At 64.3% G+C, this 95,453-nt stretch carries 92 protein-coding genes and 6 pseudogenes; 49 read left to right on the forward strand and 49 right to left on the reverse strand.

Features of this window, described 5'->3' with window-relative positions:
• On the forward strand, positions 1–934 hold a 934-nt coding region (locus tag AC628_RS18645), incomplete at its 5' end, for a winged helix-turn-helix domain-containing protein (RefSeq protein ID WP_074128226.1).
• A gap of 87 nt (positions 935–1,021) precedes the next feature.
• Entirely contained in the window at positions 1,022–1,666 is a 645-nt protein-coding gene (locus AC628_RS18650) for a Vgb family protein (protein ID WP_074128227.1), read from the forward strand.
• 33 nt (positions 1,667–1,699) lie between these two features.
• Here AC628_RS18650 and AC628_RS45350 read toward each other — a convergent pair whose 3' ends face one another.
• Together AC628_RS45350 and AC628_RS45355 are read right to left on the reverse strand one after the other, a co-directional pair.
• On the reverse strand, positions 1,700–2,917 hold the full coding sequence (locus AC628_RS45350) for an MFS transporter (RefSeq protein ID WP_074128298.1): 1,218 nt from the start codon (positions 2,915–2,917) through the stop codon (positions 1,700–1,702).
• Positions 2,918–3,148: 231 nt separating this feature from the next.
• A pseudogene (locus AC628_RS45355) lies at positions 3,149–4,234 on the reverse strand (ABC transporter substrate-binding protein); the annotation flags it as partial.
• 227 nt (positions 4,235–4,461) lie between these two features.
• Between AC628_RS45355 and AC628_RS18665 the strand changes: the two are divergent.
• Entirely contained in the window at positions 4,462–5,013 is a 552-nt protein-coding gene (locus AC628_RS18665; protein WP_210190226.1) for an AAA family ATPase, read from the forward strand.
• A 21-nt stretch (positions 5,014–5,034) separates the two neighbouring features.
• On the opposite strand, the pseudogene AC628_RS46160 reads toward AC628_RS18665, so the two are convergent.
• Both AC628_RS46160 and AC628_RS18675 read right to left on the reverse strand, forming a co-directional pair.
• Positions 5,035–5,155, reverse strand: a pseudogene (locus AC628_RS46160) (BamA/TamA family outer membrane protein); the annotation flags it as partial.
• A gap of 249 nt (positions 5,156–5,404) precedes the next feature.
• Complete coding sequence (locus tag AC628_RS18675; protein ID WP_074128230.1) at positions 5,405–5,872, reverse strand: MarR family winged helix-turn-helix transcriptional regulator; 468 nt, start codon at positions 5,870–5,872, stop codon at positions 5,405–5,407.
• A 148-nt stretch (positions 5,873–6,020) separates the two neighbouring features.
• Here AC628_RS18675 and AC628_RS18680 point away from each other — a divergent pair, with 148 nt between their 5' ends.
• Positions 6,021–6,422, forward strand: a complete 402-nt coding sequence (locus AC628_RS18680; protein WP_050419009.1) for an Ohr family peroxiredoxin — start codon at positions 6,021–6,023, stop codon at positions 6,420–6,422.
• Positions 6,423–6,522: 100 nt separating this feature from the next.
• Positions 6,523–6,927 carry a cupin domain-containing protein gene (locus AC628_RS18685; protein WP_074128299.1) on the forward strand — a complete coding sequence of 135 codons (405 nt, stop codon included), beginning with the start codon at positions 6,523–6,525 and terminating at the stop codon, positions 6,925–6,927.
• Between the two features lie 53 nt (positions 6,928–6,980).
• Here AC628_RS18685 and AC628_RS18690 read toward each other — a convergent pair whose 3' ends face one another.
• The gene (locus AC628_RS18690; RefSeq protein ID WP_074128231.1) at positions 6,981–8,498 is read right to left on the reverse strand and encodes an MFS transporter; all 1,518 of its coding nucleotides are present in this window, start codon (positions 8,496–8,498) and stop codon (positions 6,981–6,983) included.
• 214 nt (positions 8,499–8,712) lie between these two features.
• Between AC628_RS18690 and AC628_RS18695 the strand changes: the two genes are divergently transcribed.
• Positions 8,713–9,624, forward strand: coding sequence for a LysR family transcriptional regulator (locus tag AC628_RS18695; RefSeq protein WP_074128232.1), 912 nt, complete (start codon positions 8,713–8,715; stop codon positions 9,622–9,624).
• Positions 9,625–9,655: 31 nt separating this feature from the next.
• Here AC628_RS18695 and AC628_RS18700 read toward each other — a convergent pair whose 3' ends face one another.
• Positions 9,656–10,567 (reverse strand): LysR family transcriptional regulator, encoded by a 912-nt coding sequence (locus AC628_RS18700; protein ID WP_074128233.1) that lies wholly within the window; start codon positions 10,565–10,567, stop codon positions 9,656–9,658.
• Positions 10,568–10,672: 105 nt separating this feature from the next.
• Here AC628_RS18700 and AC628_RS18705 point away from each other — a divergent pair, with 105 nt between their 5' ends.
• Entirely contained in the window at positions 10,673–12,109 is a 1,437-nt protein-coding gene (locus tag AC628_RS18705; RefSeq protein ID WP_245321222.1) for an MFS transporter, read from the forward strand.
• A 15-nt stretch (positions 12,110–12,124) separates the two neighbouring features.
• Entirely contained in the window at positions 12,125–12,634 is a 510-nt protein-coding gene (locus tag AC628_RS18710; protein WP_074128235.1) for a DUF1993 domain-containing protein, read from the forward strand.
• 3 nt (positions 12,635–12,637) lie between these two features.
• Here the strand turns inward: AC628_RS18710 and AC628_RS18715 are convergent, their stop codons facing one another.
• From AC628_RS18715 to AC628_RS18725, 3 genes are all read right to left on the reverse strand, one after another.
• Positions 12,638–14,101 carry a M20/M25/M40 family metallo-hydrolase gene (locus AC628_RS18715; RefSeq protein WP_074128236.1) on the reverse strand — a complete coding sequence of 488 codons (1,464 nt, stop codon included), beginning with the start codon at positions 14,099–14,101 and terminating at the stop codon, positions 12,638–12,640.
• A gap of 71 nt (positions 14,102–14,172) precedes the next feature.
• Complete coding sequence (locus tag AC628_RS18720) at positions 14,173–15,351, reverse strand: MFS transporter (RefSeq protein WP_074128237.1); 1,179 nt, start codon at positions 15,349–15,351, stop codon at positions 14,173–14,175.
• The gene (locus tag AC628_RS18725; protein ID WP_074128238.1) at positions 15,348–16,133 is read right to left on the reverse strand and encodes a GNAT family N-acetyltransferase; all 786 of its coding nucleotides are present in this window, start codon (positions 16,131–16,133) and stop codon (positions 15,348–15,350) included. Before AC628_RS18725 ends, AC628_RS18720 begins: the two co-directional genes overlap by 4 nt.
• Before the next feature lie 103 nt (positions 16,134–16,236).
• Between AC628_RS18725 and AC628_RS18730 the strand changes: the two genes are divergently transcribed.
• On the forward strand, positions 16,237–17,136 hold the full coding sequence (locus AC628_RS18730; RefSeq protein ID WP_074128239.1) for a LysR family transcriptional regulator: 900 nt from the start codon (positions 16,237–16,239) through the stop codon (positions 17,134–17,136).
• Between the two features lie 32 nt (positions 17,137–17,168).
• Here the strand turns inward: AC628_RS18730 and AC628_RS18735 are convergent, their stop codons facing one another.
• Positions 17,169–17,966 carry a DUF899 domain-containing protein gene (locus tag AC628_RS18735; protein WP_074128300.1) on the reverse strand — a complete coding sequence of 266 codons (798 nt, stop codon included), beginning with the start codon at positions 17,964–17,966 and terminating at the stop codon, positions 17,169–17,171.
• Between the two features lie 214 nt (positions 17,967–18,180).
• On the opposite strand from AC628_RS18735, the gene AC628_RS18740 reads away from it, so the two are divergent.
• The 4 genes from AC628_RS18740 to AC628_RS18755 all read left to right on the forward strand — a co-directional run bounded on the left by AC628_RS18740 (position 18,181) and on the right by AC628_RS18755 (position 21,033).
• Positions 18,181–18,687 carry a MarR family winged helix-turn-helix transcriptional regulator gene (locus tag AC628_RS18740; protein ID WP_074128240.1) on the forward strand — a complete coding sequence of 169 codons (507 nt, stop codon included), beginning with the start codon at positions 18,181–18,183 and terminating at the stop codon, positions 18,685–18,687.
• A complete protein-coding gene (locus AC628_RS18745) occupies positions 18,684–19,544 on the forward strand; it encodes a DMT family transporter (RefSeq protein ID WP_074128241.1) in 861 nt (286 codons plus the stop codon). Before AC628_RS18740 ends, AC628_RS18745 begins: the two co-directional genes overlap by 4 nt.
• A 64-nt stretch (positions 19,545–19,608) precedes the next feature.
• Positions 19,609–20,481, forward strand: a complete 873-nt coding sequence (locus AC628_RS18750) for a bifunctional helix-turn-helix transcriptional regulator/GNAT family N-acetyltransferase (RefSeq protein ID WP_074128242.1) — start codon at positions 19,609–19,611, stop codon at positions 20,479–20,481.
• 54 nt (positions 20,482–20,535) lie between these two features.
• Entirely contained in the window at positions 20,536–21,033 is a 498-nt protein-coding gene (locus AC628_RS18755; protein ID WP_074128243.1) for a peptide deformylase, read from the forward strand.
• 102 nt (positions 21,034–21,135) lie between these two features.
• Here the strand turns inward: AC628_RS18755 and AC628_RS18760 are convergent, their stop codons facing one another.
• The 3 genes from AC628_RS18760 to AC628_RS44810 all read right to left on the reverse strand — a co-directional run bounded on the left by AC628_RS18760 (position 21,136) and on the right by AC628_RS44810 (position 24,271).
• On the reverse strand, positions 21,136–22,398 hold the full coding sequence (locus tag AC628_RS18760) for a serine hydrolase domain-containing protein (protein WP_074128244.1): 1,263 nt from the start codon (positions 22,396–22,398) through the stop codon (positions 21,136–21,138).
• 123 nt (positions 22,399–22,521) lie between these two features.
• The gene (locus AC628_RS18765; protein ID WP_074128245.1) at positions 22,522–22,995 is read right to left on the reverse strand and encodes a VOC family protein; all 474 of its coding nucleotides are present in this window, start codon (positions 22,993–22,995) and stop codon (positions 22,522–22,524) included.
• A gap of 757 nt (positions 22,996–23,752) precedes the next feature.
• Positions 23,753–24,271 (reverse strand): hypothetical protein, encoded by a 519-nt coding sequence (locus AC628_RS44810; RefSeq protein ID WP_210190227.1) that lies wholly within the window; start codon positions 24,269–24,271, stop codon positions 23,753–23,755.
• Positions 24,272–24,838: 567 nt separating this feature from the next.
• Between AC628_RS44810 and AC628_RS18775 the strand changes: the two genes are divergently transcribed.
• The gene (locus AC628_RS18775) at positions 24,839–25,909 is read left to right on the forward strand and encodes an Acg family FMN-binding oxidoreductase (RefSeq protein WP_349510119.1); all 1,071 of its coding nucleotides are present in this window, start codon (positions 24,839–24,841) and stop codon (positions 25,907–25,909) included.
• 152 nt (positions 25,910–26,061) lie between these two features.
• On the opposite strand, the gene AC628_RS18780 is transcribed toward AC628_RS18775, so the two are convergent.
• Complete coding sequence (locus AC628_RS18780) at positions 26,062–26,715, reverse strand: glutathione S-transferase (protein WP_074128247.1); 654 nt, start codon at positions 26,713–26,715, stop codon at positions 26,062–26,064.
• A gap of 111 nt (positions 26,716–26,826) precedes the next feature.
• Here AC628_RS18780 and AC628_RS18785 point away from each other — a divergent pair, with 111 nt between their 5' ends.
• Positions 26,827–27,390, forward strand: a complete 564-nt coding sequence (locus tag AC628_RS18785; RefSeq protein ID WP_074128248.1) for a TetR/AcrR family transcriptional regulator — start codon at positions 26,827–26,829, stop codon at positions 27,388–27,390.
• A gap of 106 nt (positions 27,391–27,496) precedes the next feature.
• On the opposite strand, the gene AC628_RS18790 is transcribed toward AC628_RS18785, so the two are convergent.
• Positions 27,497–28,393 carry a LysR family transcriptional regulator gene (locus AC628_RS18790; RefSeq protein ID WP_074128249.1) on the reverse strand — a complete coding sequence of 299 codons (897 nt, stop codon included), beginning with the start codon at positions 28,391–28,393 and terminating at the stop codon, positions 27,497–27,499.
• A gap of 242 nt (positions 28,394–28,635) precedes the next feature.
• Between AC628_RS18790 and AC628_RS18795 the strand changes: the two genes are divergently transcribed.
• From AC628_RS18795 to AC628_RS18815, 5 genes and pseudogenes are all read left to right on the forward strand, one after another.
• Complete coding sequence (locus AC628_RS18795; protein ID WP_074128250.1) at positions 28,636–29,370, forward strand: SDR family NAD(P)-dependent oxidoreductase; 735 nt, start codon at positions 28,636–28,638, stop codon at positions 29,368–29,370.
• Positions 29,371–29,409: 39 nt separating this feature from the next.
• Entirely contained in the window at positions 29,410–30,009 is a 600-nt protein-coding gene (locus AC628_RS18800) for an NADPH-dependent F420 reductase (RefSeq protein ID WP_074128302.1), read from the forward strand.
• Positions 30,010–30,128: 119 nt separating this feature from the next.
• A pseudogene (locus tag AC628_RS18805) lies at positions 30,129–30,333 on the forward strand (helix-turn-helix transcriptional regulator); the annotation flags it as partial.
• A 98-nt stretch (positions 30,334–30,431) separates the two neighbouring features.
• Positions 30,432–31,499: an MBL fold metallo-hydrolase gene (locus tag AC628_RS18810; protein WP_210190228.1), complete on the forward strand. Its 1,068-nt coding sequence runs from the start codon at positions 30,432–30,434 to the stop codon at positions 31,497–31,499.
• A 140-nt stretch (positions 31,500–31,639) separates the two neighbouring features.
• Positions 31,640–32,419 (forward strand): SDR family oxidoreductase, encoded by a 780-nt coding sequence (locus AC628_RS18815; RefSeq protein ID WP_074128304.1) that lies wholly within the window; start codon positions 31,640–31,642, stop codon positions 32,417–32,419.
• Between the two features lie 196 nt (positions 32,420–32,615).
• Here the strand turns inward: AC628_RS18815 and AC628_RS18820 are convergent, their stop codons facing one another.
• The 6 genes from AC628_RS18820 to AC628_RS18845 form a co-directional block, all read right to left on the reverse strand.
• Complete coding sequence (locus AC628_RS18820; RefSeq protein WP_074128251.1) at positions 32,616–33,845, reverse strand: ABC transporter substrate-binding protein; 1,230 nt, start codon at positions 33,843–33,845, stop codon at positions 32,616–32,618.
• Positions 33,846–33,921: 76 nt separating this feature from the next.
• Positions 33,922–34,701: a 2-keto-4-pentenoate hydratase gene (locus AC628_RS18825; protein WP_074128252.1), complete on the reverse strand. Its 780-nt coding sequence runs from the start codon at positions 34,699–34,701 to the stop codon at positions 33,922–33,924.
• Positions 34,698–35,507 carry an alpha/beta fold hydrolase gene (locus AC628_RS18830; RefSeq protein WP_210190229.1) on the reverse strand — a complete coding sequence of 270 codons (810 nt, stop codon included), beginning with the start codon at positions 35,505–35,507 and terminating at the stop codon, positions 34,698–34,700. The genes AC628_RS18825 and AC628_RS18830 overlap by 4 nt, the downstream gene beginning before the upstream one ends.
• Before the next feature lie 30 nt (positions 35,508–35,537).
• Positions 35,538–37,040 carry an AMP-binding protein gene (locus AC628_RS18835; protein WP_349510120.1) on the reverse strand — a complete coding sequence of 501 codons (1,503 nt, stop codon included), beginning with the start codon at positions 37,038–37,040 and terminating at the stop codon, positions 35,538–35,540.
• Between the two features lie 5 nt (positions 37,041–37,045).
• On the reverse strand, positions 37,046–37,528 hold the full coding sequence (locus AC628_RS18840) for a hypothetical protein (RefSeq protein ID WP_143201678.1): 483 nt from the start codon (positions 37,526–37,528) through the stop codon (positions 37,046–37,048).
• A complete protein-coding gene (locus AC628_RS18845) occupies positions 37,521–38,534 on the reverse strand; it encodes an amidohydrolase family protein (protein ID WP_074128254.1) in 1,014 nt (337 codons plus the stop codon). The genes AC628_RS18840 and AC628_RS18845 overlap by 8 nt, the downstream gene beginning before the upstream one ends.
• 203 nt (positions 38,535–38,737) lie before the next feature.
• On the opposite strand from AC628_RS18845, the gene AC628_RS18850 reads away from it, so the two are divergent.
• The 8 genes from AC628_RS18850 to AC628_RS18885 all read left to right on the forward strand — a co-directional run bounded on the left by AC628_RS18850 (position 38,738) and on the right by AC628_RS18885 (position 45,354).
• Positions 38,738–39,955 (forward strand): NAD(P)/FAD-dependent oxidoreductase, encoded by a 1,218-nt coding sequence (locus AC628_RS18850; RefSeq protein ID WP_074128307.1) that lies wholly within the window; start codon positions 38,738–38,740, stop codon positions 39,953–39,955.
• Positions 39,956–39,971: 16 nt separating this feature from the next.
• On the forward strand, positions 39,972–41,267 hold the full coding sequence (locus AC628_RS18855; RefSeq protein WP_074128255.1) for an aromatic ring-hydroxylating oxygenase subunit alpha: 1,296 nt from the start codon (positions 39,972–39,974) through the stop codon (positions 41,265–41,267).
• A gap of 10 nt (positions 41,268–41,277) precedes the next feature.
• On the forward strand, positions 41,278–41,763 hold the full coding sequence (locus AC628_RS18860; RefSeq protein WP_074128256.1) for an aromatic-ring-hydroxylating dioxygenase subunit beta: 486 nt from the start codon (positions 41,278–41,280) through the stop codon (positions 41,761–41,763).
• Between the two features lie 13 nt (positions 41,764–41,776).
• Complete coding sequence (locus AC628_RS18865; protein WP_074128257.1) at positions 41,777–42,538, forward strand: SDR family NAD(P)-dependent oxidoreductase; 762 nt, start codon at positions 41,777–41,779, stop codon at positions 42,536–42,538.
• A complete protein-coding gene (locus AC628_RS18870) occupies positions 42,535–42,858 on the forward strand; it encodes a non-heme iron oxygenase ferredoxin subunit (RefSeq protein ID WP_074128258.1) in 324 nt (107 codons plus the stop codon). The genes AC628_RS18865 and AC628_RS18870 overlap by 4 nt, the downstream gene beginning before the upstream one ends.
• A 154-nt stretch (positions 42,859–43,012) precedes the next feature.
• Complete coding sequence (locus AC628_RS18875) at positions 43,013–43,591, forward strand: TetR/AcrR family transcriptional regulator (RefSeq protein WP_074128259.1); 579 nt, start codon at positions 43,013–43,015, stop codon at positions 43,589–43,591.
• A 23-nt stretch (positions 43,592–43,614) separates the two neighbouring features.
• Positions 43,615–44,478, forward strand: coding sequence for a VOC family protein (locus AC628_RS18880; RefSeq protein ID WP_168193406.1), 864 nt, complete (start codon positions 43,615–43,617; stop codon positions 44,476–44,478).
• Between the two features lie 27 nt (positions 44,479–44,505).
• The gene (locus AC628_RS18885) at positions 44,506–45,354 is read left to right on the forward strand and encodes a VOC family protein (protein ID WP_074128261.1); all 849 of its coding nucleotides are present in this window, start codon (positions 44,506–44,508) and stop codon (positions 45,352–45,354) included.
• A gap of 175 nt (positions 45,355–45,529) precedes the next feature.
• Here the strand turns inward: AC628_RS18885 and AC628_RS18890 are convergent, their stop codons facing one another.
• Both AC628_RS18890 and AC628_RS18895 read right to left on the reverse strand, forming a co-directional pair.
• Entirely contained in the window at positions 45,530–47,221 is a 1,692-nt protein-coding gene (locus tag AC628_RS18890) for an MFS transporter (RefSeq protein WP_074128262.1), read from the reverse strand.
• A 38-nt stretch (positions 47,222–47,259) separates the two neighbouring features.
• Positions 47,260–49,149: a PHA/PHB synthase family protein gene (locus AC628_RS18895; protein WP_210190230.1), complete on the reverse strand. Its 1,890-nt coding sequence runs from the start codon at positions 49,147–49,149 to the stop codon at positions 47,260–47,262.
• 39 nt (positions 49,150–49,188) lie between these two features.
• Here AC628_RS18895 and AC628_RS42980 point away from each other — a divergent pair, with 39 nt between their 5' ends.
• From AC628_RS42980 to AC628_RS45840, 3 genes are all read left to right on the forward strand, one after another.
• A complete protein-coding gene (locus tag AC628_RS42980) occupies positions 49,189–49,878 on the forward strand; it encodes a M20/M25/M40 family metallo-hydrolase (protein WP_143201679.1) in 690 nt (229 codons plus the stop codon).
• 497 nt (positions 49,879–50,375) lie between these two features.
• A complete protein-coding gene (locus tag AC628_RS18905) occupies positions 50,376–52,616 on the forward strand; it encodes an NADP-dependent isocitrate dehydrogenase (RefSeq protein ID WP_074128264.1) in 2,241 nt (746 codons plus the stop codon).
• A gap of 489 nt (positions 52,617–53,105) precedes the next feature.
• On the forward strand, positions 53,106–53,228 hold the full coding sequence (locus AC628_RS45840) for a hypothetical protein (protein WP_283806591.1): 123 nt from the start codon (positions 53,106–53,108) through the stop codon (positions 53,226–53,228).
• Between the two features lie 39 nt (positions 53,229–53,267).
• On the opposite strand, the gene AC628_RS18910 is transcribed toward AC628_RS45840, so the two are convergent.
• The 10 genes and pseudogenes from AC628_RS18910 to AC628_RS18955 all read right to left on the reverse strand — a co-directional run bounded on the left by AC628_RS18910 (position 53,268) and on the right by AC628_RS18955 (position 62,451).
• Positions 53,268–54,266, reverse strand: coding sequence for a formate dehydrogenase subunit gamma (locus AC628_RS18910; RefSeq protein WP_074128265.1), 999 nt, complete (start codon positions 54,264–54,266; stop codon positions 53,268–53,270).
• Positions 54,267–54,308: 42 nt separating this feature from the next.
• Positions 54,309–54,905, reverse strand: a complete 597-nt coding sequence (gene fdh3B, locus AC628_RS18915; RefSeq protein ID WP_066511431.1) for a formate dehydrogenase FDH3 subunit beta — start codon at positions 54,903–54,905, stop codon at positions 54,309–54,311.
• A 12-nt stretch (positions 54,906–54,917) separates the two neighbouring features.
• Positions 54,918–57,866, reverse strand: a complete 2,949-nt coding sequence (locus tag AC628_RS18920) for a formate dehydrogenase subunit alpha (RefSeq protein ID WP_074128266.1) — start codon at positions 57,864–57,866, stop codon at positions 54,918–54,920.
• Positions 57,867–57,877: 11 nt separating this feature from the next.
• A complete protein-coding gene (locus tag AC628_RS18925) occupies positions 57,878–58,087 on the reverse strand; it encodes a twin-arginine translocation signal domain-containing protein (protein ID WP_074128267.1) in 210 nt (69 codons plus the stop codon).
• Between the two features lie 28 nt (positions 58,088–58,115).
• Positions 58,116–58,895 (reverse strand): molecular chaperone TorD family protein, encoded by a 780-nt coding sequence (locus AC628_RS18930; protein ID WP_074128268.1) that lies wholly within the window; start codon positions 58,893–58,895, stop codon positions 58,116–58,118.
• Positions 58,896–59,007: 112 nt separating this feature from the next.
• Positions 59,008–59,664 carry a DUF3306 domain-containing protein gene (locus AC628_RS18935; RefSeq protein WP_074128269.1) on the reverse strand — a complete coding sequence of 219 codons (657 nt, stop codon included), beginning with the start codon at positions 59,662–59,664 and terminating at the stop codon, positions 59,008–59,010.
• Positions 59,661–60,176 (reverse strand): DUF3305 domain-containing protein, encoded by a 516-nt coding sequence (locus AC628_RS18940; protein WP_074128270.1) that lies wholly within the window; start codon positions 60,174–60,176, stop codon positions 59,661–59,663. Before AC628_RS18940 ends, AC628_RS18935 begins: the two co-directional genes overlap by 4 nt.
• Positions 60,173–61,181 (reverse strand): annotated as a pseudogene (locus AC628_RS18945) (DUF6352 family protein). Before AC628_RS18945 ends, AC628_RS18940 begins: the two are co-directional and overlap by 4 nt.
• A complete protein-coding gene (locus tag AC628_RS18950; protein WP_083633004.1) occupies positions 61,178–61,717 on the reverse strand; it encodes a DUF6505 family protein in 540 nt (179 codons plus the stop codon). The pseudogene AC628_RS18945 and the gene AC628_RS18950 overlap by 4 nt, the downstream one beginning before the upstream one ends.
• Entirely contained in the window at positions 61,714–62,451 is a 738-nt protein-coding gene (locus tag AC628_RS18955) for a biotin/lipoate--protein ligase family protein (RefSeq protein WP_074128272.1), read from the reverse strand. Before AC628_RS18955 ends, AC628_RS18950 begins: the two co-directional genes overlap by 4 nt.
• A 180-nt stretch (positions 62,452–62,631) precedes the next feature.
• Here AC628_RS18955 and AC628_RS18960 point away from each other — a divergent pair, with 180 nt between their 5' ends.
• Both AC628_RS18960 and AC628_RS45360 read left to right on the forward strand, forming a co-directional pair.
• Complete coding sequence (locus AC628_RS18960; protein ID WP_074128309.1) at positions 62,632–64,602, forward strand: 4Fe-4S binding protein; 1,971 nt, start codon at positions 62,632–62,634, stop codon at positions 64,600–64,602.
• Between the two features lie 53 nt (positions 64,603–64,655).
• Positions 64,656–65,072 (forward strand): hypothetical protein, encoded by a 417-nt coding sequence (locus AC628_RS45360; protein WP_245321224.1) that lies wholly within the window; start codon positions 64,656–64,658, stop codon positions 65,070–65,072.
• Here the strand turns inward: AC628_RS45360 and AC628_RS18970 are convergent.
• Positions 64,976–66,265 carry a c-type cytochrome gene (locus AC628_RS18970; RefSeq protein WP_074128273.1) on the reverse strand — a complete coding sequence of 430 codons (1,290 nt, stop codon included), beginning with the start codon at positions 66,263–66,265 and terminating at the stop codon, positions 64,976–64,978. The two genes, AC628_RS45360 and AC628_RS18970, sit on opposite strands and share 97 nt — an antisense overlap.
• 163 nt (positions 66,266–66,428) lie before the next feature.
• Here AC628_RS18970 and AC628_RS18975 point away from each other — a divergent pair, with 163 nt between their 5' ends.
• On the forward strand, positions 66,429–66,668 hold the full coding sequence (locus AC628_RS18975; protein ID WP_074128274.1) for a hypothetical protein: 240 nt from the start codon (positions 66,429–66,431) through the stop codon (positions 66,666–66,668).
• Between the two features lie 16 nt (positions 66,669–66,684).
• Here AC628_RS18975 and AC628_RS18980 read toward each other — a convergent pair whose 3' ends face one another.
• The gene (locus AC628_RS18980; protein ID WP_074128275.1) at positions 66,685–66,903 is read right to left on the reverse strand and encodes a hypothetical protein; all 219 of its coding nucleotides are present in this window, start codon (positions 66,901–66,903) and stop codon (positions 66,685–66,687) included.
• Between the two features lie 250 nt (positions 66,904–67,153).
• On the opposite strand from AC628_RS18980, the gene AC628_RS18985 reads away from it, so the two are divergent.
• Positions 67,154–67,582 (forward strand): hypothetical protein, encoded by a 429-nt coding sequence (locus tag AC628_RS18985; protein WP_074128276.1) that lies wholly within the window; start codon positions 67,154–67,156, stop codon positions 67,580–67,582.
• Positions 67,583–67,724: 142 nt separating this feature from the next.
• Here the strand turns inward: AC628_RS18985 and guaA are convergent, their stop codons facing one another.
• Positions 67,725–69,323 carry a glutamine-hydrolyzing GMP synthase gene (gene guaA / locus AC628_RS18990; RefSeq protein WP_074128310.1) on the reverse strand — a complete coding sequence of 533 codons (1,599 nt, stop codon included), beginning with the start codon at positions 69,321–69,323 and terminating at the stop codon, positions 67,725–67,727.
• Between the two features lie 137 nt (positions 69,324–69,460).
• Here guaA and AC628_RS18995 point away from each other — a divergent pair, with 137 nt between their 5' ends.
• Together AC628_RS18995 and AC628_RS19000 are read left to right on the forward strand one after the other, a co-directional pair.
• On the forward strand, positions 69,461–69,832 hold the full coding sequence (locus tag AC628_RS18995; RefSeq protein ID WP_074128277.1) for a nuclear transport factor 2 family protein: 372 nt from the start codon (positions 69,461–69,463) through the stop codon (positions 69,830–69,832).
• 201 nt (positions 69,833–70,033) lie between these two features.
• Positions 70,034–70,366: a DHCW motif cupin fold protein gene (locus AC628_RS19000; protein WP_074128278.1), complete on the forward strand. Its 333-nt coding sequence runs from the start codon at positions 70,034–70,036 to the stop codon at positions 70,364–70,366.
• 162 nt (positions 70,367–70,528) lie between these two features.
• On the opposite strand, the gene AC628_RS19005 is transcribed toward AC628_RS19000, so the two are convergent.
• Complete coding sequence (locus AC628_RS19005) at positions 70,529–71,005, reverse strand: winged helix-turn-helix transcriptional regulator (RefSeq protein WP_074128279.1); 477 nt, start codon at positions 71,003–71,005, stop codon at positions 70,529–70,531.
• A gap of 113 nt (positions 71,006–71,118) precedes the next feature.
• Here AC628_RS19005 and AC628_RS19010 point away from each other — a divergent pair.
• Positions 71,119–72,402, forward strand: a pseudogene (locus AC628_RS19010) (MFS transporter).
• A gap of 98 nt (positions 72,403–72,500) precedes the next feature.
• On the opposite strand, the gene AC628_RS19015 reads toward AC628_RS19010, so the two are convergent.
• Both AC628_RS19015 and AC628_RS19020 read right to left on the reverse strand, forming a co-directional pair.
• A complete protein-coding gene (locus AC628_RS19015; protein WP_074128280.1) occupies positions 72,501–73,808 on the reverse strand; it encodes an RsmB/NOP family class I SAM-dependent RNA methyltransferase in 1,308 nt (435 codons plus the stop codon).
• Positions 73,809–73,830: 22 nt separating this feature from the next.
• Positions 73,831–74,253 (reverse strand): MAPEG family protein, encoded by a 423-nt coding sequence (locus AC628_RS19020; protein ID WP_074128281.1) that lies wholly within the window; start codon positions 74,251–74,253, stop codon positions 73,831–73,833.
• Positions 74,254–74,410: 157 nt separating this feature from the next.
• On the opposite strand from AC628_RS19020, the gene AC628_RS19025 reads away from it, so the two are divergent.
• On the forward strand, positions 74,411–74,845 hold the full coding sequence (locus AC628_RS19025; RefSeq protein ID WP_074128282.1) for a hypothetical protein: 435 nt from the start codon (positions 74,411–74,413) through the stop codon (positions 74,843–74,845).
• Positions 74,846–74,983: 138 nt separating this feature from the next.
• Complete coding sequence (locus tag AC628_RS19030; RefSeq protein ID WP_074128283.1) at positions 74,984–75,820, forward strand: metallophosphoesterase family protein; 837 nt, start codon at positions 74,984–74,986, stop codon at positions 75,818–75,820.
• A gap of 6 nt (positions 75,821–75,826) precedes the next feature.
• Here AC628_RS19030 and AC628_RS19035 read toward each other — a convergent pair whose 3' ends face one another.
• From AC628_RS19035 to AC628_RS19050, 4 genes are all read right to left on the reverse strand, one after another.
• Positions 75,827–76,084, reverse strand: a complete 258-nt coding sequence (locus tag AC628_RS19035; RefSeq protein WP_074128284.1) for a hypothetical protein — start codon at positions 76,082–76,084, stop codon at positions 75,827–75,829.
• Positions 76,085–76,305: 221 nt separating this feature from the next.
• Positions 76,306–77,328 (reverse strand): NADPH-dependent curcumin/dihydrocurcumin reductase, encoded by a 1,023-nt coding sequence (curA, locus tag AC628_RS19040; protein ID WP_074128285.1) that lies wholly within the window; start codon positions 77,326–77,328, stop codon positions 76,306–76,308.
• A 279-nt stretch (positions 77,329–77,607) separates the two neighbouring features.
• Entirely contained in the window at positions 77,608–79,098 is a 1,491-nt protein-coding gene (guaB, locus tag AC628_RS19045) for an IMP dehydrogenase (protein ID WP_074128286.1), read from the reverse strand.
• A gap of 191 nt (positions 79,099–79,289) precedes the next feature.
• On the reverse strand, positions 79,290–79,535 hold the full coding sequence (locus tag AC628_RS19050) for a hypothetical protein (protein ID WP_074128287.1): 246 nt from the start codon (positions 79,533–79,535) through the stop codon (positions 79,290–79,292).
• 238 nt (positions 79,536–79,773) lie between these two features.
• Between AC628_RS19050 and AC628_RS19055 the strand changes: the two genes are divergently transcribed.
• Positions 79,774–81,261, forward strand: coding sequence for a DHA2 family efflux MFS transporter permease subunit (locus AC628_RS19055; RefSeq protein WP_074128288.1), 1,488 nt, complete (start codon positions 79,774–79,776; stop codon positions 81,259–81,261).
• A 62-nt stretch (positions 81,262–81,323) separates the two neighbouring features.
• Here AC628_RS19055 and AC628_RS42985 read toward each other — a convergent pair whose 3' ends face one another.
• Positions 81,324–81,611, reverse strand: coding sequence for a hypothetical protein (locus AC628_RS42985; protein ID WP_143201681.1), 288 nt, complete (start codon positions 81,609–81,611; stop codon positions 81,324–81,326).
• Between the two features lie 341 nt (positions 81,612–81,952).
• Here AC628_RS42985 and AC628_RS19065 point away from each other — a divergent pair, with 341 nt between their 5' ends.
• Together AC628_RS19065 and AC628_RS19070 are read left to right on the forward strand one after the other, a co-directional pair.
• Positions 81,953–82,408: a phasin family protein gene (locus tag AC628_RS19065; protein ID WP_245321225.1), complete on the forward strand. Its 456-nt coding sequence runs from the start codon at positions 81,953–81,955 to the stop codon at positions 82,406–82,408.
• Positions 82,409–82,522: 114 nt separating this feature from the next.
• Positions 82,523–82,720 (forward strand): hypothetical protein, encoded by a 198-nt coding sequence (locus tag AC628_RS19070; protein ID WP_074128290.1) that lies wholly within the window; start codon positions 82,523–82,525, stop codon positions 82,718–82,720.
• A gap of 25 nt (positions 82,721–82,745) precedes the next feature.
• On the opposite strand, the gene AC628_RS19075 is transcribed toward AC628_RS19070, so the two are convergent.
• The 3 genes and pseudogenes from AC628_RS19075 to AC628_RS19085 form a co-directional block, all read right to left on the reverse strand.
• A complete protein-coding gene (locus tag AC628_RS19075; protein ID WP_074128291.1) occupies positions 82,746–83,576 on the reverse strand; it encodes a Crp/Fnr family transcriptional regulator in 831 nt (276 codons plus the stop codon).
• 249 nt (positions 83,577–83,825) lie between these two features.
• On the reverse strand, positions 83,826–84,521 hold the full coding sequence (locus tag AC628_RS19080) for an RlmE family RNA methyltransferase (protein WP_074128292.1): 696 nt from the start codon (positions 84,519–84,521) through the stop codon (positions 83,826–83,828).
• Positions 84,522–84,687: 166 nt separating this feature from the next.
• A pseudogene (locus tag AC628_RS19085) lies at positions 84,688–85,730 on the reverse strand (Ppx/GppA phosphatase family protein).
• Positions 85,731–85,949: 219 nt separating this feature from the next.
• Between AC628_RS19085 and AC628_RS19090 the strand changes: the two are divergent.
• Positions 85,950–88,322, forward strand: coding sequence for a xanthine dehydrogenase family protein molybdopterin-binding subunit (locus AC628_RS19090; RefSeq protein ID WP_074128293.1), 2,373 nt, complete (start codon positions 85,950–85,952; stop codon positions 88,320–88,322).
• A gap of 158 nt (positions 88,323–88,480) precedes the next feature.
• On the opposite strand, the gene AC628_RS19095 is transcribed toward AC628_RS19090, so the two are convergent.
• Positions 88,481–89,284, reverse strand: a complete 804-nt coding sequence (locus tag AC628_RS19095; protein WP_074128294.1) for a hotdog family protein — start codon at positions 89,282–89,284, stop codon at positions 88,481–88,483.
• Positions 89,285–89,418: 134 nt separating this feature from the next.
• On the opposite strand from AC628_RS19095, the gene AC628_RS19100 reads away from it, so the two are divergent.
• The 3 genes from AC628_RS19100 to AC628_RS19110 all read left to right on the forward strand — a co-directional run bounded on the left by AC628_RS19100 (position 89,419) and on the right by AC628_RS19110 (position 92,945).
• The gene (locus tag AC628_RS19100; RefSeq protein WP_074128312.1) at positions 89,419–89,916 is read left to right on the forward strand and encodes a YaiI/YqxD family protein; all 498 of its coding nucleotides are present in this window, start codon (positions 89,419–89,421) and stop codon (positions 89,914–89,916) included.
• Positions 89,917–89,920: 4 nt separating this feature from the next.
• Positions 89,921–91,738 (forward strand): ABC-F family ATP-binding cassette domain-containing protein, encoded by a 1,818-nt coding sequence (locus AC628_RS19105; RefSeq protein ID WP_074128295.1) that lies wholly within the window; start codon positions 89,921–89,923, stop codon positions 91,736–91,738.
• 127 nt (positions 91,739–91,865) lie between these two features.
• Positions 91,866–92,945, forward strand: coding sequence for a D-TA family PLP-dependent enzyme (locus AC628_RS19110; RefSeq protein WP_074128296.1), 1,080 nt, complete (start codon positions 91,866–91,868; stop codon positions 92,943–92,945).
• A 95-nt stretch (positions 92,946–93,040) separates the two neighbouring features.
• On the opposite strand, the gene AC628_RS19115 is transcribed toward AC628_RS19110, so the two are convergent.
• On the reverse strand, positions 93,041–93,943 hold the full coding sequence (locus tag AC628_RS19115; protein ID WP_074128297.1) for a LysR family transcriptional regulator: 903 nt from the start codon (positions 93,941–93,943) through the stop codon (positions 93,041–93,043).
• Positions 93,944–94,036: 93 nt separating this feature from the next.
• Between AC628_RS19115 and AC628_RS19120 the strand changes: the two genes are divergently transcribed.
• On the forward strand, positions 94,037–95,032 hold the full coding sequence (locus AC628_RS19120; RefSeq protein WP_349510121.1) for an MFS transporter: 996 nt from the start codon (positions 94,037–94,039) through the stop codon (positions 95,030–95,032).
• The gene (locus tag AC628_RS45995) at positions 94,974–95,255 is read left to right on the forward strand and encodes an MFS transporter (protein WP_349510122.1); all 282 of its coding nucleotides are present in this window, start codon (positions 94,974–94,976) and stop codon (positions 95,253–95,255) included. Before AC628_RS19120 ends, AC628_RS45995 begins: the two co-directional genes overlap by 59 nt.
• Positions 95,256–95,453 lie beyond the last annotated feature (198 nt).

The raw sequence follows: 95,453 nt of genomic DNA on the forward strand, positions 1-95,453 counted from the left end.
CGCAACGCTCGCGGCGCGCGGCGATGCGCTCAACGCCGCGCACGCCGGCTATCTCGAAATCCGCCGCCTGCTCTTGATCGGGAGCCTCGATGCGGCCGAGCGCATGCTTGACGGCCTCGATCCGGCGCCCTTTCCGCCAGCACTACGCGTCGGCCATGAACTGGTCGTCGCCGGCATCGCGATGCGGCGGCTGCGGACGCAGCCGGCGCGCGAGGCGCTGGCACGGGCAAAAGATGCCGCACGCCGTGCCCGCATCGCCGCGCTTGCGGCCGAGGTCGAGAGCACCGCTCACCTGCTCGCGACGCCCGCGGCGCGTCTGATCGCACGCGGCAGCGAACGTCCGCTGCTGCTCGAGGAGGTCGAGGCGCTGATGGCGTCGAAGGCGCTCGTCGTCGATGCCTGCCGCTACGTCGTGCGTGATGCCCGTACGACCATCTCTCTGAACCGGCGGCCGGTGCTGTTCGCGCTCGCCCGGGCGCTCGGCGAAGCCTGGCCGCAGGACGTGTCGCGCAGCACGCTGATCGCACGCGCCTTTCGCGGCAAGCACGCCGATGAATCGCACCGTGCGCGGCTGCGGGTCGAGATCGGACGGCTGCGCCGAGCCTTGCAGCCGCTCGCCGATCTCAGTGCGACGCCTGACGGGTTCGTGCTCGAGCCGCACGGCCGCCGCGAGGTCACCGTGCTGGCGCTGCCGGTCGAGGAAGAGCATGCGGCGGTGCTCGCCTTCCTCGCCGACGGCGAGGCCTGGTCGAGCTCGGCGCTGTCGGTCGCGCTCGGCGCAAGCCAGCGCACCGTGCAGCGTGCGCTCGACGCGCTGGCGGCCACCGGCAAGGTGCAGTCGGTCGGCCGCGCCCGGGCGCGGCGCTGGATGACGCCCCCGGTGCCGGGATTCACGACGACGTTGTTACTCCCTGCCCCGCTGCCGAACGGCTAGCATCGGGCGGCAATCAGAGCGTTTTCGAGCGAAGTGAGTACCGGTTCGCGTGAAGAAAACGCCTCAAACAGGAACCTGGAGCGCTGAATGAAGAAGTCCGAAGCCGAGATCATCCGGGAATATGCCTTCGAAGGCGTCGAGAGTGTCGGCGGCGTCAGCTTCGACGGCGAGCAGGTCTGGTTCGCGGCCGGTGGCCAGCTGGTCGCCTTCGATCCCGAGAGCGGCACCACCACCCGCACCCTCGACATCGCCGCCCATGCCGGCACCGCTTTCGACGGCAAGCACCTCTACCAGATCGCCGAGGACCGCATCCTGAAGATCGAACCGAACAGCGGACGCGTGGTGTCGACGATCCCCTCGCCCGGCGGCGGCCGCGATTCCGGCCTCGCCTGGGCGGAAGGCTCGCTGTGGGTCGGCCAGTATCGCGACCGCACCATCGTTCAGGTCGATCCGGAGACCGGCAAGGTTCTGCGCACCATCGAAAGCAACCGGTTCGTCACCGGCGTCTCCTGGGTCGATGGCGAACTCTGGCACGGCACCTGGGAAGAGGACCAGAGCGACGTCAGGCGCATCGATCCGCAGACCGGCGAAGTCATGGAACGGCTGGAGATGCCGAAGGGCACGTTCGTCTCCGGGCTCGAGTCCGACGGCAAGGACCGGTTCTTCTGCGGCAGCGGCTCGACCAACAACAAGGTGCGCGCCATCCGGCGACCCAAGCGGAGCCGCGCGTGAAGCGAGATCATTCGCTCCACGCGAGCAGCAGACTCAGGCCGGCGCCGGCACCGGCGTGGGCCGCGCTGCCGGCATCGGCCGAAAGGTCATCATGATCAGGAACGCGCCGAGGCCGACGGCCCAGGAGCCGACATAGAGCCACGTATAGCTCGCGAAGGTGTCGTAGATCAGGCCGCCGGCCAACGGTCCGGTCGCCATGCCGAGACTGCCGGCCATCGCGGTGCCGCCGATCACGGTGCCCATCATGCGCAGCGGGAAATTCTCGCGGATCAGCACGGAATACAGCGGCATGGTGCCGGCATAGATGAAGCCGAAGACCGCCGCGACCGCGTAGAATGCAGCGAGCTCACGCACGAAGACGTAGCCGAGCGCGCCGAATGCCTGTGCGAGCAAGCCCAGCACCAGCACGCGCTTGGCGCCGAAGCGGTCGCCGAGCAGGCCGAAGGCGATGCGGCCGCCCATGCCGGCGAGCCCTTCGACGCTGTAGATCGTCACCGCGGCGACCATCGGAATGCCGCAAGTGACTGCGTAGCTGACGGTGTGGATGATCGGACCCGAATGGGTGGCGCAGCAGAAGAAATTGGTCGCGATCAGGATGATGAATTGCGGCGAGCGCAGCGCCTGCCCCAGCGACATCGCCGGCTCTCCGTTCGCGGTCGCCGCTGCAGCGTGGTCACCCCTTAGCGCCGGCGGGCGGCGCACCAGGAACGAGACCGGGATCATGATCGCGCCGACGACGCCCGACACGATCAGCATCGCGGTCCGCCAGTCATGGTGGGAGATCAGCCAGGCCGCCAGCGGCGACATCGTCATCGGCGCCATGCCCATGCCGGCCGATACCAGCGAGACGGCGATGCTGCGATGGGTATCGAACCAGCCGGTGACGCAGGCCATCATCGGCGCAAAGATCGCGGCCGTGGCAGCGCCGACCAGCACGCCGAACATGAATTGAAATGCCAGCAGCGATGGAGCCTGGCTTGCCAGCGCAAGGCTCGCCGCCAGCACGACCGATCCGGTCAGGACCACCGGGAGCGGCCCGAAGCGGTCGGACAGCGTGCCCCAGATCATGCTGCTGAAGGCCATCGCCAGGAAACCGATCGTCATGGCGCTGGAGATGCCGGTCACCGACCAGCCGGTCTCCCGCGCCATCGGCTGCAGGAATACCGGCAGTGAGAACATGCCGCCGATCGCGACGCAGCCGAGCAGGCCACCGGCCGCGACGATCACCCAGCGATAGGTCGAATTGCTCATTCCGGAACTCCCATGCAGCTCGTCTGGGTGGAAGACGAACGGACCGGCATGGAACCGACAGCCGGCGACCGCTCCGGCTCGTTTTATTTGGGAGTTATTTGGGGGCGCGGCGGCCCCCACGGCCGGCGCCGCATTACCCGCCTCGTCAGCGACCGGCCAGACTGCATCCGGTTGCGGCGCGATCTCGCCGAGCGGGCGGACCTGCACCAGTTCCGTCCCCTGCGTCCTGGCGATGAACATGTTCATCGCCGCGTGGTGATCCTGACCGAGTGTCACGGGACCGGTCGGCGACGGAATGACAAGGCCTGCCATCGCGTCGATGATGGCCTCCTTGTCGAGCTTGCCGGCCTTCTCGGCCGCCGCGTTGAGCGCGATCAGGGTGTCGTAATGCGTCATCACATAGTTCGAGACCGCGACGCTTGGCTCAGCGGCGGCGCGGGCCTTCGCGACGAACGCCTTGACCGAGGGGTCGTCGCTCGCCGCGACCGCCGGCACCACCGTCACCATGTTCTGGCCCTTGCCGCGGAAGATGCCGAGATCGACCTCCGACAATCCAAGGAACGCGACCGTGATGTCCTTCAGCAATCCGGCATCGTCGGCCTGGCGGATGAAATCCATCCCGTCGCCCTTCAGCGCGAACAGCAGCACCTTGGCCTTGCTCGCCGCGACCTCCTTGATCAGCGGTGAGAAATCGGTCTCCGTTCCCAGCGTGTACTTCGTCCCGACCACCTTGCCGCCGAGCTTCTCGATCAAGGGCTGCGCGATGTCGAACATCTGATGCGGCCAGAGCCGGTCGGCGCCGAGCAGGAAATACGTGTTGCCGTAGCTCTGCGTCATGTAGGGAAGCAGCTGGCCGAGTTCCTGGTTCGGCACCGCGCCGAACGAAAACAGGTAGCGACTGCACTTACCGCCCTCATAATTGGTGGCATAGAGCAACGGCGTCTTCGAGCTCTCGGCGAGCGGCACCAGCGCGTTCAGATTGCGCGAGGTGATCGGGCCGACAACGGCCAGCACACCCTGCTTCTCGACCAGCGAACGCATCGCATCAGCGGCCGGCTCCGGCCGTGTCTTGTCATCGGCATAGATGATCTCGACGGGCCGGCCGAGAATGCCGCCTGCCGCGTTGATATCCTTCGCGGCAAGGTCGAGGCCGAGCTTCGCCTGCTGGCCATAGAGCTCGACGCCACCGGAAAACGGCAGCACCGCGCCGATACGAATGGGTTCTCCGGCATCCGCGGCCCGCGACGGCTGATGCACCGCGACGCCGAGCAGCAGCGGGAGCGGGAGCGTCATGCAGATGATCGAACGTGATGCCATGCAGCTCCTTCCCTTCAGGCAGAATGCAATTCTGCCCGATCGATATTATCGACGTGGCACTGAAGAATTCGTCAAGCGCGCCCCGCTTGCGTCACATTCAAGACTACGCTTGCTCCGCGCGTCGAGACATCTCCGCGGCAGCTTCCCCGACAATTTCCTGCCTATCCAGCAACCCGAATCCGCGGAGGCCGATTCACGCCCTGTCATGATTGACGAAAGGACCACACTTGAAAAATCGCTTCGTCCTGATCTCCGGCTGCTCTGGTGGCGGAAAATCAACCCTGCTCGCCGAACTGCGCACGCGTGGCTATGCGGTTGTCGAGGAGCCCGGCCGCCGCATCATCTCCGACGAGTTCGCGTCCGGCGGCAAGGCCCTGCCCTGGGTCGATGCCGCGGCTTTTCTGCGGTGCGCTATCGACCTCGCGCTGAAGGACATGGCGATGGCCGGGGACCCGTTCGGATGGGTGTTCTTCGATCGTGGCCTTATCGACGCGGCGTCGGCGCTGGAGGCGTTGACGGGCGAGCCGGCGCTGCGCCCGATCTGCGCAGCACATCGCTACCACAGGCGCGTGTTCATGACGCCGCCATGGCCCGAGATCTACGTGACCGATTCCGAGCGCAGGCACAGCTTCGAGGCAGCGACGGCGGAATATCACCGGTTGATGCAGACTTTTCCAATGCTCGGCTACGACGTCATCATCCTGCCGAAGCGATCGCCATCCGCGCGCGCCGATTTCGTGCTGGCGACGCTCGGCGGCCAGGCCGCATCGACAGCTTGATCAAGCGAAACCACGGCTCTCCTAGAACGACGTGCCGCCTCGAACCGGAGCTCCTGCACGATAGCGTATTGCCGTTGCTGCTCGGCACGGCGCAATCGAAGCGCGGCGAACCGAAGGGCGATGCCCAGATCAGGCCGATGCCGAAGATCGCCGTGCGCGCCCGGTGCAGACTGCGCCTGATCCGGCAGGCCGGTTGTGCCGCAGCAAACGGGACGGTCGCGCAAGCCAGGCTCATCGTGGCGATCATCCCGCAGATGGGCAGCAACGTCCTGCGCAACTCGAACTCTCCACCGCGTCATCCCGAGGCGGAGCGGAGTTGCCGGTCGCGCCGTGGCGAAAATGCGGAAGGCCGCGATGCGGATACAGCACGTTACAATTTGCTGCCGAACGATCAGCCCTTCTTCGAATCGCCGCGCGTGTGATGCAGCAGATTGTCGCGCAGCCTGACCACGCTCTTCTGCACGATCGGAAACTCGTCGCCGAGCCCGGTGGCTTCGACCAGGGACGCGTTGATCTCCTTGTCGAGCAGGCGCCGGCCGGCCGCCGTCAGGCTCACCCGCACCTGCCGCTCGTCGGCAGGATCGCGGGTACGGCTAATGTAGCCGCTCTGCTCCAGCTTCTTGAGGATCGGCGTCAGCGTGTTGGATTCCAGGAACAGCTTTTCGCCGAGCGCGCTGACGGTCTGCTCGTCGGCCTCCGACAGCGCGATCAAGGCAATGTACTGGGTGTAGGTCAGGCCGAACGCGTCGAGGATCGGCTTGTAGGCGCGGCCGAAGGCCAGATTGGCCGAATAGACCGCAAAGCACAGAAAACTCGATAGTTTTCGGCCTTTGCTATCGGCTTTGGGGGAACGGGTCACGGGCGTCTCCGGAGTTTGTGAAGTCCCGACCAATATAAATCGCATCCGATTAAATCGGAAGAGCTTGACACCGCCTGCTGCGGGGTCTATTTCAACTCGCATCCGATTAGATCGGATACGATCTATATTCAACCCGAAGGAGTTCGCCATGACCGCCAATGCCAAGGTTCTTGTCACCGGAAAGACCCACGTCACCGCCGGCCCGAACGGCGCCGCCCGCTCGCGCGACGGCTTCCTCGACGTCAAGCTGCCGCAGCCGCACCCGGCCGCCGAAAACCTGTTCGCCGCCGCCTGGTCGGCCTGCTACATCGGCGCAATCCAGCTCGCCGCCGGACAGCGCAAGGTCAAGCTCGCGAGCGAGCCCGAGGTCGACGCCGAGATCGACCTGAACCAGGCCGGCAGCGCCTACTTCCTGAGCGCGCGCCTCAACGTCCACGTTCCCGGCGTCGAGCGCGAGGTTGCGCAGGAGCTGATCGAAGCCGCGCACGGCATCTGCCCCTACTCCAAGGCGGTTCACGGCAACATCGACGTCACCACCACCCTCGTCTGACGCACGTGGATGACGACCTCCGACGCGGACCGGCCGCTCGCCGGTTCGCGGTCGGACAGACCCAGAACACAACCCGGAGTTCAAGATGACCAGCAAGCTGATGACGGCGACGCGCCTCCTCGCAAGGACGGCCTTGTTCGCTGCAAGTCTCCTGACGATCCCGAGCGCGCAGGCGGAGCAAGCGGCCGGCATCGCTCGAACCGATTTGCAGCGCCATGATCTCAGCGCGCCCGGGCGCGAAGCCGTGCAGGTGCGCGTCGACATCGCGCCGGGCAAGGCCTTCGGCCAGCACACCCATCCCGGCGAAGAGATCATCTATGTGCTCGCCGGGACACTCGAATACGATGTCGACGGCAGACCGCCGGCAACGCTTCAGGCCGGCGACGTGCTGTTCATCCCCGCAGGCACCATCCATGCGGCGAAGAATGTCGGCAACGTCACCGCCAGCGAGCTTGCGACCTATATCGTCGAGAAGGACAAGCCGCTGCTGACCCTCGTGAAGTGACCGTGCCGCCTGCCCGCCCCTGTGCATCCTCGAGCGGGCGCGGCGACATTGCGTCACTTGGTGCACTGAACCTCCGGCTGCCGCACCGTCCGCGCGTTGAAGATCAGGAAGCTGACCGCAGCCATGATCCAGACGCCGATACCGCCATAAAGCATCACCCAGCCAAATCCGCTCGCCAGCGCCTGATGCACAACCGGGCCGGTCAGCTCCGGCGCGGATGCGGCATCACCGGACGCGATCCGCTCGACGAGGACACGGAGTTGCGCACCGTCCATCGACGGCAACACGGTCTTCAGATGCGCGAGCACGCCGCTCGCCAGGATGAATCCCATCAGCGCGATATTGACCGAGAGCGAGACCATCCGCGCGCTCATGTCGATGCCGGAGGCCATGCCGGCGCGGTCGCTCGAGACCGAGCCGGTCGTCGTGTTGGTGACCGGTGTATTGGTGATGCCGAGTCCGATCCCGGCAAGCAGGCAGCCCGGCAGCATCGTCAGCCAGTCGGGCCGCGCGGCAGCGCTGCCGAACTTCATCAGCATGAATCCAGTGCCGATGGTGAACAGCCCCGCCGGAATGATCAAGCCCGGCTGGTAGCGCAGCGCCAGCCGCTCGGCGAATGGCGGCATCACCAGCGTCGGCAGCGTGTAAGCGAGCAGCGCAAGGCCGGCGGATACGCTGTCATAGCCGAGGCCGGCGTGAAACCAGATCGGCAGGTAGATCATGAACGGCCAGTAGCTGAGATTCATCGCCGCCGAGCCGACGATCGAACCGGAGAACGCGGGGATCCGAAACACGGAAAAATCGAACATCGGCCGCCGGCTCACTCTCTCGGCGACGAGGAACGCAATGAAGCTCACCGCGGAGACGCCAAGGATCGCGAGTCCCTTCGGGCTGACGAAGCCGAGATCCGGCCCCTGCGTGATGTAGAAGGCGAGGCAGAACACCGCGAGCGACATCGTCACGATGCCGGCGACGTCGAGGCTGCTGGCCTTCGGATCGCTGGATTCATGCACGCCGCCGATCGTGAGCACGAACGCCACGGCTGCGAACAGCACGTGGACGAGGAATACCCATTCCCAGCTCAGCACCGCAACCACGGCACCGCCGATGATCGGCCCGAAGCCGAGACCGATGCCGAAGATCACGCCCCACCAGCCCCAGGCGACCGCGCGCAGGCGGCCGCCCTGGAATTCGTGCGACAGCACGGCGATCTGGCAGATCAAGAGCGCGCCGCCGCTCAACCCCTGCAGGAACCGGGCGGCGATCAGCATTTCCACGCTCGAGGCGACACCGCAGATCAGCGAGGTGATGCCGAACGCCGCGATCGCGACCAGAAAGATGCGTTTGCGTCCGTAGCGGTCCGCCACCGTCCCGATCGCCATCAGCACGGTGGTCACTGCGATGGTGTAGGCGTTCATGATCCATTGCAGCGCCTTGAAATCGGCATGCAGCACCCGCTCCAGCGTCGGCAGGATCGCGGGGATGCTGGAAATCTCCAATCCGAACATCAGGCAGGCAAGGCAAACGGCAGACAGCACGACGGCGCCGCGGCGGCTCAGTTCAGTAGACATGATCAGGCCTTTTGTTGTGGCAAGCCAACGGCATACCGCACGCTGTTGCCAGGGTGCTGGCAGCAGCGTCGGTCGATCGACTCACGATGGTTTGAGGCAGCAGCGGCAGGAATCGGGTGGCCGCAGCGCTTCACGGCACAAAGCTAGTGACGCCTTGAGCATTGGTGAATTGGATGACTAGATATTTCAGAGACAACAATTCCGGATGACTGACATGACCACACTCGATGTCGATGCCGTCAAGGCGTTCGTGACGATCGCCGATCTCAAGAGCTTCACCCGTGCCGCCGACGTGCTCGGCACCACGCAAGGCGCGATCAGCGTGAAGTTGAAGCGGCTGGAGCGCCAGGTCGGCCACAGGCTGATCGAGCGGACGCCGCGGCTGGTGCGCCTGTCGGCCCAGGGCGCCGAGTTCCTTGCACCCGCGCGCGAACTGCTCACCGCGCATGATCGCGCCGTCGCCGGACTGTCGTCAGCCCGCCGCCGCTTTTCGCTGGGGATCGCCACGCACGTCGGCGCTCCCGAACTTCCCACCCTGCTCGCCCGGTTGAGTGCACATGATCCCATGCTCACGATCGAGGTGCGCCTCGACGATGCCCGTGACCTGCTCGACACCTTCGATCGCGGAATGATCGACGCCGTGATCATCTTCCGGGACGACGATCGCCGCGACGGCGTCGTTCTTGGCCCCGATCATTTCGGCTGGTTTGCCACGCCGGACTTTCTCCATCGCGCCGGAGAGCCGTTTCGATTGGCGGCATCGTCACCCGCCTGCGGCATCCTCAACACCGCCACGCGTGCGCTCGACGCAGCCGCACTGCCGTGGACGGAAACCTTCCTCGGTTGCGGCGCTTTTGCCGTCGCCGATGCGGTATCGGCGGGCCTCGCGATCTCGGTGTTCTCTCGCCGAGTGGCGCCGCCCGGCACGATCGAGGTGACCGAGAAGTTCGGCCTCCCCGCCCTGCCTCCATCCGAGATCATGCTGCTGTCGACGTTGTCAGACGCGAGGTCGCGCGCGGCGTTGAAGACGTTGGCAAGCGCCTTTCGCGAGCACCATCGTCCGCCCGCGAGCGCCGGCAGCGCAGCGGGGAACACGCGAACCATCGCTGTCGCTGCCGGGTCCTGAACAACCAGTGGTGCGCAATATCGCCTGCCGGCTAACGTCGTGCGCGGCCGGCGCGCTTTCCCTCGAACAGCGCGCGCTCCGATGCAAGCGCCTTGGCCAGAAAATCCAGCGTGGCGCGAATCCGCGCGGTGCGCCTGAGATCATCATGCGTCAACAGCCATAGCGCCGATCGCGGCTCGGCGAGCGGCTGCGGCGTCAGGCGGCGCAGCGCGGGCGCGAGATCGCCGACATAGCGGGGAAGCAGAGCCAGACCCATTCCAGCCACTGCTGCGTCGCGCAGCGCCGGAAGCGCATCGACGCGGCAGGCGACGCGCGCCGAACGCAGGTTCTTCCGCATCCAGTCCGCGATCACGGTCCCCGCCAGCGCGTCGTCGAGCCCGATCCAGTCATGCGCAGACAGATCCTTGTCGCCACGCCGGGCGAGATAGGCACGCGATCCGTAGACCGCATGGGCAATATCGGCGATGCGCCGTCCCACCAGCAACTCGGACGGCGCCGGCGTCGGCCGGATCGCGATGTCGGCCTCGCGGCGCGTCAGGTTGGCCATCGCATTCGAGACGATGATCTCGGGCCGGATTTCCGGATGCGCAGCGCGCATCGCCGGCAGATGCCGCACCAGCACCGCGCCGAGCGTGTCCGTGGTCGTGATCCGGACCGGACCCGACGGCCTGAGGTCCTGGCCCGCCAGCTTGCGCTCAAGCGCGAGCACCTCGTCCTCGAGCCGGGCCGCCGACGCTGCTGCGGTCTCGCCGGCCGGTGTCGGCGCATAACCGTCGCGGAAGCGCTCGAACAGCCGCGTACCGATCGCTGTTTCGATCGTACCCAGACGGCGAAACACCGTCGAATGCGTGACGCCCAGCCTGCGCGCCGCGCCTGAGAGGCTGCCCTCGCGCGCGACAGCGAGGACGAGCCGAAGATCATTCCAGTCGAGAGGACTGTGCATTTTTGCAAACTCACTTGGCGGTTCTGGATAATACCTTATCATGAACGGACAGGCCATCTTCCGGGTCGTTGGTGCGGCGCGCCGACGATGCAGAGGAGTTGGCTGGTGACAAGCGAGACCACCGAGACATTGCAATTGCAGGACACGCGGCCGGCAATGGTCGACCCGCGGCGCTGGCTGGCCCTGCCCGTGCTGCTGACGGGCGCCTTCCTGCCGATCCTCGACTTCAACGTGGTCAACCTCGCGCTGCCCGCCATTCGCGACGATCTCGGGGCGACGGCGAGCGAGGTGCAGTTCGTGATCTCGGCCTATGCCGCGACCTACGCGGTCTTCCTGATCACGGGCGGCCGGCTTGGCGATCTGCTCGGCCGGCGGCGCATGTTCCTGACCGGCGTCGCCGGCTTCACGATCGCATCGGTGCTGTGCGGTGTTGCATGGTCACCCACCGTGCTGGTCGGCGGACGGATCCTGCAAGGCCTCACCGCCACCGTGATGGCGCCGCAGGTGCTCGCATCGATCCGCGTGCTGTTCCCCGCGGCCGAACAGGGCCGCGCGCTCGGCTTCTACGGCGCGACGTTCGGTCTTGCTAACATCTGCGGCCAGGTGCTGGGCGGCGTGCTTGTTTCGGCACATCCGTTCGGACTGGCCTGGCAGGCGATCTTCCTGATCAACGTGCCGATTGGCCTCGCCGCGTTCATCGGGGGCCTGCTGTTCCTGACCGACTCGCGTGCCGAGCATGCCCAACGGCTTGATGTCGGTGGCGTCGTCCTGCTGTCGCTCACGCTGGGCTGTCTGGTCTATCCGCTGATCGAGGGACGCGAATCCGGCTGGCCGGCCTGGATCATCGCGATGCTGCTGGCGTCTCCACTGATGCTCGCCGCCTTCGTCCGCTTCGAGGCGCAGCTGTCCGCACGCGGCGGCGATCCGCTGGTTGCCCTGCATCTGCTGCGCAACAGCGACTTCGTGATCGGACTCGTGATGGCGCTCGCCTTCTACATGCTGTCGTCGTTCTATCTGACCTTTGCGGTCTACCTGCAAAGCGGGCTGCATTTTTCACCGCTGGCGGCCGGCCTCGCCACCCTGCCCTTTGCGACGGGCTTCTTCGTGAGCTCGCTGGTGTCGTCGCTGGTGATGCAATGGCTCCGCGCGCGCACGCTGACGCTTGGCTTCGCGCTCCAGGTCATCGGCTTCGGCATCGTGATGCTGTCGGTCGACGGAGTGCTTCCGCAGAGTGTGGAGTTCGGCCTGATCTGCGGCGGGCTCGGCTTCGGCACCGTGATGCCGTCGGTCATCAAGGCCGTGATCGGCAGCATCGATCCGCGCCATGCGGGCCTGGCATCGGGGATGATGATCTCGACCTTCCAGATCGGCGCAGCACTCGGCGTCGCCGTGATCGGCGGCGTCTTCTACAGCCTGCTCGGGCCGCATCCACAGGCCGGCGACTACGCCCACGCCTTCACGATCGCACTCGGCTGCAATGTCGCGCTGCTGGCGCTTGGCGGCTGGCTGTCGCTGTGGCTGCCGCGTGAGCCGGCCGCTTGAAATCAGGAGAATTCCATGACCGCACCGCTCTACGATGCGTCCGTCCCGGTGTTCCGGCAGATGCTCGACGCACTTGCCGATCTCCTGCGCAAGGGCGAGGCCCACGCCCGCGAACGTGGTCTCGATTCCGACGCCATGCTCGCGGCGCGGCTGGCGCCCGACATGCTGACGTTGGTCGGCCAGGTGCAACGGGCCAGCGATCACGCCAAGGGCGCCGCCGGGCGGCTCGCCGGTCTCGAGCCGCCGCCCTTCGCCGACGATGAACAGAGCCTCCCCGAGGCCCACGCCCGCATCTCGCGGACGCTCGACTACATCGACACGGTCCCGGTTCGGGCATTCGACCAAGCGGCGGAACGCATCGTCACCTTGCCCTTCGGCGTCCCGCCGATGCCGGCAGCGCGCTACCTCCACGGCTTCGCGCTGCCGAGCCTGTTCTTCCACGTCTCCACCGCCTGCGCCATCCTGCGCCATCGCGGCGTGCCGCTCGGCAAGCGTGACTTCCTCGGCAACTACCTCCCGCAGTGAGTCCTACTTCTTCGCGACCTCGCGAAGCGTGTTGTAGACCCACTCCGCGCCCTGCTTGACGGCCTCGACGCCGATCCTTTCGTCGTTGCCATGCATCCGGCTCAGGATGTCGTCGTCGAGCGGATAGGGATAGATGCCGTAGACGGGCACATTGCGCTCGCGCCAGGCGGTGGCGTCGGTGCCCGCCTCGAACATGGTCGGCACCAGGACCGCGTCCTTCCAGACCCGCTTGGCGTTACGATCCAGCGCGGCATAAAGCTCGGTATCGACCGGCGAGCCCGGCATCTTGCTCCGCATCAGATAGGCGTCCCGCGCGGCCTGCTGCGTCAGCGAGGTCACGATGCTGACCTCAATGCCGGGATCGCCGACCACGCGCTTGATCTCGGCGATCATCTGGTCCGTCGTCGTTCCCGGAAGCAGCCGCGTATTCACGACCGCCTTGGCATCGCCTGGAATGACGTTGGGCTTGATGCCGGCGTCGATCATCGTGATCACCATGGTGTCGCGCAGCAGGGCGTGCAGCAGCAGGCTGTCCTTGGGATTGTCGGCGACCAGCTTCTTTCCGGCTGCTTCGAGATCGCCCTGGTCCTTCGCGGCCAACAGTTGCTTGATATCGGCTGCCGTCTGCTCCGAACTGATCGGCAGCAGCGCCTTGAAATAAGCCTCCGTCGCCGGCACCAGCTTGACGGCCGGATCGTGCGCCGCGAGCTTGGCCAGCGCCGCGATCAGGCGATCGTTAGCCATCGCGCCTGCCGGAAACGGCCGCGAGGAATGACCGGAGGGACCGGTCGCCTTCAAGGCAAAGGTCGCCGAGATCTTTTCCGCCGTCGTGACATTGATCTGGCGCACCCTGCCGTCGCGCTCCTGCAGGACGTAGCCGCCTTCGTTCAACGCGAATTCCGCGTCGATCTTGTCCCAATGGTCCTTCGCCAGCCACACCGTGCTGTACTGCCCCTGCTCCTCGTCGGCCTCGGCCAGGAAGATCACATCGCGCGCCAGCGGCGTCTTCTCTTCCGCCAGCCGCATCACCGCACTGGCGAAGACGGCGAGCCCGCCCTTGAAATCCATCGCGCCGCGCCCGTAGACGAAACCGTCCTTTTCGACACCGGCGAACGGCTCCACGGTCCATTTCTCGCGTTCGACCGGGACGACGTCAGCATGCGCGGCGAGCAGCACCGGCTTCTTCGAGCCGTCACCGCGCAGCCGCGCGATGAAATGCGCCGCCTTGCCGTTCGGAGCGACGAAGATGTCCACCTCGGCGCCCAGCGGCGCGAACTGCGACTTCAGGTACTCGGCGAGCGCCCGCGTATCGCCCGGGCCATTCGAAGTATCGAAGGAGATCAGCTTCTTGAGCAGCGCAACCGTGCGGTCGCCCGGCTGCTCGGCGCGCGCATGTCCCGCTCCGGCGCAGGACAGCAACGCGGCAAGGGCCAACGCAGCGAGGCGGGTCTTGGTCGACGGCATCATGTTCTTCTTCCTCCCTCATGTGGTTTTGAAACAGGATAACTTGCGCCGCTCGCCCCAGGGAGTCCTCGAGCTCAAGAAGTTCCGGGGAACATCACCTTCAGCAAGGCGGCCGCGAGCAACGTCGTAATGGCGAGGCCGGTGGAGAGATAGAGCGCGCTCGCATCGCCGAACCGGTCGATCACGATCGCATAGACCAGGGGCGCCGCCGCGGGCAGGATGAAGCTCGGAACGATCAGCCGGCCGACCAGCGTGCCATAGCTGCGATGATCGAACAGGATCAGCGGCAGCGTTCCCCTTGTGATGGTCAGAATGCCGTTGCAGGCGCCGTAGAGCAGCGCGAAGGCGATCGCCATCTCCTTCGACGACCCGCTGAACAATCCGGCGATGAAGGAGAGCGGCATGATCAGGCAAGCCATCAGATTGAGCGCCAACGGATCGAGCCGTGCACCGAACAGGATTTCGCAGAGACGCGCGGCGGATTGCCCAATGCCCCGGAGTGTTGCGATCCAGACGGCCACGGTGACGGTGAGCCCGAGACCTGAGAGCACCGCGATCATATGCGCCGACATGCCGGCATTCAGGAAGTTGGCGCCGGTCATGATCACGGCATAGAGCCCGCCAGCCCCGGCAAGCTGCCGGCGGCTGGCGGCGCGTGGTTGCTTATGTGCCGGCGCTGCGGAGCTCGATACGCCGGCAAACCTCTTGGTCGGGATCAGCACGTGCAGCGGGATCGTCAGCAATGCGAGACCGGCATAGACCAGCACCGCAATGCGCCAGCCGAACTGTTCCGAGAGCATGTGACCGAGCGGCCAGAACACGGTGGCCGCCAGGCCGCCGAGCAAGGTGATCCCGGACATCGCGCGGCGCGCCTCCGGTCCGCCGATCCGGGCCAGCGCGGCGAACGCCGCATCGTACAGCGTCAACCGCATGCCGAGGCCGAGAACGATCCACGATGCGTAGTAGGTACCGATCTGATGCGAGACCGCGAGACCGGCGCAGCCGAGCGCGTTGATCACGGCGCCTGCGACCATGACCTGACGGCCACCGCTTCTGTCTACCCACCTCCCCGCAAGGGGCGACGTCACCCCCATCACCAAAAGCGCCGCGGCGAATCCGCCGTAGACGATGTCGCGCCCCCAGCCGAGATCCGCTGAAATCTGCTCGCCGAATCCGCCGATCAGATAATAGGTCGCGCCCCACGAGATCAGTTGAGCCAGCCCGAGGGCGGCCACGACGCGGCGAGCGATCACCGTGGCAATTCCCTCTCCGCGGGAAGCGTGGAGGCGCCCGGCCCCAGCGGCCGCTGCATCAGCACGGTGTCGACCCATTGCCCGAGCTTGAAGCCGACTGATCTCAGCGTTCCGACCATCTCGAAGCCCATGCGACGGTGCAATGCGATCGATCCGGCATTGCCGCTGTTGCCGATCACGGCGATCATTTGCCGCCAGGGCCCCGTCTCCGATCGCTCGATCAGTGCCTGCAGCAGCGCAGCCCCGACGCGGCGGCCGCGCAGGGCTTCCGACACGTAGACCGAGTCTTCAATGGTGTTGCGATAGGCCGGCCGCGGCCGGTACGCCGTCGCATAGGAGTAGCCGGCCACCCGTCCGTCAACCACGGCCACGAGATACGGCAGCCCCGCCGCCAGCACGGCGCTCCGGCGGCTGCGCATCTCGTCCACTGTCGGCGGCACCTCCTCGAAGGTCGCCAGCCCGTTGAGCACGTGATGGGCGTAGATGTGCTGCACTTCCGCCATGTCGACCTCTGTGGCGTCGCGGATCACTGTGGCTTCGCTGTCTCTCATCCTTCCACTCTCGTCTTGCGGCATCATGCCTGTGCTTCGGCGGCGCGTCGGCGCATTCTGCACGCACCATGGGCTCATCTCGACATCGCTGCGCGACAGTCCGACATCAGCCAGCAGGCGATCGTCGAGCTCGCGCAGCGCCTGCCAGCGGCGGATGCGCGAATGCGGGGAGACCGCAAGATAGCGCCCCAGCTCGACGATAACGCCGCCAATGCGCTTGAGGCCAGACAATGCCTGCTCCCGATCTGCCGAAGCCGTCGCTTGCCGGACTATGCGCTCCGGCCTTATATAAGTGAAGCTTTGATAACTTATGCGCAGCATAAGAGGTACTTTGATGAAGAACCTCAACCTCGACTATCTTGAAAGCTTCGCCGTCGTGATCGATAGCGGCAGCTTCTCCGCCGCGGCCGAGCGGTTGCAGCTCACCCAGCCCGCGGTGAGCCTGCAGGTGCGTCAGCTCGAAAAGAGCCTGAATGCGACCTTGATCGAGCGGGTCGGACGACGGGCAAGGCCAACGGCCGCCGGCGTCGCCTTGCTCTCGCACGCGCAGCAGATCAACGCGGCGGTGACGTCGGCGGTCGACGCCGTTACGCAGCAGACCACGGGAACGGCGGGCCGTGTGCGGCTCGGCACCGGGGCTACCGCCTGCATCTTCCTGCTGCCGCCGATCCTGAGGGAGTTGCGGGCCGCTATGCCCTCGCTGGAGATCACGGTCACGACCGGCAACACGGCGGAGATCGCGCGAGCCGTCGAGGACAACACGATCGACATCGCGCTGGTCACGCTGCCGGTGTCGGGACGAAGCTTCGAGATCACCCCGGTCATGAACGACGGGTTCGTGCTGATCGCGCCGCGCGAGATGAAGCTGCCGGCGCGGATCACGCCGGAGGTGCTGGCAACGAGGCCGGTTCTGCTGTTCGAGCCCGGCGGCAATACAAGGCGTACGGCCGACGAGTGGTTGGCGCGCGGCGGCGTGTCGCTGAAGCCGTTGATGTCGCTCGGCAGCGTCGAGGCGATCAAGGAGATGGTGCGCGCCGGCCTCGGCTGCGCGATCCTGCCCGGAATGGCGGTGCCTGCCAACACCAAGCGCGACCTGATCGTCCGGTCGTTGTCGCCAAAGCTCTACCGCCGCCTCGCAGTCGTGATCCGCCGCGACAAGCGCCTCGACCGCGGCCTACGGCAGACTTTGTCTGCGCTGAAGGCGCTCTCGGCCGCAAAGAACGATGGCCGCTAGGGAGGACGCCGTGCGTCCTCCCTGCTCCACCCTCAAGTCGCCTTGCGCTCCTGCTCGGCGATCTTGCGGAACGCAGCCTCGCCGGCGTCGGTCACAGCCGCCCACTTCGCGTTCGGCGCGGTCTCGACCTCGTAATTGTCGTGCCAGTTCCACCATTTGTAGGTTGGGCCCTGCGGATAGCCCTTCGGCGAGTCCTCCCAGAGCTCCTGACGGCCGAACGGCGTGATGTCGAGATAGCTCCACACCGTACCCATCGATTCGTCGCCGCGGCTGTTGACGAGACAGGTGCGGAAGATCCGTTCGCCGTCGCGAATGAAGACGTTGTGGCCGTGCCACTCGGCGACGCCGAAGTCTGCGTCGAAACTGTCGGTGATCGTGTACCACGGCATCTCCCATTCCATCCGCGCCTTCAGCCGCGCGATGTCGGCCTGCGGCGCGCGTGATGCGTAGGCCAGCGTGGTGTCGCGCTGGTTGAGATGCGAGAGATGGCTGACCTGGTCGGCGCCGAGCGAGCAGCCGCGGCAGCCGTGATCCGGCCAGCCGAACACGCCGGGCTCGAAGAACGCGCGGTAGATGATCAGCTGCCGGCGGCCCTCGAACAGATCGAGCAGGCTCACCTTGCCGTTCGGTCCCTCGAAGACATACGGCTTCTCGACCGCCATCCAGGGCATCCGCCGCCGCTCCGCCGCGAGCGCGTCGCGCGCCCGCACCTGCGCCTTTTCCTTCACCAACAGCTCCAGGCGCGCCGCCTCCCACGCCCCGCGTGACACCACGGGCGGCGTCTGCATTCCCGCCAGCCCGCCGTGATCGTTTTCAGCCGATTTGCTCATGATGATCTCCATCTCTCGAATTGGACGAACTCCGGCACCACTGCACAGTTCCATTGCTGGCGGCCGTTCGTCATTGGCCATGCCGCAATCTGGCGCGGCGGCGGCGGCCGGTGGGAGTGACAAGTGTGTCGGGATTTTCGCGCATGCGTCGTGATGGGTTCGATTTATTTGCATAGTACTTGCACTATGCAATTATATGTGCGAGCCTCGTGCCATGAAACAGACCGCGCCTGCTGCCGACGATGGCCTGAAGCTGAGCACCTGGCTGCCCTATCGCCTGTTCCTCGTCGCGGCGCAGGTCGCCCGTCCGCTCGAGAGTTTCTACGGCGAGACATTCGGACTGAGCCAGGCCGGCTGGCGCATCCTCGCCGTCATCGCCGAGCGCGACGCGGCCAATGCCGCCGAGATCGGCCGCGCCTGCGCGCTCGATCCGTTCGCGACCAGCCGCGGCATCGGCCAGCTCACGGAGCTCGGCTTTGCGGTGCGACGTGCCGGCAAATCCGATCGCCGCTTCGCCGCCGTCAGCATCACCCGCAGCGGCCGGACCGCCTTCAACCGGATCGCCGCGCTCGGCAGTGCGATCGAGGCGCGGCTGCTCGCTCGCCTCTCGGAGAGCGAGCGAGCCACGATCGATTCCGCCCTCACCCGGCTCGAGGGAGAAAGCGCGCGGATCGATGCCGGCGGCTGGCGCACGCTGCTTGAGGATGCCGGCGCGTCATGACGGTCGCATTGTTCGCGCTGACTGCACTGCTCTGGGGCGGCGGCGCGCTGGCAACGGCGATGCAGGCCGGCGTCACACCGGCGCCGTGGTCGGTGGCCCTGCGCATGGTGCTGGCAGGCGTGATCCTACTCGGCTACGGCCGGCTGCGCGGCGTGCCGCTCGCGATCCCGCGCAAGGACCGGCCGACGGTCGCATTGCAGGGCCTGCTGTTCTTCGCCATCGCCTTCATCGCCTTCTATGAAGCGACCGCGCGGATGCCGAGCGGGCTTGCGGCGCTGGTGCTCTCGACCTCGTCGCTGTTCGCAGCCGTGATCGCGCGCGCCGCGCTCGGCGTCCCGATCTCGTCCGGCTTCGTCTGGGGCGCGCTGTGCGGCATCCTCGGACTTGCGATCATCTTCCTGCCGGGCGCCAGCGCGCACGGCGCTGCGCCGCTGGCGGGTTTCGCCTGGGCGCTCACCGCGGCGATTGCGACCGGTGCCGGGACAACCGTCGGTGCGCGCAACCAGCGCGCCGGACTGCCGGTGGTCTCCGTGCTGGCGTGGGGCGCCTTCGTCGGTGCCGCGGCGAGCGCGCTGTGGGCGATCGCGACGGGCACGCCATTCGCGGCCGACGTCTCGCTCTCCTACGCAGCGAGCTTCCTCTATCTCGCGGTCGCCGCGTCCTGCGTCACCTTCATGCTCTATTTCGAGCTGGTGCGCCGGCTCGGCCCCGGCCGCGCCGCCTATACGCTCGCACTGGTGCCGCTGGTCGCCCTCGTGCTGTCGGCGCTGTTCGAGCACCTTGCGCTGGGCTGGCCGGTGCTCGCCGGCGCCGCCGCAATCCTGGCCGGCAATGTGCTGGTGCTGGCGCGGGCGTAGATTGAGTGCGCCTGCGATCGCGCACCAATTGACGCCGCAACGATATCTGACTAAAGTCAGATATATGCTCGATCCCGTTTCCCGCGTCCGCCGCTTCAACCGCGCCGTCACCTCCGCTGTCGGCGCGCTCGACACCTCATTCCTCGGCCGTGGCCGGCCGCTCGGCGCCGCGCGCGTGCTGAATGCGATCGGGCACGGACGCGCCGATGTCGGCGAGATCAGGGATTATCTCGGGCTCGATTCCGGCCTGATGAGCCGGCTGCTGCGCAGCCTCGAGGATGAAGAGCTGATCGAGACCACCGCGCATGAGAACGACGCCCGCCGCCGCATCGCCAAGCTGACGGCGGCAGGCAAGCGTGAGTTCAACGCCTATGAGGCGATCTCCAACCGGCAGGCAAAGGACTTCCTCGCCCACCATTCCCAACGCGAGGCGCTGCTGGCGGCGATGGACCTGATCGCCTCGGCGCTCGGGCGCGACGCCACCGCGCTGCATGAGATGGACCCGCGCAGCGACGAAGCGCGCTACTGCCTCGGCGAATATTACGCCGAGCTGGCGCGGCGCTTCAAACAGGGCTTTGACGTCAAGCTGTCGCGCGACCCCGATGCCAAGGACATGGTGCGCCCGCGCGGCAGCTTCATCGTGGCGATGTCGGACGGCCTGCCGCTCGGCTGCGTCGGGCTGAAGGGCACGAGCGCCGAGTACGCGGAGATCAAGCGGCTCTGGGTCGCGCCGGCCGCGCGCGGCCTCGGCCTCGGCCGCCGCCTGATGGACGCGGCCGAGCACGCCGCGCGCGAGCTCGGCATCGTATTGCTGCGGCTCGACACCAACAGCGCGTTGGCCGAAGCCGGTCAGCTCTACCGCCGGACCGGCTGGACCGAGATCCCACGCTTCAACGACGACCCCTACCCTGACCTGTTCTTCGAGAAGCGGCTCTGAGCGGCACGCCGCGCGCGGGTTGTCCAACGTCCGACGCTGGCCTAAGACGCTCGTATGACCATTCGCCCCATCATCCGCTATCCCGATCCGCGGCTTGCGCTCACCGCGCAGCCGGTGACCATGTTCGACGACGCGCTGCGCGAGCTGGCAACGGACTTGCTCGAGACCATGCACGTGGCGCCCGGCATCGGCATCACCGCGCCGCATATCGGCGTCTCCTTGCGCGTCGTGGTGCTCGAGCTCGATACGCGCGAGGGGCCGCGGACCTATGTCAATCCGGAAATCATCTACGCCTCGGACGACATGATCCTGCACAAGGAAGGCAGCGTCTCGATGCCGGGCGTCAATGACGAGGTCGAGCGCCATGCGCGGGTCCGCATCCGCTACCAGGATCTCGACGGCAACATGCAGACCGAAGAATCCGACGGCCTGCGCGCGGTGTGCCATCAGCACGAGATCGACCAGCTCGACGGCGTGTTCTGGATCAGGCGGCTGTCCCGCCTCAAGCGGGAGCGCCTGATCAAGCGATACGAGAAGATCTCGCGGCCGTAATCGTAGCCCGCATGAGCGAAGCGACATGCGGGACAAATCACGATGAACTGGCGAAAGAGCCCCGGATATCGCTTTGCTCATCCGGGCTACGCCACCTGCGCTTCACCCTCCCGCCATCAAATCCTTGGCCAGCGCCATGTACGCCGGCAGCGTCACCGGATCGTTCGCGGCATTACCTGCGGCGTGGTGCGAGGCGTAGCGCGCGATCACCATCTCGGCCTTCGGATCGATGTAGATGCCCTGGCCGTGCACGCCGCGCGCCATGAAGGCGCCGTGCGCATTATGCGTCACCCACCACTGATTGCGGTAGGACGCGCCGGGCAGCGTTGTGTAGCCGGCCGGCTTAAACTTCTCGGGATCGCCGCCGCGCGCGATGTCTTCGACGACCGATGACGGCACGATCTGGCGGCCGTTGAAGCGGCCGTGATTGCGGATGGTCTCGCCGAAGCGGGCGAGATCGCGCAGCGTGGTCGACAATCCGCCGCCACCGCTTTCGGTGCCGATGCGGTCGACGTGGTAGTGCGCATCCTCCTCGGCGCCCATCGGCGCCCAGATCTTCTCGGACAGCAGATCCGACAACGTCATGCCGCTGGCGCGCCTGATAATGAAGGCCAGCACGTCGGAATTGACGGTCTTGTAGGCGAAGGCCTTGCCGTGCTCGCCCTGCTTCTGCTGCGCGCAGAGGAAGTCGAAGATGTCGGTGGCGCATTCATAGCCCGGCGGGATCGGCGCCATGCCGTTGGCGCGCCGCAGCCCCCAGACATCGGAATTCCTGTCGGTGTAGACCTCGGTGTATTTGAGGCCGGTGGTCATATCCATCGCCTCGTGCACGCGCGCATCGCCGAATGCGCTTCGCCCCAGCTCCGGCACATAGTCCGTGATCGGCGCCTGCGGATCGATCTTGCCCTCGGCGATCAGGATGCCGGCGAGCGTGCCGGTGAACGATTTCGTCACGGACATCGCGATATGCGGCTTGTGCGGCTTCAAGGCACCGAAATAGCGCTCGTAGATCAGCTTGCCCCGGTGCAGCACGGCGATCCCGTCGGCATAGCTGTCCTCGAGCATGCGCGCGAAGGTCTGCGGGCGTCCGTCCATCGTGACAGACGCGGAGGCGCCGATGTCGTGATCCTCGCGCGGCAGCACCGACGCCGGCCCGGCCCCACGCCAGACATTCACCGTCGGCACCAGCTGGCGGATGTTGCTCCACGCCCAGCGCAGCTCGGGAAAGCTGCGGAACGAGCCGTCATGGAACGTGATCGTCTTGTCCTGCGGCGGCGGAAAACCCTGCATCCAGCCGAGCGTTTGCGGATCGCTCTCGGCGGCGGTGGGCGTTTGTTGCTGATTGGCGGCGGTCGCGACGGACATCAAGGTTGGCTCCAGGACTGCGGTACGAATTTCGTATCACGCAACGGCAAGCGGCACATCCCGCGTTTGCGCCGGGGTGATGGTCGCCGCGAGCGCTGCCGGCGCCAATTTCCGGCGCGCGGATTACCCCGCGGCCGCCTGCTCGATCGCGGCGATGTCGATCTTCTTCATCGTCATCATCGCCTCCATCGCACGCCGGCCGGTCGCGCGATCGGCTGCGTTGACGAGCTCGAGCAGCCGCCGCGGCGTGATCTGCCAGGCGAAGCCCCAGCGATCCCGGCACCAGCCGCACGGCAATTCCTTGCCGTCATTGCCGGTGACCGCGTTCCAGTAGCGGTCAGTCTCCTCCTGGCTGTCGGTCAGCACCATGAAACTCACCGCCTCGTTCGGCACGTAGTTGGAACCGCCGTTCAGCCCGACGAAGCGGCGGCCGAGCACGGTGAATTCGATCGTCAACTCTTCGCCCTGGCCGATGCCCGGGATCGGCGACGCATGTCCCGCATCGACATGGCTGTCGGGAAAGGTCGCGGCGTAAAACTCCGCCGCTTCGCGCGCCTGGCCCTGGTCGAACCAAAGGCATGTGACGAGATCGGTCATGTGCAGTCTCCTTGTTTGTGCCAAGGACGATTGGCAACGACGCCAGCCGACATCACGGCAACGGGTCGATGAAAATTATTTACGGAATCGCGTTCGTCACAACACAGCCTCCACACATCCCACCGTCGTCCCGGCGACGGCCGGGACCCATACGCCGCAGCTGGCGTTGTGCGGGAACTCGCTGTTCCAGCATCACTCAACAATTTAGATTTGGGGTTATGGGTCCCGGCCTTCGCCGGGACGACGCTGAACATGTTGCACGATCACGGGTCATACAACCACATTCTCGCGACATGAACTGCCCGAGCTTTGCTCTTCGTTCCGCCCTCATCTCGAACAGAGGGCGCAGGGAAAGCCGGGTGCCGATCGAACCCATGGGCCCCGAGCATAGGATAGAAAGCTCCGGGGGTAGGACCACAGGCGTAACCGGGAACTACCCGGCTTTCCCTGCGCGATGGGCTACGGCTTATACGTGCTCTCCCCGGCAAGACTGGGCTTTTTTGTCACCGCCCCCACACGACGCGTTCGCGTCTTGCGAAAAGACACCTGCCACTGGGGCGTCAGGACCACACGACTTCACCGTCCGCTTCGCGTGCTTGACAGGTTTTGATGGGTTGCCCGTTGGGGTGATTTGTCGCAGGCGGCGGAGCGAGATTTGATTGGCGTCGAGGGGCAAATCAACCGCGGATCGTTCGTACGCGGAGCGAAGTGCCCCGGATATCGCCGCGCTCATCCAGGCTACACGGGCAGCGTTTTCTCAGCACAGCCATATCCAGCGTGAGCACTCGCCGAACGTCAGCCACCGCACGGCGAGCAGGCTAACCCCGAGCAGGATCAGGGGCACGAAGACCTCAAGGGTGTGGCGCGTGATCCGCTCCGGCAGGAATGAGTCGAACAGTGGGCCCTTGCCAGCGCCATATCGAACCGCGATCGCGGTCAAGGGACATTTCAGCCCGTTTCCGATGAATACGACGCTCTCCACGCCCAGCAGCGGCGGCGCAATCCACACCAGTTGGCCGCGCCAGCCCGCGATCGCGGCGTAAAGGATGTAACCGGTCGCAATTGTCATCACCAAATAGATGGCGGTGTGAACGGTGCGTACAGCGGTCAGAGGGCGCGCCTGAAAGTATGGAAGCAAGCCGAAGGCGAACTGGGCAATCAGGCCGACGGCGCCTGAGATGGTCGCGTAAGCGGACAGGTGCTCAGACAAGGAGCGATGGAAGACAGTCAAGGATAGGCCAAGTTCTGCCGCCATCATCAAAGCGAAGGCCGCCATGCCCAGGACTATCCGAGGTCCTGCAGCCGCGCTGATCCCGAAGCGCTCCACGCACCAGGCCGATACGAACCAGCTTGCGCCCAATATCAGCGGTGCCTCCAACAGCACCGCCGCGGTCTCGCCGACATGCGGGACAACCAGGAATACACGTATGGCACCCAGGGCAAAGCCGCACAGGAATACGATCGCCCAATACGCTGCGGCCGCCTGGACCAGGCGCCAGGTGGAGTCTCGAGGTGGCAGCGGCGACAACGGTTGACGAGCAAGGGCATGAGGGGCGTCATTCCGAACGACGACTCCCGATCTATCGTGCAACGTCGGCGACGTGGAGATCGAGTGCGAGCGGACATCTGCGACCTCCTCTCTTGGTATTCGAAGTCTCCTTGACACCCGCTTCGCCTTTTCTCCTCTCGGGCCGGTTATTTGGGCCAAAACGTCAGCTTGCGCCTCATTTATCGTGCAGGACTGGCGGAAAGACCTTGACCGGCATCAAAAGGGTATCCCCGCACGGCTGTATTTTGACGACGACCTTCTTCGCGAAGCGCAAGGCACATGAACAGGAGAACAATGCTTGCCGGCGTCGGCGCCGCGCTCGTCACCGCCGGTGCCGGCGTCGGCGGTTGGCGAGCTGCTTCCGGTTCAATGGCAGACTATGCGACCTACGCCGCCCGCCTGCGCGGCAACCTGGCGCCGCCGGATCTGCAGGCCGTGGTGCGATATGCCACCTTGGCGGCCAACGGCCACAATACGCAGCCATGGTCGTTTCGCCTTGAAACGCAGGCAATGGAGATTCGGCCGGACCTGCGGCGGCGTACGCCTGTCGTGGACCCCGACGACCATCATCTGTATGTCAGTCTCGGATGCGCCGCGGCCAACCTCGCCCTCGCTGCAGCGGCGACCGGCCGTCCAGGTGAGTTGTCGTTCGCCGCGGATGGCGGCGTCCGTTACGATTACCTGCCGGGTCAGCCCAGATTGGATCCGCTCGTCGGCGCCATACCGAGACGTCAATGCACGCGCGCCGAATATGATGGTCGCACGATTCCCGCGGCCGTCCTCGCCGAGATCGAACGCGCGGCGGCGACGCCGGGCGTGAGCCTCGCGCTCGTCACTGACCGGGCGCGGATAAACCGGGCGCGGGATCTTGTCCTTGCTGGCAACAGGGATCAGATGAACAACCCCGCCTTCATGCATGAGCTGAAGCAGTGGATCAGATTCAATCCGCGCAGCGCGATGGCAACCGGAGATGGGCTGTTCTCTGCCGCAAGCGGCAACCCCGTGCTGCCAACGGACCTGGGCCGGTTTGCATTCGACCGGCTGTTCAATATCGCGGAGGAAGATCGCAAGCACGCGCGCCAGATCGACTCATCTGCCGGGATTGCGATCTTTTTCGGCGAACGGGCTGACCCTGAGCACTGGATCCGGGTCGGCCAGGCATGCCAGCGCTTTGCTCTCGCCGCGACCCATCTGGGGCTCAAGATCGCCTTCATCAACCAGCCAGTCGAAGTCGCTCAGCTGCGCGCCGACCTCGCGGCCGTCGTCGGCGAGACCCGCAGGCCGGATATTCTGATCCGCTTCGGCTACGGACCCGCGCTGCCATTCTCGCCAAGGAGATCAGCAAGCTACACCTCAACCGCGTAGCCCGCATGAGCGGAGCGACATGCGGAACAAGACACAACGCGCTGATCTAAAGCCCCGGATATCGCCACGCTCATGTGGGCTACGCTTGCTATCTTGCCGATCCGCCCTCGCGTAGGCCTCACGAGAGCGGTGTTCGCAAACTACGATCTCAATCAAGATGCCCAGATCGGCTCGGACATCGTTATCCGGTTCTTGACGCTAGGACGCTCCTGCATCCCTGCATACCATGCAAAAAGGGCCTCGCACTCCACCGGCACCGGCACGTTCACGAGTCCCGCGAAGATCAAGCCGCCTATGAGCGTGATATCGGCCATCGTAAACGCCTCGCCGGCGACGAACGGCTGTCCTTTCAGAATGCCGTCAAAGTAGTGCATCCCCCTGAGGGCCTTGTCGCGCTGACGGAATCCCCATTCGGGGTTCTGATAGATCTCGACATGAGGCCCGAGACCCGGCGTAGCGTGGTGGAAATAGACGCTGATGGGGTCGAGCAGCTCCAGTTCGGCGCGCTTGCTCATCATGTGGATCATGCCCTTTTCGCGCGGCGTCCTGCCGGTCAGCATCGGCGCGCCATCGAGCGCGTCGAGGTACTCGGTAATGGCCGTGCATTCGCCAATGAAGGTGCCGTCGTCGAGTTCGAGCACCGGCAGCGTGCCCGAGTAGTTCTTGGCGAGGAATTCGGGCTGCTTGTGCTCGCCCTTGTAGAGATCGACCAGGACGAACTGCACGTGCGATCGCAGGTTCTTCTCGGCCAGGGCAATGCGAACGCGGGCCGGATATGGGCCGGTTGGCCAATCGTAAATCTTCATCTCGACTCCTTTACCTACCTGTCACTTGGTAGGCTGGATATGAAGGCTTCACATCCGTCCCGTCAACGCCTATCTATCACTTGGTAGATAACGAAGCAGTGAGGCGATGACGTGAGTTCAAGCTCTCGGGAGGCGATCCTGGCGGCCGCGAAGCGGACCGCGCAGGCGCGCGGCTATGGCGGCTTGAATTTCCGCGGTCTCGCCGACGAAGTCGGGATCAAGGCCGCCAGCATCTACCACCATTTCCCGAGCAAGGCCGATCTCGGCGCAGCCGTCGCGCGGCGCTACTGGGAGGACACCGCCGCCCAGCTCGAGGCGATGCTGGCGGAGAAGGCGGATCCTGTCCGCTGCCTGCGTCGATATCCCGAGGTGTTTCGCAAGGCGCTCGAGAACAACAATCGCATGTGCCTGTGCAGCTTCATGTCCGCGGAAGTCGACGACCTGCCTGAGGCAGTGAAGCAGGAGGTCCAGACCTTTGCCGACGTCAACGTGGCGTGGCTAAGCAAGCTGCTGGTGGCCGCGCGCCTGGTCAGTGCAAGAAAGAGCGAACAGCGCGCCCGCGCCATCTTCGCCGCCGTCGCCGGCGCGCAGCTGATGGCCAGAAGCCGCGGCGATATCTCACTCTACGACGCGTTGATCGACAGCTACCGCGCCGCGGGTCTTCTGCCGGCGTAGGCCGGCCGCCGCGCCGCCGACATAGCCAAAACCGTCAGCAGCGCGAGGGATTGACCGCAATGTCGCGTGCAGCGATCGCAGCCCGGCTTGGCTAGCTGCCGTCGCGTCAGTCGCGCGATGCGGACAATCCTGCGAGAAGCGGCGCGTACGCAGCGAGCCTACGCGAGACGAACTCGGTGAACAGCCGCACGCGCTTGGTCTTGCGAGTCTCCCCCTGGGTGAGAAGCCAGAGCGTTCCATGCATGTGCAGGTCGGTGCCCGGGACCCTCGCCAGCAGGGGGTCGGCATCTCCGACAAAGCACGGCAGTGTCGTCATCCCGAGCCCTTGCCGGACGGCAGCGATCTGCGCCTCGCCGTCCGTGGTCCTGAACGGAACCCCCGTGGTGCGAACCTCACCCTCGCTGGCCCAGTCCGGGATGCCATGCATGCTGATGACGATCCACCTGACGGGATCAGGCGCGCCCGCACGCCACGCGGCCAGCCGATCGCGGGATATGTAGACGCCCCCGAACAGCTCCGGCCCCTTCAGGCCGTGAAGATTGAGCGGCAGCGTCTTGCGGTCGTAAACGACGCGGATCGCGACGTCGGCCTCTCGATTGGTCAGATTTGCGAGCTCGCCGGACGACAGGATTTCCATCTCGATGTCCGGATGCAGACGCGCGAAATCGGCGAAGTCCGGCATCAGCAGGTGTGTCGCGAGGGTCGGTGCCAGCGTCACCCGCAGCAGCCCGCGCACGCCCTGGTCGCGCCCGAAGACACGCGTCTGCAGCTGGTGCGACGACGCATCCATCTGGTCCGCGAACTCGAGGACCTCCTCCCCCGCAGCCGTCAGGCGGTAGCCCGAAGGCAGCTTTTCGAACATGTGCGCCCCGAGGCGTTCCTCGAGCTGAGCGATGCGCCGCAGCACGGTCGAGTGATTGACCCCGAGGCGCTCGGCGGCAGCCCGCACCGAGCCTCCGCGCGCGACGGCAAGAAAATAGCGAACGTCATCCCAGTCGATCATGGTGCAATCCGGCACCGCGTGGTGCGCCTTCCAAAGCCGGCATCTAACACATCGAGCCGCAATGCGGGCGATCAACATAGCCTATGTCGACGAGCGCGGCTGGCGTTGGACAGCCAGCCGGATCGATTTCGCACCACCGATGTGCGCGGTTCCGCACTCAACGCCTGACTCCGGCGGACCCATGTTGGCGTTCTCGGGGGCCTCCCCGAAACGACCAAAGGCGGAGCCTGAAAGGAGAAGTCATGGGAAAGCTTGAGGGTAAGGTTGCAGTGATCACCGGTGGATCGAGCGGCATGGCGCTGGCGAGCGCCAAGCGGTTCGTTGAAGAAGGCGCCCATGTTTTCATCACGGGCCGGAGGCAGGAGGCGCTCGACGCGGCCGTCAGGCTGATCGGCCGGAACGTGACCGGCGTGCGCGGCGACGCGGCCGATCTCGACGACCTCGACCGTCTGTTCGACACGGTGAAGCGGGACAAGGGCAGGATCGACGTCCTGTACGCGAGCGCCGGCATCGGCGAAGCCGTCCCACTGGGCGAGATTACCGAGCAGCATTTCGATGCGGCCTTCGGCCTGAATACGCGCGGCACGCTGTTCACGGTTCAGAAGGCATTGCCACTGTTCAACGATGGCGGATCGATCTTCATGACCGGGTCGGTTGCCTCGGTGAAGGGTTTTCCTGGCTACGGCGTATATGCGGCGAGCAAGGCGGCGTTGCGCTCCTTCGCACGCACCTGGCTCAACGAACTGAAGGGCAGGAATATCCGGGTGAACGTGCTGAGCCCGGGGCCGATCGCCACACCGATGCAGGACCAGGTCCTCACCGAGGAGGCGAAGCGGATGTTCGAATCCCTGATCCCGCGAGGAACGATGGGTCGTCCCGAGGAAATTGCGGCGGCCGCGGTGTTTCTTGCTTCCGACGATTCCAGCTTCGTGAATGGGGTGGAGCTGTCTGTCGACGGCGGCTTCTCGGCCATCTGAATGCGGGCAATCAATATCAACACGGATCGGAGAAGCATCATGAGCTACGCGATTATAGGATTCGGCAGGATAGGCCAGGCCCTCGCCCACGCCTTCGCCCGCAACAACATCGACGTGACCGTCGCAAGCCGCCGGCCGCCCGAGGCGCTGGCGCCGCAGGCGCGGGCGATCGGACCCACGGTCGTCGCCAAGTCTCTGCGAGACGCACTCGCGGCCGACACAATCATCCTGGCGGTCCCGTTCGAGGAGCATCGCGAGGTTGCCAGCGCCTTGCCGAGTTGGAAAGGCAAGACGGTCATCGACACAATGAACACGTTAGCTCCGCCTGAGGAGCTCGACGGTCTGCCGTCCTCCGCCTTCGTCGCGAAGGCCTTCAGTGGCGCTAAGCTCGTGAAAGCTTTCAATCACCTGATTGCGGCCACCCTGGCTGCCGATCCGATCGTCGAAGGCGGCCACCGCGTCGTCTTTCTGTCTGGTGACGACGAGGACGCGACCGCTCCCGTGGCGGCCTTGGCGAAACAACTCGGGTTCGCACCCGTCAAGCTCGGAAAGCTCAACGAGGGGGGCGCGCTGGTGCAGGGACGCGGCGGCACTTGGGGCCGGCTCATCTTCCAGGATTTGTTCAGGAAGGAGCAGTAGTCGAAGGCTCGGCAGCCCGGTAGCCCGCGTGAGCAGAGCGACATGCGGGATGCCATCCTATATGCGGTGGAAGAAAGATACCCGGATATCGCTGCGCTCATCCGGGCTACGCTTGCCGCCGCGCCTTCAAGGAGAGCACCGGCCTCTCGCCCCATGCCTTGCTGCGCCAGCACCGGCTGGAGCGAGCGATGCAGATGCTGCGCGACGGAAGCGTCGGTCGTGACGATCGCCGCTGCGCTTGGCTACGCCTCCCAGACTTCCTTTGCGGCCGCATTCAAACGGCTGACCGGCGATAGCCCGACCGATTGGCGTCGCCGCACGCGTTCACAGCAATCGCTCTGCAATGGCCGCAACGGCGCTGGGGCACCGGGGCACCAGCCTCGCTAGATCAGCACCGTGCCCATGCCAACACAGGAGAAACAATGGCCTGGCAGGTTCCAATGAATTCCTCGATTTCAAGCGTGCTGGCGATTGTGCTTGGTCTCGGGCTGGCGTCCGGGAATAGTGCGTGGGCGCAATCGGCGGCGGCGCCCGGCGAAGCGGGTGCAGCCTACCAGGATATGCCGGCGATCGCCCCGATCGGCGTCCGCGTGGACCGGTACCTGCCGCTCCCGAACTCCGCTGCAGTGCCGCCGGTGGATCCCGCCAAAGGGTACCGCCTCCAGCAGCTGGGCCATGGTCTCTACATGGTGACCGACAATGGATACCAGTCGATGTTCCTGGTCTACGACAAGGGTGTCGTGGTGATGGATGCGCCGCCCAGCTATTCAGCACATCTGAAGCAGGCGATCACGGAAGTGACGGATCGGCCGATCACCCATTTGATCTACAGCCATGCCCATATCGACCATATCGGCGGCGCGGCAGATATTGGGGGACACCCCATCATCATCGCCCAGGAGGAAACAAAGCGTCTGCTCGTTCGAGCAAACGATCCGAAGCGGCCCGTGCCCACGATCACGTTCAAGGACCGATACATGCTGAAGGTCGGCGGTCAGGTCTTGGAGCTCAGCTATCACGGTGTCGCCCACGAGCCCGGCAACATCTTCATCTGGGCGCCGGCACAGAAGGTGCTGATGGTGGTCGATCTCGTCTTCCCGGGTTGGATGGCCTGGTCGGGCTTCGCCGACGCGCAGGATATCCCCGGCTATTTCGAGCAGGTCGCCGAGATCGACAAGCTTCCGTTCAAAACCTTGGTCGGAGGGCACGTGGACCGCGTCGGGACCCACGCCGACGTGCGCGAACAGCTCGAATTCATGAACGACGTCAAGTCGGCCACCAGGACGGCGCTTGCGGCCACCGCCCCGTTCGTCGGGATGGCTGCTGCAGACAAGACCAACGCCTGGGCAGTGGCCGACAACTACATCGACCGCGTGGTGGTCAGTTGCGTCAACGCGGTGACGCCGAAATGGCAGCCGCGCCTGGCGGCGTACGACGTTTTCATCTGGTCCCAGTGCTTTGCCATGCAGCAGAGCCTTCGGATCGACTGAACGCTCGTTCCAGGTACGCGTTCGACACGACTGCTCGACTGTCCAGAAGATCGTTGAACCGGCGCGCGAGGCGTGCGCCGGCGTTGGGTTAGAGCACTGTCATGCCGCCCGCTGACTGGGCGTTGGAAAAGGAGGATGACATGGATTTCGGGTTGAAGGGGCGGCAGGCAGTGGTTTGCGCGTCGAGCCGGGCGCTTGGTCGGGCCTGCGCGCTGGAACTGGCGCGGGCCGGTTGCAACGTGGTGGTCAACGGCCGCGACCAGGCGACGCTGGAGCGGACCGCCGACGAGATCCGGACCGAGACCGGGGTGGAGGTGATCGCCGTCGCCGGCGACGTCACCACCCGCGCTTGCCAGGACGCGCTAATGCAGGCCGCGCCCCGGGTCGACATCCTGGTCAACAACAATGGCGGCCCACCGCTCCGCGACTTCCGCGAGATCGATCGCGAGGCACTGCTGGCCGGCGTGGTCGGCAACATGGCAGCGCCGATCGAGTTGGTGCAGCGAGTGATCGACGGCATGGTCGAGCGGCGCTTCGGTCGCATCGTCAACATCACCTCGGCCTCGGTGAAGATGCCAATAGCAAGGCTCGACCTGTCGAGCGGCGCCCGGGCCGGGCTGACCGGCTTCCTTGCCGGCGTGGCGCGATCGGTGGCGCATGCCAACGTCACCATCAACTTCCTGCTGCCTGGCGCCTTCGAAACACGCCGCCGCCGCACGAACGAGCAGGCAGCAGCCGAACGGCGCGGCGTTCCGATCGAGACCGTGCGGCAGGAGAGCCAAGCCGACATTCCCGCCGGGCGCTACGGCGACGCCTCCGAATTCGGTGCTGCCCGCGCCTTTCTGTGCTCGGCCCAGGCCGGCTACATCACCGGGCAGAGCCTCCTGATCGATGGCGGCGCCCACCGCGGGATTTTGTAGAGTGAGACGGAGCGCCGCATCGTCCGGTGCCGGTGCGTGGCACTTGCCTCGGCCGCCTCCGCGCCAGCAACAGCCATTCACATTTCAAACAGCGTAAGCATTCGCGATCTCGCGACATGATCTGTCCGAGCTTTGTGCATCGTTCCGCCCTCGTTGGGCGGGGTTGCATATCAGCCCCATCACTCGAGGGCCGAGTTCACGACGCAATGCCGTCCAGATCAACCATGTTCCCGACCGGCACCCAATTGGTGCCGTCAAAGCGGGTGATTTGAAGGTTGTGGACGGCGCGATAGTCCGTTGGAGAGTTACTGACCTTGATGCCATCCAGAAATAGCGGCGGCTGCTCGTCCTTCAGAGACGTTGCATGCTTCAGCAGATTTTCGCGCGTGAGTTCGTTGCCGCACCGCCTCAAGACCTGCTCGATCATGTAGGCGTTGTTGTAGCCGGGCGTTGCGGTGTTGTCGTCGATGCTGACCGACGGCATGTATTTCTTCATGAACTCGACATAGGCTTTAACGCGAGACCTGGACTGCTGGCGCGGATCGGTCGCTATGATTTCCCACCACGCCGAGACAAGCCCTTTCGCATTGTCGAGCCCCGCCGGCGCCAGCGTCCCTCCGATCGAGCTGCAGTTCGAATTGACGATGTGGAGCGGTTTCCAGCCCAGCGCGGCCACCTTGCGGATGCCCTGCGCCGCGAACTTGGAATAGGTCAGCTGCACGAAGACGTCTGCGCCCGCCCCCCTGCAGTCGGCGACCTGATTGTCGATCGTCGGCTCCGTGATTTCGTGGCTGACTTCCTTGACGATAGCACTGCCCTTGCTGCCGAGCCCTTTCTTCAGGCCACGAAGAAAGTCCTTGCCGAGATCGTCATTGACATACTGAACCGCGATCTTCGCATCCGGCTTCTCGCTCAGTATATGCGCACCCAGCGCGGCTCCCTGCGCGACATAGATCGGATAGAACGGAACGATCCACGGAAATTCCTTGGGATCGTTGAAGCGCTCGGCGCCCGAGGTCAGGAACAGGTTTGGCACCTTCTTGGCGTTGAGATACTTCATCACCGCGGCATTGGCCGCCGTGCCGAGGAAGCCGGCAATCGCGAACACTTCCTCCGATTCCACCAGCTTTCGGGTCTGCTCGACGGCCTTCGGCGGCGAGAACGCGTTGTCGAGCGAGATCAGGTTGACCTTTCTGCCGTTGATGCCGCCATTGTCGTTGATCATCTGAAAATAAGCCGTCTGCGCCTGCCCGTAGACGCCGTATCCGGAAGCGGGGCCGCTGTAAGGTGCAGTGGTCCCGAGCTTGATCTCGGTATCAGTGACGCCGGGTCCGTAGTTTGCAGCGCGCGCCCCTGACGCGCTTCCGAACGCGAGCGCGCTCGCTCCCAGCCCCACAACGGCCGATCTTCGCGAAATCAACGTCATGGCCAATCGTCCCTGTTATCGATTGTTGGTGATTTGAAGCTCTGAAGCGGCTCTTGATGCCTCCTGATCCGGGCGACTACGTGAAGGTCACGCTGACAGGCCCGAAACCGGAGACTCTCGCCTCGTAGACTTCGCCGACCGACACCGGTGAGACCGGGCCAAGCGCGCCCGTCAGCACGACGTCGCCACCTCGCAGGGGTTGGCCGGCGCGTGCCATCGCCCTTGCGAGCCAAAGCCCGGCACGCAAGGGATGACCAAGGCAGGCCGAGCCACAGCCGACCGACACGATCGTTCCGTTGCGCGTCATCGTCATGCCGCAGGCCTCGAGGTCGACATCCGTCAATCGCCGCGGCGCTGCGCCGAGCACGTAGCGGGCGCTCGAGCCGTTATCCGCGACGGTATCGAGAATGCTGATCTTCCAGTCCCGTATCCGGCTGTCGACGATCTCGAGCGCAGCTACGGCATAGGCGGTCGATCGCATCAGTTCGCCAAGCGTGATGTCCTCGCCGGAGAGATCGCGGTCGAGAACAAGCGCGATTTCGGCCTCGACACGCGGCTGGATCAACCGCGCGACATCGATAGCCTCGCCGGTCGAAATCTCCATGTCCGCGAACAGCGCGCCATAGTCAGGCTGATCGACCCCGAGTTGCTGCTGCACGGCTTTCGACGTAAGACCAATCTTCCGGCCGACCAGCCGCCTGCCATCAGCGATACCGCGCCGGGTCACCTCGGACTGCACCGCATAGGCGGTCTCGAGGTTACCGTTGCCGATCTCGCCGGCGATCGGGTCGATCGGCCGCCGGGCCGACTCCGCCTCCCGGAGGCGCGTTGCGAGCCTGTCGACGAGCGTGCTCATGGCCGATCCAGGAAGGCGGCGACCAGCGCGTTGAACTCGTCGGCCTTTTCCCATTGCGCCCAGTGGCCGCACTTGGGATAGACGTGAAGCTCGGCGTTCGGCATGGTCTTCAGCAGGATGAAGGCGGAATCGAGCGGGACCACACGATCGTCGCGTCCCCAGACGATCAGCGTCTTGTGCTTCAGCGCGGCGAGATTCTCGCGCCAGATGTCGAGCGGCGGTCGCTTGAAGATGTCGATGACGTCCTTGCGCATCGCAGCCTTCAGCCGCTCCTCGAGCAACGCATCGGTGATCGCCTTGGAATCGAACACCAGAAGCTCGATGACGCCTTTCAGCTTCTGCATCGACGGGCCGTCGCCGCCGTGGAACATCGCCATACGGCGCAGGCCTTCGGTCGGCATTGGCGTGAAGACAGCCTGACTGCCACCCGTGCCCATCAGCACCAGACGGTTGACCCGCTCCGGGGCGCGCAAGGCGACCATCAGCGAGGTCGCGCCACCCAGCGAGTTGCCGACGAAGCTCGCCTTCCGGACCCCGATCGCATCCATGAAGCTGCGGACGAATTCGCCCATCGCCTCGAAGATCGGCCCGTCCTGCAGCTTGCCCTCGGTCTCGCCGAACCCGGGCAGATCGACGACGATGACACGGCGGCCGGCCGCCAGCGGCTCGACATTCTTGCGGTAATTGCTGAGGCCCGATGCGCCCGGTCCACCACCATGGATCAGGATTATTGGTTCTCCCTGCCCGACATCATGATAGCGCGTGCGGGTTCCCGTCACGTCGATGAACTTGTCACTCAGATCCACGCTTGATCTCCTGTTGATGGCAACGGTCGTTCAGGCCGGCGGAACGCCGGACTGAAGGTAGTGGTCGCGCAGCTTCCGCTTGAAAATCTTGCCGCTCGCCTCCCGTGGCAGCGCGTCGTGAAAGACGAAGCGCTTCGGCACCTTGAAGCGCGCGAGGCGCCGTTCGAGGAACGCCCTGACATCGGCCGGCGCGGGCTCTGCGTCCGGCTCTGCCTCGATCGCCGCGATCAGGCTTTCGCCGAACTCCGCATCGGGTACGCCGAACACAGCGCAGTCGCGCACGCCGGGGCAATTGACCAGGACATTCTCGATTTCAGCAGGGTAGATGTTGACCCCACCCGAAATTACCATGTCGCGTTTGCGATCGCAGATGTAGAGAAAGCCGTCGGCGTCGAGATAGCCGACATCGCCGCAGGTCACGAGGCCGGCACGATCGACCTGTTCACGCTGCTCCGGACGGCCATGGTAAGTGAAGTCCGAATAGGCCTCCGTGCGCAGGTAGATCTCGCCGATGCCGCCGGGCGCGACTTCTAGCCCGGCCTCGTCGTAGATCCTGAGCTCGCTGCCCGCCATCGGCCGACCGACCGTGCCGGGATGCGCGAGCCACTCCTCGGTGTTGCAGCCGACCGCAGCGCCGGTTTCGGTCGCGCCATACGTCTCGTGGATCACCGGCCCCCACCATTCGATCATCCCGCGCTTCACGTCGGGCGGACAGGCCGCACCGGTGTGCGTCACCCAGCGGATCGAGGACAGGTCGTAGCGATCGCGGACGGCGTCGCTGAGCCGCAGGAGGCGCACGAACATGGTCGGTACCATCGTCAGATGCGTGATCCGGTGCTCGGCAATGACCCGCAGCAGATCCTCCGGATCGAAACTCTGCTGCAACACCGTGAGGTCGGCATGCTGGAAGGCCTGCCGCGCAAAGGCGCCGGGCGATGCGTGGTAGAGCGGACCGCAGACAAAGGCCCGCATGCCGGGTTCGATGCCGTAGATCTCGCGAAGCAGTGCCGCGTTTTTCTTGATCTGCTCGGGTGACATTGGCGCGCGTCGAACACCCTTCGGATGTCCCGTAGTGCCCGAGGTGTAGATCATCGTGCCCCGCGGCGCGCGAGGCGGTTGTTCCCATCGCACAGCCCTGTCGCGAAACGCCGGCCAATCCTGCGCGTGGGACGGCAACGGCGTCGACGCGGCCGCATCATCGACGATTAAGGTCGGTAGATCGGCAGGAATGACACGTTCACCCGCCGCGATCAGGTCGCGATGCCCGATCAGGGCCCGCGGCGTGCAATCGGCCAGAATGTAGGCGATTTCGTCGGGCTTGCTGTGCCAGTTCAGCGGCACGACATAGGCGCCGAGTAGCGCGGCTGCATGCAGCACCTCGAAATAGCAGGGATCGTTCCGGATCAGCAACGCGATGGCATCGCCATCGCGGACGCCAATCGCCTCGAGCGCGGTAGCGGCGCGGCTGCCCTGCTCGAGCAGGTCCTGGCGTGCAACGCGACGCTCGCCGATCACGATCATCTTGTCAGCCATCGCGCTCACTCCAGACAAACCGTCACCTCGGCGCGCGCCGGCGGCAGCAGGACGCTGTCGAGCAGGCCGAATTCCTCGTCGCTGAGCGCAAGGGCGATCGAGAACGTCAATGCATCCATGTGACCGCTGAGAACGGTCGGGTAGCGCCATTCAGCTTTCGCGATGGTGCGGCCGCGGCCGCGGAATTCGAACAGCAGCGGCTCGGGCGTGCTCGCGCCATGTCCGCTCTGATAGCCGTCCCCGACGGCATAGACTTCGCATACGAAGTCTTCCGGACCGCGGCGCTGAATTGCGAGCTCTATGTCGAGCAGGCCGAAAGCGGGATCGGCCGCCGCGTCATCCTGGTAGAAATAGACGAAGGGAATGCGACCGTATTTGCTGGCTCCCCTCTCCGTGTCGGAGGGCACCTGTGCATCACTGCGGCCCGGCGTTCGCGGCGGAACAGGACCGAGCAGGCACATCTGCGGCAATGAGCGACAATCAGCCATGGGGTGGCCCCGCGACTGCCGTGCTCCGCAGCCTCGCCACGTCGTAGCGCCGGCCGAGGAATCCGAAGGAATTTTCGGCGAGCACGGCATCGCTGCTCAGCGCCCGCCCGGCGAATGCGCCCGGCTGCTTCTGCCGGATTGTGAAGGGATAATCGGACCCGACGACGATGCGGCTCTCGCCCACCGCGTTGCCGAGGAATGACAGCGACACCGGATCGTAGAGGATCGAGTCGTACCAGAACTGCCGCGCAAGGTTTGACGGCGCTCGCGTCATCTTGCCCCTGGCGCCGAGCGACCAGCCGAAATCCATTCGCGGCAGGATCCATGGCAGCGCCCCGCCGCCATGGCTGAGCAAGACACGCAGCCGGGGAAATCTTTCGGGCACACCGGCGGCGAGCAGCGACACCGACGCGAGCGCGGTTTCGAGCGGAAATACCGCAGTCGCGGCGAATTCCGGGCTGCCGCCGATGCGCTCCATGCCGGCCGGGTGCAGCGGATGCACGAATATGCCGAGATCGAGCGACTGGGCGGCCTCGTAGACCGGAAACAGGCTTTCGCTGCCGAGCGCCACGCCGTTGATGTGCGACCCGATCTCGATGCCGGCAAAGCCAAGCGCCTTGAGTTTATCCAGCTGCCGGACGGCACGTGGCACATCCTGCATGCACACCATGCCGATACCGGCGAAATTGCCGGGCGCCTGCGCGATCATGCCCGCGATCTGGTCGTTCATGAGGTCCGCGAGATATTCGGCGTCATCAGGCGGCAACCAATGCGACAGCAACTCCGGCATCGGCGAGAGCACCTGCATGTCGGTGCCGTCCTCAACCATATCCGCGAGCCGCTGCTCGACGTCCCATGATCGCGTATCGATCTTCCGGAATACCTTGCCCGCGATGATCACCATCGCCTGATCGCCCGTCGAAAGCTCGACGCTCGGCCAGCGCGCGTCCCGCTTCGGGTCGGCGGCCAGCCGCGCAGGCACAACATGCGTGTGAATGTCGACCACAGTGCCCAACGCGCTCTCCCTGTCGCTCTGTTGCGAGCTTCTTGTCGTGATCCCCGCCCGCGCCGCTGCGCGTCGCAGAATTCACTTTACAAACAGGAATGATTGTTTTTATCTTTGCTGTCAAGACGCCTCTGAGCGTCACGGCGGCGACGAGCGGAAATGCCGCGCTGAGGGAGCCGCCAAGAGAGCGGCAGAGGGAGCGAATGACGTTGGATCCGCAGCAAGCGCGTATCGTAATCGTTGGAGCCGGACAGGCGGGCGCCCGCGCCGCCGAGGCCTTGCGCGCTGCCGGACATCGCGGCCCGGTCAGCCTGATCGGCGAGGAAGAGCACCTTCCCTACGAACGCCCGCAACTGTCGAAGGCCATTTTGATCGACCGCGTTTCCAATCCGGTGCTGGTCTTGCAGCACCAGCAGTGGAGCGACCTCGATGTCGCATTGCACACCTCGTCCCGTGCCGTTGCAGCCGATCTGCAGCGTCGTGTTGTCGGCCTCGCCAACGGACAAGAGCTCGCATTCGACCAGCTGCTGCTCACGACCGGTACACGTGTGCGTCGCCTGCCCGAGCTCGACAATGGCCCACTCCCCGTCTGCTACCTCCGCTGCATGAACGACGCGCTGGCGCTGCGCCAGGAGTTGCAGCCCGGTCGACGGATTGCGCTGATCGGCGGCGGGGTCGTCGGCCTCGAAGTCGCCTCCGCCGCGATCGGGCGCGGATGCCACGTCACCATCATCGAGAAGGCCGAAGGCTTGCTGTCTCAGATCGGCTCCGGATCGCTCGGCCAATATCTCCATCAGCTCCATGCGTCGAAGGGCGCGAAGATTGTATGCAACGCCGTGGCGAAGCGATCGACATCGCGCGGACTGGAACTCGACGACGGCAGCTTCGTCCCGGCCGATCTCGCATTGGCCGGCGTCGGCGTCGAGCCGGTCACTGAGCTCGCCCAACAACTGGGCCTCGATTCCCAGCATGGCATCCGCGTCACCTCGAGCGGCGCCACCCATGCCGATAGCATCTTCGCCGCTGGCGATGTCGCCGAGCAATGGAGCCGGAGCCACGACCGCTGGATGCGCATCGAGAACTGGGCCAATGCGCAGAACCAGGCCATCGCCACCGCAAAATCGATGACGAACCTCGCGACTGCCTATGATGCCCCGTCCTGGTTCTGGTCCGACCAGTACGACGCCAACATCCAGGTCGTCGGAAATCCGGCCGGTGGCGAGGAGATCATCAGGGGCGACGTCGGCGCCGGGCGCTTCGTCACCATCAGCGTCCGCGACGGCGAAGTCGTCGGCGGCATCACCGTCAATTCGGCACGAGACATGGCGGTGCTGCGCCGGCTCGTCGCCTCACGCAAGCCTGTTCGAAAAAGCGAACTCGAGAATCCCGCACTCGAACTGAAGCGCTTACTCGCCGCCTAGGGAAGAGGAAACCACAATGAACGCAGAACAGCCGCAGCCCGCGCTGCTCGTCGATCCGGCCCAGCGCATTTTCAAGGTCGCGCGCCGCAATTTCGTCGACCCCGAGATCTTCCGGGCCGAAAAGGAAATGATCTTCGACCGCTCGTGGCTCTACCTCGGGCATTCGTCCGAACTCCCGAAACCCGGCGACTTCATCACCCGCAAGGTCGCTGGCCGCGGCATCCTGTTCACCCGGGACAGCAAGGGACAATTGCGCGCCCTGCTCAACACCTGCCCGCATCGCGGCGCCCAGGTCTGCCGCGAGCGCAAGGGCAACGCCAAATCGTTCCAGTGCTTCTACCATGGCTGGGTGTTCGGCGCTGACGGCAAGTTGCGCAGCCAACCAGGCGAAGCCTCCTACCCCGAGGGGTTCAAGGGTCGCGACACCTCGAACATGCAGCCAGTGCCGCGGTTCGAGACCTATCGCGATTTCAACTTCATCTCGTTCGACAGCAACATCATGCCGCTTGTCGACTATCTCGCCGGCGCGAAGGAATACCTCGACGTGATCTGCGATCAGACCGACGCCGGAATGTCGATCGTCGCAGGCAGCCAGGAATATTCGATCCGGGCGAACTGGAAGCTGCTCACCGAGAACAGCATCGACGGCTATCATGCCGCGACCACGCACGCGACCTATTTCGACATCCTGATGAGTTCGACGGACAACCTCGCTACCGGGATGGGTGCCGGCGGCTACGGCTACGACCTCGGCAACGGTCACGCCGTCCTCGAATACGGCGCTCCCTGGGGACGACCGGTCGCGCAGTGGATCCCCGGATGGGGAGAGGCTGGCAAATCGGAGATCGGGCGGATCTACGACAACCTCGTCGCACGCCACGGCCAGGAGCGCGCCGATCGGATCGCGCGCAGGAACCGCAACCTGTTCATTTTCCCAAATCTCGTCGTCAATGACATCATGGCGCTGACCGTGCGCACCTATTTCCCGATGGCCCCCGACTACATGGTGATCAACGCCTGGGCGCTGGCGCCAAACGACGAATCGGCATGGGCGCGGAAGTACCGCCTCAACAATTTCCTCGAGTTTCTTGGCCCCGGCGGCTTTGCCACGCCCGACGACGCCGAAGCGCTGGAGCACTGCCAACGCGGCTTCGAGAACTCCAAGGAAGCCCTGTGGAACGACATCTCGAAGGGAATGGGCAAGGAAAAAGCCCAGCACGACGACGAGCTCCAGATGCGTGCGTTCTGGACCCAATGGAACAAGCAGATGTTTCCTGCGCCTGCGTCGGGCATCAAGAGCGCCGCGGCCTGAGGAGGACAAGATGCAATCCGCCAACCGAACCGAAGTGGAAGACTTTCTGTTCAACGAGGCCGAGCTGCTCGATCAATGGCGCCTGCCGGAATGGCTGACGCTGTTCACCGACGATGCGAGATACGAAGTACCCTGCACCGATCTGCCGGCAGACGCCTCGTCGGATGTCAACCTGTTCTACATCGCGGACGACCGCGCGCGGCTTGGCGAACGGGTCAAGCGGTTGATGAAGCGCACCGCGCACGCCGAATTCCCACATTCGAAGACGAGCCGGATCGTCGGCAACGTGCGGATCCAGTCACGGCGCGAGGACGAGATCGACGTCACGTCCGTGTTCCAGACGCTGCGAACCAAGGACGGTGTCACCGATCTCTACTTCGGAACGAACAAGTATCGCCTGGCGCTGCGAGACGACGGCTTCCGCATCCGCGAAAAGCGCTGCCTGCTCGGCGGCGAAGGCTTGCGGCCGAGCGGCCGCATCAGCATCGTGCTCTGACGGATTAAATCGGATGAGTTCTCGTTTCGATCGACAGACAGTTGTGGTGACCGGGGCCGCCAGCGGCATCGGCGCCGTCATCGCCCGCCACTTTGCCGACGGCGGCGCCAACCTCGTGGTATCCGATATTGACGAGGGCCGCCTCGGTGCGGTTGCCGACGAGATCGCCGCAAGCGGCGCGAGGCGCCCGGTCGTGAAGGCCGGCGACCTCTCGCGGGAGGACGTTGCAGGCAGCGTCATCAAGTCGGCGGTCGACAATTTCGGTGCGCTCGATATCCTGGTCAACAACGCAGGCGGCGGGATTATCAAGCCGTTTCTGGACCACACTCCCGATACGTTGCGGACCACGATCGATCGCAATCTCTGGACCGCGCTGTGGTGCACCTGGCACGCCGTCAAGGTCATGAAGGCCCGCGGCTACGGTCGCATCGTCAATATCGGAGCGGACTCGGTCCGCAACGGTCTCTGGGATCACGCCGCCTACAACGCCGCCAAAGGCGGCGTGCATGCAATGGCGACCGGACTGGCGCGTGAATTCGCCAAGGACGGCATCACCGTGAATGTCGTCGCTCCCTGCATCGTCGAAACACCCCAGGTCAAGGAGATCACGCTCAAGGCGCCGAAGGCGTTGCAGCGCTTTGTCGACGTGGTGCCGATGGGACGCCCGGCCGAGATGGACGAAGTGGCATCGATGGTGTGCTATCTGGCTTCGAAGGAAGCCTCGTTCGTCACGGGACAGGTCATCAGCGTCAATGGCGGAAGCACAATGCTATGACGACCACGATCAACGGCATTCTCATCGGCCCGGTCCAGGACTTTCCGGAGGGCGAGATTCGTCCCGCGACGATGCCCGATGGCACTAGCCTTGCGGTCTACAATGTCGGCGGCACGATCTACGCCACGGCCGATCTCTGCACGCATGGCGAGGCTTCACTGTCCGAAGAAGGCATCCTGACCGGAAATATCGTCGAATGCCCTTGGCATTTTGGTACATTCGATGTCACCAGCGGCGCGCCGACCGGCATGCCGTGTACGGTTCCGTTGAAGACCTTCCCGGTCAAGGTGATAGAAGACAGCGTCTATGTCGAATTCTGACGAGCCAAAGCCCTCCTCCCGCCGTAGCGCCCCGGCATCGCGCGGGCCCGCAACCCGACAGAAGCTGAGATCGCGCCGGGACAGCACGGCCGAGCCGAAATACGCGCCGCGACGAACCCAGGCTGAGCGGAGCGAAACCACGCGCAAGCAACTGATGGACGCTGCGGTCAAGCTCATTCGGCGCAACGGCTATGTCGGGCTGCGGACGATCGAGGTCGCCGACCTCGCTGGCGTTTCGCGCGGCGCCTTGATGCATCATTTCCCGAGCAAGCACGAGCTTGTCGTGGCGGTGCTGGCCTATGTCAACGAGATCACCTTCACCCAGAGTATGCGCCGCGCGCAGTCGGCGCGGCACGATGGCGGCGATCCGATCGACAGCATCATTAAAGACGCAGAGGACTTCTTCTTCGGCGACTATTTCTTCATCGAGCTCGCCATCGCGATGAGCGATGACAGCACCCGGCAGATCAAGCGCGAGACCCGGCAGTTCGCCCGGCAGACGCGCTTCTCGATCGAGGCGACCTGGCTCGACACGCTGATTTCGTCCGGAATTCCTGAACAGCTCGCCAAGGACGTGCTCGCTTTGACGCTGAGTGTGGTCCGCGGCTTCTCGGTCAGAATGCTGATCGAGAACGATCCCGAGCACTTCTCACGGCTGCTCGGTGTCTGGCGCCAGATCGTGCGGCAGCACATCGAGAGTTCGATACCCAAGCAGTCGAGAAAGCGGACATGACGGGTCAAAGTTCATCCGAGAGGGTGCCACAACGCTCCCTGATCGGGCTCTGCTACGTTAGATTGGCCGTCCGCGAGCCGCAACCGGCAGCGGCGTTCGCCACCGACATTCTGGGCTTGCAGCCAGTACCCGACAAACAGGCTCTACTCTTCCGATCGGACGATCGCTATCACACGCTGTCGCTGATACCGGCAACGGACTCGTCCTCAATCGGCATCGAGGTTTCCGACGAAGCGGTGCTCGAACGCGTCGAGCACGCGCTACGGAACGACGGCTTCACCGCACGTCGAGGAAGCCACGACGAGTGCAAGCAACGGTTCGTCCGAGATGCATTGATTGTGCAGGATGCCACCGGCAACGAGATCGACCTGGTGCTGCGGCCCGCGCAAAGTGGACGCCGCTACTTTCCGAGCCGCGACGCCGGCATCACCGGGCTGCAAGGCGTCGGGCTGCGCAGCGTCAGGCTGACGGACGATCGGCAATTCTGGACTTCGATCCTTGGTGCCCGGATCAGCGACTGGGCCGGCGACGTCGCCTATCTCGGGATCGACCGGAAGCATCACCGCATTGCGCTCTATCCATCCGACCGGCCCGGCATCCTCTATGTCAGCTACGGCGTCGAGAGCCTGGATTCGATCATGCAGGGCCACTATTTCGTGCAGGAGCGCCAGATCAAGATCCTGCATGGCCCCGGACGTGAGCCAGCGTCCGGGCAAATCTTCCTGAGGTTCGAGGGGCCTGAAGGATACGTCTTTTCCTATACGCACGGCCTCAACGACATCGACCCCGATCATCACCCCCGGCAGTTCTCTGCCCATCCCTCCTCGCTCTGCGAGTGGGGCAGTCAGTGCCACGGCATTCCCGAACTGCAGCCGGCCGGCGACTGACGAGTACCGAAGCAACGGAGGCGCCACATGATTGAATTGCGGGATCTCGCCTATGTGCGGCTCGGCGCCTCCAACCTCGAGGATGCGCAGAGCTTTGCCACCAGAAGTCTCGGCCTGCAGGTCGGCGAGCGGGCGAAGCAAACGCTCTATCTGCGTTCCGACGACCGGGCGCACACGCTCTGCTATTTCGAGGGTGATCCGCGGGACCAAACCGTCGCCTTCGAAGTCGACGATGCGGACAAGCTCGACGCCGCCGGCGCAACGCTCGATGCGCTCCGCCATGCCGTCCACGCCGGCACGCCGGATGAATGCGCGCTCCGCAAGGTCAAGGCCTTCATCGCGTTCAAGGATCCGACCGGCAACCAGATCGAGCTCGTCGTGCGGCCCGAGCGCAGCGGCAGGCGATATTTTGCCACCCGCGATGCCGGGATCACCGGTTTCAGCCACGTCGGCCTGTTCACGACCGACCCCGTACGCGACGAGCTGTTCTGGACTAAGGTCTGCAACGCCCGCGTCAGCGATCGCATCGGGGACATCGCGCTCATGCGGGTCAACGCGATCCATCACACCGTTGCGCTGGCCCCCGGCCGTGGGCCCGGCGTGCATCACATCAATCACCAGGTCGAGAGCAACGACGACGTGCTGCGCTCGTACTATCATTTGTCGGGCCAGCGCGTTCCAATCGTCTTCGGTCCGGGTCGTCACCCAACGTCCGGCGCGCGCTTTCTCTATTTTCAGGGTCCCGATGGCATGGTGTTCGAATATTCCGTCGGAGTAGACGAAATCGAGGATGAGGAAACCCATCGGCCGCGGCAGTTCGGCTTTGAGCCATCTAGCCTCTGCATGTGGGGCGCGAAATCAGCACGTCCGCGTTAGCTCGTCCGGCGGCGTTTGAACGCCCCCCGCTCACCTCTGAAGGCCCGCTCGAGTTGGCTGCAGCGAGATTTTCTCGGCTTTCCCGGTGCCGCCCTTTGTGCGCTATCCAACTACGGCTTCGCCCCGCCAGCAGCACCGACGATATCTCATTCGATCCTTCGCGCGCCGGACGGGCCTAAGCGCCGCTTCCAGCTGCTGTCGTGACGATTGGCAGTAGCTCGTTTACGGCGCGATCGGGAGTCTCGTCCTTCCAACGCACCGATCCGAACGGCCGCTCCAGCATCCGGCGCACCCGCACCGGCCCGGGCCCGATGTGGAAGTTGATCGCTCGCAGATACAGTGCGCGCTCGGGCATTGTGGCACGGTTGCGCTGGTGCAGAAAATCGATCCAGGTCGGGCAGTGATAGCGCTCCGTCCACAGTTCGGGATCGGCGACGTCGCGCGCGATCGACCATCCATAGGCGCCGTTGCGCTGCCGGCTAAGCTGGACCTCCTGCATCACGCTATGGAAGGCACGCGCATTGTCCTGAGCGACACGATATTCGATCTCCACGACGAGCGGTCCACTGCGACCGGTCAATTGCATTCTAACCTCGGGATCGGAAAGCAACTCGCTCGCAACTTCATTGCGTGCGCCGACCCGTGGCAGGCGCAGCCAAAGGCCGAGCAGCATCGAAAGCGCCATCATGCCGGCGGCAATCAACAATGCCATCTCGACGCCGAAACTATCGGTTAGACGACCCCAGCCCCAGCTTCCGATCGCAATCCCGCCGGAGATCGATGCCTGGAAAGCGGCGACCGAACGGCCGGCGACCCAGCGAGGCGCCGAAAGCTGGACGCCGACGTTGAACAGAGTGACCGCCAGCATCCACGCCGCACCGTAAACGACAAGCGCCGCCGCCGTCAGCAACGGACTGTTGCTCAGCGCTACCGTGGCAGCGGCACAGGCCATCAGGACCGCACATGCGCGCACGGCAGCCTCGCCGCTCATGCGGTTGCGTATCCTGGTCAAGTTCAACGCGCCGATTACGGCGCCAACGCCGAAAGCACCCAACATGATGCCGTAGATCTGCGCCGTGCCGTGGAGGAGATCGCGCGTCACCAGCGGCATCAACGCAGAAACCGAGCCGCCGATCATGCCCATGACGACAGTGCGCATCAGCACGATCCTGATCGCAGGCGAATTCGTGATATAGCGCACGCCGGACACCATGGCGCGATTGAGCCGTTCGCGCGGCAACCGCGGCGGTTCGCTGACGCGATCCCAGAAGAACAGCACGACAAGGAGTGGAAGATAGAACAAGGCGTTGGTGGCAAAGGCCGCGACCGAGCCAGCAGCGGCAACCACGATACCGCCGATTGCCGGTCCGAAGCTCCGCGCTATGTTGAAACTGATCCCGTTGAGCGCGACAGCAGAAGCCAGTGTCTCCCCCGGCACCTGCTCGCTGACTGACGATTGCCAGGCCGGGCCGAACAGCGCCATGCCTGTGCCGATGACAAAGCAAAGTGCCAACAGGGAATTGGGTGTTATCAGGTTGAACCAAGTCAGCAGCGTCAGCCCGGTGGCGCCGGATAGCGAGATCGCTAGCGCCACCATGCCCACAACTCGCCGATCGTGCATGTCGGCAATCGCACCGGCCGCCAACGCGATCAGCATCACCGGCAACAATATCGCTGTCTGCACCAGCGCGACCTTGTCGGCCGACGAAGTCATCTGCGTCATCGCCCAGGAGGCACCGACGCCCCCGATCAGGAGCCCCAGATTGGACAGCAGACCTGCAGACCAGATGCGCCGGAATACGGGATATCTAAGCGGCGCAGCGATGCCGTCGCCGGCAGGGCTTGAGTGCTTCGGCGGCTCCGTCATCGTGCTCTCCCACCCCTCAATCGAATGCCACCGGGCTGTCAGTTCGACTTCAACCTGACGTATCTGCCGGGCGCCGGCTCGATCACCCCGTACTTCTCGTTGCCGGCACGCTCCGGAGCCGGAATCGTTCCGCTTGAATGCCGCTTCATCCAGGCATCCCAATCCGGCCACCAGCTTCCAGGCACCTCCTTGGCCCGGTCGAGCCAGTCCTTGGCTTCGCAATTGAGGTCGTCGTTCAGCCAATGACTGCGCTTGTTGCGTGCAGGAGGATTGATCACGCCGGCAACATGACCGCTTGCGGCAAGCACAAAGCGGGGATGCGTGCCCATGAGATCCTTGGAGCGGAACGCACTCTGCCAAGGCACGATATGATCTTCGCGCGAAGCAAGTACATAGAGCGGCGTCTTGACCCTCGACAGATCGATCGACAACCCGCACTGCGTGGTCTTGCCCGGCTGCTTGAGGTTGTTTTCGAGGTACGTGTTGCGGGTGTACCAGCAATACATTGGACCTGGCAGGCTGACGCTATCCGAATCCCAATACAGCAGGTCGAATGCGTCAGGTGTTGCCCCCTTCAGATAGCTGTCCACGACGTAGCGCCATATCAGGTCGTTGGCGCGCAGCGTTCCGAAGGTGAACGCAAGCTCCTTGCCCGGCAGGATGCCGCCGCCGCCGATGGTCGCCTCGCGCAGCGCAACCGAGCCTTCATCGATCAGGAGGCCGATGTCGCCGGTATCGGCAAAGTCGAGCATCGTTGTCAGCAGCGTGAGGCTCGTGAGCTTGTTCTCACCGCGCGCCGCCAGCACCGCTGCCGCGCAGCTCATGATCGTGCCACCGACACAGAAACCGAGCGCATCGACCTGCTCCACCTTCGCGATATCGCACACCACGTCGATGGCTTGCAGCGGGCCCTTCGTGAGGTAGTCGTCCCATGTGAACTGGCCGATTTCAGGTACGGCGCTGCGCCACGAGATGAGGAAGACCTGACGACCCTGCGCAACGGCATATTCGACGAACGAATTGCCCTTGCCGAGGTCGAGAAGATAGTACTTGTTGATACAGGGAGGCACGATCAGCAGCGGTGTCCGCTCGACCTCGGAGGTTTGCGGCGCGTACTGAATGAGCTGGATCAGTTCATTCTCGAAAATGACGGAGCCGGGCGTGACCGCAAGATTGCCGCCGACCTCAAAGGCGGATTCATCGACGCGCGTAATTCGGCCTTTCCTGATGTCCTCAATGAGGTTCGCCATTCCGTTCGCAAGGCTCGCCGAACGCGTCTCGATGGCGGTCCGGATCACCTCGGGATTCGTCGCTGGAAAGTTTGACGGGCTCATCGCATCGATGAATTGCCGAGCGTAGAAACGCAGTTGCAACTTCGTCTTGTTGTCGACCTGCGCACTATCGACCAAATCGTGCATCTGCCGTGCCGTCAGCAGGTAATATTGCTTGAGGAGATCATAGTACGGAGCCTCCTGCCACGCCTCGTCCTTGAACCGCTTGTCGCCGCGCTCCGGCTGGACTTCGGCCTTGGTTCCGAGAGAAAATGCCCTGATCGTCGCAGCATTCCAAAAGCGCCAGACCTGCGTGAGGTAATCTCGCTGCATGTCGAGCGCTAACGCAAACGGCGAAAACATCTGCCCCGCCGAAGCCGGCTTCTTTCCACGCACACCTACCGTCATCGCCAAGGCTTCATCGAACTGCTTCATCGATTGTTGTCCGGCTTGCATCAGGCGCTCAAGATATTCAGATGGATCCCCTTGGGTTGTGAAGCTGTTCATGTGCGTCTCCTCTGCAGGCGCCTCGCAGTCATGTTTGCATATTTTGTTCAGAGCGGCGCTTCCGACAACATAATTGTTGCCGATCGTGGCCGCGCCGTGCAGCTGATCGTTGCTGCATCGCGGTAAGTGAGCGCTCGTCAACAGGCTCACGCACACCGCTTATTTCGCGAGTGCCGGATTGCGTCAGCGATGTCCGAAATTAACCTGAACGTAGAAGAACCTTTTGCGACGCCGCACCCGCCGAATATGGTCGAGCTTGCGACAAGGACGGGAGCTTCACGCTCCCGTCGTTTCGTGCGCGGCGTGTTGGTGGGGTCCGTGAGGCCCGAAAGAGTTCGAGTGAGCGATAACCCATTTGCTGGAAGCGCTAATGGGAGCGACCAGTTGCGAGCGAGCGCTCATGATCTCAATCGGCACTACGTCCGCAATCCAGAGGCAGATCCGATGATGACCGCCATGGATGCGAACGTCCATCGGGCAACAAAGCAGGCGCCGAAAAGCCGCTGCGTCCAAATCAAGCGTCGCGGCGGCAATCGCCCAAGCTTACGGATGCAGCGCCGAGGTCAACTACGACCGCATGTATCCGCCGCTGGCAACCATGGCGAACAGACCGATATCGCCGCAGCGGCCGCGACAGCATTGGTGGGTCGGGACAACGTTGACACCAACGCACCGATTGTCACCGGATCGGAGGATTTCGCCTTCATGCTGGAAGCTCGCCCCGGATCGTTCATTTTCATCGGTAATGGCGTCGCGCCCGATGGTTCGTTCAACAACGTCCACACGCCGCTCTACGACTTCAACGACGAGATACTACCCCTCGGTTCGGCTTATTGGGTCAGCCTTGTCCATCAGGAACTTTCCGGACACGCATCCTGACACCTCCGAAACCGGCTCGAGAATGCGCTGACCTGATTGCTGTGAAACATAAGGGTTTTGCCAGCTTCGTGCTCGCAGGTTGTTTCCGAATTGGAGTGTTCGTGCTTTGCCTGGTCGCGCCTTGCCGATAACGGCGCAAGGCACACAGGCTGGTGTGACGGTCCTTTGACGGCAGTTGGTCCCGCGTCATCCCGGTCACGAGTCGGAAGCGCCCCGCGACCAGCGAGTTTGGCCTTCAGCAGTGGTACTCCTGCGGGACGACCATTCCACTCGGTTGATGGTGCTCAAATCGGCTGTAGCCAAACCAAGAACCGCATCGACGGACTGGGAATACAATTCAGTTGCCCAAATTCATCTCGGGTGTCAGGTTCCGTGTAATGTCCAACCTGTCCGGATGCCCTACACCGTTGCCTGATTGACGTGGCCTAAACGTCCCGCATTGTTTCAACTTCGACTCATCTTATGAGCCCTACCCCACGGCGCAAGGAAGCCAGCGTATGAGCACGACGAAGCCGACAATTATTTATACGCTGACCGACGAGGCTCCGGCATTGGCGACGGCCGCGTTCCTGCCCATTGTGCGCACATTTGTTGCGCCAGCCGGTATCAACGTCCTCACCAGCGACATTTCGGTCGCGGCTCGCATTCTCGGCGAGTTTCCGGAATTCCTGACCGCAGAGCAGCGTGTGCCGGACAACCTCGCGGAATTGGGCCGGCTAACGCTGCTGCCGGGAACCAATATCATCAAGCTGCCCAACATCAGCGCCTCGGTGGCGCAGCTGATTGCGGCTATCAGGGAGCTGCAAGGTAGGGGCTACACGATACCGGACTACCCCGAGAACCCCAAGTCAGACGAAGAGAAAGCAATCCGGGCGCGCTACGCCAAATGCACTGGCAGCGCGGTGAATCCCGTCCTCCGCGAAGGCAACTCCGACCGACGCGCCCCGCAAGCAGTGAAAAACTACGCGCGTAAGAACCCGCATAGCATGGCCGAATGGAGTCAGGCGTCGCGCTCGCACGTCTCGCACATGCACCACGGCGACTTCTACCATGGCGAGAAGTCCATCACGCTGGACAGGGCGCGTGACGTGAAGATGGAGTTGATGACCGCGGGCGGCAAGACCATCGTTCTCAAGCCCAAGGTTTCGCTTCAGGACCGCGAGGTCATCGACTCGATGTTCATGAGCAAGAAGGCGCTGTTGGAGTTCTATGAGCAGCAGATTGAGGACGCGTACAAGACCGGAGTGATGTTCTCTCTGCATGTGAAGGCTACCATGATGAAGGTGTCGCATCCCATCGTGTTCGGGCACTGCGTAAGGATCTTCTATCGTGACGCCTTTGCCAAGCACGGTGAGTTGTTTGACGAATTGGGTGTCAACGTCAACAATGGGATGGTCGATCTGTACAACAAGATCGCCAACCTACCGCAGAGCAAGCAGGACGAGATCAACCGGGACCTGCACGCCTGCCACGAACACCGACCCGAACTGGCGATGGTGGACTCGGCCAAGGGCATCACCAACTTCCACTCGCCCAACGATGTGATCGTGGACGCCTCCATGCCCGCCATGATCCGCAACGGCGGCAAGATGTGGGGCGCCGATGGCCGTCTGAAGGACGTCAAGGCCGTGATGCCGGAAAGCACCTTCGCCAGAATCTACCAGGAGATGATCAACTTCTGCAAATGGCACGGCGCCTTCGATCCCAAGACCATGGGCACCGTGCCCAATGTCGGCCTGATGGCGCAGCAGGCCGAGGAATACGGGTCGCACGACAAGACCTTCGAGATCCCCGAGGATGGCGTGGCCAACATCACCGACCTCGCCACCGGCGAGGTGCTATTGAGCCAGAATGTCGAGCGGGGCGACATCTGGCGCATGTGCCAAGTCAAGGACGCGGCAATCCGGGACTGGGTCAAGTTGGCCGTCACCCGAGCCCGCCACTCCGGGATGCCGGTCCTGTTCTGGCTGGACCCGTATCGCCCTCACGAGGCTCAGCTCATCACCAAGGTCAAGATGTACCTGCGCGAGCACGACACCACTGGCCTCGATATCCAGATCATGAGCCAGGTGCGCGCCATGCGCTATACGCTGGAGCGCGTGATCCGCGGCCTCGACACGATCAGCGCAACCGGCAACATTCTGCGCGACTACTTGACCGACCTCTTCCCCATCATGGAGCTGGGCACCTCGGCCAAGATGCTGTCCATCGTGCCGCTTATGGCTGGCGGCGGCATGTACGAAACCGGTGCCGGTGGCTCGGCTCCCAAGCATGTGCAGCAACTCGTCGAAGAGAATCACCTTCGCTGGGATTCGCTGGGTGAATTTCTCGCCCTCGCCGTCTCGCTGGAAGATCTCGGCCTGAAGACCGGAAACCAAGGAGCCGGACTGCTGGCCAGGACATTGGACGCAGCCACAGGCAAGCTGCTGGACAACAGGAAGTCGCCTTCGCCGCGTACCGGCGAGTTGGACAATAGAGGCAGCCAGTTCTACCTGGCGAAGTACTGGGCGCAGGAGCTCGCAGCGCAGACTGAGGACATCGCCCTGCAGGGGCACTTCAAGGTGCTGGCCGAGACGCTTACGCAAAACGAGGAGAAGATCGTTGCCGAGCTCGTGGCGGTGCAGGGCAAACCCGCGGACATCGGCGGATACTATCTCCCTGATCCGGCAAAATGTGCCGCCGTGATGCGTCCGAGCGCGACGTTTAACGCGGCGCTGGCAGAGGTAGCGGACTCATAAGGTTACTGAACGGACGCCGATCGCGAGCCAGGACCAGCGGCGCGAGTTGCGCAACGCTCCCAGACGAAGCGGCCGCTCACGCTTGCTTTCGGTCGATTTTTCTTGGCCTCCCGGTGCACACGCTGCGCACACGCCGTCTTCTACCCCACTGAAGGACCTGAACTCCCGCTCCACTCCATCACAGCCGCAACGGAAAATCTCCAACGCAAGTCATTCATTTCGTTGATATATTTTATCCCCGACCGCCCTCTATGTGGTTGGACAGATTGAGGAATTTGGCTGGCCCCGGCTTCCACAGATTGCTTCTTCTCGGATGATATATGCACCGATTGGAAGCAAAATCGCGCCGTCGGACTCTCAGTGCACACGAGGATGCGTATGCACATGCCACCCGAACAGCGCACATCAGTCGGAGGGACAGTGCAGCGCTATCCGCGATGAGCCGTTTTGTGTAAGCTCACGAAATCCCGATTTTTTGGGAGAACGGCGATGAAGTCCTTCTTGCTCGCCTGCGCGGCCGCCATTGTTCTGGCAGCAATTGGGGCCGCAGTTCTAAACCGCGTGCAGGAGCCGGTCCAACAGGCCTTTGCAACGACGGGCGTGCGCCTCTAGTGCGATGCGCCAACGTCTAGGGCCGCCTGCGTGTGCCACCTACTCCGCGGCAGTGGGCTGAGTTCGCGCGTCGCTTGCACCGGTCCGCGCGTTCTCCTCTTCGAGCCAGAGGCTATGGTGCTCCTTCGCCCAGTTGACGTCGACGGTGCCGCTACCCATCGCCTCGAACGCGCCCTCCATGCCTATCGTACCGATATAGATGTGGGCCAGCATCACCGCTATGAACAGCATCGCCACGGTAGCGTGGACAACCTGCGCGAGCTGCATCCCTTCAATACCCGATAGATAGAACGGGAACATCAGCTCATATCCGGTGGCTGCCACCAGCCCCCCGCCGACGACAACGATCCAATAGATTGCCTTCTGGCCGGCGTTGAAACGATAGGCCGGCGGATGGTCGTGACCCACGATGCCGCCGCCGCGCTTGAGCCAAGCGGCATCCACCTTATTCGGGATATTGCCGGCGAGCCACATCAGGAAGATCAGAACGACGCCAATCGTGAACGGGAAGCTCAGGTAATTGTGCGCATATTTCGCCCATTGCGACCATTCGGAAAACGCTTCGTGACCCATCAAGGGCAAAAGCAGCGTACGACCGAAAGTAACGTTCAATCCCGAAAGCGCGAGAACGATGAAGCAGGTCGCCGTCATCCAGTGCACGAAGCGCTCGAATGAGCTAAAGCGCACGATGGTCCGGCCTGAACGACCGCTCTGAAGCCGCACCATGCCCCGGGTCAGATAGAAAATGATCAACGCCGCAAGCATACCAAGAATGGCGATACCGCCTATCCAGTGCAGCGTCACGTTCCGGAACTCACGCCATTCACGTCCTGCCGGCTGCTCGAGCACGCCCGAGCGCTGGTCGGGAATGCTGACGCGTCCCTGGACCCGGTTCAGTTCCTGGAGAAGCTGCTGCTCCTTAACTGAGCTCGCCGTCGGGTTGACCTGCTGGGCGATAGACGGCGAAGCAGCGGAGATGAGCAGCAGCAGCACGCCCGAGCCAATCACGAGACGGGCAAATCGCGCAAGACACACCATCAATTCCTCCCGATATTGGGTGATCGCTGGCGATGCGGTTTTTCAAGACTCGATCGTCTCGCGATACGCGGTCTTCCAGCCCCAGGCGCCAGAGCCGTAACCGCGCTTCATCACACGCTCCTTGTAGATCTGGGCAATGATTTCGCCGTCGCCAGCAAGCAACGACTTGGTCGAGCACATCTCGGCGCAGAGCGGCAACTTGCCTTCGGCGAGACGGTTTGCGCCGTATTTCTCGTACTCCGCCTTGCTGCCGTCGGCTTCTGGGCCTCCGGCGCAGAAGGTGCACTTGTCCATCTTACCGCGCGAGCCGAAATTGCCGACCTTCGGATATTGCGGCGCTCCGAACGGACAGGCGTAGAAGCAATATCCGCAGCCGATGCAAAGGTCCTTGGAATGAAGCACGACACCGTCGGCCGTCGTGTAGATGCAATTCACCGGGCATACCGCCGCGCATGGGGCGTCGGTGCAATGCATGCAGGCCATCGAGACGGAACGCTCGCCCGGTTTGCCGTCATTGATGGTAACGACGCGGCGCCGGTTGATGCCCCAAGGCACCTCGTGCTCGTTCTTGCAGGCGGTGACGCAGGCATTGCATTCGATGCAACGGTCGGCGTCGCAGAGGAATTTCATACGTGCCATGGTCGTTGCTCCTTATGCCGCTGCGATCTGGCAGAGGGTGACTTTGGGCTCCTGCATGCCGGTCGCCGGATCGTATCCGTAGGTGGTGATCGTGTTCGCGCTTTCGCCGAGCACGATCGGATCGGTGCCCTTCGGATAATTGCCGCGCAGATCCTTGCCTGCGAACCAGCCGCCGAAGTGGAAGGGCATCCAGGCGACCCCCTTGCCGACGCGTTCGGTCACCAGCGCCTTCATCCTGGCGCGCGAATTGTTTTCGGCGCCAGTCACCCAGACCCAGCCGCCATCCTTGATGCCGCGATCGGCGGCATCAGCCGGGCTGATCTCGATGAACATGTCTTGCTGCAATTCGGCAAGCCACGGGTTGGTGCGTGTTTCCTCGCCACCCCCCTCATATTCGACGAGACGCCCTGACGACAGGATGAGCGGGAATTGCTTCGCGATCCCCTTCTCCACCGCGGCCTTCTGCACGGAGAAGCCGATGTTCGGCAGGCGGAATTGCTTGGCATCGGGCAGCGTTGGATATTTCGCGACCAGATCGACGCGCGGCGTGTAGATCGGTTCGCGATGAACCGGAATCGGATCGGGCAAGCCGAACGCGTTCATGCGCGCCTTGCCGTTGCCGTAGGGCACACAGCCATGTTTGAGCGCCACGCGCTGGATACCGCCGGACAAGTCGAGCGACCATGACACCGCATCCGGATTGGCGGAGTTGATCTTGGTGATGGTGGCCATCTCGGTCTCGCTGAGATCCTTGTCCCAGCCGAGCTTCTTCAGGCTCGCCAGCGTGAATTCCGGATAACCGTCCTTGATCTCCGAGTCCTTGGAGTAAGAACCGTCCGCAAGCAGGCTCACCTTGCGCGTGGTGCCGTCAGGCAGCTTCTCCTCGCGCTCGATGCCGAAGCGCGGACGGAACGTGCCGCCGCCATCCATCACACTCAGGTTGGTATTGTAGAGCAGCGGAGTGCCGGGATGGCGCACCTCGGGCGAGCCCCAGCACGGCCACGGCAGACCGTAATAATCGCCGCCGACTTCCGGATCGTCCTTGGGCGCCCGCATGGTCAGGAAGTCGAACTTGGCCTGGTTCTTCATGTGCGCCTTGAGACGCTCGGGCGACTGTCCGCAATAGCCGGTCGACCAGCTGCCGCGATTCATCTCGCGCAGGGTATCTTCGGCCTCCGGCAGGTTGTTCTCGACCTTGATGTTTTTGAACATTTTGTCGGCGAAGCCGAGTTTCTTCGCCACGAGGTAGATGACTTCGAGGTCATCCTTCGATTCGAAGATCGGCTTTACGATCTGCTCGCCCCACTGCAGCGAGCGGTTCGAAGCCACGCGCGATCCCTTGCACTCGAATTGCGTGGCAACCGGAAGAATGTAGACGCCGTCCTTGCGTCCCGCCTCGACCGACAGCGATGCCCAGGTGGTTGGATGCGGATCGGCGATGACGAGCAGCTCGAGCGCCTTCAGACCATTGAGGGATTCCGGAACGCGCGTAATGCTGTTGCTGGCATGTCCCTGCACGAACACCGCCCGCACGTTGTCCTTTTGCGCGACCTGCTCTTTCGGCAGGGTCGCCGCCTCGAACCAGCGGGTCAGCGGGATGCCAGGGGTTTCCATGATCTGCTTGGAGTCGAAGCGCGACTTCAGGAAGTCGTAGTCGACCTCCCAAACCCGTGCCCAGTGCTTCCAGGCACCTTCGGCAAGGCCGTAGTAGAACGGCAGCGTAACGATATCGAGCCCGACGTCGGTCGCGCCCTGCACATTGTCATGGCCGCGGAAGATGTTGGCGCCCATGCCCGGTCCACCGACGTTTCCAGTCATCAGCAGCAGGATGCAACTCGCCCGCACATTGGCGGTGCCGACTGTTTTCTGGGTCTGCCCCATGGCCCAGATCAGCGTCGACGGCTTTTCCGTCGCGAACATCTTGGCGACACGCTTGAGCTGTTCGCCAGGAATGCCGCTGACGCGCTCGACTTCCTCCGGATTCCATTTCTCCACCTCTTTGCGGAGATCGTCGAACCCGTAGACCCGTTGCCTGATGAACTCCTGGTCCTCCCAGCCGTTCTGCAGGATGTGCCACATGATGCCATAGAGCACCGGGATGTCGGTACCTGGCCGCATCCGGACATACTCGGTCGCGTGGGCCGCGGTCCGTGTCAGGCGCGGATCGATGACGATGAAGTTTGCTTTTTGAAGCTCCTTGCCCTCGAGCAGATGCTGTAACGAGACCGGATGCGCCTCGGCCGGATTCCCGCCCATGATCATCTGGGTCTTGGCGTTGCGGATATCGTTGTAGCTGTTCGTCATCGCACCGTAGCCCCAGGTATTGGCCACGCCGGTGACGGTTGTCGAATGGCAGATGCGTGCCTGATGGTCGGTGTTGTTGGTGCCCCAGAATGCGCCGAGCTTGCGGAAAAGATAGGAGCCTTCGTTGGTCATCTTGGCCGATCCGAGCCAGTAAACGGAATCAGGACCGGACTTTTCGCGAATTTCGAACAGCTTGTCGCCGATTTCGTTGATTGCCGTGTCCCAGGAAACGCGTGTCCACTGTCCGCCCACAAGCTTCATCGGATAGCGCAGCCGACGCTCGCTGTGCACGAGCTCGCGCACGGATGCGCCCTTCGCACAATGCGATCCGCGATTGATCGGAGAATCCCAGCTCGGCTCCTGACCAATCCAGACGCCGTTCAGTACCTCCGCGGTCACGGTGCATCCCACGGAGCAGTGCGTACAAATGCTCTTGCGAACCGTCGCCCCGGATGTGAGCGGACCTGCTATCGCCGCTTTCGCCGTCCGCACGCTGCCGGGCGGCAGCGTGGTCAACGCGGCGAGCGCCCCCCCGGCAAGGCCCGATCGGCGCAGGAAAGCGCGGCGGTCGAGACCACTCCGTTGTCCGGACAAGCCTGCCGCGATGGATCCGCTTGAGGTGATTGCGGAACGCTGTTGTGTTCTCTTGATCAGCACGGCCGCCTCCCTCAACCAGGGTAACGATTGACGCGGTAATAGGCCTTCACGTGGTCGGTTTCCTTGTAGCGCGCCTTGCGTTTCTCATCGTCGGTCTCGCTGTCGGCTTGTGCGGGCGCAATCAAGGGTGTCGCCAGTGTCGCTCCCGCGCCGATGGCGCCGATTCCGGCCTTGCGAAGAAAGTCGCGGCGGCCGGCTGTCGTTTTCCTCTCGTCTCTCATCGCATTCCTCCTGGACCAGCGGAGCCGGTCAGTTGGCGAATGTGAAAGCTTCGGCTTCTATTTCCAGAAAGACCCGTCCGAGTGTCCCGACCGATCGGTAGAATCCGGCGTTTTCCGCCTTCTCCATGTCGGCGAACAAGCGTCCCATCCAGAGCGAGACGTGCTTCTCAAAGAAAACGCGTTGTGCGTCCGGCGATAGCGAAGGGCCCGCCGCCGCAAGCGCCGCCATGATCTCGCACAACGTCCCCGCGTGATCCTCGGGCTCAAAATTGTTCTCCACCCTCTCGATGCCGAGCAGAGCCAGATCGTCGCGCAGGCGCGATAACGGACGTTCGTTGAGAAAGCCGGTCAGGTAATAGGATGCGTAAGGCAGCAACTCGCCACGGCCGAGACCGACGAACAGATCGAAATACGCGTGCTCGACCTTGGACACGACGGCGACCGATGCAGCGTCGGCAAGAGCTGCGTGGGCGCGCCCCAGCGGGGTCGCATCGCCCTTCAACTGCGCGATCTGCTCAAGCAATGCTGCCGACGGCGCGGACCAAAGCAAGTTTGCAAGCAGCGCATATTCCCGGGCGCGCGCGGCATCGATCGGATCAACCGCGTCGCCCACCACGACAGGCTCGCTGTAGAGATCGGGGCGAAGCAGCTTGCGCGGGACGCCCGTTACGGCCTCGACCGCGATCACGCGTTGCGCAGGCACCCTGTTCCAGTTCGACACTGAAGGCTGGGCAATACCGATCTTACGGGCAAGCTCGGCAACGCCGCCCGCCGCATCAATTGCGCGTTCAAGTCCCACATCGCGCACGCCGACCTCCTATCGCAGGGGCCAATTGCGTTTGCGGACGGAAGATTACGGCGCGCGTCAGGAAGCGGTCAATCAACTGCTATAGCTTGAGGCTATCGCATTTAGTCGCAGCCTACCGGGGCAGCGCCCCGCCATGTGTGCGGCGCGCAACGGAAGCCTCTTCACGCGCAGCTACCGGTTGCGGTGCAGCAGAACCAGGCGGCAATTCCTCGACGGGGCGCTCCGAGAGCTGTTGAGGACTCGTGATTGTCTTCACCGGGTTGGGTGACGGCGCAAGATCGGGCGGCAGATGAGCCGATTGCGCTCCCGCTTCGGCGGCCCCCGTTTGCGGGTTGGCGAGGCTTTCGGCGGCCCCCGCCACATCCCCGACGATGCGACGGACAAGCGCGCCAACCTGCTCGGCTGAATAGTCTAATGGGCCGAAACCCGCCATGGCGTTCGGGTCGTTGAAGTCCCAGGCGTTCTCCGCCAACCCCACGAAATCGCGGATGGCGGGATCGGCACTCCAGGCACGACGAAGCGCCGCCCGGCTCAACTCCTGCGGAATGCCTTTGCACAGGAAGGCCGCGATGTCAGTGGCGGCATCAATCGATTCAATGGGAGGCAAGGTCGAAAGATCCGGCTGGGGGAGATCCGGGACCGCCGGCGCAGGGTCTGCCGGCGCCGGCGCGTGCGCCTCGACCGCTTGTTCCGGCGCCGGTTCGACGTGGTCGGGCTTCGCCTCCTGCTTGCGACGCGACCAGCGCGCCAGGAAATGCTCGTCACTCATTCGTGCCCACCTTCGTGGTGACGCCGCGCAAGCGCCTCCGGATCGGCGCGTCGCCGCTCACGCTTGACGAACTCCGTCTCGACGTGGTGCTGCGCGATGAAATTTTCAATCGCCTGACGTAGCACCTCCGGCATCGGCACCGCCTCGACCAGATTGGCACCGGCTTCGGTGAATGCCTCCCCTTCCGCGGGATCCGCGGTGACCGCCGAAACGACATAGGGCCAGGCGCCCTCGGAAGGAGTCAGTATAATCCAGACACTGGGATCACCGCTGGCGAGATTGTCGCGGTAGCGCGCTGCTTCCGAACGATAGAGATCGACCATCGCGCTCCCGGCATAAAACAGCGTCGTTCCCCCCTGCTCCCGTAGGACGGTCCACGGCGTCATGTCAGGCTCATCCGGCAACACGCCGGTGCCACGCCAGACGAAATCGGTCCACGGGGATTCCGCGCTTGCCCGCTCGACCACGACGCCGAGCGGAATGCGCAACAATGGCAGGGCGGCGGAACTCACGTCATGGCCTCCAGGTGCTTGATCGGCAGACCCGTCAACAGATTTTGCGGTTTCATCCGCACAAGCTGATCGGGGCTCATTGCCAGTATCAGATAGACGCCCTCGCGCCCGACGGCGTCGACGACAAGATGTGCATCGGCGAAAGTCACCCGGAACAACGCCAGCACGCGTGCCATCGTTCGGTCATCGAGCGTCTCGCCATGCCACAGCCGGTCGCCGATCCCTGTAGCTTCGGCATCGAGCCCGACATACCAGGCGAGTTTCGCATCGCGCAGGGCGGTGAGCGGCTCAATTGCGACGTCGACCCCGAGCAAATGAGAAATCCAGAGTTTCATGACGTCCGCCAGGGCAGTCGGCCCCCCGCGTTCCGTTGCTGAAATCGAGCGCAAGATCGAACTGATCGCTGCGATGCCAGTAGCTGTCGGCATTCGCATCGCCCAGGACGTCGACCCCCGCTCCGGTCGCGCCCCCCAACATGGAGATCAGCGACAACACCGGCGTCGGGCTTGGTCCGCCGATGACTTCCTCGTCAGCCAGCAGCAACGAATGCTCGTGCGGAATAATGCGCTGAGACCTGAAGAGCAATTCGGCCGCGCGCAGCACGAACGGATCCTCGCAGCCATCGAGTACGTTGCGCAGGATGACGTGCACGAGCTGGTTCAGGAACAGGGGTGGCAGGTTGATCGATCCTGACCGAGCGAGCGCAAGATAGGCCGCCTCCAACGTGGGTTCGCGGAGCAAGAGGTCGCGGAACGCCAGCACGAAGCGCCAATTCTCCCGGGCATCCGCATCGACGATCGCGGCAACCTCTTCCCCGGCAACCGCCCGACGCGGATCGGCGAGCAGCTCCCGATGCAGCCTGCGTTCGATGTCGCAGGCATCGTCCGGCGGCATCAACTCAGGACGGACGAAATAGGCCTTCAGCAACTGTTCGGTCGCCACGAGCCTGCCGCCCGCATCTCGATCGAGCAAGTGATGGCCGCAAGCGATCCAGAAGTCCCTCATCGCCGTGACGGCTCCGCGCTGATATCCGAAAGATCGAGATCGCTGTCCGGCTCGACGTCATCCTCGACTTGCATGAACGAGAACGCATTGCCGTGACGCTGTCCCTCCCGCAGTTGCAGCCTGCGGAACGACTCGCGGACCTCGCCATCGTTTGCCGAGCGGTGGACGGCGATCAGCGTGCTGACAGGATGGGTGCAGAGCGACTGCGCAAAGGCGACCTCTTCCGCCGCGGCAAGGTGCGCAGCAGCAAGATCCGGCGCGCCGAACTGTTCTACCAACTGTTTTGCAAGCAGCTCCACCAACGCGTGGCGGTCGTCCTCTGTTGCAGGGACGATTTGCGCCAACGTCGACCAGCCCCAGGACTGCACGCCAAGAAAGCCGCTGCGAAACGCTGAACGGGCCTTGCCGCCCAGCTTCGCGGGATTCTGATCGCAAAAGCGGAACGCGCCTGAAACCGCCCAATCTCCCGGCTCCGCGGCCACGTCGAATACGAACCTGTCGGACGGATCGAGCGCGATGGTCCGCAAGAGTTTCACGAGCGCGGCCCTCCGAGGTTTGGATCGAGCCATGAGGGAGACAGCAAGCCTTTTCTCAGGTCCTGCCGGACGGTCACTTCTGACCCGATCCGGCGCGTGATGAGGTCGCCATTGTCAGCGATCGCATGCGCGACCTGCGGCTCACGCGACAGTCGACCCAGGAATTCGCGTGCGATCCCGTCGAATCCATCGGTTTGCCAGCCGTCCAGCGCGCGCATCAGATGCCGCGCAAAGCTTTCCGTGACCTGAACCGCGCCGGCCTCGCCGAACCCCTCCTGATCCAGTGCGGTAGCGAGCGGATACAGGCCAGCGTCCGTGTCGGTCATCGCAACAGTCCGGATCATGGCGCCGAACACCAGCCAGCGCGGAGGCTTGTCCTCCTTCGCTGATGGCGGCCAGCCAAGCCGCCCGCCGCCAACAAGGCCACCGTCGACACGGACCGTGTCGGGCCAGTCGATCGCGATCGCCTTGTTCGGCGGTGCGTAGGCACGCAAGGCATCGGTCAGCGCCACCATCCCCGCGTAGAAGGCGCGGCGCGCGGTGTGCAATGGCTCGCTCGGTTCGAGCACGACTGCGAACTCGGCAAGATCGAACCGCCCCACATAGGTCAGTGTACCTGCCCCACTCGCATTTGCGATATCGATTGCGTGGGCAAAGGCGTCACGACTTTCGCGCAGCCTCACCAGCGTGAATGGCGGAGGCAGATTGATGGGCTCCGAAACCGCAGAGCGCATGGGGGCTGTCGGTGTCAGTCGGACCTCCAGCTTCCTTTTCCTTTCTCGTGAGAATAACTTAATCGAGCAGAAGGATTGACGCGAGTCTGCTCGCGATCGTTCCCTGCCTCTCGGTGAGGTAAGCGGCTGCGCATGTCCGAACCGCCAAAAGCGATCCTGATCTGCTCGTGCGAGGACACGATGCGTCTCGACACGGGCGCGATCAGGCGTGGATGCCGCAAAAGCGAAATCGCCGGATTCCGTCAGCTCTGCCGTGCTGAGCTCGATCATTTTCGCAACGCGGCGAAGGCGGATGGACCACTCATCGTCGGCTGCACCCAGGAGGCGGCGCTGTTTGGCGAGGAAGCGAAGGAACGTGCCGGGACGATGGAATTCGTCAACCTTCGGGAGACGGCCGGCTGGTCGGCGGAGGGTGCGAAGGCGGGCCCAAAAATGGCAGCTCTGCTTGCAGCGGCGTCGGAGGCAATGCCCGATTTTCCGTTTGTCACCCTGTCGAGCGGAGGGGTGGTCCTGATCTACGGCCGCGACGAAGTGGCGATTGAAGCTGGCCGACTGCTTGCCGAGCATCTCGACGTGACGGTCATGATCACAAGGCCAGCACAAATCATGCCGCCGGCAACGACGTTGTTCCCTATTGTCAAGGGAACGATCCGCAACGCCCGGGGCTATCTGGGAGCGTTCGAGCTGACAGTCGACGACTATGCGGCCCCGCACCCCTCCTCACGCAACGCGCTCGTCTTCAAAGCTCCGCGCAACGACCTGACATCGCGCTGCGACATCGTCCTTGATCTCTCGGGCGGAACGCCGCTTTTCTCCGCCCACGAACTGCGCGACGGCTATCTCCGTGCCGACCCGCGAGATCCGGCTGCGATGCTGCGTGTAGTGCTGAGGGCGCGCGACCTCGTCGGCAGCTTCGACAAGCCCAAATACGTCAATTTTACCCCCGAGATTTGCGTCCATTCGCGCTCGAAATTGACGGGTTGCCATCGATGCCTCGATCTCTGCCCGACCGGAGCGATCAGCCCGGATGGCGATCATGTCAGGATCAATGCGGAAGTCTGTGCCGGTTGCGGGCAGTGCGCCGCGGCCTGTCCGACGGGCGCAGCGACCTATGCCTTGCCGCCGGCCGACGCCCTGCTTCACAAATTGCGCGCGACGCTGCTGACCTATCGTGAAGCCGGCGGCTCGAATGCGGTTATCCTGTTTCACGATGGCCAACAAGGCACTGCGCTGATCGATGCTCTCGCCCGCCACGGCGACGGGCTTCCTGCCAACGTGCTGCCGTTCATCGTCAACGAGGTGACGCAGGTCGGCCTCGAAGCGATTGCAGCCTCCTTTGCCTATGGCACGGCGGCAATCCGTTTCCTGCTACGGGCCAAACCGCGTCACGATGTCGCCGGTCTTCGCCGAACCATAGCGATGGCTGATGCGATTGTTGTCGGGCTTGGCTTTTCCGGCCAACGTGTCTCAACCATCGAAACGGATGATCCCGATGTGCTGGGAGACGTGCTGCGGGCCATCGAACCCGCGCCGGCCGCAAAGACTCCCGCAACCTTCAAGACGGTAGGCAAGCGGCGCGACCTGCTTCGTTTCGCTCTTCGCGAGTTGCACCGCGTTGCGCCTGCTCCGACTGACGTGATTGCCTTGCCGGAAGGCGCACCGCTCGGAGCGATCAGTGTCAACGTGGATGGCTGCACCCTGTGCCTGGCCTGCGTTTCGGCCTGCCCCACCGGCGCCCTCCGCGACGATCCCGAGCGTCCCGTGCTCAAATTCGTCGAAGATGCCTGCGTGCAGTGCGGATTGTGCCAGAGCACCTGCCCGGAAAAGGTCATCACCTTGAAGCCGCAGATCGACTTCCGCGCCGCCACCGCTCCAGCCCGCATCATCAGGGAAGAAGAGCCGGCGCTTTGCGTCCGCTGCGGCACGCCCTTCGGCGTGAAGAGCACGATCGAGAAGATCGCGGCGAAGCTCGAGGGCCGGCACTGGATGTATCCCGCGGGCGACAAGCGGCTGGACGTGGTCAGGATGTGCGCCGACTGCCGCGTCGTCGTCATGAGCGAGCAGCAGTTCGATCCGTTCAACGACATTCCGGAACGCGCCCCGCCCCGGACGACGGATGATTATTTACGCCAGCGAGAAAACAAGGATTAGCCGGAGATTACGAACAAGTAATCAATCGATAAGTAACAAACGGGGAGCGCGTTATGTTTCGTTGCACGAACGCAAGATTCTTTGTGACCGCGTTGTTTGTTGGTACCATTGCAATACAGGCTGTGCCGGCAGAGGCTGCCGTATCAAAGGCCGACAAGGCCGTCCTCAAGCGCGCGATCGTGGCCTGCAAGGCGGAAGCGAAGGGCAAGAAGATCAAGTGGCTCTCACGCCGGAAATACGTCAACAATTGCGTCACGGAGGCAATGAAGGACCATCCCAACATGGACGTCTCCGCCATGCTCAAGAACCGTCCGAATTTAACGGATCTTCCGGTCGAGCAATGGCCCGGGTATTGGACCTTCACCAAGATGCGTCATTTCGATGTCGCGCGCCCGAGAAAATCGGTTAGCGCCTTGCGATCCTCCGCAGATCCAATCCGCTGCTCCGGCATTTTTGTGCCGGGCGTATAGGTGTTCGGACCGAGTTCGAACAATTTCGACACGGTCTCGGGCGTCCATACGATATTCATGCTCTTGAGAGGGTCCGAGAAGCGATAGCCCGGCAGCGACGCAATCCTGCGCCCATACAGGCCGGCAAGCGTGGGGCCAGCGCGTTGCGCGTCCTTCTCCGACAGAGTGTGACAGGCAACGCACGCCCTAAACACCTCGGCGCCGTGATCTCCGGCATAAGCGGCAAGCGGATCGCTCGGCGCGGCTTGCGACGGGCCGACGGCAGCGCCGGTCCGTGCGTTCCAACGCCGGACCTTGCCGTCGGCGCCGCCGGTCAGCAATGTCGCGCTGTCCGGCAAGAACGCGACCGACCACACGGGCGAACCGGACTCGGCCAGCGTTTGCGCGATGGTCCGCGCTTTGCGATCAATCAAGGCAACGCCGCCGCCAATTCCCGCAGCCGCCACCGACGTGCCGTCCCGAGAGATTGCCAGCGCGACAATAGGCCTCTGCCCAGCTTGCACTTCGCCGCTCTCGTGGCCCTCCATCGTCAGAAAGCGCAGCTTCCCATCGGCACCACCCGCGACGATCTCGCCGTCAGGCGTGACTGCCACGGCGTTAAGGGGTGATCCCAGCGCAATGACGTTTGGAGTGCCGCCCGCCAATGGCCAGATCCTCAGCTCACGATCGTATCCGACGCTCACCAGAGATCTTCCATCGGGCGTGAATGCGACGCCATTGACCTGCTGCGAATGCCCTTCCAGCACCTGCTGCGCGCCATCGCCCAGTGACCAGACGCGAACCGTATGGTCCCAGGAGGCAGAAGCCAGTCTTGCGCCGTCCGGCGAGACGGCGAGTGAAACGATCGGCGCGGTATGGCCCTCGAAAACCTGGTCCGGCTGCTGCCTGCCGGGCGTCCAGATCGCGACCTTCGCATCCGCTCCGGCGGTCACCATTCGCCCATCCTTCAGGAAGGCAACCGCGTTCACCGCATCCGAGTGGAAGCGGAGGACCTGCTCGGCGGATTCTGTCTTCAGCGACCATCGGATTGCGGCGGTGTCGAAGCTGCCCGACAGCAGGCTGTTGCCATCGCCGGAGATCGCAATTGCCCGTACCGGCCCGCCGTGACCTGCCAATTGCGCTTGCGCCGACGCAACAAGAAGCGCCAGCAGAGCGGCGGTCATGCTCAGACTGGTGGCTGCTTCATGGGCCATTCGCACTCGCTAGTCTCGTCAACGTTGGCGGCAGTTGCCCGGTTCAATGCTGCATCGCAGGAGAAAAGGTCCACCTGCTACTCAATGCCGCGACGCCCATTGTCAGCTTGAACCGGATATAGCCTGATCCTATGCTCGGTCGTGACACGTCAAGGATGACGTCATGCAAATACGACCAAAAGCGTATCTGCATCTCATCTCTTTATGGCGATTGCTTCGCAATGCGACTTCGCCAAGCCCTGAGCGTGTGCCCGCCAAAGCATCGCCGGGGCTCATCTTTACCGCGATCGTGCTGGCGCTTCTCCTCGCCATTCTTGAAATAAGCGCTCATCGAGATGAACTGCAATCGCTCGGTCTGGTGGCGGGCGATCAGTTCGTTGCGGCTGCCCTTTGGGGCCCATGAAGCTTGCCGTTTCCAATCAACGCTTGTTTTCCCTCGGATACACCAACGACCGATCCTCGAAGTCCTCGGCCGGCAAATTGTCCATGCTGCGGGCGCTTTGCATGTCATGCAATATCGACGTGCTTGCTGTACCGGAACGCCCGGTCGTCCAGCCCGAGTGTGACCGCGGGATGCCGGTCAGTGCAGCAAGCAGACCAACGGCGGCGGTGAAAGAGACAATGATCAGAAGCTTCATGCGAAATCTCCCGCTTTGAAATCCAGAAATATCTTGCAGCGGTATCCAATAGTGCCAAGCACGGCACCGCGGTGTGAACCGCCTCACAGCTCTCGCGATGTTGAGCTGAGCGCTCGCTGGTTCCCGATCTGGAACCGGAGCGGATCACGGGTGAAATGTGAAATGCTTATGCAGTGAAGGCTCGTCAGGAACGGAGGAAAAATCTCTCCGTTACTTTCCAGGGCAGAGCATCCGCAGAAGGATGAAGCCCATGAGGAGCCTCACCATTGTCGCCGCACTGGCAATCATGCTTGGCGGCACTGCGCTTTCGTCGGCGCAACAGAATGCGCAGGGCGCGGTTGAACTGAGCAACGGCACCAAGGTGCCGCAGAATCCATCGTTACCGAAACTCAACCTCTCAAACTCCCAGCGTGAGCAGATTCGCAAGGCCGTGCTGACCGAACGCAACGAGGTGGAATTCCGGCTGGCGGCCACCAAATCCGCCAAGGACTTCACTCCTGCTGTTGGCGCCAAGATTCCAAAGGGAGTTAAGGCCCAATCGTTTCCGACGCCGGTTCTCTCGCAAATGCCCGAGCTGCGTGACTACATGTACGTGAAGATGAAGAACCAGGTGCTGATCGTGAACGGCATGACCAACAATATCGTTGATATCTTCTCGGAGACGCAGCCGCTTTCCTAACTGAATGGTGGCGACCTCTGCGACCCCCGATTCCTCCGCACGCCAACGGCAATCATTGCCTGAATGTCAGAGCTTGCACCGCAAGGGAAGTGAGAACAGCCTCACCGAACTACGCCAAATTGCGCGACGGCCGCCGGCCACACTACTCCCACTCAATCGTCCCCGGCGGCTTGCTGGTCACGTCGTACACCACCCGGTTCACGCCCTTCACCTCGTTGATGATACGCGTCGCGGTCTCGGCCAGAAACTTCATGTCGAACTGGTAGAAGTCGGCGGTCATGCCGTCGGTCGAGGTGACGGCGCGCAGGCCGACGACGTATTCGTAGGTGCGGCCGTCGCCCATCACACCGACGGTCTTCACCGGCAGCAGCACCGCAAAAGCCTGCCAGATCGCGTCATAGAGGCCGTGCTTGCGGATCTGGTCGATATAGACGGCATCGGCGTTGCGCAGGATGTCGAGCTTTTCCCGGGTGATGTCGCCGGGGCAGCGGATCGCAAGGCCGGGGCCCGGGAACGGGTGGCGGCCGACGAAGACTTCGGGCAGGCCGAGCTCGCGGCCGAGCACGCGCACCTCGTCCTTGAACAATTCGCGCAAGGGCTCGACCAGCTTCATGTTCATGCGCGCCGGCAGGCCGCCGACATTGTGGTGCGACTTGATGGTGACCGAGGGGCCGCCGGTGAAGGAGACGCTCTCGATCACATCAGGATAGAGCGTGCCCTGCGCCAGGAATTCCGCGCCGCCGATCTTCTTGGCTTCCGCCTCGAACACTTCGATGAACAGGCGCCCGATGGTCTTGCGCTTCACCTCGGGATCGGTGACGCCTTCGAGCTCGCCCAAAAACTCCTTCGACGCGTCGACATGGACCAGCGGGATGTTGTAGTGGTTGCGGAACAAGTCGACGACGGTCTTGGCCTCGTCGAGCCGCAGCAGGCCGTGATCGACGAACACGCAGGTGAGCTGGTCGCCGATCGCCTCGTGGATCAGGACCGCCGCGACAGCAGAATCGACGCCGCCGGAGAGGCCGCAGATCACCTTGCCCCTGCCGACCTGAGCGCGGATCTTCTCGATCGCCTCCTCGCGGAAGGCACGCATGGTCCAGTCGCCGGTGAGGCCTGCGACCTTGCGCACAAAGTTGCGCAGCAGTTTTGCGCCGTCGGGCGTGTGCACCACTTCGGGGTGGAACATCAGGCCGTAATACTTCCGCTTCTCGTCCTGGATGATCGCGAACGGTGCATTCGGCGAGGTGCCGGCGACCGAGAAGCCGGGCGGCATCCTGGTGATGCGGTCGCCATGGCTCATCCACACCTGGTGTTTCTCGCCGTGGTTCCAGATGCCGTCGAACAGCTGGCTGTCGGTCTTCACCTCGACATCGGCGCGGCCGAATTCGCGGTGATGCCCGCCCTCGACCTCGCCGCCGAGCTGGGCCGCCAGGGTCATCTGGCCGTAGCAGATGCCGAGCACGGGAACGCCTGACTCGAAGATCAGCTGCGGGGCGCGCGGCGAGCCGGTCTCGTGCACCGATTCCGGGCCGCCTGAGAGGATCACCGCCTTCGGCTTCATCTCCTCGAAGGCGGCCTCCGCCTTCTGGAACGGCACGATCTCGGAATAGACGCCCATCTCGCGGACGCGGCGGGCGATCAGTTGCGTCACCTGACTGCCGAAATCGACAATCAGAATCTTGTCATGCGCCGAGGCCACTGATGGCGTCGACGGTTCGCGGGCTGTGTGCTGGGCTGTCATGGCAAGCAGATACGCGACAGCGCCCGCCCCCGCAACCGCGGCCAGCGTTGCGCCCACATTCTTCTTTGGGCATGGACAAATCGATATAGGTCAGTATCATTGACCTAATTTGACCATAAGCACCATGGAGGAAACCAATGCCGGATTTTCACGACCCGTCCCGCCTCACCGCGCTCGGCCACGAGTGGGTCGCCGCTTGGAACGCGCGCGACCTCGAGCGGGTGCTGGCGATGTATTCGGAAGATACCGAGATGACGTCGGACGGGATTCCGGCATTCGGCTTCGGCGCGTCAGGCACCGTGCGCGGCAAGGCGCAGCTGCGGGCCTATTGGAGCGCGGCGCTGGCGAAATTGCCCGAGCTGCATTTCGAGCTGATCGACCTCTATGTCTCGCCGGACAGCGTCGTGGTGTTCTACCAGAACGAACGCGGCAAGAAGATCTGCGAGTATCTGCGGCTCGATGATCAGGGCAAGATCCGGCAGGGTTCGGCGAACCATCTGGTGCATTGAGGTTGGAGCCATCGTTCCCAACTCTTTCCCGTCACCCTGAGGAGGTCGCGAAGCGACCGTCTCGAAGGGCGACAGCCCGGCTGCAACCATCCTTCGAGGCTCGCCGAGCGCTGCTTGCGCACCGCCCGGCGCGCACCTCAGGATGACGTCAATGGGTTGGGATGCAACGCATAAGATGAACACAGCACCACGAGGACGCCCATGAAAATCCCGACCCTGCCCTTCACCGTTACCGACTGGAGCAACGTCGAGCCTTCAGTGCATCCCGGCGAGACCGGGCAAGCGCTGTGGCGCACGCTCAACATCGGCGAGCTGCGGGTGCGGATGGTGGAGTATTCGCCGGGCTATCTCGCCGATCACTGGTGCGACCGCGGCCATGTGCTCTACGTCGTCACCGGCGAGCTCGACACCGAGCTGCGCGACGGCCGCAAGTTCACGCTGAAGCCCGGCATGAGCTACCAGGTCTCCGACTTCGGCGACGCCGCGCACCGCTCGTCGACGGCGACGGGCGCGACGCTGTTTATCGTGGATTGAAAATCTAACCCGTCACCCCCGCGCAACGGCTTCGCCGTTGTCGCTGGAGGTGCGAGCGAAGCGAGCCTCGAAGGGCGACAGCCCGACTCCATCCCCGTCATTGCGAGCAAAGCGAAGCAATCCATTTCACCGCGTGCGCGGATAGATGGGATTGCTTCGTCGCTACGCTCCTCGCAATGACGCGGAGGAAGCTCGGCGCGCACCAACCTTCCTTACCTTCGTATCCGCCCAGCCCAGCGGCTTGCCGCTCTTCGACGGCAGCACGAGTTGGCCGACCGCCTGCCCGGCCTGGTCGAGCAGCACCGAATGCGGCTCGCCGCGCGCATAGAGATGCGCTTCGCCCCATTGCCGCAGGCCCACCACGACCGGGAACAGGTCGTGCCCCCGCTTCGTCAGCACATAATCATGATATGCGCTCCCATCTGACGCCGCGACCTGCTCGAGCACGCCGAGCTCGACCAGCGTCCGCAGCCGCGTCGTCAGCATGCCCTTGGCGATGCCGAGGTTCTTCTGGAAGTCACCGAACCGGCGCAGGCCGTCGAATGCGTCGCGCACGATCAACAGCGACCACCAGTCGCCGATCGCATCCAGCGCGCGCGCCACCGGGCAGTCCGCCTTGGCGAATCCGGTCCGCTTCATCGCGGCCCTCCTCCTCGATCACGATTCCGAACTGGTCTTAAAATAGGACTAGACAGCGCGGAACGCAACTGGTCTCATGATAATACCAGATTGCGAATTGCAGCGGAGGCGAGATGACGAACCAGACCATGACGAAGGCCCGGCCGGCGGAGGCAGGACCGGCCAAGGAGGATCACAAGGCGGGCCACACCACGGCAAGCGCGCTGTCACCCGCGGTCGTACTGCTGTTCGCGGTCGCCTGCGGGCTCAGCGTCGCCAACATCTATTTCGCACAGCCGCTGCTCGACACCATGGCGCGGGATCTTGCCATTGCGCCCGCCGTGATCGGCGGCGTCGTGACGCTGACGCAGATCGGTTACGCCTTCGGCCTGGTGCTGATCGTGCCGCTCGGCGATCTCTGAGACCGCCGCAGGCTGATCGTCGGCCAGACCGTGTTGTCGGCGCTTGTGCTCACCCTCGTCGGCACCGCGCCGAACGCCGCCGTGCTGCTCGCCGGCATGGTGCTGGTCGGGCTGCTTGCGGTCGTGATCCAGGTGCTGGTCGCCTACGCTGCGACGCTGGCGGCGCCCGCCGACCGCGGCCGCACCATCGGCACGGTCACGAGCGGCGTGGTGTCGGGTATTTTGCTGGCACGTTTTGCCGCCGGGGCGCTGGCCGATCTCGGCGGCTGGCGCGTGGTCTATCTCACTTCCGCTGCGCTGACGCTGGTGCTCGCCGCGCTGCTGGCGCGCGCGCTGCCGCGGCATGCGCCGCAGCCGATGGCCGGATCGTCCTATGCAAAGCTGCTGCGCTCGACGGTCGCGCTGTTCGTCGAGGAACAGGTGTTGCGCGAGCGCGCGGTGTTCGCGCTCCTGATCTTCGCAAGCTTCAGCGTGTTCTGGAGCTCGGTCGTGCTGCCGCTCGCCGCCCCGCCGCTGTCGCTGTCGCACACCACCATCGGCATGCTCGGAATCGCGGGCCTTGCCGGCGCGCTCGCCGCGCGCAATTCCGGCCAGCTCGCCGATCGCGGATGGGGCCAGCGCACCACCGGATTGTCGCTGCTCTTGATGCTCGCCGGCTGGGTGCCGATCGCCTGCCTCAACACCTCGCTGTGGCTGGTGCTGGTCGGCGTGCTGATGATCGACTTCGCGGTGCAGGCGATCCACGTCACCAACCAGAGCCTGATCGTCGCCGCGCGCCCCGAGGCCGCGAGCCGCCTGGTCGGCGGTTACATGGTGTTCTATTCGATCGGCACCGGCTTCGGCGCGATCTCTTCGACGATCGCTTATGCGGCGGCCGGCTGGATCGGCGTCTGCGCGCTGGGCGCCGCGATCAGCGCCGTCGCGCTGTTGTTCTGGGTGATCATGGTGAGCCGGACGCCGGTGACGCAGAGCGTTTGCTCAGTCCCGTCACCCTGAGGAGGTCGCGAAGCGACCGTCTCGAAGGGCGACGGCCGGGCTCCATCCCATCCTTCGAGGCACGCCGAGCGCTGCTGACACACCGCCCGGCGTGCACCTCAGGATGACGCCTGGCGCTTGAGGACGCTCACAAAGAACCCGTCTGTGCCGGTGCGGCGCGGCGTCATCAGCAGGCCCTCGGCCGATTGCAGCGCAGCCTCTCCAAATGCCTCGGCCTTGTCCCACAGCAGCGATGCGGTCTGCTCCGGCGGCTGCACGGAAAACTCCGGGTGCCGCGCGATAAACGCTCTGACCTGCTCGCCGTTCTCCTCCGACAGCACCGAGCAGGTGATGTAGGCGATGCGGCCGCCAGCCTTCACCAGCGGCACCGCGCGCTCCAGCACCTCGGCCTGGTCCTTCAGCCGCACCTCGAGCGCGCCGGGGCGCATCCGCCATTTGGCGTCGGGATTGCGGCGCCAGGTGCCGGTGCCGGTGCAGGGAGCGTCGATCAGCACGAGGTCGGCGGAGGCCTTGATGTCGGACAGCACCTCCTCCTCGCCGCGCGGCGTGCGGACATCGCAATTGTGCACGCCGGCGCGCGACAGCCGCTCATGGATCGGCGCGAGCTGGCGCTTGTCGCTGTCGGTCGCGATCAGCCGACCCTTGCCTTGCATCTGAGCTGCAATCGCGAGCGTCTTGCCGCCGGCGCCGGCGCAGAGATCGATCACCTGCTCGCCGGGCTTGGCCGCCGCGAACAGCGCGGCGAGCTGCGAGCCCTCGTCCTGCACCTCGATGGCGCCCTTGATGAAATCCTCCTCGGCATGGATGCCGGGATTGCGCGCGTCGGCGCCGAGCTCGATGCGCAGGCCGAGCGGCGACCACAGCGTCTCCCTGGCGCCGAGATGCGATAGCCGCGGCAGCACCTTCTCGCGCTTGGCCTTGAGGGTGTTGACGCGCAGATCGAGCGGCGCGCGGCTCGCCATCGCGGTCGCCTCCGCGGCGCGGTCGTCGCCGAACACTTTTGCCAGATGCGGGTCGAGCCAGTCCGGATAGTCACCCGCGACATGGGCCGGCGCGTCCTTGAGCGTGCGCGAGGCCAATGCGGCCTCCTCGGTCGCGGTCAGCGGATCCGGCGCGAAGCGGCCGCCGTCGCACAGTGCCGAGATCGTCGGGATATCCATGCCGCGCTCGAGCTTGAGCATGCCGAGCACGCGCGACCGCGCGCTGGAATCGTCCATCAGCCAGGCCGCGGAGGATTGCCGGCGCAGCACATCCCAGATCAGGCCGGAGATCGCGGCGCGATCACCGGAGCCGGCATAACGGTGCGCGGTGCCCCATTCCTTCAGTGCTTTCGCCGCGGGAATGCGCTGTGCGTCGATGGTGGCGATCAGCTCGATCGCGGCGGAAAGCCGGGCAGCGGGGGTCATTGGTCTCTTTCGGTTGGGCGCATCAGATCAGCAGCAGCAGTCTGAGCGCGAAATACAGCCACATCGCCGCCAGCACCAGCACGCCGGCGAACCAGGCGAGCGAGCGCGGCCGCACGTCGTTGGAGGTGACGAACACCCCGGTATGGGCAAACCGCGTTATCACGAACACCCAGGACATCAGCACGATGAACAGATCGGCACGACGCAAGGGCAGCGCAATGGCGATCAGGACATAGAACAGCACCGGCAGCTCGAACTGGTTGGCAAAGCAGTTGGCGAACTGGGTGGCGCGGGCGGGCCAGTTGGGCTCGCGCAGCGCGATATCCTTCATCTTGGTCTCACCGCTCGCCAGCGTCCGCGTGCGCGCTGTCGCCATCGCGAACAACAACGCGAAGGTCAGCCCAATCTGGATGAAGACCGGCAATAGAACCATTTGAACCGACATCGAGAATCTCCATCAGCCGCGGGCACCCGGCCGCCCTCTTAGCCGCCGCTCGCGGCCCTGACAATGAAGCGTGCGCGGTAACCCGTTGAACCATCATCCGAGCCCGGCTGACCAACTCCCGGGACCAATGGCGGTTTCAGTTCCCAGGGATGGCGCGATGCGCATCATCACCCCGATCCTCGACAGCGCGGCCCTGGCGGCGGCGGCCCTCGGCGATCTCCTCAGCTCCCTGCTGAAGGTGATCGACCCCGGCATCGGCTGGTTCGACGATTCGGCGGATGGCGGGCTCGGCATGGTGATGTCGGGGCTCGCCGGCATCGCCGCTGCGCTCCTGGTCGCGATCCTGTTCTCGGCCTATTTCCGCAGTGGCTATCGCTCGACGCGCGACATCGTCAGGCACAGCCTCGCCGCGGCGCTGCTGCTCGCCCTGCTCGGCTTTGCGGCCTACGACATGGGCCGCGATGCGCTGGCCTATCTTGGGCTCGACGCACAGCCGGCCGTGACGGGAACAAATTCCAGCACCGGACTGCTCGGAAGCCGCGTCCGTCCGCCTGCCGCGCCGACGCCCTCGATCATGCAGCTCGCGATCTAGGGTCGACACCAACGCTTCAAACAAGCCTCTTCAAACAAGACATCAAACAACGCATCAAACAGGGCAGCGAATAAGACGGCGAAATCGTCATCGTTCCGACTTCGCGCCGACCTATGCTCCAGGCGAAAGGAGCGATGCATGCCCCAGTTTCGCCTGACCCAAATCTCCGACACCCACCTCGCGCGCCGCTTCAAGTCGCTGGTCGACAACTTTCATCGCGTCAGCGAGCACATCGATGCGACGCGCCCCGATCTCATGCTCAACTCCGGCGACGTCTCGTTCGACGGACCGACCAGCCGCGACGACATGATGTTCGCCAAGGAGCTGCACAACGCGCTGCCGGTCGATTGCCTCTATCTGCCGGGCAATCACGACATCGGCGACAATCCGACCGCGGTCGGGCCTGCGCCGTCACAACTGCCGACCGAACAAACGCGCGGCGCCTTCACCTCCGTGCTCGGCGAGGACCGCTGGCATTTCGACGCCGCCGGCTGGTGCTTCATCGGGCTGAATTCGCTGATCATGAACACCGGCCTCGACAGCGAGGCCGAGCAATTCGACTGGCTCGCAGGCACGCTCGACAAGGCCGTCGGCCGGCCGGTCGCGCTGTTCGTGCACAAGCCGCTCTACCTCGACGTGCCCTACGATGCCGAGCGCGTCGAAACCGCGATCCGCTACGTGCCGCAGCCGGCGCGCCGCCGCCTGATCGAGATGTTCGGCAAGGTCGATTGGCGCCTGGTCGGCAGCGGCCATGTGCATCAGCGCCGCGACTACACGTTCGAGCATATCAGGCACATCTGGGTGCCCTCGGCCGGTTTCGTCATTTCAGATGCGCGGCAGGAAGTGATCGGCGTCAAGGAAGTCGGTCTCGTCGAATACCGCTTCCAGCCGGACAGCTTCGAGGTCCGCCACGTCAGGGCCAAGGGCCAGGTCGATGTCGACCTGGACATGCTGCTCGGCAAAGAGCCGGCTTGAGCCGCGTCAGCTCCGCGCGGCGTCGTGCAGGTCCCGCTTGATGACGGTGAGCAGCGCCTGCAGCGAGTCCTTGTTCGGTTGCGGCGCTGCCGGCGCGGGCCGCACGCGAGGCGCGGGCCGCATGAGGCGCGGTGGTTCGGCGGCCGGCTCCTCCTCGACGAATTTTCCATGCAGGACGTCGTCGCGGCGGCCCATGACGAACATCGTCGCCCAATAGCCGACGGCGAGAACAATGACCCCGAAAACAATAGCTTCAAAAACCATGGCTACACCTGAAATATAGCCATATTGAATCAACTGCTCCGGGTCTCCGTCAAGCAAATGGGGGCCGAAAGGCCCCCAAAAGCCCGCCAATGTGGCGTTTTTGATACTTTGTTGCGCGGAATGGGAGCTGGAAAGCCCCGTTTTGACGCGTTTTCTTGACGCGAAGCGGTACCCATCCCGGATTAAGTCCGGGACGGGCTTCGCTCGAAAACGCTATGCGCTCAGGCCTTGTCGGGCCCGACCCGGACCAGTTGCTTGCCAAAATTGGCGCCCTTGAGCAGGCCCATGAAGGCCTCCGGCGCGCTGTCCAGGCCCTCGGTCACGAACTCCTTGTACTTGACCTTGCCCTCGCGCACCCACTGCGACATGTCGCGCAGGAAGTCGCCATGCATGGCGGCGAAGTCGCTGACGATGAAGCCTCGGAAGGTCAGCCGCTTGGTCAGGATGTTGCGCATCATCGCGCCGGCCCATTTCGGGGCGTGCGCCTCGGTGTCGTTGTAATGCGCGATCAGGCCGCAGACCGGAATCCGCGCGAACGCATTGAGCAGCGGAAACACCGCGTCGAACACCGCGCCGCCGACATTCTCAAAATAGACATCGATGCCCTTTGGGCAGGCCTCCTTCAGCTTGGCGGCGAGATTGGGATCACGATGATCAAGGCACTCGTCGAAGCCGAGCTCGTTCTTGACGTAGGCGCATTTGTCCTTGCCGCCGGCGATGCCGATCGCTCGCGCGCCCTTGATCTTCGCGATCTGGCCGACCGCTGAGCCGACGGCGCCGGATGCGGCCGCAACCACCACCGTCTCGCCCGCCTGCGGCTTGCCGATCTCGAGCAGGCCGGTATAGGCGGTCATGCCGGGCATGCCGAGCACGCCGACCGCAGTCGAGATCGGTGCGATCTTCGGATCGATCTTGGCAAGGCCCTTGCCGTCGGACAGCGCATGGGTCTGCCAGCCCGCGCGCGACAGCACGATATCGCCCTTGGCAAAGCCGGGATTGTTCGACGCAATCACCTCGCTCACCGTGCCGCCTTCCATCACGCCGCCGACCGGCACCGGCGCGGCATAGGACGGACCGTCGGCCATGCGGCCGCGCATATAGGGATCGAGCGACAGCCAGATGGTGCGGAGCAGGACCTCGCCCGCGCCCGGTGTCGGCGGCGCGTAGTCTTCGAGCTTGAAATTGGCCGGCGTCGGCTCGCCGTGCGGACGCGAGGCCAGAACGATGCGTTTTCCTTGGGACATGATTTCCTCTTGGGATGATTGGTTCGTGGCGCACACGTAGTCACGCAATCGACCTCCCCGCAAGGGAGATGGATTTGCTGTTTTCGTGCGCGCTTGTTTGAAACGTTGTTTGAAATGACGGGCGTCATTTCGAGGACGGCGCTGGCGCCGAACTTTTGAAGACTGTCATTCCGGGGCAATGCGAAGCATCGAGCCCGGAATCCATTCTTCCACCAACGATGCGGCCGAATGGATTCCGGGCTCTCGCTTCGCGAGCCCCGGAATGACGGGGAGAAGAACTTACACCCCGCCCGGATAGTTCGGGGCTTCGCGGGTGATGGTCACGTCGTGGACGTGGCTCTCGCGCAGGCCGGCGCCGGTGATGCGGACGAACTCGGCTTTCTCGTGGAAGTCCTTGATGTCCTTGGCACCGACATAGCCCATCGCGGCGCGGAGACCGCCGGCGAGCTGATGCATCACATTGCCGACCGGGCCTTTGTAGGGCACCTGGCCCTCGATGCCTTCCGGCACGAGCTTGAGCGTGTCCTTGATGTCCTGCTGGAAGTAGCGGTCGGCCGAGCCGCGCGCCATCGCGCCGACCGAGCCCATGCCGCGATAGGCCTTATAGGAGCGGCCCTGCCACAGGAAGACTTCGCCCGGCGTCTCGTCGGTGCCGGCGAGCAGCGAGCCGACCATCGCGATGTCGGCGCCGGCGGCGAGCGCCTTGGCGAGGTCGCCGGAATATTTGATGCCGCCGTCGGCGATCACGGGCACGTCCGCCTTCTTCGCCGCCGCGACCGCATCCATGATCGCGGTGAGTTGCGGCACGCCGACGCCGGCGACGATGCGCGTGGTGCAGATCGAGCCCGGGCCGATGCCGACCTTGATGCAATCAGCGCCGGCATCGATCAAGGCCTGTGCGCCGCCTTCGGTGGCGACGTTGCCGGCCACGACCTGCACGGCGTTGGAGAGCCGCTTGATGCGGTTGACGGCGTTGAGCACATGGCGCGAATGGCCATGCGCGGTATCGACCACGACGACGTCGACGCCGGCATCGATCAGCCGCTCGGTGCGCTCATAGCCGGTCTCGCCGACCGTAGTGGCGGCGGCGACGCGAAGCCGGCCCTGCGCGTCCTTGCAGGCGAGCGGATGGGCGACCGCCTTCTCGATGTCCTTCACGGTGATCAGGCCGACGCAGCGATATTGGTCGTCGACGACGAGCAGCTTCTCGATGCGATGCTTGTGCAGCATCCGCTTCGCCTCGTCCTGACCGACGCCCTCGCGCACGGTCACGAGGTTCTCGTGCGTCATCAGCTCCGAGACCTTCTGCCGGGGATCGCTGGCAAAACGCACGTCGCGGTTGGTCAGGATGCCGACCAGCTTGCCCGGCACGTTCTTGGCGGCGCCGGTGACGACCGGAATGCCCGAGATGCCGTTTTCCTTCATCAAGGTCAGCGCGTCGGCCAGCGTGGCGTCGGGGCCGATGGTCAGCGGGTTGACCACCATGCCGGATTCGAACTTCTTCACCTGCCGCACCTGCGCGGCCTGGCCGTCCGGATCGAAGTTGCGGTGGATGACGCCGAGGCCGCCGGCCTGCGCCATCGCGATCGCCATCCGCGCCTCGGTGACGGTGTCCATCGCGGACGCCATGATCGGGATGTTGAGCGAGATCGCGCGGGTGACGCGCGAGCGGATATCGACTTCCGAGGGAAGGACGTCCGACAGACCGGGCTTCAGAAGCACATCGTCGAACGTGAAGGCTTCTCGGATAGCCGGAAATCCCGTGGCCATTGCCAACTCCTTGTCTGCGGCCGCAGCCGCAATGGGTCTTACGGATGAACGCCGCCTGCGGCGACGCTCGCTGCGTCACCGTCGAATCGGTGCCCATCGGTGGGGTTGACGCTGGTCGATAGCATGGCGGCATGACGAATCAAAGTGTTTGCCAGCCATGCACAGGCTTTTTACGGCCCCCGGCAGCCTGTCTAGCGATAACCCTGCGGCGGCCCGTACCGGCGGATCGCCTCGACCATCTCGCGGTGGCGCCGGTCCTCCCGCTTGATGTGGACGGCGATCACCGCATGGGCCGACGGCACCAGCAGCAAGACGTGGAAAAACAGCCCGAAAATCGCGCAAAACACGATCAGGACCAGATTGAAGATGGCCGAAAACGGCTGTCCGTTCAGGAGCAGCCCGATCGGCGGCAAGAGAGCGGCGAGGACGTAGATCACGGCAAACCTTCCAGAGCGTTTTCGAGCGAAGTGGTTACCGGTTCGCGTGATGAAAACGCGTCAAAACATGAATCCAGAGCCCCGTTCCGACCCTGTCGGAACAGGGCTCGAGCGCTGGCGGACGCATACCAGCGTCACGCTGGATTTAGGGCGTTTGGCCGGTTCCGCAATAGCGCCGCTCAAGGCAGGATGATATGGCCCCCTCGCCCGCCTTTTTCAGCATAGCTGTCCTATTTTGATGAACAAACAACGCCTGATCCCGCTCATCGTGGCCACTGCCCTGTTCATGGAAAACATGGACTCCACGGTGATCGCGACCTCCCTGCCGGCGATTGCCGCCGATATCGGCACCAGCCCCCTGACGCTGAAACTCGCGATCACGTCCTATCTGCTGTCGCTCGCGGTGTTCATCCCGGCGAGCGGCTGGACGGCGGACCGCTTCGGCGCCCGCATCGTGTTTGCCGGAGCGGTCGCCGTCTTCATGCTGGGCTCGATCGGCTGCGCACTGTCCTCCTCGGTGACCGATTTCGTGTTCGCCCGCATCCTGCAGGGCCTCGGCGGAGCGATGATGACGCCTGTTGGGCGATTAGTTCTATTACGCTCGGTCGACAAGAGCGCGCTCGTCAACGCGATGGCCTGGGTGACGGTCCCGGCGCTGATAGGCCCGGTGATCGGGCCGCCGCTCGGCGGCTTCATCACCACCTACTTCTCCTGGCACTGGATATTCCTGATCAACATTCCGATCGGATTGCTCGGTATCTTCCTCGCGCTGAAATACATCGATCCGATCAAGAGCGAGGCCCCTGAGCGCTTCGATCTGATGGGACTGGTGCTGGCCGGTATCGGGCTCGCCGGCATCGCCTTCGGGCTGTCGGTCGCCGGCCTCAATCTGTTGCCGTGGCCGATCGTCGCCGGATTGGTCGGCGTCGGCACGGTGTCGATGACGCTCTATGTCATCCACGCGCGGCGCACCGGTTCGCCAGTGCTCGATTTCGGCTTGCTGCGGCTACCGACCATGCGCGCGTCGATCGTCGGCGGCTTCATGTTCCGGCTCGGCATCGGCGCGCTGCCGTTCCTGCTGCCGCTGTTGATGCAGGTCGGCTTCGGCCTGTCGCCGTTCCAGTCCGGCCTCGTGACGTTTGCATCCGCGGTCGGCGCCATGGGCATGAAGACGCTGGCGGCGCGCATCATCAAGGCCTTCGGCTTCCGCAACATGATGACGGTGAATGCGGTGGTCAGCTCGGCCTTCCTCGCCGCCTGCGCCCTGTTCACGATCTCGACGCCGCTGATGCTGATCTTCACTATCCTGGTGGTCGGCGGCTTCTTCCGCTCGCTGCAATTCACCGCGATCAACACGGTCGCCTATGCCGAAGTCGAGCCGCCGCAGATGAGCCGCGCCACCACCCTGGTCAGCGTCAACCAGCAGCTCGCGGTGTCCGCGGGCGTCGCGGTCGGCGCGTTCTCGGTCGAAACCACGCTGGCGCTGCATCACCAGACCGAACTCTCCGCCGATGTATTCGGACCGGCCTTCATCGTGGTGTCGCTGATCTCGGCGGCGTCGGCGTGGTTCTTCTGGCAGATGCCGGTCGACGCCGGTAACGAGATCGCCGGCCGCAAGGCGATCGATATCTCCAGCCGCAAGGGCGCCGAGAAGCGGGCCGCCGCTGAAGCCGTCAAGGTCGCGACCGAGGACACCCAGAACGCCAGGGATCAGCGGCTGGGGTAGTCGATCAAGCGAGCTATTCGCGAGGCACGGTACAGGCGCGCCGCCCGTCACGACCGGGCCGTTTAGGGATGGCCGGTCATTCCGGTTGTCTGTTGTCGATCCGGACGTTCAATTAGTTCGTATGTCGGAACGTGGGTCGCTTCCAGCCACGATTCCAGCGCAGCTCCGCAGACCGTGCAGATCGCGTCACCCGTATGCGGCACCAAGAACTTCTCTTCAGTGCGTCTGTACTCGGCGCCGCAATTGCATTGAACAATTGTCGCCATTGCCAAGATATGCGCCTGGGAATGTCGCTTTGCCAGCCCTTTTTCTTTCATCAAACGGCCCCAGTGCACGAAACGCTGCTGCACCAAGGCCGCCAACCCAGTGGGGGTTTTCTCCCGGTGGGGCTTGGGGGGCTCGGGCGCCGGGAGCAGGGATTCGACGCCGGCCGTCTCTTCCAGGTTCCTATCGACCACGCCGAAATGTTGGCCTGAGCCGGGTCCTGCAAAAAAATCCCCGCGAGAGTCAGAAAGCGAACGGAAGTGCCGCCGCCGCTCCTGCACAGTCCGGCTCAAGCGGGCACGCAGTGACCCCACATCAGCAGAAAATTATGCAGGAGGAAGCGCTCCGGATTCCCTTCCGTGGTGTCCGTGCGCCACGGAGGTCCGGATTTTCCTTGATTGAGTTTCGCTTGAAAGGATCAGAGCCAGTGAGTGACGCGAATACGAACGAAGTGAACGGCAATCCGAAAGTCGGCTTCGGCCTGCCCCTGTTTGCCTTCCCCAAGGCCTTCCAGGGCATCGCCGAGCAAAATGCAACGCGCGCCAAGGAGCAGTTCGAGAAGGTCAAGGAAGCCTCGGCCGAAATCTCCCTCCTGCTCAGGGAAGCCTATTCGATCAACGCCAACGGCACCGCGGATTATGCCGCCAAGCTGGTCGAGATCTCGAGCACCAACGCCAGTTCGGCCCTCGCCTTCGTGACCGATCTTGCCGGCACCAAGTCGCTATTGGAAGCGATCCAGCTTTCGGCCGAGCATGGCCGCAGGAACTTCGAGGTCACCACCGCGCAGAACAAGGAGCTTTGGGAGCTCACCAAGAAGGTCGCGACCGAGACCTCCGAGCCGCTCAAGAAGAGCCTTGCAAGGGCGTTGAAGACAGCTTCCTGAGGAGCAAGCCCCCGCTCCCGGAGCCCCGGCTGGAACGAGCGTCTCCCACAAGAAGAGACGCCCTCCAGCCGAGGGGCGCGGATCCAGCAATACCTGACATTGGAGGAGGACGCCGTGGGCGTGATCATGATCAGATGTCCGCGGACAGGCCGCGCGATCACAACCGACAAGAAAGCCGACCACGAGACATTTCGCTGCAGCACGGTGTTCTTTTCGCGCACCTACTGCACGATCTGCCGGGCCACCCACGAATGGTTTGCCAAGGACGCTTGGGTCGACGAACCCGGCGAGCGGATGCTCGAGGCGTCCTGACACCCACGCCCGCCTGACAGGTTGATCAATGGCTGCGTGATCGCGAGGCCCCCGCCACATGCGGATGTGCCTTGTCGCCATTGGCCCATGGTTGAGCGTGCGAACGCCGCGGCCCATGCGCCGCGGCACCGCGACCGGACGGTTTCAAACCTTCGGCCGAAACGATGCGATCGATCCTGTCTCGCATGATTTCGTAGCATTCGCAGGCCGCCGCTTCGAGGCCCTGCCTGTCGACCTCGATCGAGCTGCGTCGGTTGGACCGGATCGCCCCCGATGCACGGAGCTTCTGCACGACGTGGGTTACGGTCGTTCGCCTGACGCCCAACAATTCCGACAGCGTCTCCTGCGTCAGCGGGAGTGTGTCCTGGCCGATCTGGTCGTGAATCTGCAGCAGCCAACGGGCCAGACGGGCTTCCACCGAGTGCAGCGCGTTGCACGCTGCCATATGCTGGAACTGCACCAGCAACGACCGCATATGGAGTTGCACCGTATCCGCGAGTGCGTGGCTTCGCACGAGCGCTGCCTGAAACCGCGCCGGCGAGATCTGCCATGCCGTGCCTGCGACGCGAACCACCGCCGTCATCGGCGAACGCACCGGCCGCAGCGTCGACAGGATGCCGGCCGCCCCTTCGTTGCCGACCATCGTGGTCGCGACGGCCTGTCCGTTCGGCATGTCCATGACGAACGCGATCAAGGCCGTGCACGGGAAATAGATCTGTTCGACGGGGTCGCCCGACCGCACCAGCACGAGGTCGCGTTCGAGCGATACTTTGCGTAGATGAGGCACAAGCAGATCGAAATCTGCGTGCGGCAGCGCAGCCAGAAGACGATTGCCTATGCGCGTCCTGTACTCCATCACGGGACATCTCCCAGACGGAGGCGCGGCTCGTTGCACAGATTCCGCTGTGGCGTCAGGCTGAGATACGCAACGAACAGACCGCGCCGGGAAAATAGAATACGCCGCAGGGGAAAGAGTTCCAACAGCTTCAGCTTGGTCCGCGCCCCCTTTCTTCCGGGGCACCACCCCCAGGCATCGTCGGACCTCGGTAGTACCCAGCCGGAAGGCAATCCATCCCATCGCGCATCTGGATGGATTGCTTCGTCGCTACGTTCCTCGCAACGGCTGCTGCCCGCGAAACCCAGTCGCCAGCACGTAGCGCTCCGATGAATCCTGCCGGCTGGCTGATGGCTTGACGTGGCGGACGGTGGCGAAATCGCGCTTCAGCTGCCCCACCAGCTCGGCGTCGGCGCCGCTCTGGAACACTTTTGCCAGGAAGATGCCGCCGGGATTAAGCACCTCGCCGGCGAAATGCGCGGCGGTCTCGACCAGGCCGATGATGCGCAACTGGTCGGTCTTGCGGTGGCCCGTGGTATTGGCGGCCATGTCGGACATCACGATGTCGGCGCGGCCGCCCATCATCGCGATCAGCTTTTCCGGGGCGTCATGATCGAGGAAATCGAGCTGCGCGAAGGTGACGCCGGGGATCTCGCCCATCTCCAGGAGATCGATCGCGACCACCTTGCCCTTGCCGTCGGCGGCACCGGTGCGCTTGGCCGCGATCTGGCTCCAGCCGCCGGGCGCGGCGCCGAGGTCGACCACGGTCATGCCCGGCTTGAGCAGGCGATATTTGTCGTCGAGCTCGAGCAGCTTGAAGGCCGCGCGCGAGCGGTAGCCCATCGCCTTGGCCTTGGCGACATAGGGGTCGTTGAGCTGGCGCTCGAGCCAGAGTTTCGACGACAGTTTTCGCTTGCCGCCGCTCTTGACCGTGACGTGCAGCCGCCCGGTGGTGTCTTTCGCCATACTACTTCTCTACTCCCTCGCCCCGCTCTTGCGGGGAGAGGGTTGGGGTGAGGGGCTGTTTCCGCAATGAAGGTGAGAGATGAGCTCGTGGAGAGTCCCCCTCACCCGGATTGCATTGACATGCAATCCGGCCTCTCCCCGCAAGCGGGGCGAGGCAAGAGAAGCTCTAGCACGCCCGCAGCGCGCCGTCCTCGCGCATCATCTCGACCAGCATGCCCTCGCGCAGGCCGCGATCGGCGACGCGGAGCCGGGGCATCGGGAACGCGTTGCGGATCGCATCGAGGATCGCACAGCCGGCGAGCACCAGATCTGCCCGCTCGACGCTGATGCAGTTGTTGTTGACGCGCGCCTCGTAGCTCATGCCGAGCAGCTTCTGGATCGTCGCTGACACGTCGCCATCGTTCATCCAGATGCCGTCGATGCGGCGGCGGTCGTAGCGTGACAGATTGAGGAAGACGCCGGCGAGCGTGGTCACGGTGCCCGAGGTGCCGAGCATGTGCATGTCGCGCAGGTCCTTGCCGTGCTCGGCCGCGAACGGCGCGACATGCCGCGCGACCTCATCGATCATCTGCGCATACAAATCCCGGGTGACGTTCCTGCCGCCGAAATGTTCGGCCAGCGTCACGACGCCGAGCGGGATCGACATCCACGCCTTGATCCGCGGCGGCGCATCGGGTGCGGCGGGATCACGCTCGATCCGTACCAGCTCGGTCGAGCCGCCGCCGATGTCGAACAGGATGGCGCCCCGCCCCTTCGGATCGAGCAGCGGCGAGCAGCCGATCACAGCGAGCGTCGCCTCGGTCTCGCGGTCGATCACCTCGAGCTCGATGCCGGTCGCGGCGCGACGCGGGCGCGAAAGCTTTCGGCGTTGCCGGCGGCGCGGCAGGCCTCGGTGGCGATCAGCCGCAGCCGGCGGGCCTTGCGATAGCGGATTTTGTCGCTGCAAATGGCGAGCGCGGCAATGGCGCGCTCGATCGCCGCTTCGCTGATCGAGCCGGTCGCGGCGATGCCCTCGCCGAGCCGGATGATCCGCGAGAAGGAGTCGACCACGCGGAACCCGTCGCCAGTGGGACAGGCTATCAACAGCCGGCAATTGTTGGTGCCAAGATCGAGTGCGGCGTAGACGCCAGTATCCGCGGCTGCCGCAACCAATCCTGACGGGGCTTCGCCGGCCGGAGGGCCGTCGCAAAGCCGCACATGGTCGTTCATCAAAACTGTCTTTCCGCGGGACACCAAGGTGGATCCATCGGGATCCTTGGGCCCGCCGAATAATTGTCGTTCACAGAAACTTTAGCAGCGTCAAAGCCCTGCGCAAACTCCGTTCACATTGGGTCCATGCCCAATCGGGCGTTGTCGTTAAGGAGGGCGTGCGTTATCTCCTCTGCGCCCCCAGACTCCAGCAAATCCGGGCATTTCAGGTCATTTTCGATGCAAGATCACACGCCGCCCGCCTCCCTCGAAAACGCTATCGCACTGCAAAAATACGGTGTCGGACAGCCCGTTCGACGAAAGGAGGACGACACCCTGGTGCGCGGCAAGGGCAAATACACCGACGATTTCTCCTTGCCCGGCCAGGCCATCTGCTGGATGGTCCGCTCCTCCCATGCCCACGGAATCATCAAGGGGATCGACACCGAAGCCGCCAAGGCGATGCCGGGCGTGCTCGGGGTGTGGACCGGCGCCGACCTCGCGGCCGCCGGCTACAAGCCGTTCACCTGCGGCCTGCCGCTGAAGAACCGCGACGGCTCGCCGCTCAAGCAGACCAACCGCCCGGCGCTCGTCACCGACAAGGTGCGCTTCGTCGGCGATCCCGTCGCCTTTGTGGTGGCGGAGACCGCAGCTCAGGCCCGCGATGCGGCCGAGGCGGTCGAGGTCGACATCGAGCCGCTACCCGCGGTGACCGACGCCGCCGAGGCATCGAAGCCCGGCGCGCCGCAGCTCTATGACAACATCCCGAACAACGTCGCGCTCGACTATCACTATGGCGACACCGCCAAGATCGATGCGGCATTCGCCGCCGCCGCGCATGTCACAAAACTCGACATCGTCAACACCCGCGTCGCCGTGGTCTCGATGGAGCCGCGCGTCGCGCTCGCGCATTACGACAAGAAGGCCGGGCGCTTCACGCTGCAGGTGCCGACCCAGGGCGTTTCCGGCAACAAGGCGATCCTGGCGCGCCTGCTCAACGTGCCGGCCGACAAGGTCCGCATCCTGACCGGCAATGTCGGCGGCTCGTTCGGGATGAAGAACCTCAACTATCCCGAATACACCTGCATCGCGCATGCGGCGCGCGAGCTCGGCCGTCCGGTGAAGTGGCTGGACGAGCGCTCGACCAGCTTCCTCTCCGACAGCCAGGGCCGCGCGCAGCTGATCCATGCCGAGCTTGCGCTCGACGCCGACGGCAAGTTCCTGGCGGTGCGGCTGTCCGGCTACGGCAATCTCGGCGCCTACATCACCGGCGTCGCGCCGGGGCCGCTGTCGCTCAACACCGGCAAGAACCTCGCCAGCGTCTATCGCACGCCGCTGCTCGGCGTCGACATCAAGACGGTTTTGACCAACACCACGCTGATGGGCGCCTATCGCGGCGCCGGCCGGCCCGAGGCCAATTACTACATGGAGCGGCTGATCGATGCCGCCGCCGACGAGATGGGCATCAACCGCTTCACCTTGCGCAAGCGCAACTTCATCAAGCCGTCGCAGCTGCCGTTCCCGGCCGCCTCCGGCGTGACCTATGACAGCGGCGATTTCGCCGGCGTGTTCCAGAAGGCGCTGGAGATTTCCGACTACGACAATTTCGCCAGGCGCAAGAAGGAGAGCAAGAAGAAGGGCAAGCTGCGCGGCATCGCCGTCGGCTCCTATCTCGAGGTCACCGCGCCGCCGTCCGGCGAGCTCGGCAAGATCACCTTCGAGCCTGATGGCTCGGTGAAGCTCACCACCGGCACGCTCGACTACGGCCAGGGCCACGCCACGCCGTTCGCGCAGGTGCTGTCCGACCAATTAGGGGTGCCCTTCGAGAGGATCACGCTCGAACAAGGCGACAGCGATCTCGTCCGCTTCGGCAACGGCACCGGCGGCTCGCGCTCGATCACCGCGACCGGGCAAGCGATCGTCGAGGCCTCCGCGCTCGTTGTCGAGAAGGGCAAGAAGGCCGCCGCGCATATGCTGGAGGCCTCCGAGGCCGACATCGAGTTCGGCCAGGGCCGCTTCACCATCGCTGGCACCGACCGCTCGATCGGCATCATGGAACTCGCCGAGCGGATGCGCGCCGGCAAGATGCCCGAGGGCACGCCTGAGACGCTCGACGTCGATCACGCCACCAAGGAGACCGCGTCGACCTTCCCGAACGGCTGTCACGTCGCCGAGGTCGAGATTGATCCCGACACCGGCGTGACGCGGATCGTGCGCTACTCGGCGGTCAATGATTTCGGCGTCGTGGTCAATCCGATGATCGTCGCCGGCCAATTGCATGGCGGCGTCGCGCAGGGCATCGGCCAGGCGCTGATGGAGGAAGTCAGCTACGACGCCTCGGGCCAGCCGATCACCGGCTCGTTCATGGACTACGCGCTGCCGCGCGCCGGCGACGTGCCGTCGATGCAGGTCGGCGATCACCCCTCGCCGGCGAAATCCAACCCGCTCGGCACCAAGGGCTGCGGCGAAGCCGGCTGCGCCGGCAGCCTCGTCTGCATCGTCAACGCCGTGGTCGACGCGCTGTCGGAATACGGCGTCAAGCACATCAACATGCCGCTGACGCCTGAACGGGTCTGGCGCGCGATCCAGGATGCCAAGGCGAACGCGGCGTAAGGGCGCGCTGTCACAACGCATACAGCTGTCATCACCCGCGAAAGCGGGTGATCCAGTATTCCAGAGGCAGCTGTTACTTACTGAGACGCCGCGGCGTATTGGATACCCCGCATGCGCGGGGTATGACACCGGTCAAGGGGAAACGCCGCGCTCCTTCCCTACGCCGCCGCCTGCTCGCGCGGCTGGGTGATCGCGATGTGCCAGCAATGCGCGAGCGGGATGCCGTTGCCGAGCACCAGCGCGTCGAGCTCGACGAAGCGGTGGCCCTTCTTGTCGTAATTGCCGGTCACCTTGGCGCGCGCGGTGAGCTGATCGCCGATCTTGCCCGCCGACAACAGCTGCATCCTCGTGCCGACATGGATCCACGGCCCGAGGATCGCATTGTCGACCAGCACCTTGTTCATCACCCGCGGCAGCAGGCCGGGATGCCCGAGACCTTCGCGTAAGTAGATCGGGTCGGTCTCCCTGATGTCGGCGAGATACTCCTTCGCCGCATCGCCGGACCAGTCGCGCGGGATGACGCCGAGCCACTTGCCCTCTTCATAGGACGAGGCGCTGACCGGCTTGCGTTCGGCAACCGCGGCAACCTGCTTGTAATCGTCGAGCACGAATGTCGGCGTGGAGGCCGGCAGCGACGCCGTGCCGGTGGCGCAGAGCTCGCCGCGGCTGAAGAGCTCGATCGTGAGCCCATTGCCGGTCTCCCGGCCGGTCAACTCCGCGATCTCGCCGTCATAGACCGGCTTGACGAAGCGCGCCTCGATCAGGCCGCGCGCGAGGAAATCGCGGCCCCATTTCTCCACCGGCAGATGCATCATGTAGGCCATCACATCGACGCCAGGCACCAGACCGCCGGAAAAGCCGAACTTCCGCGCCACCGTGTCGTCGTGGATCTTGTTCTCTGACAGTTTCGAGGTGTTGTAGGCGGAGACGCGGTAGGTCTGCGCGGGCGTCGTCGAAGGCATGGGGTTTCCCCTTATTTCGGTTGTTTTTCTCAGGCAATCGTAGTCGAACCGGGCAGCGTGACAAGCCTCTCGTTTTGCTCGCAATTTTCCGCACCATGGAGTACACGCAGGCCGTGCCTGCGAACCCGGAATCGATGACTGAAACCCCTGCCCTAACCCGCATCTATGTCGACGCCGACGCCTGTCCGGTGAAGGACGAGATCTATCGCGTCGCGATCCGGCTCGGCGTGCCCGTCAGCGTGGTCGCCGGCAATTTCATCCGCGTGCCGCAGGATCCGCTGATCGAGCGCATCGCCGCCGGCTCCGGCATGGATGCGGCCGACGACTGGATCGCCGAACGCGCGCATGAGGGCGATATCGTGATCACCGCGGACATTCCGCTGGCGAGCCGCTGCGTGAAAGCCGGCGCCGACGTGATCGCGCCGAACGGCAAGCCGTTCACCGAACAGTCGATCGGCATGACGCTGGCGGTGCGCAATTTGATGACCGATCTGCGCTCGTCGGGTGAAATCACCGGCGGGCCGAGATCCTACTCGCAGCGCGACCGCTCGAACTTCCTGTCGACGCTCGACCAGACCATCCGCCGCATCCAGCGCCGCCGCGCCGAGCAGGCGCCGGCGAACGGGGGTTAGCGCGATGGCTCCGCCTCCTCTGATCCAGCTCAAGGACATCAGCCTGACCTTCGGCGGCACGCCGCTGCTGTCAGGCGTCGAACTGTCGGTCTCCGCGGGCGAGCGCGTCTGCCTGATCGGCCGCAACGGCTCCGGCAAATCGACGCTGCTGCGCATCGCGGCCGGGCTGGTCGAACCCGATGGCGGCAGCCGCTTCGTGCAGCCCGGCGCCACCATCCGCTATTTGCCGCAGGAGCCTGACTTCGGCGAGCACAAGACGACGCTGGCTTATGTCGAGGCCGGCCTTGGCCCCGGCGACGACCATTACCAGGCGCGTTATCTGCTCGAACAGATCGGGCTGACCGGCGAGGAAGATCCGGCGCACGTCTCCGGCGGCGAAGCACGCCGCGCGGCGCTGGCCCGCGTGCTGGCGCCCTCGCCCGATATCCTGCTGCTGGACGAGCCGACCAACCATCTCGACCTGCCGACCATCGAATGGCTCGAAGGCGAGTTGGAGAGCCGGCGCTGCGCACTGGTCCTGATCAGCCACGACCGCCGCTTCCTGACCAATCTGTCCCGCACCACTGCCTGGCTCGATCGCGGCCAGATCAGGCAGATCGAGCGCGGCTTCGGCGCCTTCGAGGCGTGGCGCGACGAGGTGCTGGCCGAGGAAGAGCGCGAGCAGCACAAGCTCGATCGCAAGATCGTCAACGAGGAGCACTGGCTGCGCTACGGCGTATCCGGCCGCCGCAAGCGCAACGTCAAGCGGCTCGGCAATCTGCACGCCCTGCGCGACCAGCGCCGCAACTATCGCGGTGCCACCGGCAACGCCACGCTCGCCGCCGCCGAGGCCGAGAATTCCGGCCGCCTGGTGATCGAGGCCAAGAACATCGCCAAGGCCTTTGGCGAGCGAAAAATCGTCGACGGCTTCTCGAGCAGGATCCAGCGCGGCGACCGGCTCGGCATCGTCGGCCCGAACGGCGCCGGCAAAACCACGCTGGTGCATCTTCTGATCGGCAACGATCCGCCGGACTCCGGCTCGGTGCGGCTGGGCGCCAATATCGAGATGGCGACGCTCGACCAGCATCGCGAGAGCCTCGATCCGAAGCTGACGCTGGCCGAGGCCTTGACCGGTGGTCGCGGCGATCACGTCATGGTCGGCGACAAGTCGAAGCACGTGATCGGCTACATGAAGGATTTTCTGTTCGCGCAGGAGCAGCGCGGCACGCCGCTGGAGGCGCTCTCCGGCGGCGAACGCGGCCGCCTGATGCTGGCGCGGGCATTGGCAAAACCGTCGAACCTCTTGATCCTGGACGAGCCGACCAACGATCTCGATCTCGAGACCCTCGATGTGCTCGAGGACATGCTCGGCGACTACGAGGGCACCGTGATCCTGATCAGCCACGACCGCGACTTCCTCGACCGGGTGGTGACGTCGGTGATCGTGCCCGAAGGCCAGGGACGCTGGATCGAATATGCCGGCGGCTACTCCGACATGCTGGCGCAGCGTGGCGCCGACGTGAAGCGCGAGACGGTGAAGGCGGACGCCGCGGTCGAGGAGAAGAAGGAAGCCAGGGCCGCCGCGCCCGAAGCGGCACCCAGGCGCCGGCTGAGCTTCAACGAGAAGCACGCGCTGGAGACGCTGCCGAAGACGATCGACAAGCTGCACGCCGAGATCGCGAAGCAGCAGAAGCTGCTCGACGATCCCGACCTCTATGCGAAGGATCGCAAGAAATTCGACGCAGCTTCAGCGGCGATCGCCAAGGCGCAGGAAGAACTCGCGGCCGCCGAAGACCGCTGGCTCGAACTCGAAGTGCTGCGCGAAGAGATTGAGCAGGCCTAACGCGGATGGAAATCATCGTCATTGCGAGGAGCGAAGCGACGAAGCAATCCATGGCTCCGCAGATGCGGATGGATGGATTGCTTCGCTCCGCTCGCAATGACGGAAGCTGTGAAATGGAGCTAATCCGATGACCACGCCCCTAGCCGCCAAGATCGCCAAGGAATACGGCACGCCCTGCGCCGTGATCGACATGGACCGGGTCGAGCGCAACATCGCGCGCATCCAGAAGGCCTGCGACGAGGCCGGGGTCGCCAACCGGCCGCACATCAAGACGCACAAGAATCCGATGCTGGCGCAGCTGCAGATCAAGGCCGGCGCCAAAGGAATCACCTGCCAGAAGCTCGGCGAGGCCGAGATCATGGCCGATAGCGGCATCGACGACATCCTGATCAGCTACAACCTGCTCGGCGACGAGAAGATGGCGCGGCTCGGCGCGCTGCAAGGCAAGGCCAACATCACCGTCGCGGCGGATAATTCGGTCGTGGTCGGCGACCTGCCGAAGGCGGCTGCGGCCTCCGGCCGCACGCTCTCGGTCGTTGTCGAATGCGACACCGGACGCAAGCGCGCCGGCGTCGAGACCTCGGCCGAAGCGATCGCGCTGGCGCGCGAGATCGCAGCCTCAAAGGGCCTGCACTTCGCGGGCTTCATGCTGTATCCGACCGAGACCGGCTGGGCGGATGCGCAGAAATTCTACGACGAGGCGCTGGCCGGCGTGCGCGCCCACGGCCTCGATGCGACCATCGTCTCGACCGGCGGCACGCCGAACCTGGTGAACATCGGCAAGCTCAAGGGCGGCACCGAGCACCGCTTCGGCACCTACATCTACAACGACCGCATGCAGGTCGCCGCCGGCGTCGCCACCTGGGACGACTGCGCGCTGCACATCTATTCCACCGTGGTCAGCCGCGCCGGTCCCGAGCGCGGCATCCTCGATGCCGGCTCCAAGACGCTGACCTCGGACACCGGCGGCCTCGAAGGCCATGGCCTGATCCTCGAACATCCCGAGGCCAAGATCGCGCGCTTCGCCGAGGAGCACGGCTTCCTCGACCTCTCCCGCAGCAACACCCGGCCGAATGTCGGCGACGTGGTGCGGATCGTGCCCAATCACGTCTGCGTCGTCGTCAACATGATGGACGAGGTCGTGATGGTGCGCGGCGACGAGATCATCGGTGCACTGCCGGTGACGGCGCGGGGCAGGTTACGATAAGGCTCTGTAGGATGGGTAGAGCGCAGCGAAACCCATCATGCTTCCGCGGGAATTGAAGGTGATGGGTTTCGCTGCGCTCTACCCATCCTACGCATCTACCCGCGCGTCAGCGCCTGCAACTCCTGATCCAGCGCCGACCGAAACGCCTCGATCGGCCGCGCCAAACGGCCGGCAGGCGGGCGGTGCACGATCCAGGCCCGGACCGCGGCCTTGAATCCCTCGATCCTGACCACCTTGAGCCGGCTGCGGAGCGCGCTCCGCTTCAGCGCGACCGGCGTCACGACGCCGATGCCGAGCCCGCGCGCGACCAGCGACAGCCGCAGCTCGCTGTCCAGCGCCTCGACTGCCACGTTGAACGGCAAATGCGCCGCTTCGAACTGGCGCTTCAGTGTTTGACGGAAGCCGCAACCGTCCTGGTTCATCACCCATCCCATGCGCGACAGCCATTCGAGGTCGGCGGATTTCGGCAGCTTGACGTCGCGCGCGACGACGAAGATGACCGGCTGCGCGCCGAGATCGGCGGCGGCGAGGTCTGAAGGCGGCACAGCTCCGTCCGGTATGCAGATCGCCGCCGCATCCAGCTCGTTGCGCGACACGGCCTCGATCTGGTGCGGCGACAGACCAGCCACGACGCGCACCGCAAGCGCTGGAAACTCGCCGCGCACCGCGTCGAGCGGACCGGCCAGCCCCGCCTCCGACAAATACGGCGTCAGCCCGAGCCGGAACTCGCCACGCACCACGCCGTCATTGGCGACGCCTGACTTGAGGTCGTCGAGCATGCGCAGCACGCGGCGACCCTGCTCATAGGCCTCGATGCCCGCCGCCGTCGGCTTCAGCGGTTTCGACAGCCGGTCCAAGAGCTGCGCGCCGAGCATCTCCTCGAGATTCTGGATCCGCCGCGTCACGCCGGGCTGGGTCAGGTTCAACCGCGCGGAGGCCGCGACGATCGATCCGGTTTCCACCACGGCGACGAACGCCACGAGGTCATGGGTGTTCATAACAATCTCGCATATTCTTCATCATCTTATTTGAATTGTAGCATATTAGGCCGATCCCCTAAAGGGGGCCTCGCCACTTCCTCGCGAGGTCCCATGACCATTTCCGAAGCCACCAAACTCTCCCCGGCGCGCCAGGTTTCCGTGCGTCCCCTGATCTGGATCGGCGCCATCACGACCGGCACCGTCGTCACCAATCTGTTTGCCCCGCAGATCCTGGTCGGCCTGATGGGCCGCTCGCTCGGCATGACCGAGCTGCAGGCCGGCCTGATCTCGACGCTGACCCTGCTTGGCTACGCGCTCGGGCTGTTGCTGCTGGTGCCGCTGGTCGACCTCGTCGAGAACAAGCGGCTGATCCTGCGCACGCTCGCCTGTGCCATCATCGCCGCGATCGGTACCGCGCTGGCGCCGACACCGCTGATTTTGCTGGCCGCCACCTTCATCCTCGGCGCCTCCTGCGCCGCGATCCAGATGGTGGTGCCGCTGGTGGCGTCGATGGTGCCGCCGGAGCGCCGGGGGCAGGCGATCGGCGACGTCATGAGCGGGTTGATGATCGGCATCCTGCTGTCGCGGCCGGCGGCAAGCCTGATCGCCGACAGTTGGAACTGGCGCGGCTACTATGTCACCTCGGCAGTGTTGATGGCGGTGCTCGCCGGCGCGCTGGCGCGCTATCTGCCGACCTTGCAGCCTGCTGCGAAAGTCAGCTATGCCGCGCTGCTGCGCTCGTTTCCCAAGCTGCTGCGCGAGGAGCCGGTGCTGCGCGTCCGCTCCTGGACCGCGGCGCTGGTGATGGCGTCCTTCACCGCGTTCTGGGCCGCGGTCGCGCTGCGCCTGCCGGACGCGCCGTTCAAGCTCGACGCCAAGGGGATCGCACTGTTCGCGCTGATCGGCGTCGCGGGGGCGGCAGCGACGCCGATCGCCGGGCGCTGGGGCGACAGGGGGCTTCGCGCGGCCGTTGCTGATCGTCTCGCACCTTCTCATCGCCGGCGCGCTCGCACTGTGCGCCTGGGCCGGCATGATCGAGTCGCGGATCGTGGCTCTCTCGCTGCTTGGTGTCGGCGCCGTGCTGCTCGATTTCGGCATCACCACTGACCAGACGCTCGGCCGCCGTGCGGTGAACCTGCTGCAGCCCGAAGCGCGCGGCCGGATCAACGGCCTGTTCGTGGCGCTGTTCTTCATCGGCGGCGCGGTCGGCGCGGCAGCCGCGCCAACGGCCTGGAGTTATGGTGGATGGACCGCGGTCTGCGCGGTCGCCGCCACGTTCGGCGTGCTCGGCTTCATCACCGACATCGCAACAAAGACCGGATCGGAATGAGCCGCATCTCGTAGGATGGGTGGAGCGCAGCGATACCCATCAACCTTTTCCAGCGCGGCACCATGGTGGGTATCGCTTCGCTCCACCCATCCTTGTAATAGCGCGATCGGCTATCGTCGGCATATTCCGAGAGGAATGGCCTGTCGCGGTTAGCGGCCGCGACAGGCCGCTGGCGGTCGGATCGTACCCATCCTGAGC

The organism is Bradyrhizobium sp. NAS96.2 (genome assembly GCF_001908235.1).
Taxonomy (GTDB): Bacteria; Pseudomonadota; Alphaproteobacteria; order Rhizobiales; family Xanthobacteraceae; genus Bradyrhizobium.

What these genes read in the sequence shown, in the direction of transcription:
- AC628_RS44810 (WP_210190227.1), bottom strand. Translation starts at nt 24,271, where the DNA reads ATGGCGGCCTTCGCTTTGATGATGGCGGCAGAACTTGGCCTATCCTTG.
- AC628_RS18955 (WP_074128272.1), bottom strand. Translation starts at nt 62,451, where the DNA reads ATGCGCTCTGCGGTTTCGGAGCCCATCAATCTGCCTCCGCCATTCACG.
- AC628_RS18715 (WP_074128236.1), bottom strand. Translation starts at nt 14,101, where the DNA reads ATGATGCCGTCGACCAAGACCCGCCTCGCTGCGTTGGCCCTTGCCGCG.
- AC628_RS18765 (WP_074128245.1), bottom strand. Translation starts at nt 22,995, where the DNA reads ATGACCGATCTCGTCACATGCCTTTGGTTCGACCAGGGCCAGGCGCGC.
- AC628_RS18740 (WP_074128240.1), top strand. Translation starts at nt 18,181, where the DNA reads ATGAAACAGACCGCGCCTGCTGCCGACGATGGCCTGAAGCTGAGCACC.
- AC628_RS18775 (WP_349510119.1), top strand. Translation starts at nt 24,839, where the DNA reads ATGCTTGCCGGCGTCGGCGCCGCGCTCGTCACCGCCGGTGCCGGCGTC.
- AC628_RS18750 (WP_074128242.1), top strand. Translation starts at nt 19,609, where the DNA reads ATGCTCGATCCCGTTTCCCGCGTCCGCCGCTTCAACCGCGCCGTCACC.
- AC628_RS18980 (WP_074128275.1), bottom strand. Translation starts at nt 66,903, where the DNA reads ATGAAGCTTCTGATCATTGTCTCTTTCACCGCCGCCGTTGGTCTGCTT.
- guaB (WP_074128286.1), bottom strand. Translation starts at nt 79,098, where the DNA reads ATGGCCACGGGATTTCCGGCTATCCGAGAAGCCTTCACGTTCGACGAT.
- AC628_RS19015 (WP_074128280.1), bottom strand. Translation starts at nt 73,808, where the DNA reads ATGACCCCCGCTGCCCGGCTTTCCGCCGCGATCGAGCTGATCGCCACC.
- AC628_RS19005 (WP_074128279.1), bottom strand. Translation starts at nt 71,005, where the DNA reads ATGAAGCGGACCGGATTCGCCAAGGCGGACTGCCCGGTGGCGCGCGCG.
- AC628_RS18855 (WP_074128255.1), top strand. Translation starts at nt 39,972, where the DNA reads ATGAACGCAGAACAGCCGCAGCCCGCGCTGCTCGTCGATCCGGCCCAG.
- AC628_RS19095 (WP_074128294.1), bottom strand. Translation starts at nt 89,284, where the DNA reads ATGCCTTCGACGACGCCCGCGCAGACCTACCGCGTCTCCGCCTACAAC.
- AC628_RS18680 (WP_050419009.1), top strand. Translation starts at nt 6,021, where the DNA reads ATGACCGCCAATGCCAAGGTTCTTGTCACCGGAAAGACCCACGTCACC.
- AC628_RS18935 (WP_074128269.1), bottom strand. Translation starts at nt 59,664, where the DNA reads ATGAGTGACGAGCATTTCCTGGCGCGCTGGTCGCGTCGCAAGCAGGAG.
- AC628_RS18815 (WP_074128304.1), top strand. Translation starts at nt 31,640, where the DNA reads ATGGATTTCGGGTTGAAGGGGCGGCAGGCAGTGGTTTGCGCGTCGAGC.
- AC628_RS18745 (WP_074128241.1), top strand. Translation starts at nt 18,684, where the DNA reads ATGACGGTCGCATTGTTCGCGCTGACTGCACTGCTCTGGGGCGGCGGC.
- AC628_RS18905 (WP_074128264.1), top strand. Translation starts at nt 50,376, where the DNA reads ATGAGCACGACGAAGCCGACAATTATTTATACGCTGACCGACGAGGCT.
- AC628_RS18790 (WP_074128249.1), bottom strand. Translation starts at nt 28,393, where the DNA reads ATGATCGACTGGGATGACGTTCGCTATTTTCTTGCCGTCGCGCGCGGA.
- AC628_RS18870 (WP_074128258.1), top strand. Translation starts at nt 42,535, where the DNA reads ATGACGACCACGATCAACGGCATTCTCATCGGCCCGGTCCAGGACTTT.
- AC628_RS18960 (WP_074128309.1), top strand. Translation starts at nt 62,632, where the DNA reads ATGCGTCTCGACACGGGCGCGATCAGGCGTGGATGCCGCAAAAGCGAA.
- AC628_RS18970 (WP_074128273.1), bottom strand. Translation starts at nt 66,265, where the DNA reads ATGGCCCATGAAGCAGCCACCAGTCTGAGCATGACCGCCGCTCTGCTG.
- AC628_RS45360 (WP_245321224.1), top strand. Translation starts at nt 64,656, where the DNA reads ATGTTTCGTTGCACGAACGCAAGATTCTTTGTGACCGCGTTGTTTGTT.
- guaA (WP_074128310.1), bottom strand. Translation starts at nt 69,323, where the DNA reads ATGACAGCCCAGCACACAGCCCGCGAACCGTCGACGCCATCAGTGGCC.
- AC628_RS19090 (WP_074128293.1), top strand. Translation starts at nt 85,950, where the DNA reads ATGCAAGATCACACGCCGCCCGCCTCCCTCGAAAACGCTATCGCACTG.
- AC628_RS42980 (WP_143201679.1), top strand. Translation starts at nt 49,189, where the DNA reads ATGTCCGAAATTAACCTGAACGTAGAAGAACCTTTTGCGACGCCGCAC.
- AC628_RS18820 (WP_074128251.1), bottom strand. Translation starts at nt 33,845, where the DNA reads ATGACGTTGATTTCGCGAAGATCGGCCGTTGTGGGGCTGGGAGCGAGC.
- AC628_RS18755 (WP_074128243.1), top strand. Translation starts at nt 20,536, where the DNA reads ATGACCATTCGCCCCATCATCCGCTATCCCGATCCGCGGCTTGCGCTC.
- AC628_RS18840 (WP_143201678.1), bottom strand. Translation starts at nt 37,528, where the DNA reads ATGGCTGATTGTCGCTCATTGCCGCAGATGTGCCTGCTCGGTCCTGTT.
- AC628_RS19105 (WP_074128295.1), top strand. Translation starts at nt 89,921, where the DNA reads ATGGCTCCGCCTCCTCTGATCCAGCTCAAGGACATCAGCCTGACCTTC.
- AC628_RS18800 (WP_074128302.1), top strand. Translation starts at nt 29,410, where the DNA reads ATGAGCTACGCGATTATAGGATTCGGCAGGATAGGCCAGGCCCTCGCC.
- AC628_RS18995 (WP_074128277.1), top strand. Translation starts at nt 69,461, where the DNA reads ATGCCGGATTTTCACGACCCGTCCCGCCTCACCGCGCTCGGCCACGAG.
- AC628_RS18760 (WP_074128244.1), bottom strand. Translation starts at nt 22,398, where the DNA reads ATGTCCGTCGCGACCGCCGCCAATCAGCAACAAACGCCCACCGCCGCC.
- AC628_RS19110 (WP_074128296.1), top strand. Translation starts at nt 91,866, where the DNA reads ATGACCACGCCCCTAGCCGCCAAGATCGCCAAGGAATACGGCACGCCC.
- AC628_RS18925 (WP_074128267.1), bottom strand. Translation starts at nt 58,087, where the DNA reads ATGAGAGACGAGAGGAAAACGACAGCCGGCCGCCGCGACTTTCTTCGC.
- AC628_RS18890 (WP_074128262.1), bottom strand. Translation starts at nt 47,221, where the DNA reads ATGACGGAGCCGCCGAAGCACTCAAGCCCTGCCGGCGACGGCATCGCT.
- AC628_RS18685 (WP_074128299.1), top strand. Translation starts at nt 6,523, where the DNA reads ATGACGGCGACGCGCCTCCTCGCAAGGACGGCCTTGTTCGCTGCAAGT.
- AC628_RS18910 (WP_074128265.1), bottom strand. Translation starts at nt 54,266, where the DNA reads ATGGTGTGTCTTGCGCGATTTGCCCGTCTCGTGATTGGCTCGGGCGTG.
- AC628_RS19115 (WP_074128297.1), bottom strand. Translation starts at nt 93,943, where the DNA reads ATGAACACCCATGACCTCGTGGCGTTCGTCGCCGTGGTGGAAACCGGA.
- AC628_RS18985 (WP_074128276.1), top strand. Translation starts at nt 67,154, where the DNA reads ATGAGGAGCCTCACCATTGTCGCCGCACTGGCAATCATGCTTGGCGGC.
- AC628_RS18735 (WP_074128300.1), bottom strand. Translation starts at nt 17,966, where the DNA reads ATGAGCAAATCGGCTGAAAACGATCACGGCGGGCTGGCGGGAATGCAG.
- AC628_RS18835 (WP_349510120.1), bottom strand. Translation starts at nt 37,040, where the DNA reads ATGGCTGACAAGATGATCGTGATCGGCGAGCGTCGCGTTGCACGCCAG.
- AC628_RS18795 (WP_074128250.1), top strand. Translation starts at nt 28,636, where the DNA reads ATGGGAAAGCTTGAGGGTAAGGTTGCAGTGATCACCGGTGGATCGAGC.
- AC628_RS18850 (WP_074128307.1), top strand. Translation starts at nt 38,738, where the DNA reads ATGACGTTGGATCCGCAGCAAGCGCGTATCGTAATCGTTGGAGCCGGA.
- curA (WP_074128285.1), bottom strand. Translation starts at nt 77,328, where the DNA reads ATGTCCCAAGGAAAACGCATCGTTCTGGCCTCGCGTCCGCACGGCGAG.
- AC628_RS18650 (WP_074128227.1), top strand. Translation starts at nt 1,022, where the DNA reads ATGAAGAAGTCCGAAGCCGAGATCATCCGGGAATATGCCTTCGAAGGC.
- AC628_RS18730 (WP_074128239.1), top strand. Translation starts at nt 16,237, where the DNA reads ATGAAGAACCTCAACCTCGACTATCTTGAAAGCTTCGCCGTCGTGATC.
- AC628_RS18695 (WP_074128232.1), top strand. Translation starts at nt 8,713, where the DNA reads ATGACCACACTCGATGTCGATGCCGTCAAGGCGTTCGTGACGATCGCC.
- AC628_RS18810 (WP_210190228.1), top strand. Translation starts at nt 30,432, where the DNA reads ATGGCCTGGCAGGTTCCAATGAATTCCTCGATTTCAAGCGTGCTGGCG.
- AC628_RS19035 (WP_074128284.1), bottom strand. Translation starts at nt 76,084, where the DNA reads ATGGTTTTTGAAGCTATTGTTTTCGGGGTCATTGTTCTCGCCGTCGGC.
- fdh3B (WP_066511431.1), bottom strand. Translation starts at nt 54,905, where the DNA reads ATGGCACGTATGAAATTCCTCTGCGACGCCGACCGTTGCATCGAATGC.
- AC628_RS18700 (WP_074128233.1), bottom strand. Translation starts at nt 10,567, where the DNA reads ATGCACAGTCCTCTCGACTGGAATGATCTTCGGCTCGTCCTCGCTGTC.
- AC628_RS45350 (WP_074128298.1), bottom strand. Translation starts at nt 2,917, where the DNA reads ATGAGCAATTCGACCTATCGCTGGGTGATCGTCGCGGCCGGTGGCCTG.
- AC628_RS18975 (WP_074128274.1), top strand. Translation starts at nt 66,429, where the DNA reads ATGCAAATACGACCAAAAGCGTATCTGCATCTCATCTCTTTATGGCGA.
- AC628_RS19030 (WP_074128283.1), top strand. Translation starts at nt 74,984, where the DNA reads ATGCCCCAGTTTCGCCTGACCCAAATCTCCGACACCCACCTCGCGCGC.
- AC628_RS18690 (WP_074128231.1), bottom strand. Translation starts at nt 8,498, where the DNA reads ATGTCTACTGAACTGAGCCGCCGCGGCGCCGTCGTGCTGTCTGCCGTT.
- AC628_RS19100 (WP_074128312.1), top strand. Translation starts at nt 89,419, where the DNA reads ATGACTGAAACCCCTGCCCTAACCCGCATCTATGTCGACGCCGACGCC.
- AC628_RS18885 (WP_074128261.1), top strand. Translation starts at nt 44,506, where the DNA reads ATGATTGAATTGCGGGATCTCGCCTATGTGCGGCTCGGCGCCTCCAAC.
- AC628_RS18825 (WP_074128252.1), bottom strand. Translation starts at nt 34,701, where the DNA reads ATGAGCACGCTCGTCGACAGGCTCGCAACGCGCCTCCGGGAGGCGGAG.
- AC628_RS18860 (WP_074128256.1), top strand. Translation starts at nt 41,278, where the DNA reads ATGCAATCCGCCAACCGAACCGAAGTGGAAGACTTTCTGTTCAACGAG.
- AC628_RS19080 (WP_074128292.1), bottom strand. Translation starts at nt 84,521, where the DNA reads ATGGCGAAAGACACCACCGGGCGGCTGCACGTCACGGTCAAGAGCGGC.
- AC628_RS19120 (WP_349510121.1), top strand. Translation starts at nt 94,037, where the DNA reads ATGACCATTTCCGAAGCCACCAAACTCTCCCCGGCGCGCCAGGTTTCC.
- AC628_RS18780 (WP_074128247.1), bottom strand. Translation starts at nt 26,715, where the DNA reads ATGAAGATTTACGATTGGCCAACCGGCCCATATCCGGCCCGCGTTCGC.
- AC628_RS19055 (WP_074128288.1), top strand. Translation starts at nt 79,774, where the DNA reads ATGAACAAACAACGCCTGATCCCGCTCATCGTGGCCACTGCCCTGTTC.
- AC628_RS19000 (WP_074128278.1), top strand. Translation starts at nt 70,034, where the DNA reads ATGAAAATCCCGACCCTGCCCTTCACCGTTACCGACTGGAGCAACGTC.
- AC628_RS18865 (WP_074128257.1), top strand. Translation starts at nt 41,777, where the DNA reads ATGAGTTCTCGTTTCGATCGACAGACAGTTGTGGTGACCGGGGCCGCC.
- AC628_RS45840 (WP_283806591.1), top strand. Translation starts at nt 53,106, where the DNA reads ATGAAGTCCTTCTTGCTCGCCTGCGCGGCCGCCATTGTTCTGGCAGCA.
- AC628_RS19025 (WP_074128282.1), top strand. Translation starts at nt 74,411, where the DNA reads ATGCGCATCATCACCCCGATCCTCGACAGCGCGGCCCTGGCGGCGGCG.
- AC628_RS19075 (WP_074128291.1), bottom strand. Translation starts at nt 83,576, where the DNA reads ATGGAGTACAGGACGCGCATAGGCAATCGTCTTCTGGCTGCGCTGCCG.
- AC628_RS18710 (WP_074128235.1), top strand. Translation starts at nt 12,125, where the DNA reads ATGACCGCACCGCTCTACGATGCGTCCGTCCCGGTGTTCCGGCAGATG.
- AC628_RS19020 (WP_074128281.1), bottom strand. Translation starts at nt 74,253, where the DNA reads ATGTCGGTTCAAATGGTTCTATTGCCGGTCTTCATCCAGATTGGGCTG.
- AC628_RS18875 (WP_074128259.1), top strand. Translation starts at nt 43,013, where the DNA reads ATGGACGCTGCGGTCAAGCTCATTCGGCGCAACGGCTATGTCGGGCTG.